The sequence below is a fragment of the Rhodococcus sp. NBC_00297 genome, from assembly GCF_036173065.1.
Lineage (GTDB): Bacteria > Actinomycetota > Actinomycetes > Mycobacteriales > Mycobacteriaceae > Rhodococcoides.
The window spans coordinates 2349424-2464470 of the sequence record NZ_CP108041.1; the positions used below are offsets into that span (position 1 = coordinate 2349424).

General features: G+C 68.3%; 104 protein-coding genes and 1 pseudogene (2 of these 105 cut by a window edge). 34 read left to right on the forward strand and 71 right to left on the reverse strand.

Annotation, left to right across the window (positions count from 1 at the left end; all coding sequences use genetic code 11):
* From murJ to OG947_RS11250, 3 genes are all read right to left on the reverse strand, one after another.
* A protein-coding gene (murJ, locus tag OG947_RS11240) for a murein biosynthesis integral membrane protein MurJ (RefSeq protein ID WP_442973127.1) crosses the window boundary here: on the reverse strand, window positions 1-2990 show its 5' portion. It extends 832 nt beyond the left edge of the window; only the first 2990 of its 3822 coding nucleotides appear in the window; it begins with the start codon at window positions 2988-2990; its stop codon lies off the left edge, out of view.
* Between the two features lie 126 nt (window positions 2991-3116).
* Window positions 3117-5531: a DUF6049 family protein gene (locus OG947_RS11245; protein WP_328811864.1), complete on the reverse strand. Its 2415-nt coding sequence runs from the start codon at window positions 5529-5531 to the stop codon at window positions 3117-3119.
* Entirely contained in the window at window positions 5528-6316 is a 789-nt protein-coding gene (locus OG947_RS11250; RefSeq protein WP_442973056.1) for an NUDIX hydrolase, read from the reverse strand. The genes OG947_RS11245 and OG947_RS11250 overlap by 4 nt, the downstream gene beginning before the upstream one ends.
* On the opposite strand from OG947_RS11250, the gene OG947_RS11255 reads away from it, so the two are divergent.
* Window positions 6239-7690: a CCA tRNA nucleotidyltransferase gene (locus OG947_RS11255; RefSeq protein WP_222629431.1), complete on the forward strand. Its 1452-nt coding sequence runs from the start codon at window positions 6239-6241 to the stop codon at window positions 7688-7690. The genes OG947_RS11250 and OG947_RS11255 overlap by 78 nt on opposite strands.
* On the opposite strand, the gene OG947_RS11260 is transcribed toward OG947_RS11255, so the two are convergent.
* A complete protein-coding gene (locus OG947_RS11260) occupies window positions 7635-8975 on the reverse strand; it encodes an MFS transporter (RefSeq protein WP_308115759.1) in 1341 nt (446 codons plus the stop codon). The genes OG947_RS11255 and OG947_RS11260 overlap by 56 nt on opposite strands.
* A 73-nt stretch (window positions 8976-9048) precedes the next feature.
* Here OG947_RS11260 and OG947_RS11265 point away from each other — a divergent pair, with 73 nt between their 5' ends.
* Window positions 9049-9654: a YqgE/AlgH family protein gene (locus tag OG947_RS11265; protein WP_328811866.1), complete on the forward strand. Its 606-nt coding sequence runs from the start codon at window positions 9049-9051 to the stop codon at window positions 9652-9654.
* A 14-nt stretch (window positions 9655-9668) separates the two neighbouring features.
* Here OG947_RS11265 and OG947_RS11270 read toward each other — a convergent pair whose 3' ends face one another.
* Window positions 9669-11045, reverse strand: coding sequence for a glutamate decarboxylase (locus tag OG947_RS11270; protein ID WP_222632460.1), 1377 nt, complete (start codon window positions 11043-11045; stop codon window positions 9669-9671).
* Between the two features lie 49 nt (window positions 11046-11094).
* Entirely contained in the window at window positions 11095-11724 is a 630-nt protein-coding gene (locus OG947_RS11275; RefSeq protein WP_328811867.1) for a UdgX family uracil-DNA binding protein, read from the reverse strand.
* Window positions 11725-11797: 73 nt separating this feature from the next.
* Here OG947_RS11275 and OG947_RS11280 point away from each other — a divergent pair, with 73 nt between their 5' ends.
* Entirely contained in the window at window positions 11798-12691 is an 894-nt protein-coding gene (locus OG947_RS11280; protein ID WP_204869424.1) for a glucose 1-dehydrogenase, read from the forward strand.
* 82 nt (window positions 12692-12773) lie between these two features.
* Window positions 12774-13175: a hypothetical protein gene (locus OG947_RS11285; protein WP_328810981.1), complete on the forward strand. Its 402-nt coding sequence runs from the start codon at window positions 12774-12776 to the stop codon at window positions 13173-13175.
* Here OG947_RS11285 and OG947_RS11290 read toward each other — a convergent pair.
* Both OG947_RS11290 and OG947_RS11295 read right to left on the reverse strand, forming a co-directional pair.
* A complete protein-coding gene (locus OG947_RS11290) occupies window positions 13150-14148 on the reverse strand; it encodes a bile acid:sodium symporter family protein (protein ID WP_328811868.1) in 999 nt (332 codons plus the stop codon). The genes OG947_RS11285 and OG947_RS11290 overlap by 26 nt on opposite strands.
* Before the next feature lies 1 nt (window position 14149).
* Window positions 14150-14563, reverse strand: a complete 414-nt coding sequence (locus OG947_RS11295) for an SdpI family protein (protein WP_027505979.1) — start codon at window positions 14561-14563, stop codon at window positions 14150-14152.
* A gap of 66 nt (window positions 14564-14629) precedes the next feature.
* Here OG947_RS11295 and leuS point away from each other — a divergent pair, with 66 nt between their 5' ends.
* Window positions 14630-17485 (forward strand): leucine--tRNA ligase, encoded by a 2856-nt coding sequence (gene leuS / locus OG947_RS11300; RefSeq protein ID WP_328811869.1) that lies wholly within the window; start codon window positions 14630-14632, stop codon window positions 17483-17485.
* 88 nt (window positions 17486-17573) lie between these two features.
* Here the strand turns inward: leuS and OG947_RS11305 are convergent, their stop codons facing one another.
* From OG947_RS11305 to OG947_RS11320, 4 genes are all read right to left on the reverse strand, one after another.
* Window positions 17574-18338 (reverse strand): DNA/RNA non-specific endonuclease, encoded by a 765-nt coding sequence (locus OG947_RS11305; protein WP_328811870.1) that lies wholly within the window; start codon window positions 18336-18338, stop codon window positions 17574-17576.
* A 141-nt stretch (window positions 18339-18479) separates the two neighbouring features.
* A complete protein-coding gene (locus OG947_RS11310) occupies window positions 18480-19985 on the reverse strand; it encodes a tripartite tricarboxylate transporter permease (RefSeq protein WP_222646446.1) in 1506 nt (501 codons plus the stop codon).
* Window positions 19985-20533: a tripartite tricarboxylate transporter TctB family protein gene (locus OG947_RS11315; protein ID WP_222637854.1), complete on the reverse strand. Its 549-nt coding sequence runs from the start codon at window positions 20531-20533 to the stop codon at window positions 19985-19987. Before OG947_RS11315 ends, OG947_RS11310 begins: the two co-directional genes overlap by 1 nt.
* Complete coding sequence (locus OG947_RS11320; protein ID WP_328811871.1) at window positions 20530-21513, reverse strand: Bug family tripartite tricarboxylate transporter substrate binding protein; 984 nt, start codon at window positions 21511-21513, stop codon at window positions 20530-20532. Before OG947_RS11320 ends, OG947_RS11315 begins: the two co-directional genes overlap by 4 nt.
* Before the next feature lie 177 nt (window positions 21514-21690).
* On the opposite strand from OG947_RS11320, the gene OG947_RS11325 reads away from it, so the two are divergent.
* On the forward strand, window positions 21691-22077 hold the full coding sequence (locus OG947_RS11325) for a universal stress protein (protein ID WP_027505984.1): 387 nt from the start codon (window positions 21691-21693) through the stop codon (window positions 22075-22077).
* Window positions 22078-22101: 24 nt separating this feature from the next.
* On the opposite strand, the gene OG947_RS11330 is transcribed toward OG947_RS11325, so the two are convergent.
* Together OG947_RS11330 and OG947_RS11335 are read right to left on the reverse strand one after the other, a co-directional pair.
* The gene (locus tag OG947_RS11330) at window positions 22102-22773 is read right to left on the reverse strand and encodes an SDR family oxidoreductase (RefSeq protein WP_328811872.1); all 672 of its coding nucleotides are present in this window, start codon (window positions 22771-22773) and stop codon (window positions 22102-22104) included.
* A 9-nt stretch (window positions 22774-22782) separates the two neighbouring features.
* Window positions 22783-23241, reverse strand: coding sequence for a MarR family winged helix-turn-helix transcriptional regulator (locus OG947_RS11335; protein ID WP_027505986.1), 459 nt, complete (start codon window positions 23239-23241; stop codon window positions 22783-22785).
* A gap of 99 nt (window positions 23242-23340) precedes the next feature.
* On the opposite strand from OG947_RS11335, the gene OG947_RS11340 reads away from it, so the two are divergent.
* The 3 genes from OG947_RS11340 to OG947_RS11350 are packed head-to-tail and all read left to right on the forward strand — an operon-like array spanning window position 23341 to window position 25305.
* Window positions 23341-23847 (forward strand): VOC family protein, encoded by a 507-nt coding sequence (locus tag OG947_RS11340; protein ID WP_027505987.1) that lies wholly within the window; start codon window positions 23341-23343, stop codon window positions 23845-23847.
* A gap of 45 nt (window positions 23848-23892) precedes the next feature.
* Window positions 23893-24492: an NAD(P)H:quinone oxidoreductase gene (gene wrbA / locus OG947_RS11345; protein WP_027505988.1), complete on the forward strand. Its 600-nt coding sequence runs from the start codon at window positions 23893-23895 to the stop codon at window positions 24490-24492.
* 30 nt (window positions 24493-24522) lie between these two features.
* Window positions 24523-25305, forward strand: coding sequence for a pirin family protein (locus tag OG947_RS11350; protein WP_027505989.1), 783 nt, complete (start codon window positions 24523-24525; stop codon window positions 25303-25305).
* Window positions 25306-25319: 14 nt separating this feature from the next.
* Here OG947_RS11350 and OG947_RS11355 read toward each other — a convergent pair whose 3' ends face one another.
* Together OG947_RS11355 and OG947_RS11360 are read right to left on the reverse strand one after the other, a co-directional pair.
* Window positions 25320-26750, reverse strand: a complete 1431-nt coding sequence (locus OG947_RS11355) for an amino acid permease (protein ID WP_328811873.1) — start codon at window positions 26748-26750, stop codon at window positions 25320-25322.
* Between the two features lie 23 nt (window positions 26751-26773).
* Window positions 26774-27715: a universal stress protein gene (locus OG947_RS11360; RefSeq protein WP_328811874.1), complete on the reverse strand. Its 942-nt coding sequence runs from the start codon at window positions 27713-27715 to the stop codon at window positions 26774-26776.
* 133 nt (window positions 27716-27848) lie between these two features.
* Between OG947_RS11360 and ggh the strand changes: the two genes are divergently transcribed.
* Window positions 27849-29186: a glucosylglycerate hydrolase gene (gene ggh, locus OG947_RS11365; RefSeq protein WP_204869410.1), complete on the forward strand. Its 1338-nt coding sequence runs from the start codon at window positions 27849-27851 to the stop codon at window positions 29184-29186.
* A gap of 27 nt (window positions 29187-29213) precedes the next feature.
* On the opposite strand, the gene OG947_RS11370 is transcribed toward ggh, so the two are convergent.
* Window positions 29214-31268 carry a PhoX family protein gene (locus OG947_RS11370; protein ID WP_027505992.1) on the reverse strand — a complete coding sequence of 685 codons (2055 nt, stop codon included), beginning with the start codon at window positions 31266-31268 and terminating at the stop codon, window positions 29214-29216.
* Window positions 31269-31421: 153 nt separating this feature from the next.
* Between OG947_RS11370 and OG947_RS11375 the strand changes: the two genes are divergently transcribed.
* Window positions 31422-32252: an alpha/beta fold hydrolase gene (locus tag OG947_RS11375; protein ID WP_056440899.1), complete on the forward strand. Its 831-nt coding sequence runs from the start codon at window positions 31422-31424 to the stop codon at window positions 32250-32252.
* 46 nt (window positions 32253-32298) lie between these two features.
* Here OG947_RS11375 and fdhA read toward each other — a convergent pair whose 3' ends face one another.
* The 4 genes from fdhA to OG947_RS11395 form a co-directional block, all read right to left on the reverse strand.
* On the reverse strand, window positions 32299-33519 hold the full coding sequence (fdhA, locus tag OG947_RS11380) for a formaldehyde dehydrogenase, glutathione-independent (RefSeq protein ID WP_328811875.1): 1221 nt from the start codon (window positions 33517-33519) through the stop codon (window positions 32299-32301).
* A 112-nt stretch (window positions 33520-33631) separates the two neighbouring features.
* Window positions 33632-35287 (reverse strand): DNA glycosylase AlkZ-like family protein, encoded by a 1656-nt coding sequence (locus OG947_RS11385; protein WP_328811876.1) that lies wholly within the window; start codon window positions 35285-35287, stop codon window positions 33632-33634.
* 81 nt (window positions 35288-35368) lie between these two features.
* Window positions 35369-36124 carry an amino acid ABC transporter ATP-binding protein gene (locus tag OG947_RS11390; RefSeq protein WP_056440906.1) on the reverse strand — a complete coding sequence of 252 codons (756 nt, stop codon included), beginning with the start codon at window positions 36122-36124 and terminating at the stop codon, window positions 35369-35371.
* A 3-nt stretch (window positions 36125-36127) separates the two neighbouring features.
* Window positions 36128-37951, reverse strand: a complete 1824-nt coding sequence (locus OG947_RS11395; RefSeq protein ID WP_328811877.1) for an ABC transporter substrate-binding protein/permease — start codon at window positions 37949-37951, stop codon at window positions 36128-36130.
* 190 nt (window positions 37952-38141) lie between these two features.
* Here OG947_RS11395 and OG947_RS11400 point away from each other — a divergent pair, with 190 nt between their 5' ends.
* A complete protein-coding gene (locus tag OG947_RS11400; RefSeq protein ID WP_328811878.1) occupies window positions 38142-39506 on the forward strand; it encodes an ammonium transporter in 1365 nt (454 codons plus the stop codon).
* 3 nt (window positions 39507-39509) lie between these two features.
* On the opposite strand, the gene OG947_RS11405 is transcribed toward OG947_RS11400, so the two are convergent.
* The 4 genes from OG947_RS11405 to OG947_RS11420 all read right to left on the reverse strand — a co-directional run bounded on the left by OG947_RS11405 (window position 39510) and on the right by OG947_RS11420 (window position 45223).
* A complete protein-coding gene (locus OG947_RS11405) occupies window positions 39510-40277 on the reverse strand; it encodes an LLM class F420-dependent oxidoreductase (RefSeq protein WP_027505998.1) in 768 nt (255 codons plus the stop codon).
* Window positions 40278-40329: 52 nt separating this feature from the next.
* Complete coding sequence (locus OG947_RS11410) at window positions 40330-40848, reverse strand: TIGR04338 family metallohydrolase (protein ID WP_056440909.1); 519 nt, start codon at window positions 40846-40848, stop codon at window positions 40330-40332.
* The gene (locus tag OG947_RS11415) at window positions 40845-41660 is read right to left on the reverse strand and encodes a DUF2786 domain-containing protein (RefSeq protein ID WP_056440912.1); all 816 of its coding nucleotides are present in this window, start codon (window positions 41658-41660) and stop codon (window positions 40845-40847) included. The genes OG947_RS11410 and OG947_RS11415 overlap by 4 nt, the downstream gene beginning before the upstream one ends.
* 113 nt (window positions 41661-41773) lie before the next feature.
* Complete coding sequence (locus tag OG947_RS11420) at window positions 41774-45223, reverse strand: ATP-binding protein (protein WP_328811879.1); 3450 nt, start codon at window positions 45221-45223, stop codon at window positions 41774-41776.
* A 134-nt stretch (window positions 45224-45357) separates the two neighbouring features.
* Between OG947_RS11420 and OG947_RS11425 the strand changes: the two genes are divergently transcribed.
* Window positions 45358-45900 (forward strand): hypothetical protein, encoded by a 543-nt coding sequence (locus OG947_RS11425; RefSeq protein ID WP_056440918.1) that lies wholly within the window; start codon window positions 45358-45360, stop codon window positions 45898-45900.
* Between the two features lie 67 nt (window positions 45901-45967).
* Here the strand turns inward: OG947_RS11425 and OG947_RS11430 are convergent, their stop codons facing one another.
* The 4 genes from OG947_RS11430 to OG947_RS11445 all read right to left on the reverse strand — a co-directional run bounded on the left by OG947_RS11430 (window position 45968) and on the right by OG947_RS11445 (window position 49464).
* Window positions 45968-47059: an inositol-3-phosphate synthase gene (locus OG947_RS11430; protein WP_027506003.1), complete on the reverse strand. Its 1092-nt coding sequence runs from the start codon at window positions 47057-47059 to the stop codon at window positions 45968-45970.
* Window positions 47052-47690 (reverse strand): PadR family transcriptional regulator, encoded by a 639-nt coding sequence (locus tag OG947_RS11435; protein WP_027506004.1) that lies wholly within the window; start codon window positions 47688-47690, stop codon window positions 47052-47054. The genes OG947_RS11430 and OG947_RS11435 overlap by 8 nt, the downstream gene beginning before the upstream one ends.
* A 127-nt stretch (window positions 47691-47817) precedes the next feature.
* Complete coding sequence (locus OG947_RS11440) at window positions 47818-48657, reverse strand: DUF1707 SHOCT-like domain-containing protein (RefSeq protein ID WP_328811880.1); 840 nt, start codon at window positions 48655-48657, stop codon at window positions 47818-47820.
* Window positions 48658-48666: 9 nt separating this feature from the next.
* Entirely contained in the window at window positions 48667-49464 is a 798-nt protein-coding gene (locus tag OG947_RS11445) for a DUF1707 SHOCT-like domain-containing protein (protein WP_328811881.1), read from the reverse strand.
* A 138-nt stretch (window positions 49465-49602) separates the two neighbouring features.
* On the opposite strand from OG947_RS11445, the gene OG947_RS11450 reads away from it, so the two are divergent.
* The 3 genes from OG947_RS11450 (at window position 49603) to OG947_RS11460 (ending at window position 54471) form a co-directional block, all read left to right on the forward strand.
* Complete coding sequence (locus tag OG947_RS11450) at window positions 49603-50022, forward strand: DUF5318 domain-containing protein (protein WP_056695695.1); 420 nt, start codon at window positions 49603-49605, stop codon at window positions 50020-50022.
* A 655-nt stretch (window positions 50023-50677) separates the two neighbouring features.
* Window positions 50678-52768 carry a transglycosylase domain-containing protein gene (locus OG947_RS11455; protein WP_081821327.1) on the forward strand — a complete coding sequence of 697 codons (2091 nt, stop codon included), beginning with the start codon at window positions 50678-50680 and terminating at the stop codon, window positions 52766-52768.
* 185 nt (window positions 52769-52953) lie between these two features.
* On the forward strand, window positions 52954-54471 hold the full coding sequence (locus OG947_RS11460) for a glycosyltransferase family 87 protein (protein ID WP_442973057.1): 1518 nt from the start codon (window positions 52954-52956) through the stop codon (window positions 54469-54471).
* Here OG947_RS11460 and OG947_RS11465 read toward each other — a convergent pair.
* From OG947_RS11465 to OG947_RS11495, 7 genes are read right to left on the reverse strand one after another with little or no spacing between them, the layout of a single operon-like run.
* On the reverse strand, window positions 54434-54901 hold the full coding sequence (locus tag OG947_RS11465; protein ID WP_027506008.1) for a universal stress protein: 468 nt from the start codon (window positions 54899-54901) through the stop codon (window positions 54434-54436). The genes OG947_RS11460 and OG947_RS11465 overlap by 38 nt on opposite strands.
* 22 nt (window positions 54902-54923) lie before the next feature.
* The gene (locus tag OG947_RS11470) at window positions 54924-56153 is read right to left on the reverse strand and encodes a TerD family protein (protein ID WP_328811882.1); all 1230 of its coding nucleotides are present in this window, start codon (window positions 56151-56153) and stop codon (window positions 54924-54926) included.
* Between the two features lie 38 nt (window positions 56154-56191).
* The gene (locus OG947_RS11475) at window positions 56192-57019 is read right to left on the reverse strand and encodes an HAD family hydrolase (protein ID WP_328814010.1); all 828 of its coding nucleotides are present in this window, start codon (window positions 57017-57019) and stop codon (window positions 56192-56194) included.
* Between the two features lie 44 nt (window positions 57020-57063).
* On the reverse strand, window positions 57064-58173 hold the full coding sequence (locus OG947_RS11480) for a cysteine protease StiP family protein (RefSeq protein ID WP_328811883.1): 1110 nt from the start codon (window positions 58171-58173) through the stop codon (window positions 57064-57066).
* The gene (locus OG947_RS11485; protein ID WP_328811884.1) at window positions 58170-59432 is read right to left on the reverse strand and encodes a phosphoribosyltransferase family protein; all 1263 of its coding nucleotides are present in this window, start codon (window positions 59430-59432) and stop codon (window positions 58170-58172) included. Before OG947_RS11485 ends, OG947_RS11480 begins: the two co-directional genes overlap by 4 nt.
* A gap of 8 nt (window positions 59433-59440) precedes the next feature.
* Window positions 59441-60625, reverse strand: coding sequence for an HpcH/HpaI aldolase/citrate lyase family protein (locus tag OG947_RS11490; protein WP_056440932.1), 1185 nt, complete (start codon window positions 60623-60625; stop codon window positions 59441-59443).
* Window positions 60626-60641: 16 nt separating this feature from the next.
* Window positions 60642-61934: a hypothetical protein gene (locus OG947_RS11495; protein ID WP_285186496.1), complete on the reverse strand. Its 1293-nt coding sequence runs from the start codon at window positions 61932-61934 to the stop codon at window positions 60642-60644.
* A 77-nt stretch (window positions 61935-62011) separates the two neighbouring features.
* On the opposite strand from OG947_RS11495, the gene OG947_RS11500 reads away from it, so the two are divergent.
* Together OG947_RS11500 and OG947_RS11505 are read left to right on the forward strand one after the other, a co-directional pair.
* Complete coding sequence (locus tag OG947_RS11500) at window positions 62012-62587, forward strand: TerD family protein (protein WP_027506015.1); 576 nt, start codon at window positions 62012-62014, stop codon at window positions 62585-62587.
* Window positions 62588-62758: 171 nt separating this feature from the next.
* Window positions 62759-63871: a DUF475 domain-containing protein gene (locus OG947_RS11505; protein ID WP_056440938.1), complete on the forward strand. Its 1113-nt coding sequence runs from the start codon at window positions 62759-62761 to the stop codon at window positions 63869-63871.
* A gap of 10 nt (window positions 63872-63881) precedes the next feature.
* On the opposite strand, the gene OG947_RS11510 is transcribed toward OG947_RS11505, so the two are convergent.
* The 3 genes from OG947_RS11510 to OG947_RS11520 form a co-directional block, all read right to left on the reverse strand.
* Window positions 63882-64193 carry a helix-turn-helix transcriptional regulator gene (locus tag OG947_RS11510; RefSeq protein ID WP_081821310.1) on the reverse strand — a complete coding sequence of 104 codons (312 nt, stop codon included), beginning with the start codon at window positions 64191-64193 and terminating at the stop codon, window positions 63882-63884.
* A 167-nt stretch (window positions 64194-64360) separates the two neighbouring features.
* Window positions 64361-64942, reverse strand: a complete 582-nt coding sequence (locus OG947_RS11515) for a GNAT family N-acetyltransferase (protein WP_056440941.1) — start codon at window positions 64940-64942, stop codon at window positions 64361-64363.
* Complete coding sequence (locus OG947_RS11520; RefSeq protein ID WP_222637868.1) at window positions 64939-66348, reverse strand: hypothetical protein; 1410 nt, start codon at window positions 66346-66348, stop codon at window positions 64939-64941. Before OG947_RS11520 ends, OG947_RS11515 begins: the two co-directional genes overlap by 4 nt.
* Before the next feature lie 171 nt (window positions 66349-66519).
* On the opposite strand from OG947_RS11520, the gene rpsF reads away from it, so the two are divergent.
* The 6 genes from rpsF to dnaB all read left to right on the forward strand — a co-directional run bounded on the left by rpsF (window position 66520) and on the right by dnaB (window position 74019).
* A complete protein-coding gene (gene rpsF / locus OG947_RS11525) occupies window positions 66520-66807 on the forward strand; it encodes a 30S ribosomal protein S6 (RefSeq protein ID WP_027506019.1) in 288 nt (95 codons plus the stop codon).
* A gap of 79 nt (window positions 66808-66886) precedes the next feature.
* The gene (locus OG947_RS11530) at window positions 66887-67438 is read left to right on the forward strand and encodes a single-stranded DNA-binding protein (RefSeq protein WP_027506020.1); all 552 of its coding nucleotides are present in this window, start codon (window positions 66887-66889) and stop codon (window positions 67436-67438) included.
* A 48-nt stretch (window positions 67439-67486) separates the two neighbouring features.
* Window positions 67487-67729 carry a 30S ribosomal protein S18 gene (rpsR, locus tag OG947_RS11535; RefSeq protein ID WP_027506021.1) on the forward strand — a complete coding sequence of 81 codons (243 nt, stop codon included), beginning with the start codon at window positions 67487-67489 and terminating at the stop codon, window positions 67727-67729.
* Between the two features lie 14 nt (window positions 67730-67743).
* On the forward strand, window positions 67744-68196 hold the full coding sequence (rplI, locus tag OG947_RS11540; protein WP_027506022.1) for a 50S ribosomal protein L9: 453 nt from the start codon (window positions 67744-67746) through the stop codon (window positions 68194-68196).
* A 338-nt stretch (window positions 68197-68534) separates the two neighbouring features.
* Window positions 68535-70808, forward strand: a complete 2274-nt coding sequence (locus tag OG947_RS11545) for a SulP family inorganic anion transporter (protein ID WP_442973058.1) — start codon at window positions 68535-68537, stop codon at window positions 70806-70808.
* A 571-nt stretch (window positions 70809-71379) separates the two neighbouring features.
* Complete coding sequence (gene dnaB, locus OG947_RS11550; protein WP_222637870.1) at window positions 71380-74019, forward strand: replicative DNA helicase; 2640 nt, start codon at window positions 71380-71382, stop codon at window positions 74017-74019.
* A gap of 51 nt (window positions 74020-74070) precedes the next feature.
* Here dnaB and OG947_RS11555 read toward each other — a convergent pair whose 3' ends face one another.
* Entirely contained in the window at window positions 74071-74613 is a 543-nt protein-coding gene (locus tag OG947_RS11555) for a YceI family protein (protein ID WP_328811885.1), read from the reverse strand.
* A 41-nt stretch (window positions 74614-74654) separates the two neighbouring features.
* Here OG947_RS11555 and OG947_RS11560 point away from each other — a divergent pair, with 41 nt between their 5' ends.
* Window positions 74655-75362: a YoaK family protein gene (locus OG947_RS11560; RefSeq protein ID WP_328811886.1), complete on the forward strand. Its 708-nt coding sequence runs from the start codon at window positions 74655-74657 to the stop codon at window positions 75360-75362.
* A gap of 6 nt (window positions 75363-75368) precedes the next feature.
* Here OG947_RS11560 and OG947_RS11565 read toward each other — a convergent pair whose 3' ends face one another.
* Entirely contained in the window at window positions 75369-76784 is a 1416-nt protein-coding gene (locus OG947_RS11565) for a GGDEF domain-containing protein (protein WP_328811887.1), read from the reverse strand.
* 242 nt (window positions 76785-77026) lie between these two features.
* On the opposite strand from OG947_RS11565, the gene yczE reads away from it, so the two are divergent.
* Window positions 77027-77722, forward strand: coding sequence for a membrane protein YczE (gene yczE / locus OG947_RS11570; protein ID WP_328811888.1), 696 nt, complete (start codon window positions 77027-77029; stop codon window positions 77720-77722).
* Here the strand turns inward: yczE and OG947_RS11575 are convergent.
* Window positions 77665-78057, reverse strand: coding sequence for a hypothetical protein (locus OG947_RS11575; protein WP_027506026.1), 393 nt, complete (start codon window positions 78055-78057; stop codon window positions 77665-77667). The genes yczE and OG947_RS11575 overlap by 58 nt on opposite strands.
* Before the next feature lie 135 nt (window positions 78058-78192).
* Here OG947_RS11575 and OG947_RS11580 point away from each other — a divergent pair, with 135 nt between their 5' ends.
* Window positions 78193-78894 (forward strand): type 1 glutamine amidotransferase domain-containing protein, encoded by a 702-nt coding sequence (locus OG947_RS11580; RefSeq protein WP_328811006.1) that lies wholly within the window; start codon window positions 78193-78195, stop codon window positions 78892-78894.
* A 133-nt stretch (window positions 78895-79027) separates the two neighbouring features.
* On the opposite strand, the gene nuoN is transcribed toward OG947_RS11580, so the two are convergent.
* The 17 genes from nuoN to OG947_RS11665 all read right to left on the reverse strand — a co-directional run bounded on the left by nuoN (window position 79028) and on the right by OG947_RS11665 (window position 96428).
* The gene (nuoN, locus tag OG947_RS11585) at window positions 79028-80557 is read right to left on the reverse strand and encodes an NADH-quinone oxidoreductase subunit NuoN (RefSeq protein ID WP_328811889.1); all 1530 of its coding nucleotides are present in this window, start codon (window positions 80555-80557) and stop codon (window positions 79028-79030) included.
* Window positions 80554-82101: an NADH-quinone oxidoreductase subunit M gene (locus OG947_RS11590; RefSeq protein WP_328811890.1), complete on the reverse strand. Its 1548-nt coding sequence runs from the start codon at window positions 82099-82101 to the stop codon at window positions 80554-80556. The genes nuoN and OG947_RS11590 overlap by 4 nt, the downstream gene beginning before the upstream one ends.
* Complete coding sequence (gene nuoL, locus OG947_RS11595; RefSeq protein WP_328811891.1) at window positions 82098-83984, reverse strand: NADH-quinone oxidoreductase subunit L; 1887 nt, start codon at window positions 83982-83984, stop codon at window positions 82098-82100. Before nuoL ends, OG947_RS11590 begins: the two co-directional genes overlap by 4 nt.
* Window position 83985: 1 nt before the next feature.
* Entirely contained in the window at window positions 83986-84285 is a 300-nt protein-coding gene (gene nuoK / locus OG947_RS11600; protein WP_056440973.1) for an NADH-quinone oxidoreductase subunit NuoK, read from the reverse strand.
* On the reverse strand, window positions 84282-84980 hold the full coding sequence (locus tag OG947_RS11605; RefSeq protein WP_307108070.1) for an NADH-quinone oxidoreductase subunit J: 699 nt from the start codon (window positions 84978-84980) through the stop codon (window positions 84282-84284). The genes nuoK and OG947_RS11605 overlap by 4 nt, the downstream gene beginning before the upstream one ends.
* Window positions 84977-85501 carry an NADH-quinone oxidoreductase subunit NuoI gene (nuoI, locus tag OG947_RS11610; protein WP_027506032.1) on the reverse strand — a complete coding sequence of 175 codons (525 nt, stop codon included), beginning with the start codon at window positions 85499-85501 and terminating at the stop codon, window positions 84977-84979. The genes OG947_RS11605 and nuoI overlap by 4 nt, the downstream gene beginning before the upstream one ends.
* Complete coding sequence (gene nuoH, locus OG947_RS11615) at window positions 85494-86768, reverse strand: NADH-quinone oxidoreductase subunit NuoH (RefSeq protein ID WP_051613413.1); 1275 nt, start codon at window positions 86766-86768, stop codon at window positions 85494-85496. The genes nuoI and nuoH overlap by 8 nt, the downstream gene beginning before the upstream one ends.
* Entirely contained in the window at window positions 86765-89140 is a 2376-nt protein-coding gene (locus OG947_RS11620; protein WP_328811892.1) for an NADH-quinone oxidoreductase subunit G, read from the reverse strand. The genes nuoH and OG947_RS11620 overlap by 4 nt, the downstream gene beginning before the upstream one ends.
* Window positions 89137-90453, reverse strand: a complete 1317-nt coding sequence (gene nuoF, locus OG947_RS11625) for an NADH-quinone oxidoreductase subunit NuoF (protein WP_222629538.1) — start codon at window positions 90451-90453, stop codon at window positions 89137-89139. The genes OG947_RS11620 and nuoF overlap by 4 nt, the downstream gene beginning before the upstream one ends.
* Window positions 90450-91298, reverse strand: coding sequence for an NADH-quinone oxidoreductase subunit NuoE (gene nuoE / locus OG947_RS11630; protein WP_328811893.1), 849 nt, complete (start codon window positions 91296-91298; stop codon window positions 90450-90452). Before nuoE ends, nuoF begins: the two co-directional genes overlap by 4 nt.
* Window positions 91295-92605, reverse strand: coding sequence for an NADH dehydrogenase (quinone) subunit D (gene nuoD / locus OG947_RS11635; RefSeq protein ID WP_056440985.1), 1311 nt, complete (start codon window positions 92603-92605; stop codon window positions 91295-91297). The genes nuoE and nuoD overlap by 4 nt, the downstream gene beginning before the upstream one ends.
* The gene (locus OG947_RS11640) at window positions 92605-93252 is read right to left on the reverse strand and encodes an NADH-quinone oxidoreductase subunit C (RefSeq protein WP_328811894.1); all 648 of its coding nucleotides are present in this window, start codon (window positions 93250-93252) and stop codon (window positions 92605-92607) included. Before OG947_RS11640 ends, nuoD begins: the two co-directional genes overlap by 1 nt.
* Window positions 93249-93803 (reverse strand): NuoB/complex I 20 kDa subunit family protein, encoded by a 555-nt coding sequence (locus OG947_RS11645; protein WP_027506037.1) that lies wholly within the window; start codon window positions 93801-93803, stop codon window positions 93249-93251. The genes OG947_RS11640 and OG947_RS11645 overlap by 4 nt, the downstream gene beginning before the upstream one ends.
* Window positions 93804-93830: 27 nt before the next feature.
* The gene (locus OG947_RS11650; protein ID WP_027506038.1) at window positions 93831-94190 is read right to left on the reverse strand and encodes an NADH-quinone oxidoreductase subunit A; all 360 of its coding nucleotides are present in this window, start codon (window positions 94188-94190) and stop codon (window positions 93831-93833) included.
* 181 nt (window positions 94191-94371) lie between these two features.
* Window positions 94372-94764, reverse strand: coding sequence for an Rv3143 family two-component system response regulator (locus OG947_RS11655; RefSeq protein ID WP_056440992.1), 393 nt, complete (start codon window positions 94762-94764; stop codon window positions 94372-94374).
* Between the two features lie 87 nt (window positions 94765-94851).
* Complete coding sequence (locus OG947_RS11660) at window positions 94852-95481, reverse strand: MSMEG_1061 family FMN-dependent PPOX-type flavoprotein (protein WP_307097003.1); 630 nt, start codon at window positions 95479-95481, stop codon at window positions 94852-94854.
* Window positions 95478-96428, reverse strand: coding sequence for a ring-cleaving dioxygenase (locus OG947_RS11665; protein ID WP_056440995.1), 951 nt, complete (start codon window positions 96426-96428; stop codon window positions 95478-95480). The genes OG947_RS11660 and OG947_RS11665 overlap by 4 nt, the downstream gene beginning before the upstream one ends.
* A 120-nt stretch (window positions 96429-96548) precedes the next feature.
* On the opposite strand from OG947_RS11665, the pseudogene OG947_RS11670 reads away from it, so the two are divergent.
* A pseudogene (locus tag OG947_RS11670) lies at window positions 96549-97390 on the forward strand (DUF5996 family protein).
* Here OG947_RS11670 and OG947_RS11675 read toward each other — a convergent pair.
* The 6 genes from OG947_RS11675 to OG947_RS11700 all read right to left on the reverse strand — a co-directional run bounded on the left by OG947_RS11675 (window position 97366) and on the right by OG947_RS11700 (window position 102748).
* The gene (locus tag OG947_RS11675; protein ID WP_328811895.1) at window positions 97366-98160 is read right to left on the reverse strand and encodes an SDR family NAD(P)-dependent oxidoreductase; all 795 of its coding nucleotides are present in this window, start codon (window positions 98158-98160) and stop codon (window positions 97366-97368) included. The pseudogene OG947_RS11670 and the gene OG947_RS11675 sit on opposite strands and share 25 nt — an antisense overlap.
* 14 nt (window positions 98161-98174) lie before the next feature.
* On the reverse strand, window positions 98175-98612 hold the full coding sequence (locus tag OG947_RS11680; RefSeq protein ID WP_027506044.1) for a GNAT family N-acetyltransferase: 438 nt from the start codon (window positions 98610-98612) through the stop codon (window positions 98175-98177).
* Between the two features lie 7 nt (window positions 98613-98619).
* The gene (locus OG947_RS11685; protein WP_328811896.1) at window positions 98620-99861 is read right to left on the reverse strand and encodes a dihydrolipoamide acetyltransferase family protein; all 1242 of its coding nucleotides are present in this window, start codon (window positions 99859-99861) and stop codon (window positions 98620-98622) included.
* Window positions 99862-100009: 148 nt separating this feature from the next.
* Entirely contained in the window at window positions 100010-100852 is an 843-nt protein-coding gene (locus tag OG947_RS11690) for an SGNH/GDSL hydrolase family protein (RefSeq protein ID WP_328811897.1), read from the reverse strand.
* Window positions 100853-100862: 10 nt separating this feature from the next.
* Window positions 100863-101663, reverse strand: a complete 801-nt coding sequence (locus OG947_RS11695; RefSeq protein WP_197027811.1) for a hypothetical protein — start codon at window positions 101661-101663, stop codon at window positions 100863-100865.
* Entirely contained in the window at window positions 101663-102748 is a 1086-nt protein-coding gene (locus tag OG947_RS11700) for a PLP-dependent cysteine synthase family protein (protein WP_222632344.1), read from the reverse strand. Before OG947_RS11700 ends, OG947_RS11695 begins: the two co-directional genes overlap by 1 nt.
* A gap of 90 nt (window positions 102749-102838) precedes the next feature.
* On the opposite strand from OG947_RS11700, the gene OG947_RS11705 reads away from it, so the two are divergent.
* Window positions 102839-103879 (forward strand): type III polyketide synthase, encoded by a 1041-nt coding sequence (locus tag OG947_RS11705; protein ID WP_222632342.1) that lies wholly within the window; start codon window positions 102839-102841, stop codon window positions 103877-103879.
* 34 nt (window positions 103880-103913) lie between these two features.
* On the opposite strand, the gene OG947_RS11710 is transcribed toward OG947_RS11705, so the two are convergent.
* Window positions 103914-105533, reverse strand: coding sequence for an AMP-binding protein (locus OG947_RS11710; protein WP_328811898.1), 1620 nt, complete (start codon window positions 105531-105533; stop codon window positions 103914-103916).
* Window positions 105534-105680: 147 nt separating this feature from the next.
* Here OG947_RS11710 and OG947_RS11715 point away from each other — a divergent pair, with 147 nt between their 5' ends.
* Window positions 105681-106919, forward strand: a complete 1239-nt coding sequence (locus OG947_RS11715; protein ID WP_328811900.1) for an APC family permease — start codon at window positions 105681-105683, stop codon at window positions 106917-106919.
* Window positions 106920-106938: 19 nt separating this feature from the next.
* On the opposite strand, the gene OG947_RS11720 is transcribed toward OG947_RS11715, so the two are convergent.
* A complete protein-coding gene (locus OG947_RS11720) occupies window positions 106939-107307 on the reverse strand; it encodes a histone-like nucleoid-structuring protein Lsr2 (RefSeq protein WP_222632680.1) in 369 nt (122 codons plus the stop codon).
* Between the two features lie 292 nt (window positions 107308-107599).
* Between OG947_RS11720 and OG947_RS11725 the strand changes: the two genes are divergently transcribed.
* Window positions 107600-108592 (forward strand): LLM class flavin-dependent oxidoreductase, encoded by a 993-nt coding sequence (locus OG947_RS11725; protein ID WP_027506051.1) that lies wholly within the window; start codon window positions 107600-107602, stop codon window positions 108590-108592.
* Window positions 108593-108699: 107 nt separating this feature from the next.
* On the forward strand, window positions 108700-109125 hold the full coding sequence (locus OG947_RS11730) for a VOC family protein (protein ID WP_328811901.1): 426 nt from the start codon (window positions 108700-108702) through the stop codon (window positions 109123-109125).
* 21 nt (window positions 109126-109146) lie between these two features.
* Here the strand turns inward: OG947_RS11730 and OG947_RS11735 are convergent, their stop codons facing one another.
* Entirely contained in the window at window positions 109147-110127 is a 981-nt protein-coding gene (locus OG947_RS11735) for a sigma-70 family RNA polymerase sigma factor (protein WP_328811902.1), read from the reverse strand.
* 91 nt (window positions 110128-110218) lie between these two features.
* Here OG947_RS11735 and OG947_RS11740 point away from each other — a divergent pair, with 91 nt between their 5' ends.
* Window positions 110219-110629, forward strand: coding sequence for a DoxX family protein (locus OG947_RS11740; protein WP_027506054.1), 411 nt, complete (start codon window positions 110219-110221; stop codon window positions 110627-110629).
* A 1-nt stretch (window position 110630) separates the two neighbouring features.
* Here the strand turns inward: OG947_RS11740 and OG947_RS11745 are convergent, their stop codons facing one another.
* Together OG947_RS11745 and OG947_RS11750 are read right to left on the reverse strand one after the other, a co-directional pair.
* Entirely contained in the window at window positions 110631-112865 is a 2235-nt protein-coding gene (locus OG947_RS11745; protein WP_328811903.1) for a heavy metal translocating P-type ATPase, read from the reverse strand.
* Window positions 112862-113071 (reverse strand): heavy-metal-associated domain-containing protein, encoded by a 210-nt coding sequence (locus OG947_RS11750; RefSeq protein ID WP_328811904.1) that lies wholly within the window; start codon window positions 113069-113071, stop codon window positions 112862-112864. Before OG947_RS11750 ends, OG947_RS11745 begins: the two co-directional genes overlap by 4 nt.
* 148 nt (window positions 113072-113219) lie before the next feature.
* Between OG947_RS11750 and OG947_RS11755 the strand changes: the two genes are divergently transcribed.
* Entirely contained in the window at window positions 113220-114143 is a 924-nt protein-coding gene (locus tag OG947_RS11755; RefSeq protein ID WP_328811905.1) for a phosphodiesterase, read from the forward strand.
* A 35-nt stretch (window positions 114144-114178) separates the two neighbouring features.
* Here OG947_RS11755 and OG947_RS11760 read toward each other — a convergent pair whose 3' ends face one another.
* Window positions 114179-115047, reverse strand: the 3' portion of a protein-coding gene (locus OG947_RS11760; protein WP_373425307.1) for a stealth family protein. It continues 565 nt past the right edge of the window; only the last 869 of its 1434 coding nucleotides appear in the window; the start codon falls outside the window, past its right edge; it ends in the stop codon at window positions 114179-114181.

Sequence of the window (115047 nt, forward strand, 5' to 3'; positions counted from 1 at the left end):
TCGAACGGTACGTCGGGGCGGATCTCGCGGGGCTCGACGGCCGCACCGGACGCCGTGCGATCGGCGATGCGCATCCCGCCGACGGTCGCGGGGCCCGACGGGTCGCCCAGGGGCCACCGCGCGGTGATCAGGGCGTAGAGCATCGCGCCCAGTCCGCGTACGTCGGAGCCGGGATCGGCATCACCGAAGGTGGCCGGGAACGCGAGAACGGCGTCACCCTTGATGCTGATGCGCACACGGTCCGGGTGGTCGATGGACAGTGCGCCGCCGCCGCGATGGGCGGCCTCGGCCGCAGCGGCCAGCGACTTGATGGCGTTGGCGGCGCCCAGGGGCGACGGTTCCGTGTCGGCCATCTCGCGCAGGGATCGTCCGCGAGTCCACTCCGCGACGACGATGCCGCCCGAGCTGCCGCGGACGACGTCGAGGACGCGGGCGAGGCCGGGCGAGTTGATCCGGCCCAGGCGCAGAGTCCGGGACAGCACGGCCTGCGGGCCGTCGGCGCGCTCGGGGGCGTCGCCGGTCGATCGTTGGTCGGCGTCGACGAACGTCAGGGCCACCTCGCGGTCGAGCTTGACGTCGTGGGCCTGCCAGAACTTGAGGCCGCGTGCGCCGCCGTGCGGTGCGAGAAGGCGGTAGCGCCCGCCGGCGACCGACGCGCCGGGGATGAGCTTCGGTCCGCGCAACGGTGTGCGGGGCGACTCGGCGACGGGGACGGCCGGGGGCAGCGTGGGCGATCCGACCGGCATGACGCCGGTGTCGACGAGTCCGGACTCGGTCTCGTCGGCCGTGCGCTCGGTCTCGGTGACGTCGCCCTGGCCGGACACGTCGGGGCTCGACTCGATCGGATCCGTGGTGGACGCGTCGTGCTGCCGGTCGGTGTCCTCGGACGACCCGGTGGCGGCATCGGAGTCGGCGACGCGACGGTCGTCGGTGGACACGCCACCGGGCTGAGCGGCGTCCTCGGCCTCGGACGGCGTACGCCCCCGTGCACCCTCGTCGTCGGTCACTGACACTCCTTCGTCACTACTGGTCGTGAACGCGCCGGTGTACGCGGGGATGATCGTCGTCTCCGACTCGTCTCCGGTGTACATCGGCGCGCGGGAACCGCCGTGTGCTCGCGGGTCCACTCGCCTGTCAGGGTACGGGAGCCGACCCGCGCCGGTGGCCCGACCGAACCCCTCGGTCGGCCGACCCACCGGGGGCATGTCGGGGCCGCCGATCGCGGGGATCAACTCGGTCTCCGCGTACATGGGATCGGTCCCGATATGCGCTGTCGTCACAGGTCCGGACGTCACGGCCGGGGCGCGGCCGAGGCGACGCGCCACCGCGACGGTGATGGATTCGATTTCCGGGATCCGTGCCCGGTACAGGCACAGACCGGTGATCAGCAGCATGACTGCGCCGTCGAAAGCGACGCGGAGCAGCGCGCCCGGTCCGGTCAGACGGTCGAGCCCGAGGGCCGTGTCGGCCGCGAACACCGCGAGCATGCCGATCGCGGTGGAGATCAGCGTCGCCGCGACCGTGCGCCGGACTCCCGCGAGTCGTAGTTCGCCGAGGCTGCGACGCAGCAGCATCCATCCGATGATCGCCCCGGTGATGTAGCCGAGACCGTTGGCCGCGCCGAGCAACAGGACCACGGATCGATCCGACGTCGCCAGGAACGGCGTCAGGGCGGACAGCGCGATCTTGACACCGGTGATGCCGAGAACGATCCACGTGGGCGTCCACGCCTGCTCGCGGGCGTAGAAGACCCGTAGGTGGATCAGGACGAGCGAGTAGGGAACAAGGGTGAAGGCCGACCAGCTGACGGCTTCACCGAGTCGCTCGGCGTCGGCTGCGCCGAAGTTGCCGTAGCCGTACAGAGCCTCGCCGACCTGCGGGCCGGCCACGGTGAGGAAGCCGATGACCGGGATGAGCGCGAGCATGGTCATCCGGGTGGCCACCGACAGGTCGTCGACGACGGCCGGGGTGTCCTTGGCGGCGGCGTTGCGGCTGAGCCGGGGCATGATCGCCGTCAGCACCGTCACGCCGAGCACGCCGTACGGCAGCTGCAGCAGGATCCAGGCCTGGTTGTAGATGAGCGGGCCGGCGGGGTCGACGTGCGAGGAGATGCGCGTCGCGAACACCATGCCGGCCTGACTGATGACGACGTAGAGCACGATCGCGACGGCCATGCCGCCGAACTGACGCAGCCTGTCGTCGAGCCCCCACAGCGGGCGCAGATCGATCTTGTTTCGCCGCAGCGCGGGCACCAGACTCAGGGCCTGGACCACGACGCCGAGCGTGATGCCGACGCCCAGCACCAGCAGCTTCGGGTCGCTGATGCGCACCGGATCGAGAGAGATCTCGCCCGGTACGACGAGGTAGATCGCCAGGACGGCGAGCACCACCAGGTTGTTGAGCACGGGTGCCCAGGCACCGGGCTTGAAGTTCTGCCGAGTGTTCAGGATCGCCGTGAACAGTGCGGAGAGGCCGTAGAACAGGATCGCGGGCAACAGCAGGAGAAGGAGTGCGGTGGTGAGACCCGTATTGGCCTTGCCGTCCTCCGACAGGAAGACGTAGCGGGTGAGCAGCGGCGCCGCGGCCGTCGCCAGCACGGTCGCGAGGATCAGCATGGTCAGCGCCGCCGTGAAAAGCCGACGCACGAACGCGCGGCCGCCGTCGGCGTCCTCGGTCTCCGCCCGCACCAGGACGGGCACGACGATGGCCGTCAACACCGCACCCAGGACGAGTTCCGCGATCATGTTGGGGATCAGGCTGGCGACGGTGTACGAGTTCGCCACGGTGACGCCCAGCACCGTGACCAGCAGCAGTTGCTTCGCGAATCCGGTGATGCGGCTGATCAACGTCGCGAACGCGATCGCACCCGTCGCGGAGAGCAGGCGGGAGGAGCTGGAGCCGGACGCCGGCCGCGGTGACGCCGCGGCCGGGGGGATGCGGGTCGGGGCGGCAGGACGGACCGGGGGCGCGACGCTCGTGGGCACCATCATCGGATCCTGAGCCGCGTCGGAGCTGCGCTGCTGCGCCCCATCGGAGCTGCGCTCCCAGGGCGCGCGAGGCGCCCGCGGTACGGCGTCCCGTCGCCCGTGAGGAATGCTCCCCGTCATCGAGAATCCTTACTGTTCGTCGGCGGGATCCGGTTGGCCCCGGAACCGGTGCCACAACCGTCGGCCCGCGAGCAGCAGCAGGAGCGCACCGGCGCCTGCTGTGATGATCGCCAAAGCACGACCGTACGCATTGGACCGCACATTGACGGTCGCAGCCTGCCCGAGTCGCGTCCCGTCGGTGGTGCTCAGGGAGAACTCCACCACCATCTTGCGCGAATCGCTCACTCGAGCGGGGATCTGCAGAGAACGACTTCCCCGTGGGGGCAGCTGCTGCGGGCCGATGTTCTCGATCTGCATCGCGTCGGGCGCGTCGACCGCCAGGTCGACGGTGATGCCGATGGGCAGATCGTTCCGCGCGACCAACAGCAGCGGGCTGGCCTCCGAGGCGAGGGTGAAGACACCGCCGGGCGCGAGGATCGTCACGGATCCGTACAGCCGGTCCAGGCCGGCGGCAACGTCGGCGGCACGGCGGCGCGCGGCCTGTTCCGACTCCCCGCGCTGCCCGCCCCGACGATCCGACGTGGTCATCGCCCGCAGGAGATCCTCCCGCAGCGGAGCGACGTACAGCGCGGGCGAGATCGCGGCACGCGAATCGTCGATCAGCGCGGCCGCCAGCGCACCGATGCGGGCGTTCTGGGCAGCCACGACATCGCGGACATCGGCCGGTGCGCCGTCCTCCACGGCCGCGTCCGGGTAGTCCGACTCGGCCGCCTCCAGCGGAGGCGGGACCGCCAGCAGGTCGGACAGGGAGCGCGGCGTCGCGAGTCCGCTACGGAACAGGCCCGCGATGGTGCCGAGCACCGCGGAGGCCTCGTCGCGGTCGGGAGTCCAGGTCTGTGGCGGCGCGACGGTGAGTGATCGTGGGCCGTCCGTGGCAGCGACCGTGTCCGGGGCGCCGGCGTTCAGCGCGTCGAAGTGCAACGCGCCGAGCGCGTCCTGCAATCGGGCCGTGCGCGAGTCCTCGGCGACGTCGTACACCTGCTCACGCGGTGTCACGGACGGGGTCGTCGGGTGCTCGCCCACCGCGGACAGCGCGGTGGAGACCTCGGTGTCGTAGAGCGCGGCACGCAGCGGAGGGGTGCCCACATCGGTCGCGAGGGTCACCGTGTCGGGCGTACTGACGGTCTGCACGGCGTCCTGTGCGAGCAGTGCGACCGTCCGGCCCGACGCCGCGACCATGGCCGCCCCCGCATCGTCGAGAGCACCCGCGTCCGGCCACAGGACGTCGCGGCGCGACGTGACTCCGAGGATCGAGTCGGCGACGTCCGCCGGCGTCGTGATCGCGGCAGAGGTCAGAACCGGGTCGGCCACGGCGGCGACGGCCGCGAGATCGGTCTGGGCGAACGGCACCGCGGTGACACACATCGAGGACGCGAGGGTGCGGACGCGATCGAGCCACGACGCGGCGGCGACGGCGCCGCTCCCCTCGGAGGCAGGGCCGGTGGGATCGGCCGGGTCGTCGACCACGAGGTAACCCCGCGTCATGCTCGAGACGGTGACCAGCAGGTCGGGATCGACGGCGAGACATGTCGAGGACGCGAGTGCGCCCTCGGTGTCGACGGTCGGTCCGGTCGCGAACTCCAGTGCCGACACCAGTCCTTCGAGTCGACCGCCGGCGGAGAGCGAGGCGGCGAGGTCGTCGTCGTTCAGTCGCACCTCCTCGTCGACGGTGCCGGGCAGGCCCGCCGCCAGGTGTGGGCGGTCGGCCAGCGGCCAGAGCAGCGTCGTGGCGACGGGGCGTCCCGTGTCCGGTGGAAGCGGAACGGCATCGGTAGCGGCCGGATCGAGCACCGTGGTGTCCCGCGGCAGACCCGCGACGGGAAGCAGGAACGCGGCGTCGTCGAGCCGTGCCTCCTGCCCGTACTCGGGGTTGCCGTTGACGTTCACCATCACCGGATAGACACCCGGCCGATCCAGACCCAGCGACGGTCCGGTGGTCGAGCGCAGCGGCAGGGTCAGCTCGAACGGCAGCGTGTCGCCGCGTTGCAGCGCGGTGTCCGATCCGTCGCCGGTGAGCGACTCGAAGGGCCCGACCGTGTCGAAGCGGTCCTGATCCTCGGTGAGCGAGGTCCGGAGCTCGTCGGCCGTGCGTACCGCGGGTGCTCGCTGCAGCCGGACCGAGATGTCGCTGACCGCGCGGTCCCCGACGTTGGTCACCGTTCCCGTGACGGTGACGACCGGCGCACTGCTGGTGGAGACGGTGGTCGGCGTGACCTCGTCGACGGAGATCGACAGGAACGTGCCGTCGATCGAGGTGTCCGGTGGCGCCAGCGTGGCCGTGGGCGACGGTGTGCTCCGCGTCGTGGTCGGGTCGCTGGGCGGGGTGGAGGGTTGCGCTCCCGCGGGGACGGTCAGCCAGGCGAGCACGGCGAGGATCGCCATGACCACGGCGAGGCGCCGGGCCGTCGGTGCGGACCGGGTCATTCGGCGGCGGGAAGGTCGGAGACCGGTCGGGATGGTGCGGGAAGGTCGGAGACCGGTCGGGGATTCTGCGTGTCGGCGGACTTCTCGCGCGCCATCGAGTCGATCATCTCGCCTGCTCGCTCGGCGAGCTTGCGCTCGTCGGCGTACGCGAGCCGGGAGTGCAGTTCGCTGAGCGGCACCCAGGCCACCTCGGTGACCTCGACGTCCTCGTCCGACAGTTCGCCGCCGAGGGATCGCAGCAGGTAGTGGTGGACGGTCTTGTGGACGCGTCGTCCCTCGGTCACGAACCAGTAGTCGATGCTTCCCAGGGGCGCGAGGACGGACCCGGTGATGCCGGTCTCCTCCTCCACCTCTCGCTCGGCCGTCTGCTCAGGCGTCTCGCCCTGCTCGATGTGACCCTTGGGCAGCGACCACAGCAGTCGGCCTCGTCGGTCGGTGCGACCGATGAGGGCGGCGCACTGGCCGTCGCGGGGTCCGTCGAGTCCGTCGACGACCAGGCCGCCGGCCGAGGTCTCCCGAACGGTGCGCAGTGTGGGTTTGTCGGCCCCTCGTGTTCCGGGGTCGGCGGTGGCGCGAGGACGCCGTCGCACACCGCGACGTGTTCTCTTGGCTCGCTCGGCACCGGACACCCGATCGATACTAGTTCCGTCCGCCCTGCTCCCGGTGGGACGCACCGCGAAGTGCGCGCCTCGGTAGGGTGTGACGTCGTGCCTCCCCCGCCTGCCACCGATCCGGACCGCCGCGCACGGCTCCTCGCGTCGGGTGCCGTGGCCCTGCGCGCGCACGACGACATCCTCGGTCCACTGGGGTCGCTGTTCGCTGCGGCGGGCCACGAGTTGTACCTCGTCGGCGGGAGCGTCCGGGACGCTCTCCTGGGCCGCTTGAGCAGTGACCTCGACTTCACGACGAACGCTCTGCCCGAGCACGTGCAGGCGCTGCTGGCGGGCTGGGCCGACCATCAGTGGGACACCGGCATCGACTTCGGCACCGTCAGTGCGGTCAAGCACGGTCGGCAGATCGAGATCACGACGTTCCGGAGCGACAAATACGACCGGGTGTCCCGGAATCCGATCGTGCAGTACGGCTCGACGCTCGAGGACGACCTGGTCCGGCGCGATTTCACGCTCAACGCCATGGCCGTGCGGATCGGGCCGGACGGGGCCGGTGAGTTCGTCGATCCCCTGGGTGGCCTGGACGCGCTGCTCGAGGGAGTCCTGGACACGCCGACCACCCCGGAGGCGTCCTTCGACGACGATCCGCTCCGGATGCTGCGCGCTGCGCGGTTCGTCGCCCAGCTCGGCTTCACGATGCTGCCGCGGGTCCGCGCGGCGATCGAGAACATGGCGGAGCAGATCGACCGGATCACGGTCGAACGCGTCACCGCCGAGCTGGACAAGCTGATTCTCGGCGAGTTCGCCGTCGACGGCATCGACGCCCTGTGCGAGACGGGGATCGCGGCACGCATCCTCCCGGAGGTGCCGGCGATGACGCTCGAGATCGACGAGCATCACCAGCACAAGGACGTCTATCAGCACTCCCTCACGGTTCTGCAGCAGGCGATCGACCTCGAGGACGGCGATCCGGACCTGGTGCTCCGATGGGCGGCGCTGCTCCACGACATCGGCAAGCCCGACACCAAACGCAACGAGCCCGGCGGCGGGGTGAGCTTCCACCACCACGAGGTGGTGGGCGCCAAGATGGTGCGTCGCCGCCTGCGCGCACTGAAGTTCCCGAAGAAGCTGACCGATGACATCGCGCAGCTCGTCTTCCTTCATCTGCGTTTCCACGGCTACGGCAAGGGTCAGTGGACCGATTCGGCCGTGCGTCGTTACGTCACCGACGCCGGCGATCTGCTGCCCCGGCTGCACAAGCTGGTCCGCGCCGACTGCACCACCCGCAACAAGCGCCGTGCAGCGTCCCTGCAGGCGACGTACGACGATCTCGAGCGGCGTATCGCGGCACTCGCCGAGCAGGAGGACCTGGCCAGGGTGCGTCCGGATCTGGACGGCAACGCCATCATGGAACTGCTCGGCATTCCGGCCGGCCCGCAGGTGGGAGAGGCGTGGAAGTTCCTGAAGGAGCTTCGTCTCGACCGCGGGCCGCTCAGTCGTGAGGATGCGGAGAAGGAGCTCCTGGCGTGGTGGGCCGCGAGGTCCTGACGCCGATCCGGAGCGCGATCGCCGCTGCCGCCGCGTAGGCGACGACGCCGGCGACCACGCAGACGATGGCTGCGGACGTGTCGACCGCGGTCGACCCCGGACCGATCACGAGGGCCGCGCCCGCCACGGCGCCGACGAACGCCACGTTGAACACGGTGTCCTGTACTCCGAAGACGCGTCCGCGGGTGTCGTCGTCGATGTCCGTCTGCATGGCCGCGTCGGCGGTCAGCTTGACCGTCTGACCTGCGAACCCCAGGAGAAAGGCCGCGAGGATCAGCAGGTCCGGCACCAGCCCGACGACGAGGGTGGCCTGGGTGAGCGTGGCCAGGACCAGCGCACCGACCACGGTGCGCGTGCGGCCGAGGCGCGGCAGGAGAACGGGCGTGCCGAGTGCGGCGAGGAACATGCCCGCCGCGGCGGCACCCACCGTCAACCCGAAGCCCGCCACACCGCCGGGCAGGACGGACGAGCGCGCGCCCTCGCGCAGCACCAGCACCATGACGAGGGTGTCGATGCCGAAGGCGACACGGTGGGCACCCACTCCCACCAGCGCGGCGGCGACGGACGGGGTACGGCGCACCGCGACGAAGCCGGACACCCAGTCGGCGAGAACGCGGCGGGTCGGGGCGGACACCGAGGCGGCGCCGGGACCCAGCCGTCCGGAAGCGAAGCCGCGCGCGAGGAGAGTCGCCGCGACGGCACCGACGGCGGACACGGCCGTCGCGAGGGCCGTGGCCCGATCCGACGGCCCGACGAGTCCGAGCACCAGGACAGCCACCGACGCGCCGACGGCGGAGACGACTGCGCCGACGGTGACCAGGGCGGCGTTGGTCGCGACGAGCGATCGCACCGGAACGACGTGCGGTAGCGACGCGGACAGGCCCGCCAGGACGAACCGGCTCACTCCGACGACGGCGAGGGCCGTGATCAGGACGGCCGTCGTCGAGGCGCCCGCGACGAGTTGCCCGGTGGCGCAGAGGATGAGGAGCGACTTCACGATGCCTGCGCGGGCGAGCACGGTCGCTCGATCCACGCGGTCGAGGATCCGCGCGGCGAACGGGCCGATCAGCGAGTACGGCAACAAGAGCACCGCGAAGCCGGCGGCGATCGCAGCGGGATCGCCGCCGCGCTGTGGGTCGAAGAGAATGGCGCCTCCGAGGGCGGCCTGGAACATGCCGTCGCCGAACTGAGAGGCGACACGCAGCGCGACCAGACGAGGTGCTCCGGGCTCGTGTCGGACGGATCGCAGCGCGTCGACGGCGCCGGTCCGCTCCGTTCGGGTCACGCGGGTGACACTAACCGCCGCCTCGGCGCGTCATCTCTCGCACTGTCGAGGCTGCCGGTGCCATGATGAGGAGGTGGCACACGCAGAAGAACCGGAGGACCGGACCGCGTCGGCCGATCAGGTGGTGCGGCCGGGATCGCTGCTGGTCTCGTCCACGGAACTCGTCGAACCGACGTTCCGTCGCACCGTGGTCTACATCATCGAGCACAACGACGCCGGCAGCCTGGGCGTCGTCATCAATCGGCCGAGCGAGACCGCTGTGCACAACGTGCTCCCGCAGTGGTCGGATCTCGCTGCGGCCCCGAAAGCGCTCTACGTGGGCGGACCCGTCAAACGCGACTCCGCACTGTGTCTGGCCACGCTGCGGTCCGGCGTGGACGTCGACGACGTGCGGGGCATCCGTCGAGTGGACGGCCGTGTCGTGATGGTCGACCTGGACTCCGACCCGGCTGCGATCGCCCCGCTGGTGGAGGGCATGCGCATCTTCGCCGGCTACTCGGGATGGACGCTCGGGCAGCTCGAGGGAGAACTCGAGCGGGACGACTGGATGGTGGTGTCCGCGCTGCCGTCCGACGTCGTGGGCCCGCCGCGCGTCGATCTGTGGGCGCAGGTGTTGCGCCGTCAGCCGCTGCCGCTGGCGATGCTGGCGACCCACCCGATCGACGTCGACCGGAACTGAGACCGAAGTTCTCGTCAGTGGGCGAAGTGCCGAGCGTGCGAGTGCCCGTCGCCGTCGGTGGAGAGCGACGCCAGGACGGCGTCGATCGCTTCGCACAGCATCCTACCCAGGTCTGCCGAGAAGCCCTCTCGCACAACAATTCTCAGGACCGAGACCGACTCGGCACGGGCCGGCATGGTGTACGCGGGAACTTGCCACCCGCGGGCGCGGAGTTCGTGAGAGACGTCGAAGACGGTGAAGCCGCAGTTCTCCCGCAGCGCGAATGCCACCACCGGGATGTCGGACCCGTCGGAGATGACGTCGACGTCGCCGTGCTCGCGCAGGTGGTCGGCGACGCGGGTCGCGGTCGAGCGCAGCGAGGTCATGACATCCGTGTAGCCGGCGCGGCCGAGGCGGAGGAAGTTGTAGTACTGACCGATCACCTGATTGCCCGGGCGTGAGAAGTTCAGGGTGAACGTCGGCATGTCACCGCCGAGGTAGTTGACGCGGAACACGAGGTCCTCGGGGAGGTCCTCCTTCTCGCGCCACACGACGAATCCCAGGCCGGGGTACGTCAGTCCGTACTTGTGACCACTGGCGTTGACGGACTTCACGCGCGGCAACCGGAAGTCCCACACCAGATCCGGGTTCAGGAACGGGACCACGAAACCGCCGCTGGCACCGTCCACGTGGATGGGGACGTCCGGCCCGCCGGCCGCGGCGATCTCGTCGAGCACGGCCGAGATCTCCTCGACCGGTTCGAGTTCGCCGGTGAACGTGGTCCCGAGAATCGCGAGCACGCCGATGGTGTTCTCGTCGACGGCGTCGCGCACCTGGTCGGCCGTGACGACGTAGCGGCCCGGCTCCATGTCGAGGTACTTCGGCTCGACGTCGAAGTAGCGACAGAACTTCTCCCAGACCACCTGGACGTTCGTCCCCAACACGAGGTTGGGCCGACCGGTGTCCGCACCGGCCGCGGTCCGACGTGCGCGCCACCGCCATTTCAGTGCCAGACCGGCGAGCATGACGGCCTCGGACGAACCGATCGTCGAGACGCCCGTCGCGCTGGACGGATCGGTCGGGTCGAGCCCGGGCGCGTTCCAGAGATCCGCCACCATGTTGACGCACCGCTCCTCGATCGCCGCGGTGGCCGGGTACTCGTCCTTGTCGATCATGTTCTTGTCGAACGTCTCGGCCATCAGCTTCTCGGCCTCGGGCTCCATCCACGTGGTGACGAACGTGGCGAGGTTGAGGCGGGAACTGCCGTCGAGCATCAGCTCGTCGTGGATGAAGCGGTAGGTGACGTCGGGATCCATGCGGTCGTCCGGCAGTCGCAGCGCCGGAACGGGATCGTTGGCCAAGCGCCCGGTGTAGGCAGGAGAGATCGTTCCGTCGCGCGGGATTCTCGTCACGACGCCACGCTACTGCGGTGACCGGGGCGGTGCCTGTGAACTTCCGGTGTCATTCCAGAAGTGATGCGGCCACTCGCAGATCGGCGACGAGTGCGTCGAACGCGGCATCGCGTTCGTCGTCCGGCGCTCGGAGGACGGCCGACGGGTGCGCGGTGGCAACAGCTCTCGCCTCGCCCACCTCGAGGACGCGCCCCCGGTCGACACCGATCCGGAACGAGGTCCCCAGCATCGCCTGCGCCGCCGTCGCGCCGAGGAGGACCACGACGGACGGGTCGACGGCGCGGATCTCCGCCTCGAGCCACGGGTGACACGCGACGACCTCCGAGCGCAGCGGCTTCTTGTGGATGCGCCGCGGGCCGCGGTCGGCACGCGTGAATTTGAAGTGCTTGACCGCGTTGGTGACGTAGGTCAGCTCCCGGTCGATGTCCGCCTGCGCCAGAGCACGATTCAGGAGCGCACCCGCCGGGCCGACGAAGGGCTGTGCCCGTCGATCCTCCTGATCCCCCGGTTGCTCGCCGATGAGCATCATGCGAGCGGACGGGGTGCCGGCTCCGAACACCGTGTTCTCCGCGGGCTCCCACAGGTCGCATCCCCGGCAACTGTGGGCGGCGTCGGCGAGAACGCGGAGATCGTCGGACTCGGGCACGAAGGTGCCCGCGCCGGGAAACTTCGGGGCCATGTCTTCGGTGGTACCCGCCACGGACCCGGTGACACCTGTTTGGCACCCCCCAAGGCCGGGGCATGCCACGGCGATGACCGACCAGTACACGTTCACCGATCCCGTCACCCAGTACCGACAGGACGGGTACCCCGAGCAGCACCAGGATCCGCCGGGCCTCGCCGCGGAACTCGAGCCCAAGGCCGACCACGGTGAGGGCAGCTACCGCGGCACCGGCCGGCTGACCGGGCGCAAGGCACTGGTCACCGGTGCGGACAGCGGCATCGGCCGCGCCGTCGCCATCGCGCTGGCCCGCGAGGGTGCCGACGTCGTTCTCAACTACCTGCCGTCGGAGGAGAAGGACGCGCAGGAGGTGGCCGACCTGGTGCGCACCGCCGGGAGGACGGCGGTACTCGCCCCCGCCGACCTCACGGACGAGTCCGCGGCTCGCGGCATCGTGCGCACCACCGTCGAGAAGTTCGGTGGCATAGACCTTCTCGTGAACGTCGCCGGCAAGCAGCAGTACGTCGAGAAGCTCGAGGATCTGAGCCCGGAGCAGTTCGACGCCACGTTCAAGACCAACGTGTACGCGCTGTTCTGGATCATCCAGGAAGCGGTTCCGCACATGCCGGCAGGATCGACTATCGTCAACACCAGTTCGATCCAGGCGTACACGCCGTCACCGGGACTCGTGGACTACGCGACGACCAAGATGGCGATCAACACGATGAGCAAGGCGCTGGCGCAGCAACTCGCTCCTCGTGGGATCCGCGTCAACGTCGTTGCTCCCGGTCCGTTCTGGACGCCCTTGCAGGCGTCCGGCGGACAGCCCACGTCGGCGCTGCCCGAGTTCGGCCAGGAGACGCCGCTCGGTCGTGCGGGTCAGCCCGCCGAGTTGGCCGGTGCCTACGTGTACCTCTCGTCGGCCGAGTCCGGGTACGTCACCGGCGACACGCTGAACGTCAACGGCGGCATGCCGACGCCGTAGTCGCCCGATCGTGGACTTCCGGCCCCGCATTCCGGGGTCGGGAGTCCACGATCACCGGAGCTCTCAGGCCTACCCTGGTGACATGACCGACTTCTCGTCCGACCAGGCCGCGTCGTTGCCCGATGCGGAGGTACTCGATCTCGTCGTCGCGCTCACGAGTGCCCGCCCGGCGCTGCGGGCGGTGTACGACGCCGCCGTGGCTCTGACTCCCGAGGCGTCGGTCGACCCCGACATCATGCCGCGCACGCCGTCGGTGTCCGACATCCCCCAGGTTCCGACGGACCCGGGTTTCACCGACGCCGGTGTCCCCACGTTCGACGCGGTGCGAGAGCGAATCGACGGGCGTTCGGGGCGTGCGGTGGGGTCCACCGAGCTGGATGCCGAGAGCGCGGTCGGCCGAACCGAGGCGGAGAAGTTCGCCGAGCGGGAACGCGCCGGCAAGGCGCGCCTGGACGAGATCAGGAAGTCGATGCAGCGTCCCTGATCGCCTCGCGCTCGTAGCGGCCCGCCAGGACGGCGCACACCACGAGTTGGATCTGGTGGAAGACCAGCAGGGGCAGAACGATGACCCCGACGGGTTGCCCCACGAACAGCACCGACGCGATGGCAATGCCGCTGGCCAGGCTCTTCTTCGAGCCACAGAACACCACGACGATGCGGTCGTCACGCGTCATGCGGAGCGCGCGCGCGATCCCGGCTGTCGCCGCGAGAACAACAGCGAGCATTGCACTGCACAAGACCACCACTGCGACGATCTGCCACGGCGTCGTGGCAGCCCAGACTCCCTCGACCCGTGACGCACTGAATGCGGCGTAGACGATCAGGAGGATCGATCCGCGGTCGACGAGCAGCGTGGTGGACCGGTGCCGCGCCACCCGTCCTGCGAGCCATCGCCTTGCGAACTGTCCGGCCACGAACGGCAGCAGGAGTTGGAGCATGATGTCGACGATCGATCCGGCATCGATGCTCGCTCCGCCGGTCGTGCTCATCAGCAGGACCACCAGCAGCGGCGTCGCGAACACTCCGATGATGTTGGACAGCGACGCGCTGACGACGGCGCCGGCGACGTTGCCGCGGGCGATCGAGGTGAAGGCGATCGACGACTGGATCGTGGACGGAACGAGGCAGAGGTAGAGCATCCCGGTGTAGAGGTCGTCGGTCAGCAGCCCCGGCGCGAGCACCCGTACTCCGAGCCCGAGGACCGGGAACAGCAGGTACGTGCAGGCCAGAACGACCCCGTGCAGTCGCCAGTGCCGGACTCCGTCCATGGCGTCACGCGGAGACAGTCTGATTCCGTACAGGAAGAACAGCAGGGCGATGCCGATCGTGGTGACCCACGACAGGACGTCCGCTGCGGTGCCGGAGACCGGGAACACGGTGGCCGCGATGGCAGCAGCGAAGATCGCGAGGACGAAGCCGTCGAGCGCTCTGATGGTGCCTGTCAGGGAGAACGCCACGTCAGGACGGCTGGCACGCGTCCTTGAGGCTGCACGAGATGCAGCTGTGGCCGCATCCACCGGTCTCCTCGACCGGCACTGCGGCCGCGGCGCGGGTGCCCATGGCACCGCCGTACGCAGCGGTGACGAGCGCGGCGACGGTGGTCAGCACGGCGGCGACCACGCCGAAGATGCCGCCCGGCGCGAGGGTCGCCACTGCGCCGACCAGCAGGAAGACCGCGGCGGCGGCCGTCGTCGGGCCGGCGACCCGGTTGGCGACGGTGAACGTCTCGTCCGAGCGCATGCTCGCTTCCGTTCGGACTCCGGCGACGGAGTTGCGCTTCAAGCGGCCGGTCAGACCGAGGAACGCCACCGCGCCCAGCGCCACGGCGCCGACGAGGAGTACGAGCAGAAGGATCACGGACACGACAATCACGAGCACCACTTTACGGCGTCGTGGCCGGGCGTCCGCGTGCGGATCGTCACGCTTTACGCTGGTCGGGTGAGTGAACACGGCGACACCTCCCCCGACACGACCCCCGGCCACCGCTACACGGCGGATCTGGCGGGTTCCCTCGAGTCGCGCTGGCAGGAGCGGTGGGCCGCCGAGGGGACGTTCGACGCACCCAATCCGGTGGGCGAGCTCAGCACCGGCGATCCGGTTCCGACCGACAAGTTGTTCGTGCAGGACATGTTCCCGTACCCGTCCGGCAGCGGTCTGCACGTCGGCCACCCGCTCGGTTACATCGCGACGGACGTGTTCGCCCGCTACCACCGCATGCAGGGCCGCAACGTGCTGCACACGCTGGGTTACGACGCCTTCGGCCTGCCCGCCGAGCAGTACGCGGTGCAGACGGGCACGCACCCGCGCACCACCACCGAGGCGAACATCGCCAACATGCGCCGGCAGCTGGGGCGGCTGGGACTCGGTCACGACACCCGCCGCTCGCTCGCCACGACGGACGTCGACTTCTATCACTGGACGCAGTGGATCTTCCTGCAGATCTTCGATTCCTGGTACGACACCGAGGCCGGTAAAGCACGACGGATCGCCGAGCTCGAGGAGGAATTCACCTCCGGTGCTCGGACTCTGGACGACGGGCGTGCATGGGCCGATCTCTCGGTCTCCGAGCGTCGCGACGTCATCGACGGTCATCGTCTGGTCTACCAGTCCAACTCGCTGGTCAACTGGTGCCCCGGTCTGGGCACCGTGCTGGCCAACGAGGAGGTCACCGCCGACGGTCGCAGCGACCGCGGCAACTTCCCGGTGTTCCGGAAGAACCTGCGCCAGTGGATGATGCGGATCACCGCATACTCCGACCGGTTGATCGACGACCTGGATCTGCTGGATTGGCCGGACAAGGTCAAGACGATGCAGCGCAACTGGATCGGGCGCTCCCGCGGCGCCGAGGTGACGTTCGTCGCCGGTCTGCCGCACGGGTCCGGCACCGCCGACATCGACGTGTGCACCACCCGCCCCGACACGCTCTTCGGCGCCACCTACGTGGTGCTGGCACCCGAACACCCGCTGGTGGACGACATCACGGCGGCGGCATGGCCGACGGACACCGACGAGCGCTGGACGCACGGTGAGGGAACTCCCGTGCTCGCGGTCGGTGCCTACCGTCGTGCGATCGCAGCCAAGTCGGACCTCGAGCGCCAGGAGAACAAGGAGAAGACCGGTGTGTTCACCGGCGCCTTCGCCGTCAACCCCGTCAACGGCGCGTCGGTGCCGATCTTCATCGCCGACTACGTCCTGACCGGCTACGGCACCGGTGCCATCATGGCCGTCCCGGGTCACGACCAGCGTGACTGGGAGTTCGCCACGAAGTTCGGACTGCCTGTGGTGCAGGTGATCTCGGGTGGCGCTGTCGACGAGTCCGCGTGGACCGGCGACGGCGAGCTGATCAACTCCGATTTCCTGGACGGCCTCACCGTCGACGCGGCCAAGGCGCGTGTCATCGAGCACCTCGAGTCCGAGGGCCGCGGCAGGGGCACCATCCAGTACAAGCTGCGCGACTGGCTGTTCGCCCGTCAGCGGTACTGGGGCGAGCCCTTCCCGGTGGTGTACGACGCGGACGGCAAGGCGCACCCGTTGCCGGATTCTGCTCTGCCGGTGGAACTTCCGGAGGTGGAGGACTACGCACCCGTGTCGTTCGACCCGGACGACGCGAACAGTGAGCCGTCTCCCCCGTTGGCGAAGGCGACCGACTGGGTGAACGTCGAGCTCGACGTGGGCGACGGGCTGCAGACGTACACGCGCGACACCAATGTCATGCCGCAGTGGGCCGGTAGCTCGTGGTACCAGCTGCGCTACATCGATCCGACCAACTCCGAGCAGATGTGCGCTCCGGAGAACGAGGCGTACTGGATGGGACCGCGCCCCGACGTTCACGGCGAGAACGACCCCGGTGGCCTCGACCTCTACGTCGGCGGCGTGGAACACGCTGTGCTGCACCTGCTGTACGCGCGGTTCTGGCACAAGGTGCTGTTCGACCTGGGGCACGTCAGCTCGAAGGAGCCGTACCGCCGCCTGTACAACCAGGGCTACATCCAGGCGTACGCGTTCACCGACGCGCGCGGCGTCTACGTCGCGGCCGACGAGGTGGAGGAGCGCGACGGCGGGTACTTCCACGACGGGCAGCCCGTCACTCGTGAGTACGGGAAGATGGGCAAGTCCCTGAAGAACTCCGTCTCCCCCGACGAGATCTTCACCGAGTACGGCGCGGACACCCTGCGCATGTACGAGATGTCGATGGGTCCGTTGGACACGTCCCGGCCGTGGGCGACCAAGGACGTCGTCGGCGCGCACCGCTTCCTGCAGCGCGTCTGGCGTCTGGTGGTCGACGAGGAGACCGGCGCCGTCCGGACCACCGACGCGACGCCGAGCGACGCCACGCTGAAGGCTCTCAACCGGACCGTCGAGGGTGTCGACGCGGATTACGCTGCGCTGCGCGACAACACGGCCGGCGCGAAGCTCATCGAGTACACCAACCACCTCACGAAGGAGTACCCGCAGGGCGCACCTCGGGACGCCGTCGAGCCGTTGGTGCTGATGCTGGCTCCTCTCGCACCACACATCGCCGAGGAACTGTGGAACACGTTGGGACACAGCGAGTCACTGGCTCACGGTCCCTTCCCCACGGTCGACGAGAAGTGGCTCGTGGACGACACGGTGGACTACCCGATCCAGGTCAACGGCAAGGTGCGCAGTCGCATCACGGTGGCGGCCGACGCGTCCCGTGAGGACGTGCAGGCGGTGGCCCTGGCCGACGAGAAGATCGTCGCGCTTCTCGACGGCAAGGATCCGAAGAAGGTCATCGTCGTACCGGGCAGAATGGTGAACATCGTTCTGTAGCTCGGGAAGTCTCCACCTCCCCCCCGGCGTACTCGCGGGGAGGAGGCGGGACCGACCTCACCACACCAGGTCGTCGGCTCCCTCGATCTCACGCCATTCGACGGGCCGGACGCCGGGAACCAGGGCGAGGCGATCGGCCGCCGTCAGCTCGGCCATCGCCAGGCCGGTCGCAGCGGCGATGTCGATGATCGGCACCTGATACGTGCGGTACGCCCCCAAGCGGAGGAATGTCGCGGGCCAGGACGCCGCGTTCCAGAATGGGTGCCAGCGACTCCGACTGGTCGAGCACGTAGCCGGTCGCCGCGAGCACGTCGTTCTGCCACCAGGCCGCGATCTTGAAGAAGCGCCGCGGTATCGCGACACCGCGGTAGACGGGATCGTCCTCGGCGAACACGCAGCCGCTGAAGACGGAGATCGTCTGCCCGTACGTCCGCGCGTGCTCGAGCACGTAGTCCTCGAGGCCGAGCCAGAGAGTCTTGGACTGGTTCAGCGTGGCCGTCTGCGGTCCGCACACCGTGTAGTGGAACGTGTCCTCGTTGGCCTGCTCGGCGACGTCACGCGAACCCCACACCGGGTCGCGTCGTCGTACGAGATGCCCACGGTCGATGTCGTTGTTCGCGTACAGCTCCGGGCCCGCCTGCGCGGTCGCCGGCAGGCGCGGATCGAGGCGCCAGTCGTCTCCGCGGTCCACCTCCTGCAACGCGCCGCCGTCGATGTTCACCGCGGTCACGGCGGCGAGGCGCCGTTCGGTGTCCATCGACACGGAGAAGTGCGTGTAGGTCAGGACGGTCAGGTCCGGCCGGGCGGGGAGCGGCAGCGGGGTGGTGGACAGGAAGGTCTCGTCGTATCCCATGCCGTCATTCAGCCACGGTGGGGTGACACGGGGGTGAACACCCACGAACCCCCCGCGAGTACGTCCTGATTGTCGTGATCAGCAGCTGGATCACGACACTGTCGACGTACTCGCGAGGGGCGAGGGGTGAAGCAGGGTGCTCTAGAAGTCCACCTTCGCCCGCGACCGCACCTTCGTCACGATGGAGAAGACCACCGCGATGACCATCAGCGTGTACAGGACGACGGTGATGCCACTGCCGACGAGGACGGAGACGTCCCCCTCACTGACGGCCAGGGCTCGTCGCAGCGAATCCTCGGCGAGCGGTCCCAGGATGACGGCGATGAGCACCGGCGCCAACGGGATTCCGAAACGGCGCAGCATGAATCCGATGATGCCGAGTCCGAGCATGGCGATGAGGTCCACGATCGAGGCGCTCACCGCGTAGACGCCGAGCGAGGCGAACACGGTGATGCCGGCGTACAGGTAGTTCTTGGGGATCTTGAGCAGCTGCGCCCACAGGGGGGCGAACGGCAGGTTCAGGATCAACAGGACCACCATGCCGACGAAGAGGCTGGCGAGCAGTGCCCAGACGACCTCACCGTTGCGCTCGAACAGCAACGGTCCCGGTTGGATCCCGTACTGCTGGAACGCTGCGAGCAGGATCGCTGCCGTCGCCGACGTGGGGAGCCCGAGGGCGAGAAGCGCACCCATCGCGGTACCGGCGGTGGAGTTGCCGGCGGCTTCCGGTCCGGCGACGCCGCGGATCGCGCCCTTTCCGAACATCGGGTTCTTGCTGCGTCGGTCCAAGCGGCGCTCGGTGCCGTAGGCCAGGAAGCTCGGCACCTCGGCGCCGCCGGCGGGGATGACGCCGAAGGGAACACCGAATGCGGTGCCGCGCAACCATGCAGGCATCGCTTCGCGGAACTCTGCCTTGCTCAGGAAGGGTCGACCCTTCGACGGGATCAGCGTGGTGTCGTCGGGCTTGCCGATCTTCGAGGCGATGAAGATGACCTCGCCGAGGGCGAGCATCGCGACGGTGATGACCACCACGGAGATGCCGTCGAACAGTGCCGGTACCTCGAACGTGAACCGTGATGCGCCGGAGGGTCCGTCGATACCGATGACGGCGAGTGTCAGGCCGATCAGCAGTGCGCTCAGACCCTTGAGGACGGAGTCGGACACCACTGCGGACGTCGCGATGAAGGCGAACACCGCCAGGGCGAAGTACTCCGCGGGTCCGAAGTTCGTGGCCAGGTCGGCGAGCGTCGGGGCGAAGAACACCACGAGGGTGGTGGCGATGATGCCGCCGATGAAGGCGCCGATGGCGGAGGTGGCCAACGCTTGTGGGGCGCGGCCGTTCTTCGCCATGCGGTGCCCCTCGAACGTTCCCGCGATCGCCGTGCTGTTTCCGGGGGTGTTCATGAGGATGCCGGAGATCGAGTCACCGAACAGGCCGCCGAAGTAGACGCCGGCGAACATGATGAGCGCCGAGGTCGGCTCGAGGGTGAACGTCACGGGCAGGAGCAGGGCGACAGCCATGGCCGATCCGAGTCCGGGGAGGACACCCACCGCGGTGCCGAGCAGGGCGCCGACGACGACCCACACGATGTTCATGGGCGTCAGCGCGGTGCCGAAGCCGTCGATGAGATTGGAGAGTGCGTCCATCAGAACACCGCCGCGAGTATGCCGCCGGGCAGCGTGAGCCCGAGTCCACCGGAGAAGACCAGCTGGACGACGGACGACATGACCAGCGCCACACCGGCGTCGAAGACGAACCGGGTGCCGCCGAGTCCGATCGAGACGCCCCAGAACAGCAGCGCACCGGCGAGAACCCATCCCAGCGGATTCAGCAGGGCGATGAACAGGGCGATCGAGCCGACGGTGATGCCGACGGAACGCCAGTTGGACACGGTGCCGGTGTTGGGCTCGCCGGCCTCGTCGACGCCGAGGTCGACCTCGTCCGGAGTGCGCAGCAGTTGAACCGCGACGAGCACGGCGATCACGAAGCACAGTCCCGCGATGATGGCCGGGAAGACCTGCGGGCCGGGCGATGTCGCGGTGTCGGGTACGTCCATGGTGACGGTGCCGTAGATCAGGAACAGGCCGAGGGCGACGAGAAGCCCCGACACCACCAGTCCGCTCCGGCCGTGGAGGAAACCACGATCGGTATCGGGCGGCGTTTCCACCCGCGTGGTCGAAACACTCTCACTCATACCAGGCCCAACTCTCGGAGGATGTCGGTGATGCGGGTCTGTTCGACCTCGAGGAAGTCACCGAAGTCGTCCCCGGTGACGAAGGACGGCTTCCACCGGTTGCGCTCGATGGCGGTGTCCCACTGTTCGGTCTCCTGCATCTCGGTGACGATCTCGATCAACGTCTGCCTGTCGGTGTCCGAGATGCCGGGAGGTGCGACGAATCCGCGCCAGTTGACCAGGTCGACGTCGTACCCGAGTTCCTTGAACGTCGGGGTGTCGATCCCCTCGACGGGCTCGGGTGCCGCCACCGCGAGGGCGCGGACGTTCCCGGATTCGATCTGGTCGCGGAAGTCGTTGTATCCGCTGACGGCGATGCCGACGGTGTTGGACAACAGCGAGGTCAGCACCTCACCACCGCCGGAGAACGCGATGTAGTTGATCGCTGCCGGATCGATGTCGACCTGCTGTGCCAGCTGGCCGGAGACGATGTGGTCGATACCGCCGAGCGAGCCGCCGCCGATGGGGAGACCGCCGGGGTTGGCCCGCCATGCGGCGATGAAGTCCTCGAGGTTCTGGTACGGCGAGTCTCGCGGTACGACGAAGACCTCGAAGTCCTCGGCCATCTTGGCGATGGGCACGGTGTCCTGCAGGGTGATGTCGGAATTGTTGATCGCGATACCGCCGAGCATGACCGTGCCGGTCACCATGACCGTGGTCGACTGGCCCGTGAGATTCTCGAGCTGACTGAGCCCGATGGTCCCGCCGGCTCCGGGGACATTCACCACCTGGGCGTTGTTCACGATGCCGTCGGAACGGAGTGCTTGCTGCGACTCACGCGCCACCAGGTCCCATCCACCTCCCGCGGCGGCGGGAGCGATCAGGGTCAACTTGGCGCGGGCGTCGGATCCGCTGGCGCTGCCGGCCGCGTCGATGCCGGCGACGGCGACGACGGCGACGACAGCGAGCGTGCCGAGCGCGCGCTTCACTGTGATCTGCATGGGCACGACAACTCAGGAGTGGTTTCGGTCACATCAGGAGGCTAGGTTCTGGATGTCCGAATAGTCCAGGGAATCCGAGTTGTGGCCATAGTGTGCACGGACGAATACCGCGAAACGTACGTCGCCGCGACGGAATCTCGGTGAACCTGGAGTCTCCCCGATGTGAAAGGCACCGTCATGACCGTTGCAGTAGCGATGAATTCGACACCCGAAGGCCGTGAGGCGCTCGTGCAGGGACAGGCGGAGGCGACGCTGAGGGGAACCGATCTCGTCGTCCTGTCGGTGATCGACGCCGATTCGGTCACCACCGCCCACCGGGACGCAGCCGAGGCGCAGGCACGTCAGGTGCTGGGAGAGAACTCCTTCACGGTGCGCGTCGAACCCGACGGCGGCGATCCGGCGGGGGCTCTCGTCGATCTGGTCTCGGATGTCGGTGCCACGCTGGTGATCATCGGATCACGTCGCCGAAGCGCGGTCGGAAAGTTCCTGACCGGCAGCACGGTTCAGCGCGTGTTGCTCGACAGTCCGGTCCCCGTGCTCGTGGTCAAGGCGAACGAGCACTGAGTCACGCTCGCCCCTGATCCCCGATCACCGTGTGCGCAGGACGATCTCGGTGGGATGCGCATCGGCAGGGGTGTCCACGGCCTGGCGGACGGCGCGGGCGACGGTCTCGACGGTGAGGTACTTCGAGGCGTCGTACTCGTCGCCCTCGCCCGCGACGATCGCGCGCTGCATGTCGGTGTCGATGCGCCCCGGGTGGACGGACGTCACGCGCAGGGTCGGCTCCTCGAGGCGCAGTGCGTCGCCGAAGGCCCGCAGCGCGAACTTGCTCGCGGCGTAGGCACTCCACCCCGGGTTGGCCCTGATGCCGGCGCCCGAGTTGATCAACACGACGTGGCCGCCGGCTGCTCGGAGCGCGGGCAGCAGGAGGCGGGTGAGCTCGGCCACCGCGAAGACGTTGGCCTCGAACGTGTGTCGCCAGTCCGCGAGCGTCAGCGTCTCCACCGTGCCGAGATCGGCGACGCCCGCGTTGTGCACCAGGACGTCGAGGCTCGTGATGTCCGCGGTGGCCGCGGCGAGAGCGTCCGCGTCGGTGAGGTCGACGGGCCACGGCCGCGCGCTGATCAGTTCGTCGGAGATGCCCGTGACGGAGTCGGCCGTCGATCCCCCGACCCAGACGTCGTGATCGGCGGACAACAGGCGAGCGATTCCCGCTCCCAGTCCGCGGGCGGCTCCGGTGACGAGTGCTGTGCGTGGCATACAGCGAGGCTATCCGGCGCCCTTCTGGATGTGCGTCCGCATGTCCGAGTACGCCCTCGCGAAGGTCGCGACGTCGTCGTCGGTGAGGACGTCGAACATCGACGCCCGGACGGCGCCGACATGGCCGGGGCTCGACGCCGCGAGCTTGTCCATACCCGCGTCGGTGAGTTCCGCGAGCATCCCCCGACGGTCGTCCTCGCATTCGACGCGGACGACCCAACCGGCGTCGACGAGTCGGGTGATCGCCCGGGTGACGCCACTGCGGGTGGTGGTCACCGCATCGGCCAGGTCGCGCATCCGCATCTGTCGGCCGGGTGCCTCCGAGAGCACGACGAGCAGCTCGAAGTCGGTGAAGGAGATCCCGGAATCGCGCGTGAGCTGCCGATCGAGCGTCTGCATCAGCAGACGCGTCGCGTCGAGGTACGAGCGCCAGGCGCGCTGCTCGTCCTCGGTCAGCCACTGAGTCATGACACGAGTCTACCCAAGTAGTTGACAGCGCAACCATGTGCGGTACTGTTCTCGGTAGTTGACAACGCAACGATTCGATCGAAGGCGGAGACGATGAACATGACAGCCGACGAGCAGCAGCGCTCGGACGAGTTCGAGGCCCGGCGCGACCGACTGCGGGGCCTGCACCTGCAGCCTGCGGAGTCCCGCCCGACGTCCTCGGCGCGCGGACTGCACCACACCGCGCTGATCAGCAGCGACGTCGAGCAGACCATCCTGTTCTACCAGGGTGTGCTCGAGTTCCCGCTGACCGAGTTGATCGAGAACCGCGACTACCCCGGCTCGTCGCACTTCTTCTTCGACATCGGGAACAGCAACCTCCTCGCCTTCTTCGACTTCCCCGGCCTCGACGTCGGCCCCTACGAGGAGGTGCTCGGCGGACTGCATCACGTGGCCATCAGCGTGGAACCCGACCGCTGGGAACACCTGCGCACCAAGCTGACGGATGCGGGCGTCGAGCTCACGGAGCACAGTGGAGTCTCGATCTACTTCCGTGATCCCGATGGTGCACGCCTCGAACTCATCGCCGACCCGCTCGGCGAGATGTACGGCCACCACGTTCTCTGAGTCCGAATCACCCCCGAACCACGTCCCTCTCCCGAAAGGTCACTCATGACGAAGCTCGCGATCCTCTACTACTCCTCCACCGGCCACGGCACCACGATGGCGGCCGAGCTCGAGAAGGCCGCGCAGGCGGCCGGCGCCGAGGTGCGCGTCCGGCACATCGCCGAGACCCGTGACCCGGCGACCTTCGCCGAGAACCCCGCCTGGACTGCCAACTACGAGGCCACCAAGGATCTGCCGGCCGCCACCGGTGACGACATCGTGTGGGCCGACGGCGTCATCTTCGGCTCGCCGACCCGTTTCGGCAGCGTCGCGTCCCCGTTCCAGACCTTCTTCGACACGCTCGGTGGCCTGTGGGCCCAGGGCAAGCTCGCCGACAAGGCCTACGCCGCGTTCACCTCGAGCCAGACGGCCCACGGCGGCCAGGAGACGACCATCGTCAACCTGTACACCTCGCTCATGCATTTCGGCGGCATCCTCGTTCCCCCCGGCTACACCGACGGACTGAAGTTCGCCGACGGCAACCCCTACGGCGTCGGCCACGTCACCGGACCCGACAACCAGAACGAACTGGACGACGCGACCCGCGCCGCCCTCGGACATCTCGCCACCCGCGTCGTCACCATCGCGGGCAAGCTCGCTCGGTAGTCTCACTTCCCATCCCGAGAAGGGACCCCCATGACGACCTCCACCGCACCCGAACTCGACGTCCGTCGCGCCGACGACCGGCCGGCCACGAACATCGGCTGGCTCGACTCGCACCATTCGTTCTCGTTCGGACATCACTACGATCCCGACAACACCCACCACGGGGTGCTGATGGTGAACAACGACGACATCGTGGACGCGGGTACCGGTTTCGACACGCACCCGCACCGGGACATGGAGATCGTCACGTGGGTCCTGCAGGGATCCCTCGTGCACCAGGACTCCATCGGGCACAACGGGCTCATCTACCCGGGGCTCGCCCAGCGGATGAGCGCCGGCACGGGAATCCTGCACTCGGAGAAGAACGACTCGTGGCGTCTCGCGTCGACGGAGAACCCGTCGCAGAAGCATCGGGACCCGGTGCACTTCGTGCAGATGTGGGTCGTGCCCGACGAGGCCGGCATCACCCCCGGGTACGAGCAGCTCGAGATCGACGACGAACTGCTCTCGGGCGGGCTGGTTCCGGTCGCGTCGGGAATGGACGCCTACAAGGACCACTCGGCGATCCGCATCAAGAACAAGTACGCCGCGATGCACGTCGCACGGTTGCGTTCCGACACCCCGGCTCAGGACCTTCCGGATGCTCCGTTCCTGCACGTCTTCGTCGCCCGCGGCGAGGCCTCGCTCGAGGGCGTGGGCCTGCTGCGCGAGGGTGACGCGGTCCGCATCAAGGGCGGTGGCGGACAGACACTGTCGACGACGTCCGCAGCCGAGGTCATCGTCTGGGAGATGCACGCCACCATCGGTCGCTGACCGTCACGCTTCGATCAGCCCTGGAGCCTGTTCGGCTCCAGGGCCGATCGCCGTCGTGAGTAGGTGAAGTAGAGCACCGACGTGGCCGCCAGCCAGACCGCGAAAAGGATCCACGTCTGGATGTGCAGGGTGCTGATGAGGTACAGGCATGCGCAGATCGACAGGATCGGGAGCACCGGGTACAGCGGAACCTTGAAGCCGCGCTCGATGTTCGGCTCGCGGCGGCGCAGAATGATCACTCCGGCGGAGACGACGATGAAGGCCACGAGCGTGCCCATCGACACCAGGTCCGCCAGGAAGTCCAGTGGCAGGAAACCCGCGAGCAGGGACACGAAGAACGCCACGATGATCGTGTTCTTCACCGGTGCGAGGCTGCGAGGGTTCACCTGCGAGAACACCTTCGGGATCAGACCGTCGCGGCTCATCGCGAACAGGATCCGAGTCTGCCCGTAGAGGGTGACCAGCGTGACCGAGAAGATCGAGACGACGGCGCCCGCCGACAGCACGATCGACGGCCAGCTCGATCCTGTGACGTACTGCAGGATCTCGGCGAGACCGGCCTCCTGGCCCTCGAACTCGGTGTACTTCTGCGCGCCGATCGCCGACATCGTCACCAACAGGTAGATCAGCGTGACCACCACCAGCGCGCTGATGAGCGCGATGGGCAGCGTGCGCTTGGGATTGTGCACCTCCTCGCCGGCCGTCGACACCGCGTCGAGTCCGATGAACGAGAAGAAGATCAGGCCGGACGCCGCACCGACACCGGCGACTCCGAACGGGGCGAACGGTTCCAGATTCTCGAGACTGAATCCGGTGAAACCGACGATGGCGAACATCGCGAGGATGCCGATCTTGATGACGACCATGACGGCGTTCGCACGAGCGGACTCACTCGTTCCGCGGATCAGCAACACGGCGCACAGCGCGACGAGAACGATGGCGGGCAGGTTGACGCCGAAGCCGGCGCCGTCCCCGGGTGCATGCGACAGCACGTCCGGAATGCGTAGTCCGACAGTACGATCCAACAGGTCGTTGAGATACTGGGACCACAGCACCGACACCGCGGCCGTCGACACGCCGTACTCGAGGATGAGGCAGGCGCCGACGAGGATCGCGACGAACTCGCCGATGGTGGTGTACGTGTAGGTGTAGGTCGACCCGGAGGCCGGGATCGACGACGCCAGCTCGGCGTAGCAGAGCGCCGTCAGGCCGGCCGTGACGGCGGCGATGACGAACGAGAAGATGACGGCGGGCCCCGCCACCGGGACGGCGGACGAGAAGATGAAGAAGATGCCGGTGCCCACGGTCGAGCCGACGCCGATGCACGTCAGCTGGAACGTGGTGATCGACCGCTTCAGCCGACCTTCGCCCGTCGCCTCCAGGGCTGCGATGTCGCTGATCGACTTGCGTCGCAGCAGTCCCGAACCGTTGCCCGGATCGCTCATGTTTCCTCCACTATCGGCGCGGTTCACCGAGCGAATCGGCTTCCACGGGGAACGACCAGAATCGGAACAGGGCTGTACCGCAGAATCTTCGACGCGGTGGAGCCGAGGAACACCCGGGCGAGAGGTCCGAGGCGGGACGAACCGAGCACCAGCAGGTCCTCGGGCCCCAGCTCGACCGAGTCCACCACGTGCTGCCAGTCCCCGCCGGAACCCACCGCGCACGTAGGGGACAGGGCCGGGTAGGCGGACGTGACGTCCGACGCCGCGGAGTGCAGCATCTCGGTGGCCTGCTCACGCCACTGCGACGTCACCAGATCCTCCGCGTCGTAGCCACCGAAGGGGGGATACGTCGTCGAGCGTCGTGGTGCGAACGCCACCAGGCGCAGCGCGATGTTCCAGCGCACCGCGAGAGCCGCTGCGGAATACAGCGCATCCTTGGCTTCCGGGGTCCCGGTGTAGGCGCAGGAGATGCGGGAGACGGCGTCGGTGCGGCGGCGTGCTCCGCGCGGCGCCAGTGCCAGCGGAACAGCCGACGAGTGCAGCAGCGTCTCGCTCGTGCTCCCCGGCGTGAAGCGATCGTCGGGACCGTCGGAGCTCCCCAGCACCACCAGGTCGGCATGGTGAGTGGCCGCCGCCGCGGTGAGTGCGGCCGACTCGGCGGCGTTCTCGGCGAAGAAGGCGGAGGGCGATCCCAGATCGGCCGGAGTGAGCAGGTCCGCCATCGCCGCATCGGCCCGAGCGGCCGCATCCGTGCCGCGCTCCTCGAGCCAGCGTCGGTACTCCGCGTCCACGTGCGCCATCGACGGGAACGGCCACGTCCGCGGCAGGACGGTGCACGTGCGGACCGTCATCGCGCCGCCCGCGGCCCGAGCGGTGGTCGCCATGCGCGCGGCCAGACCCAGAGCATCGTGACCGGAGTCGTCCGGCAGCCACCCGACCAGCGCGGACATCGACGCGGTCGACACACCCACCACCCCCGACCAATTGCCCCGGCGCGTTCGACGCCGATGGCTCAGTATGCGACCGACGCGCCGGGCCCGCACCCCGACTCACCGGCGCGTCCTGCAGGATCGCGCCGTCCGACGGATGATGTCTCCCATGGCCGCCCCCGGATTCACCCCGACTCAGCTCGCGGCACGGGCCGCCTATCTCCTGCGCGGCAACGATCTGGGCACCATGACCAGCGCGGCTCCGCGTCTGTACCCGCACATGTGGAGCTGGGACGCCGCCTTCGTGTCGGTCGGGCTCGCCCCGTTGAGTGTCGAGCGGGCCGTCGTCGAGCTCGACACCCTGTTGTCCGCGCAGTGGTCCAACGGCATGATCCCGCACATCGTCTTCGCCAGCGGTGTCGACGGATACTTTCCCGGGCCCGCCCGCTGGCAGGTGAACGAACTCGCCGCGCACGCACCCGTCGGCGTCCACACCTCGGGCATCACGCAGCCCCCCGTGCACGCGATCGCCGTGCAGCGCATTCTCGATCACGCCCGTCGACGTGGGCGGACCACGCGGCAGGTCGCCGGTGAGTTCCTCGATCGGCGATGGCCGGATCTGGTGCGGTGGCACCGCTGGCTGGCACACGCACGCGATCAGAACCACACGGGGCGCATCACGCTGTACCACGGGTGGGAATCGGGCATGGACAACTCGCCGCGCTGGGACGCGGCGTACGCGAAGGTGATTCCGGGGGCGGTGCCGCCGTACATCCGGGAGGACACGTCCATCGTCACCGACTCGTCGCAGCGCCCGAGCAACATCGAGTACGACCGCTATCTCTGGCTGCTCGAGGAGATGAAGCTCGCCCGGTACGACGATCTCGCGCTGAACAGTGCCATGAGCTTCGCGGTGGAGGACGTGTTCGTCAGCGCGATCTTCGCCGTCGCCTGTGACGTGCTGGCCACCATCGGCGAGGACCATTCCCGGCCTCATGCGGACGTGCGGGACCTGCGCGCCTGGGCCGACCGGTTCCGGAGCGGCGTCGTCGCCACCACCGACGCGCGTTCCGGCGCGGCTCGGGATCGCGACGTGCGGTCCGGGGAGTGGATCAAGACCGACACGATGGCGATGTTCGCGCCGCTGCTGTGCGGTGGGTTGCCTCGTGACACCGAGCGGGCGCTGCTGCGACTCTTCGAGGGTCCGCGCTTCTGCGGGCACCCGGACTTCAAGTACGCCGTTCCCCCGTCGACGTCGCCGATCTCGCGGGACTTCCGACCTCGCGAGTACTGGCGCGGTCCCGTGTGGCCGGTGGTGACGTGGCTGTTCTCGTGGGCCTTCGCTCGACGCGGGTGGTCGGAGCGGTCGGCGATGTTGCGCGAGGAGGGGCTGCGGCAGGCCAGCGACGGCAGCTTCGCCGAATACTACGAGCCGTTCACCGGAGAGCCGTTGGGAAGCATGCAGCAATCGTGGACCGCGGCCAGCGTGCTCGACTGGCTGGGCTGACCGCGGTCCACGACGGCAGGGAGAAGGTCAGACCTTCCACACCGCGACGACCGACGGACGGGGCTGCGAGTCGCCACCGTCGGGCCAGTGCGAGGCGGGGGCGTCGGCACTGGCGTCGTCCTCCTCGCCCGGGTGCTGCACGCTCACGACGACACGCTGCTCCTGCACGATCGGACCGCAGGTCTCGGCGCCCTTCGGCACGGTGAGGAACTGCTTCGTCTGGCCGCGGCGGTCACCGTCGAGAACCACCGAGAACAGGCCGTCGTTGGAGTCGAGGGCGTTACCGTCCGTCGACACCCACAGGTTGCCGTCGGCGTCGAACGCCAGGTTGTCCGGGCACGAGATCGGGCTGACCTGCGACTTGTCGAAGCCACCGAAGTAGGTGTCGGCGGCTGCGGGATCGCCACAGACGAGCAGAAGGTTCCACGTGAAACTGGTCCCGGCGTGGTCGTCGTCGAGCTCGAGGACCTGGCCGTTCTTGTTCTTGTCCCGCGGATTCGCCTCGTCGGCGGCGGCCTTGCCCTCGGTGCCTCGGTTCGAGTTGTTGGTCAGCGCCACGTACACCTTGCCGGTGACGGGGTTCGGCTCGAAGTCCTCCGGCCGGTCCATCTTGGTGGCGCCGACCTTGTCACCGGCGAGGCGCGTGAAGACGGCGACCTCCTCGGCGGACATGCCGTCGACCAGGGACTCGCCGCGGCCGTCCTCGCCGGTACGCAACAACGGGATCCACTCGCCCTTGCCGGCGAACTGTCCCGTCGTCGGGAGCTTTCCGGAGCCGTCGATCTGGTCGGGCGCGTCACCGGAAAGCGTCGCGACGTAGAGGGTTCCGGCGTCGAGAAGCGTCACGTTGGACCGCAGTGCCGCAGCGCCGGTGCCCTGCATCATCTTCCGGCTGGAGACGAACTTGTACATGTAGTCGAAACGCTCGTCGTCACCGCTGTAGGCGACCACGGTGCCGTCGTCGGTCACGTGGATGGTCGCGGCCTCGTGCTTGAACCGGCCGAGTGCCGTGTGCTTGATCGGCGCTGCGGTGGGATCCCACGGGTTCACCTCGACGACCCAGCCGAAGCGATTCACCTCGTTCGGCTCCTGCGCCAGATCGAAGCGCTTGTCGAATCGCTCCCATTTGCGCTCGGACGCAGCACCTTCCACGCCGTAGCGCGCCAGACGCTCGGCGACCACGGGGTCGGTCACACTCTCGGCGTTGGCGAAGTACTGGTTGATGTTCTCCTCGCCGGACAACACGGTGCCCCACGGGGTGACGCCACCGGAGCAGTTGTTGAACGTGCCGAACACCCTGGTGCCGGTGGGATCGGCGGAGGTCTTGAGGAAGTCACTGCCGGCCGCGGGTCCGGTGAGGACGAACTCGGTCGATCCGGTGATGCGACGGTTGTAGCGGCCCATCTGCGGGGTGAGCTTGCCCGAGCCGTTTTCACCGGCCACCTGGACCACCGAGAGACCATGGGCGGCAAGGCCGATGGCGACCTGCTCCGCGGTGGGGTTCTCCGCGTCGTACCCCTTGAAGAGGAACGGTTCCGTCGTGTACTCGTGGTTGACCACCAGCAGGTACTCGGTGGACGACCCGTCGATCGGCAGCAGACCCGCGAAGTCGTTGTTGAATCCGAACTGCTTCTCCTGGGCCGCCGAGGTCTGGTTGTCGAAGTCGAAGGCAGGCGCACCCTCGACCACCGGGTCGCCCCACCGGATGACGACGGCCTGCTCGTACCCCTCCGGGACGACGACCGCGTCCTCGGTGTTGGGCGCGACGGCGGCGAAGTCGAGTCCACGCGGCTCCGGGGTCGGGGTGGCCGACGCGGTGGTGGCCGTGCCCGAGTCCTCTGTGCCGCACGCGGCGAGGGCGCTGGTGGCGCCGACGGCCAGCACGGCCATCGCACTACCGCGCAGGATGCCGCGGCGCGTCATCGCCGTCTTGACTATGTCGCCGAAGTACTCGCTCGACGACGTGTTGGGCACCTCGTGGAAGCAGGCGTCGCCGCACTTGTACTTGCACGTCAGCGACGACCGCGAGGAGCTGCCGTCGTGCTGATGGGAGACGATCAGGGGAAGCGGAATCGTGGTCACCGGTCGACCGTAGAAGTGCCGGGCAAAAGGCAAAGGGAAGGTAAGCAACTCCCCGGGTGCAGGAAGGTGAACGGTGGGCGAACGTGTGTCGTCGGGGCACGCTCCGGGTAGACCGAGAGCGACGCGGAGACACCGCGACGAAGGAGGCACGACATGCCGATGCTCTCGGTGGGAGTCGAGAACGACGCCCCGATCGACCTGCACTACCAGGACCGAGGCGAGGGCGCGCCGGTGGTGTTGATCCACGGCTGGCCGCTCAACGAGCGGTCGTGGGAGCCCCAGATCGTCGCACTGCTCGACGCGGGCCACCGCGTCGTCACGTACGACCGGCGTGGATTCGGCAGCTCGTCGCAGCCCGAGTCCGGTTACGACTACGACACGTTCGCCGCGGACCTGTCGGTCCTGCTGGAGACGCTCGACCTGAGGGACGTGACGCTGGTGGGTTTCTCCATGGGCGGCGGCGAGGTGGTGCGCTACCTCGCGAAGTACGGCAGCGACCGCATCGCGAAGGCGGTGCTCGCCGGTGCTGTTCCCCCGTACCTCTACAAGTCCGAGGACAACCCCGACGGCGGCCTCGACGACGAGACGATCGCGGGGTTCGAGAACGGCGTCGAGGAGGACCGCAACGCCTTCCTCGACGGCTTCGCCACCAACTTCTTCAGCGCGAACGGCGAGCTGAAGGTCTCGGAGGAGGATCGTCAGTACGCGGTGGACATGGCGGCCGAAGCGTCGACACCGGCGATCCTCGGCTGCATCGAGGCGTTCGCGCGCACCGACTTCCGTGAGGACATGCCGAAGATCGACGTCCCCACCCTCGTCATCCACGGCGACGCGGACGCCATCGTTCCGTTCGAGGTGAGCGGCAAGCGCTCACACGAGGCGATCGCGAACAGCACCCTGGTACTCGTCGAGGGCGGCCCGCACGGGTTCAACACCTCGCACCCGGATCGGTTCAACCAGGAACTGCTCGCGTTCCTGGGCTGACGCGCACTCGCGAGGTGGGCGCCACAGCCCACCTCGCGAGAGTCGGTCAGGCCGCGCCGAGGAGCCCGTGGGGGTCGAGCACGAACTTCGTGGCCTCACCGGAGTCGAAGTCGGCGTAGCCCTGCGGAGCCTGCTCGAGCGAGATGGCGCGTGCGTTGACGGCCTTCGCGATCTGCACGCGATCGTGCAGGATCGCCATCATCAGCCCGCGGTGGTACTGCATCGTCGGGCACTGTCCGGTGGCGAAGGACAACGACTTGGCCCACCCGGTGCCGAGGCTCAGCGACAACGCGCCGACCTTGGCGGCTTCGTCGGATGCGCCGGGATCGCCGGTGACGTACAACCCCGGGATGCCGAGCGAACCACCCGCCGTCGTGATGTCCATCAGCGAATTCAGCACGGTGGCAGGCGCTTCCGTCGCCGACCCGTCACCGTGACCGCGTGCCTCGAAACCGACGGCGTCGACGCCGCAGTCGACTTCCGGTACCCCGAGCAGCTGCTCGATCTGATCCTTCGGATCGCCCTTGCTGACGTCGACGGTCTCGCAACCGAAGCTTCGGGCCTGCGCGAGCCGGCTCTCGTTGAGGTCGCCCACGATGACGACGGCGGCGCCGAGCAGTTGCGCGCTGGCCGCCGCGGCGAGTCCGACGGGTCCGGCGCCGGCGATGTAGACCGTCGACCCGACTCCCACTCCGGCCGTCACGCAGCCGTGGAAGCCGGTGGGGAAGATGTCCGACAGCATCGTCAGGTCGAGGATCTTTTCCATGGCCTGATCGCGGTCGGGGAACTTCAGCAGGTTCCAGTCCGCGTACGGCACCATGACGTATTCGGCCTGGCCGCCGACCCAGCCGCCCATGTCGACGTAGCCGTAGGCGGCGCCGGGACGATCAGGATTGACGTTCAGGCAGATGCCGGTCTTGCGTTCCTTGCAGTTCTTGCAGCGGCCGCACGCGATGTTGAACGGCACCGAGCACAGATCACCCTGCCTGATGAACTCCACGTCGCGGCCCACCTCGATGACCTCGCCCGTGATCTCGTGCCCGAGCACCAGGCCCTCGGGTGCCGTCGTGCGGCCGCGAACCATGTGCTGATCGCTGCCGCAGATGTTGGTGGACACCACCTTCAGGATCACTCCGTGCGGGCACTCGCGGCCCACACTCGCCGGGTTCACGCCGGGCCCGTCTTGCAAGGTGAAGCTGGGGAAGTCGATGTCGACGACCTCGACCTTCCCGGCTCCGGCGTAGGCGACGGCTCTGTTGTCGGCCATGTTTTCAGCTCCCGTTCGAGGTAGAGCGCCGACATTCTCGAGTGCGAATGTCGGCATCTCTCTCGACCGTACGCGGGATGATGTGCGCCGCGTCACAGATGGGCTGTTTCCCTCACTCAGTGGACGCCGATGGGAACACATAACGCGCGCCGCGTCGCTCACCCTTGATGACCAGCCTGTTGTCTTCGACGAGTTTCTTGAGGATCGACCGACCTTGCGTCGGCGACGTCTGACAAAGCTGCGCAGCCTGGCTTCTGGTGATCGATCCGTAAGCCCTCACATAGTCGAGGACCATGCGTTCTTGCTGCATTGGATCTGCACCGATCAATCTCACGTAAGCGTTCCTATCTTTCGCGAGATCATAGAAGCGCGCGGTGAGGTGATACCTACGACTGCGACCAACACCTCGCGCTTCCAGAATTCCGAACTCGACCAGTTTGGCTAGTGTGTTCCGTGCCGTTGCGGGAAGCGCATTCAGTCGCTCTGCGATTTCTACACTGGTTGCTGAGCCGGAGGACTTTACTTCGTGCACGGTACGGAGTTCATTCAACTTGAGTGGCTTCTGGTTATCGTCCTCCCACGAGAGGAGAAAACGAACGAGATCGAGGTCCGCGTTCGACAGGGAAACTATGACCGTGACACCGAACGAGTTGCTACGCGAGTAATCGGGTGTGTCACGTCCGGCGCGAAGTTGTTGTTCATACATCTCGTTCACGCCTTTGCCGCGGCGCTCGACCAGGCCCGCTCTTTTGAAAGCCGCAGCAAGAATGGGGCTTCGGGGCCTCGATTGGTCAAGAATGTTCGAGACGTCGACACCAGGTGGAAAGCCTCCCGGACTGGTGACCACAAAGCTGTCGTCGGTTATCTGAACGACAGTCGGGCCCAGTACCGCGTAGTCCCGATGAATCAGTGCGTTCGCAACGGCTTCACGCCGAGTGATCGACGGGATCAGTGGTACATCAATTCGCTGAAGTCCGACGATCAATTCGGTGACCTCGTTGCGCTGGTCGATCAAGTCCTTCAAATATTCGGCCACTTTGAGAAGCGGAGCAATAATTCGCTCGTTGACCGCACTCTCCGTACTGCGCGCGTCTTGGAAAAGAAATTCTGCATTCGGTAGCCATCGTGAAAGCGCATGCCGGTGACCGAACAGGAGGATCGCACCGAGACTCACTGGATCACTCAGCGGCGTCAGCCCCAGCGCCTTGAGCAAGTCCTCATCTGACAAGTGAGCTATGTTGTCGCCTGATCTCGAGCAAAGCTCGCGAAAGCGATCGAACTCGTGATGGTCGAGGTCTTCGAACGTGGCGCCCTTCGCCACCGCTGCTGCGAAGTCCTGGCCACGTGTCAGCATGCCCACGCTGACAATCTCGTGTGCTGTCATCGGTATACACGCAGGCATCCCATTCGTGTCGAGAACGCGACGGGTGAATAGTCCATGTTTGGTTCCGACTGGACCTGGTTCCGCTATCGGCACATCGATCCGCAGGATGGCAATCCCGTCGAGGTCCTCGAGGATGACCTGGACGGGTAGAGCTGGTTCGGTGTTCGCCTGGATGTAGGCGGCTACACGGTCTGGAAAGGTCTCGTCCCCGTGACGCGGCTTTGCGCCCCGGAGTGTTCCATCGTCGTTGACGCCGACCAGGACCACACCGCCCCGCCCGTTCGCCATACACGCGACCGCTTTCGTGAGATCACGGTCGTTGATCTCAGCCTTGAACTCCACCGTGAGGGTTTCGCCGCCGTCCACGAGTTCGCGCGTATCCATGGCTACAAGTATGCATACTGTTGACTCCGTCGACGTCTAAGAACACGGAGTCATAAGTTTTGATAGTTATGAGTGAGCTGTCTACAGCACCTCGGACAGGAACCTCTGCAGTCGCTCGGTCTGCGGGTCGTCGAACAGCGCTGCGGGCGGGCCCACCTCGACGGCGCTGCCGTGGTCCATGAACAGCACGCGGTCGGACACCGAGCGGGCGAAGCCCATCTCGTGCGTGACGACGACCATCGTCATGCCGCCGGTCGCGAGGTCCGCCATGAGGGCGAGCACGCCCTTGACGAGCTCCGGGTCGAGGGCGGACGTGGCCTCGTCGAAGAACATCACCTGCGGTTCCATGGCGAGTGCTCGCGCGATGGCCACTCGCTGCTGCTGACCGCCGGAGAGGTTGCCGGGGCGCGAGCCCGCTTTCTCCTTCAGGCCCACCTTGTCGAGCTGGGCGAGCGCGGCGGCGTGTGCGTCGTCCTTGCTCAGTCCCTTCAACTTCCACGGACCGAGCGCGACGTTGTCGAGGACGGTCCGGTGCGGGAACAGGTTGAACTGCTGGAACACCATGCCGATGCGCTGGCGCAGCGCGTCTGGATCGTCCTTCAGCACCGAGCGTCCGTCGAGCAGGATGTCGCCCTGCTCGGGCTCGTGCAGTCGGTTGAGCACGCGCAGGAGCGTGGACTTGCCCGACCCGGACGGTCCGATGACAGTGGTGGTGGCTCCTGCGGCGACGTCGATGTCGACGCCGCGCAGGACCTTGTTGGTGCCGAAGGACAGGTGCAGGTCACGGCCGGCGAGTGAGACGCCGGTCAACGGCTCGGTCGAGGGTGCGGTGGTCATGTGTCAGCCTCTTTCCACGACGATGGCCTGCTCGACCGGGTCGAGTGTCTGCTCGGCCTTGCCGACGCGCAGACGCTTGTCGATGTAGTTGACCAGGTGGGTCAGCGGGACGGTCATCGCGAGATAGACGAGTCCGGCCGCCACCAGGGGTGACAGGTTTCCGGTCTGCGCGTTGAGGTCTCGGCCGACGGCGAACAGTTCGCGCTGCGTCGCCAGCAGACCCAGGAAGTAGATCAGCGACGAGTCCTTGATCAGCGAGATGAACTGGTTGACGAGTGCGGGAAGCACGCGCCGGACACCCTGCGGCACCACGACCAGGCGCATCGAGCGTCGGTAGCTGAACCCGAGAGCACGCGCTGCCTCGATCTGCCCCTTCTCGACGCTCTGAATGCCGGATCGGAAGATCTCGCCGATGTACGCGGCCGCGAGCAGCGACAACGCCACCGCACCGAGCCAGTACGGGTTGTTGCCGGTGATGCCGCTGACCACCGGTCCGATGCCCAGACCGATGACCAGGATGATCACGACGGCGGGCAGTCCGCGGAAGATGTCGGTGTAGACGCGGGCGGGCCAGCGCAGCCACCGAGTACGCGAAAGTCCCGCGAGAGCGAGCAGCATGCCGAGGACGGTGCCGATGATGCCCGACGCCAACGCCAGGATCAGGGTGTTCGGCAGCCCGGTCTTCAGCAGGTCCGGCAGCGCCTTCTTGTAGAGGTTCCAGTCGAAGAACGTGTCGCCGAGCTGCTCGAACGTCGACTTCGGTGCGACGGCCTGCGCGGCCGGGGCATTCGCGTCGTTCTCGGCGGCGATGGCCGCGAAGTCGGGAAGCTCGGGCTGCGGCGCTGCCTTGCTACCGGGCTTGAATCCCTCCGGGAGTTCGCGCGGCACCCAGTCGGAGTACAGCTGCGCCCAGGTTCCGTCCTCGATGATCGCGTCGAGGCCGGAGTTCAACGCGTCGATCAGCGGCTGGTTGTCCCGCGCGACGGCCCACCCGACGAAGTTGTTGAGGCTGAACGTGTTCTGCGTGATCGCGGTCCCGTCCTCCGGCTTCACCAGGCCCTCGGCCTGCTGCGACGGTGCGACCCAGGCGTCGATCTGTCCGGTGCGGAGATTTGCGTACGCGGTGTTGTAGTCGGGGAACTTCACCGGGTCCAGGCCCAGGGTGTTGACGACGTAGTCGTCCTGCACCGTTCCCTGCACGACGCCGATACGGGTGTCCGGCCCCAGGTTCTCGAAGGCGGTGATCGGTCCGCCGGCCTTCGCGACCAGGGAGAAGTAGCCGAAATCGTAGCCGTTGGTGAAGCCGACCGTGTTGCGCCGCTCGTCGGTGGTGGTGATGGACGACGACCCGACGTCGAAGCGTCGGCCGGCGACCTGCGCGAGCAGACCCGAGAACTCGGTGCCTGAGAAGTTGATCTGCAGGCCGAGCTTCGCGGCGACGGCCTTCAGCAGCTCGTTGTCGTAGCCGGTGTAGGTGCCGGAGCCGTCGACGCAGATGCTCGGCGGCGCGTCGGAGAGCGTGCCGACGGTGAGCTGGCCGGGCGTGATCAGTCCGAGCTGCGAGGTGTCGATGCGATCGAGCGGCGTGACCGACGGCGTCGTGTACCGATCCTCGGTCGCGGCGGCGGCCGCGGCGTCGAAGTTGGTCGGCGTGGACGACGCGCTGTCCACACCGGGTGGTGAGCAGAGTTCGGTCGGTGCCGCGGCAGCGGACGAGGAGCCGTCCGACGAGCCGCCGTCCGAGGTGCCGCAGGACGCGAGGAGGACGGCGAGGAGAAGTGTGGAGACGAGGACGATGAGTTTCCGTCCCACGCGGTGCGCAAGCATGAGATGAACACTAGGGCTCACGTGCCGGGATCACCGAAACGTCGAACGCGCAATGGTTGTGCTCAGTGATCTGTTGCCGGTGATCGCCGTGGGGACCGCTCCGACCAGGGGTCTAGTCTCCGTCGGGGCGCACGTCACCGACTATCCAGGACGCCTGGAGGGTGTGCGCCGGGGGACGGAAGGTGTTCGTATGTACTCCAGTCTCGAGTACCCGCTGACGGGCGCTCCGGATGCCGGCAACACGGCGTGGGTTCTGGCCAGTGCCGCGATGGTGCTGTTGATGACTCCGGGGCTCGCGTTCTTCTACGGCGGCATGGTGCGCGTGAAGAGCGTGCTGAACATGATGATGATGAGCCTGTCGGCCATCGGGGTCGTGTGGGTCCTGTGGGTCCTGTTCGGATACTCGATGGTGTTCGGCGACGACAGCGTCGGTGGGTGGATCGGGCACCCGACGCAGTTCGCCGGCCTCACCTCGTTGATCGGCGGCAGCTTCGGAGCAGGGGGCGGCGCGGTCGAGATCCCGCTGGTGGGAACCGTTCCGGCGCTCGCCTTCGTGGCCTTCCAGGCAGGCTTCGCGATGGTCACCGTGGCGCTCGTGTCCGGCGCCGTCGCCGACCGGATGCGTTTCATGCCGTGGGTGATCTTCGCCGGCCTCTGGGCGACACTCGTCTACTTCCCCGTCGCACACTGGGTGTTCGCGTTCGACGGTGTCACCGCGGAGACCGGGGGCTGGATCGCCAACCAGCTGAAGGCCATCGACTTCGCCGGGGGCACCGCGGTGGAGATCAATGCCGGCGCGGCCGGACTGGCGCTCGCCCTGGTCGTCGGCAAGCGTCGTGGGTGGCCACGGGAGGCGATGCGGCCGCACAACCTGCCCGCCGTCATGGTGGGTGCCGGGCTGCTGTGGTTCGGCTGGTTCGGCTTCAACGCCGGATCGTCGCTCGCGGCGGACGGCGTCGCCGCGGTCGCGTTGGTCAACACGATGGGCGCGGGCGCGATGTCGATGGTGGCGTGGCTGGTGGTCGAGAAGATCCGCGACGGGAAGGCCACATCCTTCGGCGCGGCGTCGGGTGTCGTCGCCGGTCTGGTGGCCATCACGCCGTCGTGCACGGCCGTCACCCCGATCGGCGCTCTGGGCGTCGGCGCTGCCGCCGGTGTCGCCTGCGCCCTGGCGATCGGCCTCAAGTACCGCTTCCGGTACGACGACTCGCTCGACGTGGTCGGAGTGCACCTGGTCGGTGGCATCGTCGGCACGCTCATGATCGGCCTCCTCGCGAGCAGCGACATGCCGCCCGGTGTCGACGGCCTGTTCTACGGCGGCGGCGTCACGCAGCTGGGTCGACAGGTGGTCGCCGTCGTCGTCGTTCTCGCCTATGCGTTCCTGGTCACCGCGGCCATCGCCACGGTGCTGAAGCTGACCATCGGGATCAGAGCGGATCCGCAGCACGAGACGGACGGCATCGACGAACACGAGCATGCCGAGTCCGCGTACGAGTTCGCCTCCTCGCACGGCGGACACGGCAGCTCGGGGCTGTTCGGAAAGCAGTCCGGCTGACTGTCAACCCTGGTGCGACCGCGCCCAGGAGATCGCGCCGGTCAGCTCGGTGAGGTCGTAGTCGGGGCCGTTGACGCCGACGGTGAAGAGGGTGGCTCCGGCGTCGACGAAGGCCTGCGCGTCGTCCGCGCCCGGCCACGCCACCGATCGCTCGATCTGCGACACGTCGCGGCCGACGGTCTCACCGTGTCCGGCCAGGACCTCGGACTTGTGCTTCAGCGCGTCCAGGTCGGCGAAGCTGTGCCAGACGTCGGCGTAGCGGGCGACCATCTTGAGCGTCTTCTTCTCACCGCCACCGCCGATGAGAATCGGGATGTGGCGAGTGGGCGCCGGATTGCCGACGGCGAGACGCGAGGTGATGCGGGCGAGACTCTCGTCGAGCAGTGCCAGGCGTGAGCCGGCGGTGCCGAAGTCGTAGCCGAAGTTGTCGTAGTCCTTCTGGTTCCACCCGGCGCCGATGCCCAGGATCAGCCGTCCTCCACTGATGTGGTCCACGGTGCGCGCCATGTCGGCCAGCAGGTCGGGATTGCGGTAGCCGCCGCCGGTGACGAGCGCGCCGATCTCGACGTTCGAGGTCTGCTCGGCCCAGGCGCCCAGCATCGTCCAGCACTCGAAGTGGGCGCCGTCGAGGTCGCCGTACAACGGGTAGAAGTGATCCCAGTTGAAGACGATGTCCACGCCGGCGTCCTCGGACCGCAACACCGCGTCGCGGATGAGGCCGTAATCGGGGGCGTGTTGGGGCTGAAGCTGAACTCCGATGCGAACGGACATGTGTGATCCTTCGGTGAGTGCGCTGGCTGTCGCTTCCATGGTGCCCGGCCTGTCAACCGATGCGCACTCCACACGAGTGCATCGTCGCGCGGAGGACGAAACCTGCCTCGGCGCCGATGATCTCCGAGACCAGGGTGAGATAGCGATCGACGAACGCGCCGCCGTGGGCCGGTTCGGGGTGGTCGTCCGGATCGCCGGGTTCCAGATGGTGCGCGATCTCGTGCAGCACCACCATCTCGCGCAGGGCCCAGGCGCGTCCCCGTACGTGGAGTGGGACAGCGATGGTGGCGGTGTCGACCTCGTAGTGCGCGGCGCCCGCGCCCGAGCGGGCCCGGACCCGTACCGGGACCGCCGCGCGTGGCCACTCGCTGCGCACCCAGTCCAGAGCGGTGACGCCGTCGACGTAGGTCTGGACCGAGTCGAGCGAGGCGAAGCGCCGCTCGATCGGCAGGGTGACCGTGGACCCGAGGATCTCGACGGTGCGCAGGCCCCGTTCGTCCGCGCGGTCGAACATGGTGCGGACCTGATGCTCGGCGTCGTAGACGCGGGAGCGCTGGCTGTCGCGGGTCACCGTTCGAGTTGTCCTCGGGGGCCGCCGATCTCGCTCTGATTGCCCAGGCGTGCACGTCGACCGGCGTGGTCTCCGGCTCGCCGAGCCTCCGACGAGTACGAGCGACCCGAGCTGCCGCGCCAGGTACCCCGGGCGGTGGAAGCGGACCGGTAGAAGTCGCGCAGCTCGATCTCCTTGTCACGCAACACCAGTGCGGTGCCGGCCTCGGGAGCTTCCGTGGCGACCGCCTCGGCCTCGGCCTCCTTCTTGACGGCGGCCAGGCGCTCGCCGACCCGGTGCGCGAACGCGGTCTGGAACTCGATCCTGGCAGTGACGCCGGCGAGCGGCGCCCGCTCGACCGTGCGATAGCGCCGGCGTCCTCGGACGACGGTGACCTCACGGTCCACGGTGGCGTCCCGGTACGCACCCGACGAGATGTACGTGTCGCTCGCGCGCACCATCTGCACGAGCAGGCTCGCGTACAGGGCCTCGCACGTGTCGATGTCGCTCTCGAACCCGTACGCGAAGACCTGCGTCGACGACTGCGCCACGTCGCACTGCACGTCGTTCGCGCGGGCGATGGCCACGAACAGCAGGACGTAGGTGCGCAGGCCCTTCTTGCCGTGCTCCCCGATGTGGACGACGCGCTGCACCGGCGTCGCCCGCTTCTCGCGCGAGGCGGTGTGCGAGCGTGCCACGGCCAGATCGACCGAGGCGGCGGTCGCGAGACGCTGCGCGGCCTCCATGAACGCCTCGGCCTCGTGGGGATTGTCCGTGGACTCGGCCTGACGCAGAAGCCCACCGATGCGGGCCACCATCCTGTCTGAACTCACGGGCCGAGAGTACGCCCGGACCAGCCGTGAGCCGGGACCACCGAGCGTCCCCGGGTACGGCCGTCCACAGGCGCTCGCAGGGTCTTGCGGACGGCCGCGTCGGCGAGTAGCAGTCAGCGCTCGGAGTTCTCCACCTGTGCCGCGACAGCGTCGATGCGCCGCCGGACCGCCGAGGCTCCGATGACGTCCGCACGGGTGCGGGCCGACGCCAGAGCGCGGGCCCCGAGCCGTCCGGTGCGGGCGTGCTCGATGCGGAGACCGAGATACGCGTCCTCCGCGCTCCATCCCTCGAAGCCGCGGGCGACGTGCAGGCGCCGCGCGGCGTGCAGATGGCGACCCGCTCGCTCGACGTGACCGGTGGCCAGTGATGCGTCGGCCAGGTGGTGGTGCACCACGCCGAAGACGCTCGGTGCGACCGACACGGTCTGCTCCGCGTAGGGCAGCAACCGTTCGTACACGTCGGTGCACACCAGTGTGTTGCCCACCGTGGCACCGGCGCGGGCGATGAAGGTCATCGACATCAGCCAGAGCATGTCCGGGGCGATCGCCGCGAGCCGTTGCTCGTCGTACCAGTCCATCAGCTCGCGCGCCTCGTCCATGCGTCCGACGTCGGCGAGCGAGGACGCCACGACCGGGCGGAACGCCGGGATCAGGTCGAACATCGTGGCCATCTCGTCGCGCCGATCCGCGAAGTGCCGGAGATCTCCGCGCATCGTCCGGAGGGTGAGGATCGACGTGTGCTCGCGGCCGTAGGTGTGGCTGCCGAGCGCAGCGTCGGGCGTCTCGCAGATCCGTGCCAGCACGGTCTCCGCGCGCACCAGTCGTCCTGCCGACACGTCCACGCCGAACTTGGAACACACCATGGCCCAGGTCATCTCGGGGTCGTCCGCGAGATCGGCCCGGGTGACCGCCGCGAGTGTCGAGGCGGCGCCGCCGAGGTCTCCGAACGCCTGCTGAGTCCTGGCCAGGATGGTGGCGGCGGACGGATCACGATGCCGCCGAGACGATGTCGACTCCAGCTCGACGAGGCGCGTCATCGCCTCCTGGCGTAGATCCCAGCACTGGGGCACCAGGAGGCACCACAGCATCGCGCGCAGCGCCGACTCGAGGGCACTGCGGTCTCCCACCGAATGCGCCAGCGTCACAGCCTGTTCGAGAAGGTCTCGGCGTTCCTTCCAGTCATCGGTCCAGCTCAGCTCCATGGCCAGCAGTACCAGGACCTTGGCCGTGGCGGCGCTGTTCGAGCGGCCGGAGTCCTCGAGGACGTGCAGTGCGTCGTGCAGGCTGTCGAGTCGTTCCGGCAACGGGTCGAACATCTGGAACAGGCCCGCACCACTGATCGTGTCCGCCAGCGTCGCGTCGACCTGTAGGTCGACGTCGCCCAGTCTCCGCGCCATGGCGATCGCGTCGAAGAGAGTGGCCCGGTAGGACCGGTCGATGCACTTACGCTGCGCCCGGCCGAGGTCGATCAGCAGTCGGCACCGCTCTCGGGAGTCGCCGTGCGGCACCATCTTCCGAAGGGCGGTCCGGTACCCCACCACCGCGTCCTCGTACGCGGACACCGCGTAGGCGGCGTCGCCGGCACGCCGCGCGTAGAGCGCGGCCTCGGAGCGGTCGGAGTCCAGCGCCCTGCCGAAGTGGTACGCGATGCGCGCGAGTTCGTCGGCGGTGGTGTCGGCACCGAGATCGACCAGGGCCCGAGCCACGTCGGAGTGCATCTGCGCTCGCCGCGCCCCGGGTATCGCGTCGTACAGAGTCGACTGCACGAGAGCGTGTCTCATCACCAGCTCGTCGTCGGTGTCGCCGGCGACCAGGAAGTTCACGGCCAGCAGTTCGTCGAGGGTCTCGGCGAAACGGAGATCGGACGGGATCGTCGAGGCGGCCCGCAGCAGCGGGCGCGAGACCGTCACCCCGGTCACCGCGCACAGTTCGAGCAGAGTGACTGCGTCACAGCTGAGTTCGCGACTCGCGAGACGCACCGCGTCCGTGACCGTGAAGGGGAGCGAGCCGCCGGGTTCGCGCTCGTGTGCCGCGATGACGGCTGCGACCAGCAGGGCGGAGCCACCGGTCCGTGCCACGATGGCCTCGGGGTCGAGGGTCGAGTTCTGCTCGCGGAGGAGGTCGTGCACCGCGGCCAGAGACAGTCCGCCCAGGGTGATCTCGCGGAACCCCGCCGACAACCGGATGACGTCGAGGGTCGCCTGGAGTTCCGGGGACACGAGGTTCTCGTCCCGCATTGTCGCGAGGATGCAGAGTCGGTCGTTCTGCGTCGACCGCGCGAGATGGCGGACCAGGGCGGCCGTCGTGCCGGAGGCCCACTGCAGGTCGTCGATCACGAGCAGGGTCGGGGCCTGTCGAGCGGGCCCGACGAGCCACCGCTGCACCGCGTCGGACGCCCCTGTGCGGTCGTCGTCCACGTGCGGGGGGATGAGGTCCCCGAATCGACGTGCGGCCCCGGGGATGATGCCGAGGATGTCGGCGCCGTTGGTCCGCAGCCACTGACGCGCTCCGATGACGCCGCGCGAGTCGAGGTCGCGGGTGACCGCCTCCACGAACGGTTCGTACGGGATGGTCGAGTGTTCGCTGCAGCGACCCGACACGACGTCCGTGCCGGCGGCGCGGGCACGCTGCATCACGGCGCGGGCGAGTGACGTCTTCCCTGCCCCCGGCGGACCCGAGACCAGGAGAAACCGTCCATGACCGGCAGCGGCCGCCTCGAGGTCCTCGACGATGCGGCTCATCTCGACATCGCGTCCGACGAAGGCGGATCCCACCGGCGGCTCCTCGCGCTGCGCTGGGGTGGTCTCGGTATCGTCCTCCAACAACTCCAGGTACAACGACTGGGTCTCGCGTGAGGGGCTCACCCCGAGCCGGTCCGCCAGCACCGCTCGGCATCGCGCCGCCGCCCCGAGAGCCTGTCCGCGGTCGCCCAGTGCCACGTAGCCACGCATGGCGATGCGGTACGCGCTCTCGCGCAGGGGGTCGGCTGCCAGCAGGGACTCCGCGGAGGACACGGCGTTCTCGAACGCACCGAGATCCATCGACGCGGTGGCGTCCGCTTCGAGGGCCGTGAGCCGCAGGTCGTCGAACTCTCGCCGGACGTCGTCCGCCCACGCGCCGTTGGCTCCGACGAGCACGGGTTCGGCGAGCAGACGCAACGCCGTCCGGGCATCGCGGGCACGGTCCGCGGGTGATCCCTCCGTGCGCCGGCACGCGTCCCGGATCTCCTCGAGATCGACCGTGGTGTCCGGCGGAAGAGTCAGACGCACCATGCCGGTACGGGACACGATCGACGTACCCGCGATGTCCGCGGCGTCGAGAACGTCCCGCACCTTCGAGATCACCCCACGCAGCACAGAATTCCAGGTGCGCGGCCGCTTCTCGGGCCAGAGCAGGTCCGCCAACTCGTCGTGCGAGACCTCTCGATGGCGATTGAGCGTCAGATACGACAGCAGTTCGACGCAGCGCGGTCCACCGATGATGCGGGGATCGACCACCCGAGAGCCACGCTCGACGGTGACGGCACCGACGAGTCGGACGGAAGCGGGTGAGTCACTCGTCACCTGACAAGTCTAGTCAGCTGTGCGTATTCACGCCGCACGCAGGCACTTTTGCACTTCTTGTGCACGCGTCGGGCACGGTGAGTCAAGGAGAATCCGGCCGACCCGGCCGGCGCACGACCCTCAGGAGCGACCCCATGCCTCGAACCTCCGTCACGGCCTGCCTGCTGGCGGGGTCCGTCGCCTCGCCCCTGTGCCCACAGCGGAGCCACCGACTGGGTTCCGGCCCGTCCTGCGGTACCGCGGACGTCGCGTCCGACGGGATGTTCACCTACTCGCGTACGGCGTCCGTGGACCGGTGGGAGGACGACCCGTCGTCCTTCGGCTCCGATCGCTTCACCATCGTCGTCACCGACGGGGACCACGAGGTGGGGGAGATCGTGATCACGCCGGTGTTGTCCACGAGTGCGACGGAACCGATCACGGCCGTCGGCGTGGTCACCACCGAGGGCACCGTCGTGACGTACGAGCACGACGCGGCGGCGTCCGCACGTCGCCGACCGCTCACGGAATCGTCTCCTCCGCGGGGGCCGCGCGTGACGGGTGCGCATCATCGACTCGCCGTCGTCCGCTTCGGTACCGAGACCTGCGATCAGACGTTCCAGGTGTTCGTGTCCGACGGTGTCCGCGGCACCACGTCGTACCTGCTCGGCGTCCCCGACGGCCCGCTCGACCGGTGAGGCGCCGACGGGGTCGCCGCGGCCGAGTGATCGACCGTGACGACCCCGTCGGGACGTTCGCGAGTGGCTACTGCTCGTCGGAGCCGATGATGAACGCCTCGAGCTGCTGACGAGCGATGTCGTCGGCGAGCTGCTTCGGCGGGCTCTTCATCAGGTACGCGGACGCGGGCACGACAGGTCCGCCGATTCCGCGGTCCTGAGCGATCTTCGCTGCGCGCACGGCGTCGATGATGACGCCGGCGGAGTTCGGGGAGTCCCAGACCTCGAGCTTGTACTCGAGGTTCAGCGGGACGTCACCGAACGCGCGACCCTCGAGGCGGACGTAGGCCCACTTGCGGTCGTCGAGCCAGCCGACGTGATCGGACGGGCCGATGTGCACGTCCTTCGCATTGAACTCACGCTGCAGGTTGGACGTGACGGCCTGCGTCTTCGAGATCTTCTTCGACTCGAGGCGCGTGCGCTCGAGCATGTTGAGGAAGTCCATGTTGCCGCCGACGTTCAGCTGCATCGTGCGATCGAGCTGGACGCCGCGATCCTCGAACAGCTTGGCCATGACGCGGTGGGTGATGGTGGCACCGACCTGGCTCTTGATGTCGTCGCCGACGATGGGCACACCGGCGTCGGTGAACTTCTTGGCCCAGACCGGATCGGACGCGATGAAGACGGGCAGCGCGTTGACGAACGCGACCTTCGCGTCGATGCAGGCCTGCGCGTAGAACTTGTCGGCTTCTTCGGATCCGACGGGCAGGTAGGAGACGAGCACGTCGACCTTCGCGTCACGCAGTGCCTGCGCCACGTCGACCGGCTCCGCGTCGGAGATCTCGATGGTCTCCGAGTAGTACTTGCCGATGCCGTCGAGTGTCGGGCCGCGCTGGACGCTGACGTCGCTCGGGGGCACGTCGGCGATCTTGATGGTGTTGTTCTCGCTGTTGAAGATGGCTTCGGACAGATCGAAGCCGACCTTCTTGGCGTCCACGTCGAACGCGGCGACGAACTCGACGTCGCGGACGTGGTACTTGCCGAACTTCACGTGCATGAGGCCGGGAACGGTGGTGTTCTCGTCGGCGTCCTTGTAGTACTGCACGCCCTGAACCAGGGACGACGCGCAGTTACCCACGCCCACAATGGCCACGCGCACCGCAGTGCTGTTGTCACTCATGGTCGGGTTCTCCTTCTTTTCCGTATCGGGTGGCCGGAGCCGACGTGCTCTCCGGGTGTGCCACGGCCGAGGTGTCGGTCGTGGGTGCGGGCGGTGGACTCTCCGAAGTGATCGCCATTGCCTCGGCAGCGATCAATTCGTTGAGCCACCGCACTTCGCGCTCGCTCGACTCGAGGCCGAGCTGATGCAATCCGCGCGTGTACCTGTCCAACGACCCACTTGCTCGGCCGATGGCGTCGCGGAGCCCCTCACGGCGCTCCTCGACCTGGCGACGCCGACCTTCGAGTATCCGCATCCGCGCCTCAGCGGGGGTGCGCCCGAAAAAGGCCAGGTGTACGCCGAATCCATCATCTGTGTAGTTCTGCGGACCCGTGTCCGCGACCAGCTCGGTGAACCGAGCTCGGCCGGCCGGCGTGAGTTCGTAGACACGACGTGCCCGACGCTTGACGGCGCCCTGGACTCCGGGGTTCTCGACGATGAGCCCGTCCGCCTGCATACGACGCAAGGTGGGGTAGAGCGAACCGTACGAGAAGGCCCGGAAGGCACCGAGAAGTCCGGTGAGTCGCTTACGAAGCTCGTAACCGTGCATGGGTGTCTCCAGGAGCAGGCCGAGGATCGCCAGTTCGAGCATGTGCGGTCCCCTTCCTGTTCCGACCCGAGTCCGCGTCGAGATGACGCTCGCTCACTATAACCGCCACATGTATCGGGCCGATATATGGGGGTACATGTAACTGTCGAGAACATGAACACGGGCCCCGTCAGGGACGGTGGGGGCTGACCCGCGTGACCTCACCGGCCAGGGTGGCCTGCAGGTATCCACCGCGGCCGTCCGCATCCGCGGCGTAGACCAGTACCTCCGGCACTCCCTCGTTGCGCACGAGCACGTGGGTGACCGACGCGTCCGGTACCTCGACGAACGACGCGGACCCCGCCATCAGGCCCGCCAGTGCCTCGACGTCGAGCGCGGTGAGGTCGAAGGGCAGCTCGTCCGTCTCCCTCGGGCTCGTGGCGGCGGACTCCGCGAAGCCGCCGCGGACCGACACGTCGCGCACGCGGTCGCTCTCGGCGAGGCGGGTCAGGGAGGCGCGATCGTCCGACGGGTACAGCACCAACTCGGTGACCTCGGGGTCGCCGAATCGTGTGATCCACCGGTCGCGGAAGTCGGCCAGGCCCTCCGGGGTGTCGAACACGAAGGGTCGCGCGACGATCGGCGTCACGGTGCCCGCGGCCGTCGCTCCCGGGCCGACGGACGACGACGGAGCCGCGACGCTCGGCGACGACGGTGCATCGGATCCGCGGACCGCCAGCACGACGGCGACTCCGAGGACGAGGACCACGACGAGCAGACCCACGATCACCGGGCGCCGGGACGGTCCGGGTGCGGGCCGTACCGCCTCGGGCAGCGGTACGTCCGCCTGCAGATCGGCGGCCAACGCGTGGAGATCGCCCAGTGTCGTCGCCGTTCTCGCCGCCGCCACCCGTGACCGGTGCTCGTCGAACGTCAGCTGCCCGTCCGCGTACGCGGTGTCGAGAGCGGTCGCGACCACGGCGCGATCGATGTCACGGGCGCGCAGTCGTCGATCCTGTCCGGTCGCCATCGTCGTCTCCTACTCGGTCGGATCGAACGGGGTGACGCTGAGTAAGTCGCCCGACAGGGACGCCTCGAGGTATCCGTCCTCGTTCACGGCCTCGTTGCTCGCGTGCAGGCTGATCGCGGGGCCGGCGCCGGTGTTCCGGACGAACAGGTACAGCGAGTCGATCTCGGCGATGTTCAGGCTCGCACCGGCGCCCAGGACCAACCCGCCGAGCACGCCGGGGCCCAGGTCGACGAGGTCGACGGTCGCCGTCTCTCGGTCCCTGTCCGCGTCGTCCGACTGTCTCCACTCGCCGTCGCGGTACTGATAACGCCTCTCCCGGCCCGGATTATCGGGACTCGGCGCCCTCAGCAGCGCGTACTCGGAGTAGAACATCAGCTCGTCGACGACGGTGGTTCCCAGCAGAATGCCCGTCGACGCCACGATGTCGTCCATCGCGCGGGGTTCGAGGTAGCCGGCCGAGCCGTAGGTGCCGGTCGCGCTGTCGTCGGACGCACAGGCGCGGACACCGAAGAACAGGAGTGCGGCGACGACCAGGAGAACAGCCCACCGGATCACCGCGCTCAGCACGCTCGGCCGACCCCGACGGGAGAGCCCCGCGGCTGCCGCCCCGGGCGACGCCATCGGAGCCAGGTCCGACGTGCCCTGCAGATCGCCGGTCAGATCATGGAGGTCCTCGAGCGCACGTGCATCGGTGGCGAGGGCGATACGGGTGGCGTGCTCCTCGGCGTCGATCTGGCCGTCCGCGAGCGCACGGTCCAGCGCGGCGCACGCGTGCACTCTGTCCTGGTCACGCGCTCTGACACCCACAGATCGGACCGTCGGCATCGCCAGATGGTAGGCCCGTGGACCGGGTCCCTCAAGTGCTCCGGCTCCACGGCTCCGCTCCAGCGCACGGGACGGGGTCGAGCACCACCCCACCTCGACGGCGCACGTACTCTGGTCACCGTGAGATCACAGCGGCAGGTGGTGGACTACGCGTTGCAGCGCAAGTCGCTGCTCGCCGAGGTCTACTCCGGACGAACGGCGATGGCCCAGGTCTGCGACGCCGATCCCTACCTCCTCCGAGCGGCGAAGTTCCACGGTCGGCCGTCCACCGTGGCGTGCCCCATCTGCCGGAAGGAGCAGCTCACGCTGGTCTCCTGGGTGTTCGGGGAGAAGCTCGGGACGATGAACGGCTCGGCCCGGACCGCGGACGAGCTCACCCGCCTCGCCGGCACGCAGGAGGAGTTCTCCGTGCACGTCGTCGAGGTCTGCCGAACCTGCAGTTGGAACCACCTCGTGCAGTCGTACGTCCTGGGTGCCGTTCCGGCGCCCAAGAGCCCCCGCACACGCTCCGCCTCCCGCCGACGCACGGCCAGTGAGTGACGGACGCAGGTCGTCGGCGGTACCGTCCGTCGGTGGTCCCCCGCGCAACCGAGTCGAACGAGCCCGACGCACACGTGACCGTCGCCACCTGGTCACACGTGCGTCCTGACAGTGGAGTACGTGAGTGAGTTCCCCCTACGACAGTTCCGGTGACGATCGCGGGCGTCCGTCCGGCCGCCACGGTCGACCCGACGGGCCCGGGGAACCACCGCGTCACGGGCGCCCGAGCCACGAGCCGGTCCGCGATCCCCAGCAGCGGCCGTCGGGCCCACCCCCACCGCGTGCGCCTCGCCGGGACGGCCCCGGTGGTCCCCCACCGAGCTGGCCGCCGGCCGATCACCCGCGGCGCCCGGCCTACGGTCCGCCGTCCTACGACGATCGTGGACCGGACACCACCCAGATTCCCCCGACCGCGCCCCCGCCGCGGTCGCAGGCGTTCTCGCAGCCGCGCCCGTACTCGGACGATCCACGGGCGACCGACGTTCCACCCTCCCGGCCCGTGACGTCCCACTCGCGTGGCGACGCCGACGGTGACCGGGACCGGTTCGGTGGAGGACCCACCGAACCGCCATCAGGAGGTACTGCCACGAAGACGAAGAAGAAGTCGAAGTGGAAGGTCCTGCGGCGCACGCTGTACGGCTTGATCGCGCTGGGCATGGTCGTTCCGGTCCTGGTGTTCATGGTCGCGTACGTCGTCGAGGACGTTCCGCGCCCCGGTGACATCAAGACCAACCAGGTCGCCACCGTCCTCGCGTCGGACGGAACGTCCGTCCTCGGCACGGTGGTCCCTCCCGAGGGCAACCGCACCGATGTCGAGATCGGACAGATCCCCGAGCACGTCCGCAATGCGGTGTTGTCGGCCGAGGATCGTGACTTCTACTCCAACCCCGGATTCTCGGTCACCGGCTTCGCACGCGCCGCTCGCGACAACGTGCTCGGGCGCGACAGCGCCGGTGGTGGATCCACCATCACGCAGCAGTACGTGAAGAACGCGCTCGTGGGGTCCGAGCGGACGCTCACCCGCAAGATGCGCGAACTGGTCATCTCCTCGAAGATGGCGCGTCAGTGGACCAAGGACGACATCCTCGCCGCGTACCTCAACACCATCTACTTCGGCCGCGGCGCGTACGGCATCGCGGCGGCGTCGAAGGCGTACTTCGACAAGCCCGTCGAGCAGTTGAGCGTCGAGGAGGGTGCCGTGCTCGCGGCCACCATCCAGCAGCCCTCCGGACTCGATCCGGAGAACAACCCGACGGGTGCGCAGAGCCGCTGGAACTACGTCCTCGACGGCATGGTCACGATGGGTGCGCTCGATCAGACCCAGCGTCAGGCGATGCAGTACCCGCAGTGGCGACCGCTCGCCTCGGTGGACAGCGGCGACGCCGCCGACGCCGGCCCGAACGGACTGATCAAGAACCAGGTGCTCAAGGAGCTCACCGCGTCGGGCATCAGTGAGCAGGACCTGAACACCGCCGGACTGCAGATCACCACGACGATCGATCCGCAGGATCAGCAGGCCGCCATCGACGCCGTGAACTCCAACATGGAGGGTGAACCGTCCGAGCTGCGCACGGCGTCGGTGTCGATCGACCCCCGCACCGGTGCGGTGCGCTCGTACTACGGCGGTGTCGACGGCCGCGGCTTCGACTTCGCGCAGTCCGGCCTGCAGACCGGTTCGTCGTTCAAGGTCTTCGGCCTGGCGGCGGCTCTGGATCAGGGCATCCCGCTGTCGCAGATGTACGACAGCTCGCCGCTGACGGTCAACGGCATCTCCATCGGCAACGTCGAGGGCGAGTCCTGCGGCACCTGCACCATTGCCGAGGCTCTCAAGCGGTCGCTCAACACGAGCTTCTACCGGTTGCAGCTCAGCCTCGACGGCGGCCCGCAGGCAGTGGCCGACATGGCGCACCGCCTCGGTATCCCGACCGAGGTCGAGGGCATCGGCGAGACCCTGACCGAGCCGAACGGCGCCGGCCCCAACAACGGCATCGTGCTCGGGCAGTACCAGTCCCGTGTCATCGACATGGCCAGCGCCTACGCGACGCTCGCCGCATCGGGTACCTACCACGCACCGCACTTCGTGCAGAAGGTCGTGACGGCCGACGGCACCGTGTTGCTCGATCGCGGAGCGGACCCCGGCGAGCAGCGGGTCGACCCTGCCGTCGCGGACAACGTCACGGCGGCCATGCGTCCCATCGCGGGCTACTCGAACGGCCACAACCTGGCCGAGGGACGCGCCTCCGCCGCGAAGACCGGCACCGCGCAGCTCGGTGACACCGGCGAGAACAAGGACGCCTGGATGGTCGGGTACACGCCGTCTCTGGCGACGGCCGTGTGGGTCGGTACCGAGCAGGGCCTCCCGCTGGAGAACAGCTACGGGGGACCCATCTACGGCTCCGGACTTCCGTCGGACATCTGGAAGGACACGCTCGACGCGTCCCTCGAAGGCTCGCCCGTCGAGTCGTTCCCTGCACCGGGTGCGATCGCCGGCCAGGCCGGTGTGCCGCAGTACTCGGCACCCGCGCCGACACGGACCGCGGCGCCGCCCACATCCTCTTCCGCAGCGCCGGAGCCCACGACGCCGGAGCCCGTCGCTCCGCCGGTCGTCGTCCCGTCGCAGGTCGAGATCCTGCCGGGCATCACCATTCCGGTTCCCGGTCTGGCCCCGGCGCCGGCGGAACCTTCCGCCGTCACCCCGCCCGACGACGGGGCGGCTCCGGAGCCGGCCACGCCGCCCGGCGGCTAGGGGTGACGGGCAGGCCGGAGGCCGGTCGAGATTCGACGGGCAGGCCGGAGGCCGGTCGAGTTTCGACGGGCGGGCCGGAGGCCGGTCGGGACCATTCGTCCGACGAGTTGTTGGCGAGTCCGGGTGAGTTGGCGACGGATCGTCGCTCCGCTCGTCGGCGCGATCGGCCGAGTCTGACCGACCCCATGGTCGCGGAGTTGTCGACGGTGGTCGGCGGCCCCGTGGGCAAGCACGCGTTGGTGGGGCGGCAGCGCCACATCACGCCACTGCGCGTGATCTTCGCGTTCACTGTCGTGTTTCTCGCGCTGGGTTGGTTCGGGAAGGCCGCGTGCATCCAGCAGGCCCCGAACGGCCCCGGCGGCGAGCTGGGACTCGACTGGAGCGGGAGCCGTCAGTACGTCGCGATGTGTTACTCCGACGTGGTCCCCCTCTACGGCGCGGAGCGCCTCGATCAGGGCGCGTTCCCGTACAAGAAGTCGTGGGAGGAAACGGGTTCCGACGGTTCCACGATCACCCGGTACATGGAGTATCCGGTGGTGGCGGGGCTGTACCAGTACGTGTCGATGCAGGTGGCCCACGCGTGGTCCGCGGTCCCGTGGTTGCCGCAGGCGCTCACGGTCGCGCTGTATTTCAACGTGGTGGCGTTCGGCTCCGCTCTCGCCTGGCTCGTGACGATCTGGGCGACCACGATGTTGGCGGGACGTCGGGTGTGGGACGCCGCGTTGGCCGCGTGTTCCCCTCTGGTGATCGTGCACGTCTTCACCAACTTCGACGCCCTCGCAACGGCATTCGCCTCCGGTGGGTTGCTGGCGTGGGCGCGACGTAGGCCGGTGCTGGCCGGTGTCCTGCTCGGCATCGGGGGCGCGACGAAGCTCTACCCGCTGTTCCTGCTCGGTCCGCTCCTCGTGCTGTGCATCCGCACGGGGAACATCAGGGACTGGTCGCGGACCACGGCGGCGGCGCTCTCGGCGTGGGTTCTGGTCAATCTGCCCATCGCACTGCTGTTCCCGCGTGGCTGGTCGGAGTTCTTCCGACTGAACTCCGACCGCGGCGCCGATCCGGACTCGCTCTACAACGTGGCCCGGTCGTTCACCGGCTGGGCCGGATTCGACGGCCCGCTCGGTCCCGGCGAGAAGCCGGTGATCCTCAATCTCGTGACGGCGCTGCTCTTCGTGGTCGTGTGCCTCGCCATCGGCTGGGTGGCGCTGACGGCTCCGCGGCGTCCTCGCCTGATGCAGCTGTGTTTCCTCGTGGTCGCCGGTTTCCTGCTGACGAACAAGGTGTGGAGTCCGCAGTACTCCCTGTGGCTGGTGCCGCTCGCGGTCCTGGCTCTGCCGCACCGGCGAATCCTGTTGGCGTGGATGACCATCGACGCACTCGTCTGGGTTCCGCGGATGATGTACTACCTGGGCGTGGCCGACAAGGGTCTGCCCGAGCAGTACTTCACGGCGACCGTCCTGGCGCGCGATCTCGCCGTCGTCGGATTGTGTGTCCTGGTGGTGCGGCAGATCTACCGGCCGTTGGACGATCTGGTGCGTCGCAGCGGCGACGACGATCCGGCCGGTGGTGTACTCGACGGAGCACCCGACGCGTACCCGTCGTGGGTGCCGGCGATGGTGCGTCCGCGGCCCGTCGAGGTTCCGATCGCGGATGCGGCGCCACCGCCTAGGGCACCACGGTCACCGGCCACCGACCCAGCTTGACCAGTCGGACGGCGACGGAGCCGAAGATGCGGTGCCCGGCAGACTCGGACGTGCCCACGACGATCGCGTCGGCACGCAGTTCGTCGCCGACGGCGGCGAGTCCCATCGCCGGGTCGCCGCGGAACGTCCGGAACTCCCAGTTCACGTGCTGGTGCTCGCCGAAACGCACCACGTGGTCGCGGATCTCGGTGAGCAGCTGGTCCGCCACCTGGCTCCCCGAGTCGTAGACCACGCCGCTCGCCTGCGCGAAGGCGCCGGCCGCCAGCGTCTGCACGTAGACCAGCACGAGCTTGGAGTGCTGCCGGCGCGCCAGTCCGGCGGCGTACGCGGCCGCCCGCCAGGAGGAGTCGGAGCCGTCGAGGCCCACGACGATCAGCTTGGGGCCGTCCACTCCGTACTCGAAGACGGAGGGATCGTTCGACGAGGTCACGACCCGAGCCTACGACTCCTCGTCAGGAGAGGTACGGACGGAGCTGCGGCAACGCTTCGCCCGCGTGCTTGGCGTTGATGCCGTCGCCGATCGCCTGCAGCTTCCACTCGCTCCCGGCTCGGTACACCTTGGCCATGACCAGCCCGGTGAACGGCATGCCGCCCTGCAGCGTGAAGCGTGCCAGCTCGGTGTTGATCGTGTTGTCGACCAGGCGGGTGAAGGCGTTCGCCACCTGCTCGAAGGTCTGCCCGCGGTACGAGGTCACGATGAAGACGATCGAGCTCACATGGGCGGGCACCCGCGTCAGGTCCACCGTGATCACCTCGTCGTCGCCCTCGCCCTCGCCGGTGAGGTTGTCGCCCTGGTGGACGATCGACCCGTCCTTCGACCGCAGCTGGCCGAAGTAGACGACGTCGGCGTGCTTGTCGCCGGAGAACATCATTGCCGAGGCGTCGAGATCGACGTCCGCGCTGCGCCCGCCTCCGAAGAAGCCGGCCTTCTTGATGGGGTCCCAACCGAGGCCCATGCGGATGGTGGTCAGTGCGACGCCACCGTCCTTCTTCAGCGTCACCTTCTGACCCTTGGTGAGGCTGACGGGCCGAGCCTTCGTCAGGCTCACCTCGGCGGGGGCCGCGGGCGCAGAAGGTGCCGGGGGTGCCGCGGGCGGCGGCGTGGGGGCCGGCGGAGGTGTGGGAGCGGCAGGCGGAGGTGTGGGTGCAGCAGGCGCAGGCGCCGCTGCGGGAGCGTCGTCCACCGAGACCCCGTGGTCACCGACGAGAGCGGCGAACCCGCCCGCGTAACCCTGGCCCACGGCACGGACCTTCCAGCCGTCGCCGCGCCGGTACAGCTCGAGCGCGATGACGATGGACTCCGTCGTGAGGCCGTCCACGGTGTACGAGTAGAGCGTCGCACCGGTGCCGCCGTCGATCACGTGGGCGGTGGGCGCGGAGACGCGTCCGAAGCTGCTCGACGAGTCGTCGAGCGTGACGACGACTCGGATCTGCGTGATGTCGGCCGGGACCGCGGCGAGGGTCACGGCGACTTCCTGCGGCCCACCCTGGCCCGGAACCAGCTGCACACCGGGGCCGGAGGGCTGGTTGAAGAAGACGAAGTCGGCGTCGGAGCGAACCTTGCCGCTGTCGGTGACGAGCAGGGCGGAGATGTCCGCCGGTGCGGTCAGCTCGAGACCGATGCGAACGGTGGCGGTGGACAGAGGAGCATTCTGTCCCTTGGTCAACGGCTGTGCAGCCACGTCTCGTCCTCTTCCGGGGTGGTCGGGTACGTCCGAATTCAGCGTACGTGTGTCGGCGGGGCAGCGGCGGAGCCCGACGTGCCGGCCGTTGCCCGGAACCAGTGCAGGATCTCCTCGCTCGCAGCACCGCCGGACCGTTCGGTGACCACGAGCCCGGGGGCGTCCCACTGCAGCAGTTCCAGTTCACCGTGCCGCGGACGGATGGCGGCGGTCGCGGCACGAAGCATCTCCGCGTCGAGGGCGCCGTCCCCGGCGGCGAGCACCGGGGCGGTGGCCTCCAGCGTTCCCGCGTTCACGCACCGTCGGCGCACCTCGGCGACGGCATGCGACTTGCACACCGCGTCGGGCATCGCATAGACCTTGCGGCCCTGCCGGGACACGCCCCAGCCGCGCTCGGTGCACCAGTGTGCGAACTCGTCGACGAAATCCTCGGGCATCGTCTCCACGTTCACGACGAGGTAGCAGAACAGATCGTCCGCCGTCCGCTGCGTGAGCACCCACGAGTCGTCGCCCCGCCGTGTCATCTCCGCGGTCACCTCCGCGAGCGGCACCGCGGACCCGGCGACGGCGTCCTCGACGGCGCGGCGCCAGTCGAGATCCGGCTCACCGTCGACGAGGATGGTGGCCCCGTTGGTCGTGATCGCGTGCCGCCAGGGTGCTCCCGGCAGGGCGATGCGTCGGAACTGCTCGACGGTGCGCGTCGTGGTCGGCACCACCACCACCTCGGACGCGAGGCTGGTGAGCAGGTCCGCGGCGCGTGCGGTCATGTACGACAGCGGAGCACCCTCGTAGTACTCGACGCAGCGCACGTCGTCGTCCTGTCCGTCCGTGCGACCCTCCGCCAAGGCGGCGGCGCTGTAGATCATCGTGCGGTCGAGATCCGTCGCGACCAGCGTGGTCCTCGCCTCGGTCACGAGACGTCCCGGACGAGACCCATGCAGGAGTAGGCGAGATCGGGAACGACGTCCACGGGCACGCCCCTCGCCTCGGCGAGCATCCGGATGTGGCGGTGCTCCGGCGCCCGCGCGTCGCGCACGAGAACGCGCCACGGGACCCGGCGGAGCAGCACGCGGGTGGTCTCTCCCACTCCGGGTTTGACGAAGTTGACCGTGCTGATGCCGTACTCCTCCCGTACGCGCTCGACCGAGGCCCAGCCACTCCACGTCGGAGTCCGGTCGGCGGACCGCACCGTCGACAGTCCCTCTACCACGGCGTCCGCGACGTCGTCGAATCTGGCGGACACGCTGTCCAGCAACAGGTTCGAGACGTCCACCGCGGCGAGGTCGGCGTAGAACTTGGCGCCGTGGAACTCACCGGGCCCGATGAGCGTGTCGTTGAGCACGGTGCGGGAGATCAGGCCCGACACCGTCGAGTTGAGGCATGCCGACGCGATGAGGAAGTCGTCGCGGGTGCCGTAGGTGGTCACACAGTGCCCGGGGTCCGCCAGTACCGCGAGCCGGTCGTCGAAGCGGGGGCCTCCCGCCCGGTGCACCGCGTCGAGGGCGGCGGTCAATTCCCGAGTGATGGCGCCCTTGCCGGTCCACCCGTCCACGAAGACGACGTCGGCCGGGTCGTGGTGACGGGCGAGATGATCCAGTGCGGCCGAGTCGATTCCGCGATCGCGCACGATGGACACGGCGTAGTGCGGCCACGTCAGACCGCGCACGTCCCGCGCCCAGCGGCGCATCAGGATGCCGATGGGGGTGCCGGCGCGGGCGAGAGAGGCGAGCACCAGGTTCTCACCGCGCTCGGCGATCACCAGATCGGTGACGATGCCGACCGCGGTGGCGAGGCGCGTCGCGCTCTCCTCCAGGACGGTGGCGAACAGGTCGCGGTAGGCGGCATCGGGTTGATACTCGACGGGCAGGCTCTCGGCGTAGTGCGCTGCGCCCGATTGGATCTGCTGCTCCCGCGACGCGGTGTCCGCCTCCAGCGAGACGTGCGAGAGATCCTTCAGGAGCCAGGACACCTCGCCCGCCGCGTAGGACCCGAACGCCGGACCGTGCAGCGGTGCCGTCATCGAGACTCCGTCCGCAGCGAGTGCGGATCCGCCGCCACCACGGCGACGGTGACGTCGATACCGGTGCGGGTGAGGGCGTCCACGAGACCGTCCGGACCCGTCAACGCCTCGGTGTCCGCGGGCGGATCCACGACGAGAAGAACGGGGCTCGGCGCCTCCTCGTCCGGTACCCGAGCGTTGTAGAGATGACGTCGGCCACCGGCCGCGGGTTCCGGTGCGACGAACGAGAAGCCGCGCCGCAGCGGGTAACCCGGCTCGTCGAGCACATGAGCGGGTGAGCGGGTGGTGGTCTGGAACAGTGTCGGCGTTCCGCGGTCCGACAGTGCGCGGGCGATGCGGAGCGGGAGGTACATCAGTTCCTCGTGCCCGATCACGACGGTGGTGCCCGAGCCGAGGTGCGGTCGCAGCAGATCGGCCGACTCCTCGACCGCGGCGTCGAAGGCGGCGACGTCCTCGGCCCGAAAACCGTGGCGACCGCCGTCGGGCACTCCGGCCGGCCAGGGCACGTCGACCCTGGTGACGGTCCCTCGGTGGGGAGCATCCACCGGTGCAGACGCAGCGGGCAGCGCTTCCACGACGGCGATGATGTCGTCGGGCAGATGCACGGTGCCCGTCGCGAGCGACACCGAGTCGATGACCACCCCGAGTTCCGCAGCGACGCGGTCGGTCTCGCGGCGCTGATCCGCCGAGCGCATGTCGACGAGCGAGGCGATCACGTAGCGCGCCCGCGGCGCGAGTGCGTGCACCGCGCGAATGGCACCGAGGGCCGTCGTTCCCGTGGAGATCTCGTCGTCGACCAGAACCATCGGGACGTAAGAGGGCAGGTCGCGCTCCGGATCGGTGGGTAGGAGGCGATGATCCGTCGCGTGCGAGTGGCCCTCCTCGAACTCACCGTGCACGGCGAATCCCTCGACGGGTCGACGGGTCGAGTGGATGTAGGACCGTGCGCCGAGGCGCGTCGCCACGCAGTGGCCGAGTCCCGTCGCGGTCTCGGCGAATCCGAGTACCACCACGCCGTCGTCGTGCCCGGCGAGCACGTCGGCGCACAGGGAGCCCAGAAGCTCACCTGCTCGGATCACCTCGGCCGGGTCCTGCGGGATGTGTTTGCCCAGAACGGTCGACACCAGCAGGTGAGCTCGGCGCGGGTTGCGCCGCAGCCCCGGCTGCACCAGGTCGCCCACCCGCCGGCCCACCGACGAGGTGCCGTGCTCAAGGACGAGCCCCAGTTCCGCTGTCGCCCAGGGCAGTCGACGGTCCATCGCGCGGCTCATCGTGCAGTGCCGGTCGTGGACGCGGGACGCCTGGCCAGTGCCTGCATCACGTCGACGAACGACACACCCTCGGCGGTGACGCCGAAGACGGCGGCCCGGCGCAGCGTCTGCTCGGCCCACGGCCGGTGCGGACCGAGTTCGTTCATCTTGTTGCCGTAGCCGGAGGCGAGGACGCCGCCTCCGCCGGAGGACGACGCGATGGCCTGTGCATCCTGATACTCCTCGTGGGTGACCACCGACAGCGAGTGCACGGCGGCGACGTGGGACGGGTGGATGACGGTCTTGCCGTGCAGCCCGTTGGCACGGTCGAGCGCGACCTCACGGAGCAGACCGTCGATGTCGCGGCTGACCAGCTGCTGGCGGAAGCGGACGGCGTCGTGCTCGGCGAAGGGCGTGGCTCGCAGCATCGGGCGGAACAGCCGCTCGTGGTCGGCGAAGTACTCCCAGACCGGGCCGGTGACGACGAAACCCGTTCCGTCACTGCGCCCGAGGTGGTTGACGATGGCGCCGATGGTGTCCGCGACCACCCGCACGTCGTAGATCGTCAGGTCGCGGTCGCGTCGGATCCCGAAGGCGCCGCTCATGTCGGTGGCACCGACTCGCACCGCCAGGACGCTGTCGCGGTATCGGTCGAGCACGTCACGTGCACCGGCCAACTCGTCGTCACGGGTCTCCCGGTAGACCATCTCGCGGGACTCCATCACGGGCATGACCACCAGGTGTCTGCCCGCTGCGGCCGACCGAGCGGCCACCTCCTCGAGAAACTTCTCGCCGCTCTCCGGCCGGAACTTGGGAAGAACGAAGCCGTGCAGGACGTCGATGCCGGTGGTGAGACGGTCGCAGACGTGGTGCATGTCCTCCGCCGTGCGGACGCGGACGAAGACGGCGGCCTCGGGCGGATCGACGGCGAGTGCGTCCAGCGCGGCGACGACGTGTCCGCGCGCCGCTTCGAGGTCGGCGTCGGCAACGGCGTCCTCGAGATCGAGCACGACGGACCGGGAGCCCTCGGCCGCGCGTTTGCGTACCGTCTCCACCAGGTTCGCCCTGGTGGCCGGGACGTAGAGCGTGGCGCCCAGGGCGAGCGCCCGCGTCGTGAGGTCGCTCTCCGCGGTCACGGCGACGGGCGGGCGGTGGAACAGGTACTCGAGTGTGGCGGGTTCCAGGTGAGAGAAGTGCTGCACTGCAACCCCTTTCGTATCAGGTCCGACTCTGTCGGCCGCGGATGCGGTCGACCACACCGGAGATGAAGTCCTCGACGGAATCGAGTTCGCGCAGGTACGCCCAGTAGTCGGGCCGGCCCGTTCCGAGTGCCGCGGCGGCCCTCTCGATCCGTGCGAGCTGAGCATCCAACACCGAGCCCCATTCGGCAACCAGTCCCCGGTCGACGGCCAGCAGCTGCGCGTCGCGCAGCCGGAACCGGACGCGCCGATCCACGGCCCCGGGGTCGTCCCGCACCTCGCGCAGGCGTGCCAGGCGTCCGGTGACGGCCTCGATGTCCGCCTCCGCGTCGGCCAGATGCTGCCGTGCGGCGGTGATCCGGTCGAGTGCCTCCTCCGGGTCGCCTCGGTCGCGTGCGGTCGCCGCGTCGTCGATGTCGCGGGCCGCCTCGACCATGTGGGTCTCGCAGTTCTCCCGAGCTCGGGAGAGATCGTCCGAGCTGGCGGCCACGAACTCGCGCAGCAGGGCGGAGTAGGCGGGCGCGATGTACTCGGCCTTGGTGCCGACCGCCTGGAGCCGGGTGCGGACCGATGCCAGGGCGGTGGACGCCGATCCGGCGCGGCCGGGTGCCTCGGCGAGTGCCCTCCGGAGATCGTCCGCGGCGGAGCGCACCTGCGCTGCGCGGCCGGTGACCGCGGTGCCGCTGCCACCGGATTCCGCCGCCGCGAGACCGTCCAGTGCACGGTGTACCGCGGCGACGGCGTCACGCACGGAGCGATAGGAGTGGTGCGGTTCCGATCCGGTGACGGTCGCCAGCACCGAGGTCGCCGCGGTGCGTGCGTCGTTCGCCAATCGCGGGACCGCGGCGTACTCGAGCGTCGCGTGCTCGAGCCGGGCCCGATGCGCCTCGTAGAACTGGTCGACCGCGGCGCTGGCGGCGGAGAGATGGGCGATGGCGGTGGCGAAGGCGTCGTACGCCTCCTCGCTCGCGTCGGACTCGGGGCGCTCCGTGGCCGCCAGATACGAGGCACCCGCTGCGAAGCACTGCTCCTCCACCGGCCGCCAGCGCGCTCGCAGACTGTCGTCCGACCTGCCCAGTCGTTCCAGCGCGTCGACCCCCGCGGATGCGATCGACTGACGCTTGTCCATGTCGAGGAAGGTCCGGACCGTGTCGGCCCGGATGGCGGCGACCGCCTCGGTGCGCGCCCGGCCGCGGCTCAGGCGCCCGGGCCAGCGGTGTGTCACCCGCCCGATGGTACTGGCGGCGCCGTTCTCGGACGCGCCGGCGATCTCGAGTCGCACCGGCTCGCGGGAACGCTGGTGCGATGCCACACGTTGAGGGTATGAACGCGAGTGGACAGCACTTTCCAGCACGCGACCGGTAGCACGCAACCGAAAGGACTCGAGCCATGGGCGTCAGCCTGACCAAGGGTGGCAATGTCTCCCTCACGAAAGCCGCACCGAACCTCACGGCCGTCTCGGTGGGTCTCGGATGGGACATCCGCACGACCACCGGCACCGACTTCGACCTCGATGCCAGCGCCATCGCGCTCGGTACGGACAAGAAGGTGGTCAGCGACCAGCACTTCGTGTTCTTCAACAACCTGAAGAGCCCCGACGGGTCGATCGAGCACACCGGTGACAACACCACCGGTGAGGGCGACGGCGACGACGAGGTCATCAACGTCGAGCTCTCGGCCGTGCCGCCGAACATCGACACCATCAACTTCCCGGTGTCCATCTACGAGGCCGACGCACGCTCGCAGTCGTTCGGCCAGGTCCGCAACGCCTACATCCGCGTCGTCGACAAGTCCAACGGCACCGAACTCGCCCGCTACGACCTCAGCGAGGACGCCTCGACGGAGACCGCCATGGTGTTCGGCGAGCTCTACCGCAACGGTGCGGAGTGGAAGTTCCGCGCCGTGGGACAGGGCTACGCCTCCGGTCTGGCCGGCATCGCCCGCGACTTCGGAGTGAACGTCTGACCCCTGTGAAGGAGTAATGTCCCGCTCGACGGGGCATTCGGTCCGAGTACCGGAGAGTGTTGCGCGTCGTCCTCGTCGGACGGCGCTGCGACACTCTCCGTTGCATGTGGGGGCAACGACGCCCCGTCGCCGGAGCCCGCAGGGATCGACACCAGAGAAAGGCCACCACCCGTGGTTCTACGCATCTTCGGATGGTCGTTCGCGATCACCGCGCTCGCCATCGTGGTGGCCTTCATCTACGGGAGCTGGCAGGCCGTCGCTCTCGTCGTGATCCTCGGCATCCTCGAGGTGTCGCTGTCCTTCGACAACGCGGTCATCAACGCGACGGTCCTGCGCCGGATGAGCGAGTTCTGGCAGAAGATCTTCCTCACCATCGGCATCATCATCGCCGTCTTCGGTATGCGGCTGGTCTTCCCGCTGGTCATCGTCTGGGCCGCGTCCGGCCTGGGCCCCGTGGCGGCGCTCCGTCTCGCGCTCAACCCGCCCGCGGACGACGCCGCCTACTTCCCCGACGGCAGCCCGTCGTACGAGACGCTGATCACCGACGCACATCCGCAGATCGCCGCGTTCGGTGGCATGTTCCTGCTCATGCTGTTCCTCGGCTTCATCTTCGAGGAGCGCGAGCACACCTGGCTCTCGTGGATCGAGAAGCCGCTGGCCAAGGCCGGCAAGCTCGACATGATGTCCGTGATCGTCGCCGGCATCCTGCTGGTTCTCGCGGCCGAGTTCATGGCGGAGGACGACAAGATCTCCACGGTCATGGTGTCCGGCGTGCTGGGCATGGTCACCTACATCGCGGTGAACGGCCTCGGCAATCTGTTCCACGTCCCCGGTGAAGACGAGGAGGAGGCCTCCGGCGGGCCGTCGGACCTCGCGAAGGCCACCGGCAAGGCCGGCTTCTTCCTGTTCCTCTACCTCGAGGTCCTCGACGCGTCCTTCAGCTTCGACGGCGTCATCGGCGCGTTCGCCATCACCGCCGACCCCATCATCATCGCCCTGGGCCTCGGCTTCATCGGTGCGATGTTCGTGCGGTCGCTCACGGTCTATCTGGTGCGCAAGGGCACGCTCGACGACTACGTGTACCTCGAGCACGGCGCCCACTGGGCCATCGGCGCACTGTCGATCATCCTGCTGGTCTCGATCGGCGTGCACATCAACGAGATCATCACCGGACTCGTCGGTGTGGTCCTCATCGGACTGTCGTTCCTGTCCAGCGTGCGCCGTAACCGGCGCCTCGCGGCCGAGGGGCATGCCGACGACGCCAAGGTGCACATCCAGGAGTGACGGGCGGACCTCAGAGTTCGTCGATGTCGATCAGGCCGTCCTGCAGGGCCCGCGCGACCAGGGATGCCTTGGTCGGTGCGGGCCGGCCGACGGCCGCGTACTTCTGACGGATCCGCGTCAGGTGGGTGTTCACCGTTCCGAGCGAGAGGAACATGCTGGCCGCGACGGCCGGCTTGGAATCGCAGCGGAACCAGCTGATGAGCACCTCGATCTCACGAACCGTGAGGTTGGGGCGCTGGTAGGTGGTGCTGTCGGTGTGGCCATGCGTGCGAACGGTGGCCGAGCCGTCCTGATCCGGACGGCGCCATGTCGTGGTCGTCACTGGTGTGCCCTTGTTTCTCGTGTCCCTGGTTTCGGTCGAACTGCCGGTTTCTTCAGCAGTCTCTCACCGAACAGTCGGTTTTGTCATCGTTCCCCGGAGAATGACTCGTCACGAACTCTGCCGGACGAGTGCACACATTCTGTAAAAGGCGCAGGTCGACGGACGGCTCAGCTGTCGATGCGGCTGCGCAGAACGTCCCGGGCCGCCGGCCATTCGTCGTCGGTCATCGAGAACAGCGCCGTGGTGCGCCACGTTCCGTCGACGCGGCGACGATGCTTGCGCAGCAATCCCTCGAAGTGTGCGCCGAGCTTGCCGATCGCCGCACGGGACTGCTCGTTCAGTGCGTCGGTGTGCCACTCCACCCGCACCACGCCGGCGGAGCCGAAGGCGTGCTCGAGCAGAAGGAACTTCGACTCGGGGTTGATCCTGGTTCCCTGGGCCGAGCGCGAGAGCCAGGTGTATCCGATGGCGACGCTCCGATTCGAGGCGTCGATCTGATAGTAGGACGTCGTGCCGACCGCGACGCCGGTACGCGCGTCCCGCTGCAGGAACGCCCGCCGCGCCGTGTCCGCGAGGGCGGTGTCGATGTACGCGCGGGCGGTCGTGTCGTCGGACACGACGGATCCGGTCCAGCGGAAGATCGCGGGGTCGTCCGCGGCCGCCGCGAGCTCGCCCGCGTGATCGGGCGTCAGCGGCTCGAGGTGCACGTGCTCGCCGAGCAGGGGGACGGGATCGAACGGTGTGCTCACACGGGTACCTCCGCTTCGGCGTCGGTCCGGCGGCGCGGGGACCGGGTGGGACGGGCGTCGAGAGTGCGGCGACGGGACCGTGCGAACAGGACGACGAGAACGACCAGCAGCACGGCGCGCACCCACACCCCGAACACCACGACGTTCTCCTCGGTGGTCGCGTCGCTGCCACTCGACAACGCGGCGAAGTACCGGAAGACGCCGACACCGAGTACGACGTCGGTGATCAGGTAAGCCGTCACCACGTGCCAGGGAACGTGCACCAGGACGAAGAACGGGACGAGCCACAGCGTGTACTGCGGTGAGTGCACCTTGTGGAACAGAAGGAACGCCACGAGCATCACCGCGCTGGTCTGCACCCAGGGGTAGGTGCCCTCCGCGAGACGTCGACGCCAGCCGAACCACAGCGCGGCGGCGAACGACACCAGCACCAGCAACGGCGAGAGCACCGAGACCAGGCTCTGGTACGCCTGGTCGTTGGCGGCGCTCATGTCCGGCGTCGCCGACGGCACGTCGTAGAGGATCCGCAGTCCCCAGTACCAGATCGAGTTGGTCGTGATGTCGGCCTGCCGCATGCCCTGGAAGGCGAACGACGCCCGCCATCCGTCGTAGCCGAGGATCGCGAAGGGCAGGTTGACGGCGGCCACCACGGCAGCGGCGACGGCGATCACTCCGGCCGCCCCGCGCACGTCGAGTCGGCGCGGCGACCGGCGTGCGGACACGGGGGACTCCACCCCGCCCACGCCCCCGGCCAGGACGTACGACGCGAGCGGGAGAACGAAGGCGCCCGGATAGAGCTTGAGGCAGAAGCCCACCGCCAGGAGTGCCGACGCAAGATACGCCCGACGTCGGAGCGGCATGCGGGTGGACATCACGTACACGGCGCCGACGGTCGTCGCCACCACGGGGAGTTCCCAGTTGTGGAACGCGTAGAGAACCAGCGCGGGGCCGGCCGACCAGAGCAGCGCGACGCGGCCGCCGAGGCGTCCGAGCATCCAGGCGGTCACCGCGCCGAACGGTGCGAGCAGGAGCGCCGAGTAGAGGAGGAACTGGGCGTCGGTGTGGCTCGCCAGACCGCCGACCCACATGAGAAGTCCGCTGAGCACCGGGTACTCGACGGTTCCGCCGGTGAGTGTGCCGTCGGCGGAGATACCGCCGGTCAGGTAGGGGAACAGGTGCTGATCGATGCCGCGGTCGAGCCACAGGAACTGGATGTCGGAGTAGCAGACGGACGAGTCCTTGATGCGGTCGAACGCCAGACTGCGTCCGGTCTCGTCGAAGGGTGCTCCCGCGCACCGCGCCTTGTTGACGTAGCCGAGCACCATCGTGATCACCGAGATCGCGGTGACGGCGGCCGCCGTGGCGACCCCGGCGCGGCCGGAGATCGTCGCGCGGCCGGTGGTCATGAGGACAAGAGTAGGTGCCCCGGACCTCGCGCCGTGCTGTCCGCACCGTCGATCCGCCGATTTCGTGGTGAGCCGCGGTCCAGGTACCCTGGACCGGTTGCTGACGCAACGACCCTCCTGTCACGGATCGTCCGTGACCGTTTCACAGTCCATAGGAGGTGATGAGGTCTTATGCGTCATTACGAACTGATGGTCATCCTCGACCCCAATCTCGACGAGCGCACGGTCGCCCCGTCGCTGGATACGTTCCTGAACGTCATCCGCAAGGACGGCGGCAAGGTCGACAAGGTCGACGTGTGGGGAAAGCGCCGTCTCGCCTACGAGATCGAGAAGCACGCCGAAGGCATCTACGCGGTGATCGACATCAACGCGGAGCCCGCCACGGTGTCGGAGCTCGATCGCCAGCTCGGCCTGAACGAATCGGTGCTGCGCACCAAGGTTCTGCGCCGCGGCAAGTGATCCCTCGTGTCACCGTCTCGCCCTAGGCTGACGGCAACCGAGAAGATCATGCGCTGACAAGGCACGAGAAAGAGGAATCATGGCAGGCGAAACCGTCATCACCGTCGTCGGGAACCTGACGGCCGATCCCGAACTCCGATTCACCCCCGCAGGTGCAGCGGTCGCGAACTTCACCGTCGCGTCCACGCCCCGCACGTTCGATCGTCAGTCCAACGAATGGAAGGACGGCGACGCACTCTTCATGCGCTGCAACATCTGGCGCGAGGCTGCGGAGAACGTCGCGGAGTCGCTCACCCGCGGTGCGCGAGTCGTCGTGACGGGTCGGTTGCGGCAGCGTTCCTACGAGACGCGTGAAGGCGAGAAGCGCACTGTCGTCGAACTCGAGGTCGACGAGGTCGGTCCCTCCCTGCGGTACGCGACGGCCAAGGTCAACAAGGTCAGTCGTGGCAGCGGCGGAGGCGGCGGCAACAGCGGCGGCGGGTTCGGTGGTTCCTCCGGTGGATCGGGTGGCTCGTCGAGCCGTTCGTCCGGTGGCAGCTCGGGCGGTGACGATCCGTGGGGCAGTGCCCCGCAGGCATCGGGATCGTTCGGTGGCTCCCGTGGCGGCGGCGACGACGAACCGCCGTTCTGATCCGGTACGCACCACACATGCAGTGAATCAAGATTCGGAGATTTGTCCATGCCTAAACCGCCGTTGCGCGACAAGGTGATCAAGAAGAAGGTCTGTGCCTTCTGCAAGGAAAAGAACACGTCCATCGACTACAAGGACACGACGTTGCTGCGTAAGTACGTCAGCGACCGCGGCAAGATCCGCGCTCGTCGTGTCACCGGCAACTGCGTCCAGCACCAGCGGGACATCGCCATCGCAGTCAAGAACTCGCGTGAGGTAGCACTGCTGCCCTACGCCGCGACTGCGCGATAAGGGGAAAGGTAACCATGAAGCTCATCCTCACTGCTGATGTCGACAACCTCGGCGCACCCGGAGACACCGTCGAGGTCAAGGACGGCTACGGACGTAACTTCCTGCTGCCCCGTGGACTGGCCATTGCGGCCACCCGCGGAGCACAGAAGCAGGTCGAGGGCATCCGTCGTGCCCAGGAAGCTCGCGCCGTGCGCGGGCTGGACCATGCCAACGAGCTCAAGCAGGCCATCGAGGGCCTGACGTCCGTGACGCTGTCGGTGCGAACCGGCGGCTCGGGCAAGCTCTTCGGTGCGGTCACCGCAGCCGACGTCGCCGCTGCCGTCAAGAGCGCCGGTGGCCCGGTGCTCGACAAGCGCAGCATCGAACTGCCGAAGTCGCACGTGAAGTCCACCGGAACGCACCGCATCACCGTGGCGCTGCACCCCGATGTGACGGCGTCGTTCGACCTCGAGGTCACCGCCTCGTAAGCATCACCGACACGCAGTACCGAATGCCCCGGCCGATTCTCGGCCGGGGCATTCTGCGTTTTCGTTCGTTCTTTTCCTGCCTGTCTCGGCCGTCCTCCGGCGTGGGCGAGGTGGTGATTCTGTACGCGGTGAGTGTTTCCGGGTGGGTCCACTGGCACCGTCCCCAAACCTCGGAGCAGACGCGGCCCGAGCACCGTCCGGCGCCGAGGGTGCGCCGAAACCTTTACGTACTCTTCGAGATGTCTTGACCAACGATGCGCCCCGAGGAGAGACCGGGCGTTCTGCACCGACGAAACCGCACAGACCCACACCATCCGTGTCCGCCTGGAGGCTTCACCGTGACTGCACAACTCGATCGCTCGTCCCCCGCCGAACCACCCGTACCCGCCCCGAGCCCCACACCGCGCGACCGGCTGGCGAGCGTCGCCCGGTACGACGTGCCCGCGTCTCTCGTGGTGTTCCTGGTGGCGGTACCGCTCTCCATCGGAATCGCGGTGGCCTCCGGCGCTCCCGTCATGGCGGGCCTCATCGCGGCCGTCATCGGCGGCATCCTCGCCGGTGCGCTGGGTGGGTCCCCGCTGCAGGTGAGCGGGCCGGCCGCCGGCCTGACCGTGGTGGTGGCCGAGTTGGTGAACCAGTTCGGTTGGCGCATCACGTGTCTCATCACGGTGTTCGCCGGTGTGCTGCAGGTGGTGCTGGGTCTGAGCCGTATCGCCCGCCAGGCGCTCGCCATCTCGCCGGTGGTGGTGCACGCGATGCTGGCCGGTATCGGTATCACCATCGCGCTGCAGCAGATCCACGTGCTGCTCGGTGGGGAGAGCCGGAGTTCCGCCGTCGCCAACATCACGTCCCTGCCTTCGTCGATCCTGAACGCCGAGGCGGCGCCGGTCGCCATCGGCGGCGTGGTCGTCGCGCTGATGCTGCTGTGGCCGCGCATCACCGGCCCACTCGGTAAGGTCCCCGGCCCGCTGGTGGCCGTGGTCGCGGGAACCGGTCTCTCACTGGCCTTCTCGATGAACGTCGAACGAATCGATCTGCCCGGCAACCTGATCGAGGCCGTGGAGTTGCCGGCATTCCCGGACGGGCAGTGGGCAGCGTTCGCGACCGGTGTGCTGACCATCGCGTTGATCGCGAGCGTCGAGAGTCTGCTCTCCGCAGTCGCCATCGACAAGATGCACTCGGGCAGACGCACCAACTTCGATCGCGAACTCATGGGTCAGGGCGCCGCCAACATGGTGTCCGGTGTCGCCGGCGGACTGCCCGTCACCGGCGTCATCGTGCGCAGCGCCACCAACGTCCGATCCGGCGCCCGATCCCCCGCTTCGGCTGTGCTGCACGGTGTCTGGGTTCTCATCTTCTCGGTCCTGTTCATCGGTGTGGTCGAGCTGGTCCCCTACGCCGCACTGGCAGGTCTGCTCGTCATGATCGGTGTGCAGCTGGTCAAGCTCGCGGACATCCGCTCGGCGACGAGGACCGGCGACGTGGTGGTGTACGCGGCGACGGTCGTCGGTGTCGTCACCCTCAATCTGCTCGAGGGTGTGCTGATCGGGCTCGCCATCTCCGTCCTGCTGGTGTTGCGCCGCGTGCTGTGGGCACGGGTGCGTGCCGAGCAGCTCACCGAGGACTCCTGGCGCGTCGTGGTGGAGGGATCGCTCAGCTTCCTGTCGCTTCCTCGCCTCACGCGGGTGCTGCAGTCCGTTCCTGCCGGCCGATCCGTGACGATCGAGCTGACCGTCGACTTCCTCGACCACGCGGTGTACGACGCGCTGCACGAGTGGACGAAGCAGTACGAGGCGACGGGCGGCACCGTCGTCGTCGACGAGGTCGGCGCCGTGGACATGGCGTCGGCCACGGCCGGGCCACCGAGACGCATGCCCCACATGCTGTCCGCGCGCACGTTCATGCCGTGGTCGCAATGGCAGACCGTCGACAGCCACTCCGGGCCGTTCACCGCCGACGCCGTCACCCCGGCGGCACTCCGGCCGGTCCTGGCCGGTGTCGAGGAATACCACCGTCGCAGCGCGTCGTCCATGCGCCCGCACCTCGAGAAGCTGAGCGAGTTCCAGGACCCGGACACGTTCTTCCTGAGTTGTGTCGACTCGCGCGTGCTGCCGAACACGATCACCAGCGCCGGACCCGGCGACCTCTTCACCGTCCGCAACATGGGCAATCTGATCCCGGTCGGTGATCCGGACACGTCGCTCGAGGCCGCTCTGGAGTACGGCGTGAACACGCTCGCCATCAGTTCCGTCGTGGTCTGCGGCCACTCCGGCTGTGGAGCCATGCGGGGGCTGCTCGCGGACGCCCACGACGCCGACGGGGTGGTGGGTGAGTGGCTCTCGCACGGCCGGGCGAGCCTCAGTGCGTTCCGGAGTGGCCACCCCGTCGCGCGGGATGCCGCAGAGCTGGGGTTCTCCGAGATCGACCAGCTCGCCATGGTGAACGTGGCAGTACAACTGCAGACCCTGTCGCGTCACGCCGTGGTGGGCAAGGCGGTCGCCGAGGGGAGGCTCAAGGTGGTCGGACTCTTCTTCGACATTCCCACGGCGCGGGTCGTGCTCGTCGACGCGGCCTCGGTCACCGAGCTCGATCAGGAGCAAGCGCAGAACTGACCAGGGTCTCCACGGGGCGCCGCGATGCACTGCATCGCGGCGCCCCGTCGCGTGTCCGGCGGCTGTTATCCGGACCGGATCAGAATCACTCGGCGGTTTCACCGGCGGATACCGACATGTGACCCAGGTCATGTTGATAACTCCAGCCACGGAGACCTGACACGCCCGACATGTCAAGTCGGCAGGACACGCCGAGTGCGGATTCATCCACAGAGAGAAAAATTGCGAAATCGCCCTGACGTGCACTGATGGGCTGTGTGATCTTGTTGCTGCACAGGTTCTGCACAGGTGGTCAACACGACTCGCCTGCGTTGTCCACACCCCGTCCACAGATTGCTCAACAGGCCCGTTTGGTGCTGGCGGACCGAGCACCTAACGTCCCTCCGGCACACCATCGACGGGCCTCGTCGACCGCCGGACAGCCGCTCGCGCACGCGCGTGCAGTCACGTGTTCGGACCGTGTCGGAGGCCGGGGGTACAACGTGGTGAGCACGGACTCGGCCGACACGGCCGAGGACGGACGAGATCTCCGGGGGCGAGCTTCGGTCGAGCGAGAGGGCGGCGAACTTCTGTGGCAGTCGTGGACGATCGGGGAACGAACGACTACCAGGGGCCGTCCGAGGCGCCCGGTGAGGACTTCGGTCGTCAGCCCCCTCAGGACATGGCTGCCGAGCAGTCCGTTCTGGGCGGCATGCTGCTCAGCAAGGACGCCATCGCCGACGTCCTCGAGGTCCTGCGGCCCGGTGACTTCTACCGCCCGGCTCATCAGATGGTCTACGACGCCATCCTCGATCTGTACGGCCGCGGCGACCCCGCCGACCCGGTCACCGTCTCCGCGGAGCTCGAACGGCGCGGTGAGCTCAAGCGCATCGGCGGCCCGCCCTACCTCGTCACGCTGACGCAGACGGTCCCCACGGCGGCCAACGCGTCGTTCTACGCCGAGATCGTCGTCGAGAAGGCGATCCTGCGTCGCCTCGTCGAGGCCGGTACGCGCATCGTCCAGTTCGGCTACGCGGGCGCGGACGGTCAGGACGTGTCCGAAGTCGTCGACCGGGCTCAGGCCGAGGTGTACGAGGTCACCGAGCGGCGTACCGCGGAGGACTTCGTCCAGCTCGAGGAACTGCTGCAGCCCACGATGGACGAGATCGACTCCATCGCCAGCCGCGGCGGCATGTCGAACGGTGTCCCCACCGGCTTCACCGAGCTCGACGAGGTGACCAACGGTCTGCATCCGGGCCAGATGATCATCGTCGCGGCGAGGCCTGGTGTGGGCAAGGCGCTCGCCCTCGACACGCCGTTGGCGACGCCCACTGGGTGGACGACGATGGGTGAAGTCGAGGTCGGGGACCATCTCATCGATGCGTCCGGATCTGCGACTCGGGTCGTCGCTGCGACCGACGTGATGGTCGGTAGGCCGTGTTACGAGGTCGAGTTCTCCGACGGCACGGTCATCGTGGCCGACGCGGAGCATCAGTGGCTCACGGATACCCGCGCATCGCGAAAGTCGGCGCAGGCTGCGGCTGCTCGATACAACAGGACCAAGAACCAAGGAACGTTCGCCGAGGTGCGAACCACCGAGCAGATCGCCGGTTCGGTCAGGTGCGCGACCAAGGACGCTCGACTGAATCACTCGGTGACCAACGCGAAGCCGATCCAGCGTCCGGACGCGGTCCTTTCCGTCCCTCCCTACACGCTGGGCGCGTGGTTGGGGGACGGCACCAGCGCTTGCGCGCAGATCACCTCCGACGATCCCGAGATCATTGCTCGGATCGAAGGTGAGGGGTTGGTGGCCGTTCGATCCGCAGCAGCTGAGTTGCGATACTCGATTCAGCTTCCCGCACCCGAACCTGTACCGGCCAAGTTCTGTACGGTGTGCGGAAAACGCTTCGTGCCGTTCTCTTCTCAGGTGCGTACCTGCGGCCGTTCATGCGGTGGCCGGGCTCGTTTCCAGGATGACGTGGTGGATCAGCCGCTGTGCCCGCTCTGCGGTGAGCTGTGCACCGGACTTCGGATGTGCCAGAAGTGCCGAAACGCCACGGGGACGGTGCAAGCTCGCCTTCGAACACTCGGTGTGTTGAACAACAAGCACATTCCCATGGAGTACCTCAGGTCGTCGGAGTCGCAGCGGCGAGCTGTACTCGCCGGCCTGCTGGACACCGACGGGACCGTCACGGCAGGCGGATCCGCGCAGTTCAGTGTCACCAATGAGCGACTGGCACTCGACGTCGAGGAACTCATCGTCAGTCTGGGGTACCGAGTACATCGATCGACGAAGAGGGTGGCAGGACGCACCGAGGCGTCGTCGACGGCGTTCACACTCACCTTCTCGACCGATGACGTGGTCTTCGGTCTGCATCGAAAGCAGTTGCTCCACAAAGAGCGTCGTGCCTCGTCGAATGTGTCCAGGTCTTCGAGTCGCTTCATCGTCGACGTTCGTCGCGTCGACTCGGTGCCGGTCAGATGTGTCGAGGTCGATAACACGGACCACCTCTATCTCGCCGGTCGTTCGATGGTGCCGACACACAACTCCACTCTCGGAATGGATTTCATGCGCTCGTGCTCCATCAAGCACGGCATGGCCAGCGTCATGTTCTCGCTCGAGATGAGCCGCACCGAGATCGTCATGCGTCTCCTCTCCGCCGAGGCCAAGATCAAGCTCGGCGACATGCGCTCGGGAAAGATGACGGACGACGACTGGACCCGCCTCGCCCGCAGGATGAGCGAGATCAGCGAGGCACCACTCTTCGTCGACGACTCCCCCAACCTCACCATGATGGAGATCCGCGCCAAGGCGCGGCGACTCAAGCAGCGACACGATCTCAAGCTCATCGTCATCGACTACCTGCAGCTGATGTCGTCCGGCAAGAAGGTGGAGTCGCGTCAGCAGGAGGTCTCGGACTTCTCGCGATCGCTGAAGCTGTTGGCCAAGGAGCTCATGGTTCCGGTGGTCGCCATCTGTCAGCTCAACCGTGGTCCCGAGCAGCGCACGGACAAGAAGCCGATGGTCTCCGACCTGCGTGAGTCCGGCTCGCTCGAGCAGGACGCCGACATGGTCATCCTGCTCTACCGTCCGGATGCGACCGAGCGCGACGATCCCCGCGGCGGCGAAGCCGACCTGATCCTCGGCAAGCACCGCAACGGACCCACGGCCACCATCACGGTGGCGCACCAGTTGCACCTGTCGCGCTTCGTCGACATGGCGCGCGGCTAGTCCGCCGAGGCCGGCTGGGAGATCGAGGCCGGCTGGGAGATCGGGGCAGGGCTACGAGATGGAGGCTGAGAAGGACACGTCGACGTGGTCGACGACCTTCATCGATCCGAGCAGCTGGGAGTAGGGCTTCACGCCGAAGTCCGTCTGCGTCACCACCGCGTCGAAGGCGACGTGCGTCGTCCCGTCGGAGGTGGAGACCGAAAGGTCGACGGTGTGCTCGCGTGTCACGCCGTGGATCGTCAGCGTGCCGTCGAGACGGTAGCCGTCCTTCGTCGATTCGACGGTGGTCGCGTCGTAGCGGATCTCGGGATGGTCCGACGCGTCCAGCGTGCCGAGGGCGTTGGACCGCGCGAGCAACTTCTCGGGGCCGAACATCGGTGTGACGCCGCCCTCGCCACTGACGACCTCCATGGAGTCGACGCGCACCCGAACCGTGACGGCCGTCGGAGCGCCGTCCGACTCGTCGACGGTGACGCTCCAGTCGCGGAACGCGATGGTCAGCCGGTGCCCCATCTTCGACGCTCGACCGGTCACCCCGGTGTGGACGTTCAGCGTGCCGTCCGCCGCGGTCAGGGTCCTGCTCGAGGTGGTCATCACCCGACTGTATCCGCGCTGCTGGGGCAGAATGCGTGGCCGTGACCACACATGGCTTCTCGGACTACGTCGCGCATCCCCGCCACGGGCCGCTACCGATGATCCTGCTGGCCGTCACGGTCGTCACCGGTGCGATCGACGCGCTCAGCCTGCTGGCTCTCGGTCGAGTGTTCGTGGCCAACATGACGGGCAACGTCGTGTTCATCGGTTTCGCACTGGGCGGGGCGCCCGGTTTCTCGTTGTGGGGCTCGGTGCTCGCCCTGGTCGGATTCCTGGTGGGCGCGATGGTCGGTGGAACACTGATCGTGCGAGCCGGTGGTCGACGAGATCATCTGCTGCGCAACGCACTCGTGGTCGAGTTCGTCCTCGCGCTCACGTCGCTGATCGCTGCGATTCTCATGGTGGACGGTCCCGGCCGCGGATACGTCATCGTCGTGCTGCTCGCGCTGGGCCTGGGGCTGCAGAATGCGGCGGTGCGGCATCTCGCCGTCCCGGACATGACCACCACCGTGCTGACAATGGCCCTCACCGGCATCGGGTCCGATCTCCGGAAACGGGACGGGGCGGCTGTACTGCGTCGGCTCTCCTCCGTCGTCGCCATGTTCCTCGGTGCGATCCTGGGCACCGTGGTGGTGTTGCATTCGGGTGTGGTGGCGACGCTGGTGCTCGTGGCCGCGCTGTTCGCGGCGATCCTCGTGGTCGTGTGGGCGGTGGGGCGCCGCGAGCGACCATGGCAGGTCGCCGCCTGACGTAGGTCAGTCGAGGCTGACCGCGACCACCGTGTTCCGGCCGCGTCGCTTCGCGTCGTACAGCGCATGATCCGCGGACACGAGCAGCGGCGAGACGGACTGCGGGGCGTAGCTCGTCCAGGCCAACCCTATGCTCACCGTCGCCGTGCGCGACGAGAGTACGTGCAGCCGTTCGTGATCGCGGCGGATCGAGTCGGCGATGGAGGCGGCGTCCTCCTGATCCGCGTGCGGGAGGAGGATTGCGAACTCCTCACCGCCCATGCGCCCGGCGATCGCGTCGTCCGGTAGGGCACCGAGGATGCAGGCGGCGCTGCGGACCAACGCGATGTCGCCCACGGCGTGGCCGAGCGTGTCGTTGATGGACTTGAAGTGGTCGAGGTCGAGCATGAGCAGCGCGACCGGCCGCGAGTCGGTGATGAGGGTGTCGAGGCGCTGCTGGCTCCGTCGCAGGAAGGCGGCGCGGGAGAGGACGCCGGTGAGACTGTCGTACTCGAGGGCCTCGCGGAGCTTGTTCTGCACGGCCATCCGGTCCAGCGACACGGCGGCGACCAGCAGCGGTCCGAGTGCGACCAACGCGACGGACAGCACCGCGGAGGCGCCGTCCTGGCCGTCCGCGCCCAGCAACCCACCGGTCTGGAGTTCCCCGCGTCCGAGGAAGAGCAGCGTCCATGCGGACCACAGTGCGGTGAGCAACGCGGTGCCGAAGATGGGGATGCGGGTGGCGCACCAGAGCAGTGCGGGCAGCGGCAGCGCGAGCAGCAACGGGCCCTGGACGATGAGACCGGCCAGCATCAGCAGGACGGTCAACGCGATCGGTGCCGTCTCACCCGTGATCAGGCGTCGGAGCGAGGCGGGGCCGGTCCGTCGGCGCGGCGTCGACGCGCGGAAGGACAGTAGGACGGGGACGATCAGTAGGTAGCTCGTGAGCTCGGATCCGAACCAGCTCAGAGCCTCGACGGCGGGTGCGTGCGGTCCCAGCCGGCTGCTCGAGAGGGTGGCGACGGTCGTCGACAGGAGGGCGGCGACAACGATGCCGAGGCACATTCTGGCGAAGTCCGCGGATCCCGCGAGGGTCATCGGCTCGGGGTGCCGCCGCCGGATCACCAGCGTGCCTCCGAGGACCCCGACGATGTTCGCGACATTGAACGCGACCGCAGCGTAGACGTCGGTACCCGAGACGAGGTCCGCGGTGACGAGGGCGAGCAGCGCTGCGACGGCCGCCGGCGCGGTGAAGGTGCGGGGCCAGCGCACGAAGACGCTCAGCGCCACCGCGTTGGCCACCCACACCGAGGCAAGAAGTCCCGGTGGCCGCGAATGGATTCCGATGATTGCCGCGATGAAGACGGCGGCGGTCAGGAGGGCGACGTCGGTCGCGGCGCGCGCGGCCGGACTGCGCATGTCCGGCTCGGCTGTCGCAGGCAAGGTCGTCCTTCGCATGGACGGGAACCCCCTGTGACATCTCAGTCGTCCCCAACGGCTTCGTTGTTATCGAGTGCAGTATCTACTACCGCAACCGCACGTGGCGACCGATGCGACAGACTGCTCACTCGCGCTGAGGCGCCGCGCTCGCCCACGTCTCCGGTTCCGGTACGGGGACCGATATTCAGTCCACTGCCGGTCGGTGGACTGGACTCGAGCAGCGGACGGGCGGACAGACTCGAGACATGAACGCCCGCGACCTCGCACTCCGGACCACCCTGCTCGTGGGTGGCCTCACGCTCTACGGCACGTCGATGGCCATGATGATCACCGGTGGTCTCGGGCTCAACCCGTGGGACGGGTTCCACCAGGGGCTGGCCGCACGGCTCCCGATCAGTTTCGGGGCGATCACGGCGGTGACGGGCGTGATGGTGCTGCTGCTGTGGATCCCGTTGCGTCAGCGGCCGGGCATCGGAACCGTCGCGAACATCGTCATCATCGCGGTGAGCGTCGACCTCGCGCTGGACTGGCTGCCCGAAGTCGCCTCGATCCCGTCACGCGCAGCGCTGCTCACCGGAGGAGTCGTGCTCAACGGTCTCGCCACGGCGGCCTACATCTCGGCCGGCCTGGGCGCGGGTCCGCGCGACGGCCTGATGACAGGACTCGTCGCGCGGAGCGGACTGTCCGTGCGCCTGGTGCGCACGGCCATCGAACTCGCGGTGCTGGGAACCGGATGGCTCCTCGGCGGCACGGCCGGTGTGGGGACGGTGCTGTACGCGCTCGCGATCGGCCCGCTGGTGCACTTCTTCCTCGGCGTGATGCCCCAGAAGTTCACGGCCCAGAAGTTCACGGCCCGGAAGTGCACGGTGCGAGCAGGAGGAGATCACTCCTCGGTGGAGAGCTCCGAACCGGCCGACAGGATCCCGACCGAGACACCGTAGGGAAGGAAGCGGACCTTGCGATTCGGATCCACGTTGTCCCGGTGGGCACGCAGAGCATCGAGTTCGGTCGCGAAGACCTGATCGACGCTCGCCGACCCGTCGGAGTCGACGGAGTAGACGGCCCACACCCCGTCGCCCTTCTGACCCGTGGTCTCCGGCTCCGGGGTGGACTTGGTCGCGGCGGGCGTGAACATGCCGACCCACGGAGCGCCTCCGCCCGATTGATCGGCCATCTTCATGGCCTGGCCCAGCATGTCCCGCAGGCCCTCGCCCGCTTCGCGAGCGACGCGCTCGAAGTCCTCGGGATCGAAACCGAACTGTCCTTTACCGCTCATGGTGTACCTCGCAGAGTGTGGTGTGACGGGCTTTACTCCCCCAACGACCGGTGAGCTTCATCCGTTCCCGGGTCAGTACGGCTCGGACGGGTACACCATGACGGCAAGTATCCCTCGACGAACGGACATCACCGCATGACGAAGCTTCTGTACGTGGTCACCGGATCGGATCACTGGACGCTGAAGGACGGAACCGCGCACCCCACCGGGTACTGGGCGGAGGAGCTCGTCGAGTCGCACCGGACCTTCACCGAGGCCGGCTGGGACATCGTCGTCGCGACGCCCGGTGGTGTGACCCCGACCGTCGACGAGGGATCGCTGGCCGTCGAGGCGAACGGCGGCGACGAGGCCAAGGTCGCCGACCTGAAGTCGTACCTGGAGTCGGTGAAGGACGTGCTCGCGTCACCCGCGCGCCTCGAGGACCAGACGGCGTCGTCCTTCGACGCGATCTTCGTCCCCGGTGGCCACGGTCCGATGGAAGACCTCGCGGTGTCGGACGACTTCGGCGCCCTGGTCACCGAGTTCCTCGACTCGGGCAAGATCGTGTCGGCCGTGTGCCACGCACCCGCCGCGCTGCTGTCGGCGAAGCGCGACGACGGCAGCTGGCCCTTCTCCGGCTACCAGCTCACGGGCTTCACCAACCAGGAGGAGGAGCAGGCCGGACTGGCCGACAAGGCGCCCTGGCTGCTCGAGACCCGTCTGCGCGACGGTGGAGCGAGCTTCTCGGCGGCGGATGCCTGGTCGCCCCACGTCATCGTCGACCGCACCGTCTACACCGGCCAGAACCCGGCATCGACCAAGGCATTGGCGGATCGTCTCGTCTCTGCTCTGAGCTGACGGCACCCTCGCTGACTCCCGGCGCCCGCTGACCCTCCCTGCCGCCCCCGCGAGTACGTCCACACTGTCGCGATTCCCCGCCGATTCACGACGGTTCGGACGTACTCGCCGGGAGCGGGCGGGGGGAAGGGGGTCAGACCATCGCGGCTGCAGCCCGCTCGGCGAGGTCGAGCAGCGGTTGCGGGAAGACCCCGAGCACCACGGTGGCGACGGCCGAGACGGCGACGGCCACGGTCGCGCCCGTTCCGTGGGTGATCGTCGCCGAGGGTCCCTCCGGTTCGGTGAAGAACAGCACCACGATGACGCGGATGTAGAACGACGCGGCGATGGCACTGCTGACGACGCCGACGATCACCAGCGCGGCACCGCCGTCCTCGAGTGCGGCCTGGAAGACGGCGAATTTGCTCGTGAAGCCGCTCGTCGACGGGATGCCGGCGAAGGCGAGCAGGAACAGCGCGAAGGCCGCTGCGGTCAGGGGCGACGATCGTCCGAGGCCCGCCCACCGGGACAGTTCGGTGACCTCGCCGCCCTGATCCCGCACGAGGGACACCACGGCGAAGGCGCCGAGTGTGCTGAAGGCGTAGGCCGCGAGATAGAACAGCGTGGCGGACACGCCCGCCGCTCCCGCGGAGACACCCGTGAGGATGAAGCCCGCGTGGGCGATCGACGAGTACGCCAGCATCCGCGTGACGTCGGTCTGCGCCACCGCGATCACGGCTCCCACGAGCATGGTGACGATGGCGACGGCCCACAGCATCGGCCGCCACGCGTCCTGGAGATCGGGCACGCCCACGACGAGAATGCGCAGCAGCGCGCCGAAGGCCGCCACCTTCGTGGCCGAGGCCATGAACGCGGTCACGGGCGTGGGTGCGCCCTGGTACACGTCGGGGATCCACGAATGAAACGGCACCGCACCGACTTTGAACAGCAGGCCGACGGCCACGAGACCGACCCCCAGCACGCCGAGAACCTGGTCCCCGTCGGCCACATCGGCGATGTCGTCGAGTCGGACGCTGCCCGCGTAGCCGTAGAGCAGCGCCGTGCCGAACAGAAAGAAGGCCGACGAGAACGCTCCGAGGAGGAAGTACTTGAGCGACGCCTCCTGGGACAGCAGACGCCGACGACGCGCGAGCCCGCACAGCAGGTACAGCGGGAGCGAGAGCACCTCCAGCGCGACGAACATGCTCAGCAGATCGTTCGAGGCCGGCAACACCATCATGCCGCCGACGGCGAACAGGGTGAGCGGGTAGATCTCGGTACGGGTGACCCGGGCGGTGACGGCACGGGCCTCGGCGACCGTGCCCGGCACCGTGGACGCCGCGGGCGTGAAGGCATCGACCGCAGCCACTTCGGGATGGTCGGACGAGCGATGCGCCATCAGTACGACCGACGCCGCGGACACCGCGACGATGACCCCCTGCAGGAACAGTGTGGGCCCGTCCGCGGCCACCGACCCCACCGCGGCGACGGTGCTGGTTCCGGCCAGCGCGACGACGGCGGCGAACGCTGCCGCGAGTGCGCCGAGGGCGAGCACGAGATGGGTGACTCGGCGCCGATCGGCGGGAACGAACGCCTCGACCAGGACGCCGATCACCGCGGCCGCCAGAACGATGATCATGGGCGACAGCAGGCTGTACTCGAGGGACGGGGTGTCGATGGTCATGGCGCGGCCACTCCTGTCTCGAGTTGCTCGACCGATGTGCGTTCGACGGCCGGCGTGAGGATGTCCAGCGCTGGTCTCGGGTACACGCCCAGCGCGATGACGAGCACGAGAAGTGGAGCAACGACGGCGATCTCGCGCGGCACGAGATCGCGGATCCGTTCCGAGCCGGCGGCGACGGGCCCGGTCATCACCCGTTGATACAGCCACAGCACGTAGATCGCCGAGAGCACCAGCGCCGACGCCGCGATCACCGCCGCGACGCCGTAGCGCGGGAACGTTCCCACGAGGACCAGGAATTCGCTGACGAACGGGGCGAGTCCGGGAAGCGACAGAGTGGCCAGTCCGGCGACGAGGAACGTGCCGGCGAGCACGGGCGCCACCTTCTGCACACCCCCGTGGTCGGCGATGAGCGCGCTCCCGCGCCGGGTGACGAGGAACCCTGCGACGAGGAACAGTGCGGCCGTGGCGATCCCGTGGTTCACCATGTACAGCGCGGACCCCGCCTGCGACTGGCTCGTCATGGCGAAGATGCCGAGGATGATGAACCCGAAGTGCGAGATGGAGGTGTACGCGATGAGGCGCATGATGTCGGTCGCGCCGATCGCCAGCACCGCGCCGTAGACGATCCCGACGACGGCGAGCGTGATCACCGCCGGCGCGAAGGTCGCCGACGACTCCGGGAACAGCTGCAGGCAGTACCGCAGCATCCCGAAGGTGCCCACCTTGTCGACGACGGCCATCATCAGCACCGCGGTCGCCGGGGTGCTCTCGGTCGCCGCGCCGGGCAACCAGGTGTGCAGCGGCCACAGCGGCGCCTTCACGGCGAAGGCCACGAGGAATCCCAGGAACAGCGCGTTCAGTACGCCGGGCGAGGCACCGAGTTCGCCGGCCGCCGCGGCGTCCGCGATGGCGCGCAGGTCGAACGTGCCGGCCGAGAAGGGACTCGCATCCGAGGCGGTGACGACGTACAGGCCGATGACGGCCGCCAGCATGACGAGCCCGCCCGCGAGGTTGTAGAGCAGGAAGGTCACCGAGGCGGAACGCGCTCGTCCGGCATCACGGCCGAAGCCGCCGATGAGGAAGTACATCGGCACGAGCATGGCCTCGAAGAAGAGGTAGAAGAGCAGGATGTCGAGGGAGACGAACGAGACCATGACCATCGACTCGACGACGAGGATCAACGCGACGTAGGTGTGGGTGCGGCGTGAGCGCGACGCGGGTGGGGTGTCGTTCCACCCGGCCAGCAGGAGGATCGGGACCAGGACAGCGGTCAGCAGTGCGAGAGTCAGTGCGATGCCGTCGATCCCGAGTGTGTAGCCCGCACCGAAGCTCGGGATCCACTCGTGCTCCTCCACGAACTGGTATCCCGGCGCGCCCGCCTCGAATCCGATCGCACACAGCACGGCGAGGATCAGCACGACGCACGATGTCGTGAGCCCCACCGCGCGGGCGGCCGCAGACCGGGTGGGCGGCACGGCGATCACTGCCAGCGCTCCGATCAGCGGGAGGAGCCAGAGCGCGCTCAGCACGGGAAGGTCGGTCATCGCGTCACTCCCAGTGCCACGGTCAGGACGACGACCACCAGGACGGCCCCGGCGAACATCGAGAGGGCGTACGACCGGACGAACCCGTTCTGCCACCGGCGCAGTCGTGTGGAGGACTCCCGGACCGCGGTGGCGACGGCACTCACCATTCCCTCGACGCCGACGCGGTCGGCGGTGACCACCGCGGCGGTCGCCCGCTGACCCGGCCGCATGAAGACGGCCTCGTTCACCGCGTCCCCGTACAGATCTCGGCGAGCGGCCGCGGTGAGGACCGACCCCGTGGGTGCGGTCACCGGGACCGCCGATCGGCCGTACATGCGCACGGCCACGCCCACCCCCGAGGCGACGGTCACGAGCACCGCGAGGGTGACGGCCCACGCGGGTACGAGGTGTGCGGGGTCGTGTTCACCGACGACCGGGGCGAGCCATCCCTCCAATCGGGTGCCGATCGCGAGAAGCGCACCGGCACCGACGGATCCGACGCCCAGCACGATCATCGGGCCGGTCATGCTCGCGGGTGCCTCGTGCGGGTGGACTCCGCTCCGCCACCGCCGCTCGCCGAAGAACGTGAGGATCATGACCCGCGTCATGTAGAAGGCGGTCAGTCCCGCGCCGACCAGGGTGGCCGCGCCGAGCGCCGCACCCTTCGCACCGCCGGCGTCGATCGCGGCCTCGATGATGCCGTCCTTCGAGAAGAACCCCGAGAACGGTGGGACACCGATGATGGCGAGATAGGCCAGCCCGAACGTCACGTAGGTGATGGGCAGAACGGTGCGCAGTCCGCCGTACCGCCGCATGTCCGTCTCGTCGTTCGTCGCGTGCATCACGGACCCGGCGCCGAGGAACAGGCCGGCCTTGAAGAATCCGTGCGTGAGCAGGTGCAGGATCGCGACCGCGTACCCGGCGGGGCCGAGACCGGCCGCGAGAACCATGTACCCGATCTGGCTCATCGTCGACGCGGCCAGAGCCTTCTTGATGTCGTCCTTCGCGCAGCCGATGACGGCCCCGAAGAGCAGCGTCACGGCGCCGACCAGCACGACGACGTTCTGGGCGGCCGGGGACGCTTCGAAGACGGGCCCGGACCGGACGATGAGGTACACACCGGCGGTGACCATCGTCGCGGCGTGGATGAGCGCCGAGACGGGCGTCGGGCCCTCCATCGCGTCACCCAGCCACGATTGCAGCGGCACCTGCGCCGACTTGCCGCACGCGGCGAGCAGGAGGACGAGGCCGAGGGCGGTCGCGGTGCCATCGCCCATGCCGTCGACCCCGGCGAACACGTCGTCGTACGAGACGGATCCGACGGACGAGATCATGATCATCAGCGCGACGGCCAGTCCGATGTCGCCGACACGATTGACGACGAACGCCTTGCGTGCGGCCGAGGCCGCCGACGGCCGGGTGGACCAGAACCCGATCAACAGGTACGACGCGAGGCCCACGCCCTCCCATCCGACGTACAGGCCGAGGAAGTTGTCCGCCATGACCAGCAGCAGCATCGCGGCCACGAACAGATTGAGGTACGCGAAGAATCGGCGGCGCGCGGGATCGTCCCGCATGTACCCGATCGAGTACACGTGGATGAGGGTTCCGACGCCGGTGACGAGCAGGACGAAGCACACCGACAGCTGGTCGAGGCGGAGACCGAACTCGATCTGCAGCGACTCGACCGGAACGTAGGTGAAGACCGTCTGCGAGAGCGCGCGGTCCTCCGCTGCCCGCCCGGCCATGTCGACGAAGGCGACGACGGCCAGCGCGAACGACGCGAGCATCGCCGCGCACGCGAGGAGGTGGCCCCACGCATCGCTCCGGCGTCCACCCAGCAGCAGCACGACGGCTCCGGCGAGGGGAATGAGCGGCAGCAGAACCAGAGTCGTCGCCATGTCAGTACTTCAACAGACTGTCGTCGTCGACCGAGACGGATCGACGAGAGCGGAAGATCGCCATGATGACGGCCAGACCCACCACCACCTCGGCGGCGGCGACGACCATCGTGAAGAACGCGAAGACCTGTCCGTCCAGTCCGCCGTGCATCCGCGAGAACGTCACGAAGGCCAGGTTCGCGGCGTTGAGCATCAGCTCGATGCACATGAAGACGACGATGGCGTTGCGGCGCAGGAGGACACCGGCGGCGCCGATGGTGAACAGGGCCGCGGACAGGTACAGGTAGTACTCCGGGTTCATCGGCTCGGCCCGTCGCGGAACTGCCGACTGACCGACGACTCGGCGTCGCTGCCGTCGGGGAGACGAGCGGGCCGGTCCACACCGTTGTGGCGTGCGTAGACACCCGGGCTCGGCAGCGGTGTCACGCGGTCTCCGAAGCGGAACCTGTCCTGCGACAGCTCCTTCTGGGTTCTGGTCCGGCCGACGGCGTCCCGGTGGGTCAGCACCATGGCACCGATCGTGGCAGTGATGAGCAGCGCTCCGGTGAGCTCGAAGGCCCACACGTAGCGCACGAACACCAGCTCGGCGAGCCCCTCGACGTTCGCCGGCGACTGCGCGGTGAAGCCGCGGAAGTCGTTCAGCGCGGCATTGCCGAGCCCCCCGATCAGCAGGACACCGAATCCGAGACCCACGACGATGGCCGCGATGCGGTGCCCCCGTAGCGATTCGACGAGCGAGTCCGACGAGTCCACCCCCACGAGCATGAGTACGAAGAGGAAGAGCATCATCACGGCGCCGGTGTAGACCACGATCTGGACGACACCGAGGAAGACGGCACCCTGGACGATGTAGAAGATCGCGAGCACCACCATCGTCGATGCCAGGAACAGAGCCGAATACACGGCTTTCGCCGACGCCACGACGCCCAGCGCGCCGATGAGAGCGAGCGGGGCGAGGATCCAGAAGGCGATGGCCTCGGAGGTCGAGACGATCATCGGTCCGCCTCCCGCCGGGCGATGACGGCCCCGCGGTAGTAGTCCTCGTCGGTGGCGCCGTCGGCCATGGCGTGCGGGGGCGCGTCCATCCCCTCGGCGAGCGAGGCCAACAGATCGGTCTTCTCGTAGATCAGATCGGCCCGGTTGTCGTCGGCCATCTCGTACTCGTTGGTCATGGTCAGCGCGCGCGTGGGGCACGCCTCGATGCACAGTCCGCAGCCGATGCACCGCAGATAGTTGATCTGGTACACCCGGCCGTACCGCTCACCGGGCGAGTACCGTTCGGTCTCCGTGTTGTCCGCGCCCTCGACGTAGATGGCGTCGGCGGGGCAGGCCCACGCGCACAGTTCGCAGCCGATGCACTTCTCCAGGCCGTCCGCGTAGCGATTCAGCTGGTGACGGCCGTGGTACCGCGTCGCCGTCGGTACCTTCTCCTCCGGATACGACTCGGTCTCCGGCTTCTTGAACATGGTGGCGAAGGTGACGCCGAAACCCGCCACAGGTCCCAGGAATTCAGGCATCGGTCGTCTCCTTGGTGATGGGTCGAGGGCGTGCCGGACCGGGTGAGCGGTCCGGCATCGGAGGCACGGGGAACCCGCCCGCCGCGGCATCGACCCCCTGCTGGTCCGCCGTCGCACCGGAGTGGGTCCGTTCCAGGCGCCCACGCCGTAGCGTCCGGGCGAGCACGGCGATCAGGGCGGCGGTGTAGACCAGTGACACCACCACGGTGACCGGCCGGACGTGCGGGGAGTCGAGGAGGAGGACGCGCACGGCCGCGATGACCATGATCCACAGCAGCGCAGCGGGAATGAGCACCTTCCACCCGAAGTTCATGAACTGGTCGTAGCGCAGGCGTGGCAGGGTGCTGCGGAGCCAGACGAAGACGAACAGGAAGCCCCACACCTTGATCGTGAACCAGAGAACGGGCCACCAGCCCTGATTGGCGCCGTCCCACAGGCTGATCGGGAAGGGGGCGCGCCAGCCGCCGAGAAAAAGCGTGGTCGCGAGCGCCGAGACGGTGACCATGTTCACGTACTCCGCGAGCATGAACATGGCGAACCGGAGCGAGGAGTACTCGGTGTGGAATCCGCCGACCAGTTCGCCCTCCGCCTCGGGGAGATCGAACGGCGCACGGTTGGTCTCGCCCACCATCGAGGTGATGTAGACGAGGAACGACGGCAGCAGCATCACGACGAACCACAGGCGCTCCTGCGAGGCGACGATGCCGGACGTCGACATGGTGCCCGCGTAGAGGAACACGGCCGCGAAGCTCAGGCCCATGGCCACCTCGTACGAGATCACCTGCGCGGTCGAGCGCAGTGCTCCCAGAAGCGGATACGTGGAACCGGACGACCACCCGGCCAGGACGATGCCGTACACACCGATCGAGGTCACGGCCAGGATGTAGAGCACCGCGACGGGCATGTCGGTCAGCTGGAGCGGGGTGATGTGCCCGAACACCGACACGGTGGGGCCGAACGGGATCACGGCGAAGGCCATGAAGGCGGGGACGACCGAGATGATCGGTGCCAGCAGGTAGATCGGACGGTCCACGCCCCTCGGGACGATCCCCTCCTTCAGGGCGAGCTTCACACCGTCGGCGAGGCTCTGCAGGATGCCCCACGGCCCGACCCTGTTGGGGCCGATGCGCATCTGCATCCAGGCCATGACCTTGCGCTCGGCGTAGATCGCGATGAGCGGTGTCAGCACGAGGAAGCCGAAGACGGCGAGCGCCTTGGCGACGACCAGCCACAGTGGGTCGATCCCGAAGACGGAGAGGTCGGTCATGACGGTGCTCCTGCCGAGAGACGCACGGCGGCACCTGGTGCGACGTGGAGGGTCGCACTCACTCGGGACGGTGCCGAGTTCCACGGCAGCCACACCACGTGGTCCGGCATGGCGGTGACGCGGAGCGGCAGCGTGATCGACCCCGAGTCGGTGGAGACGGTCAGTGGCTCACCGTCGGACACCCCGGTGTCGGCCGCGGTCGCGGGCGACAGCCGGGCGACGGGGGTCCGCGCCGTGCCGGCGAGATCGGTCTCCCCGTCCTGCATCCGCCCGGCGTCGAGCAGCATCCGCCAGCCGGCCAGTACGGCGGTTCCTGCGCCGAGGGCGGTCGGTGCCGCGCTGCCGCGGTCCGGAACGTCGGGGGATCCGGGTGCCGACCCGGCCGCGTCGAGTTCGCGGCGTGCCGCGTCGGCGTCCGGCAGTCCGAGGCGGTGACCCATCTCGGTGGCGATCGCGTCGAGGACCCGCAGGTCGGCCATCATGGACGGCGTCGGGAGTGCTGCTCCGAACGTGCGCCGGCGGCCTTCCCAGGTGGTGAACGATCCGGCTTTCTGCGCGACGGCGGCGACCGGGAACACGACGTCGGCCCGGTCGGTCACCTCGCTGCTGCGCAGATCCAGTGCGACGACGAAGGGGGCTCGGTCGAGCGCGGCGCGGGCCGCGTCGGGATCGGGGAGGTCGTCGAGCTCGACACCGGCCACGACGAGCGCGCGGAGGTCGGCGCCGAGGATGCCGACCGTGTCCCGGCCCGGTGTCGCCGGCAGATCGTCGACACCCCACGCCGCGGCCACCGCGTGCCGAGCCGCGGGGTCGTCCACCCGGCGACCTCCGTGCAGGAGGGTGGGGAACGCACCCGCGTCGAGGGCGCCGCGGTCACCGGCACGGCGGGGGATCCACGCGACGCGGGCGCCGGTGGTGTCGGCGGTGCGCGCGACCGCGGCGAGGGTGCCGGGGCTCGACGCCGCGCGCTCGCCGACGAGGATCACCGCGCCCGGCACGCGCAGCTGGTCGAGCACGTCCGGGTCCGCCAGCCCCGCGGCCTCCGTCCCCGGCACCGTGGGACGCACGTCGGCTCTCAGCTTCGTGCTGCCGGGCGACGTGAAGGGCGCCAGTGTCAGTACGCGAGTGTGTCCCCCGCGCACTGCCTTCCGCAGGCGGAGGAAGACGATGGGGCTCTCCTCCTCCGGTTCGAAGGACACGAGGACGACGATCGGTGCGTCCTCGAGTGCCGCGTACGTGACGTCGATCCCGCGGCCGGCCACCCGAGCGGACAGGAAGTCGGTCTCCTCCTCGGAGGTCTGGCGGGCCCGGAAGTCGATGTCGTTGGTACCCAGCGCGATCCGCGCGAACTTGCTGTAGGCATACGCGTCCTCGACGGTGAGACGGCCACCGGTGAGCACCCCGGCGTGTCCGCGAGCCTCCGCCAGGCCCCGAGCGGCCACCGCCAGGGCCTCCGACCACGACGCGGGCTCGAGGGTGGTTCCGCGTCGGACCAGCGGGGTGTCGAGGCGATCGGGCAGCGTGCCGTACGCGAACGCCCAGCGGCCCTTGTCGCAGCTCCATTCCTCGTTGACCTCGGGATCGTCGCCGGCCAACCGACGCAACACCTTTCCGCGGCGATGGTCCGTGCGCTGGGCGCACCCACTGGAGCAGTGCTCGCAGACGCTGGGAGTCGACACCAGGTCGAAGGGCCGCGCGCGGAATCGGTAGGCGGTGTTGGTGAGTGCACCCACCGGGCAGATCTGCACGGTGTTGCCGGAGAAGTACGACTCGAACGGCTCGGCGCCGTAGATGCCGACCTGTTGCAGCGCACCGCGTTCGAGCAGATCGATGAACGGGTCACCGGCGATCTGCTCGGAGAAGCGCGTGCACCGGGCGCAGAGGACGCACCGCTCCCGGTCGAGCAGGACCTCGGTCGACAGGGGGATCGGCTTGGGATACGTGCGTTTGGTCTCCGTGAAGCGCGACTCGGTGCGGCCGGTGGACATGGCCTGGTTCTGCAGCGGGCACTCGCCACCCTTGTCGCACACCGGGCAGTCGAGCGGATGGTTGATCAGGAGCAGTTCCATCACTCCGCGCTGCGCCTTCTCGGCGATCTCCGAGCTGTGCTGCGTCCGGATCACCATGCCGTCGGACACCGTGGTGGTGCACGACGCCAAGGGCTTGCGTTGGCCCTCGACGTCGACCAGGCACTGCCGGCACGCGCCGACCGGGTCGAGCAGCGGGTGGTCGCAGAACCGCGGGATCTGCACACCGAGCATCTCGGCCGCCCGGATGACCAGGGTGCCTTTCGGGACCGACATCGGGACGCCGTCGAGGGTGATGTCCACCGTCGTCTCGGCGCGCGCGCCGTCGTTCTGCACCGCGGTCATGTCAGTTGTCCTGCCATCAGGGTGGAGAGGTGCGGATCGAAGGGGCATCCACCCTGCTCCACGTGCGCCACGTACTCGTCCCGGAAGTGGGCGATCGACGAGACGATGGGGCTGGCCGCCCCGTCTCCCAACGCGCAGAACGACTTTCCCAGGATGCTGTCGGCGACGTCGAGCAGCTTCTGCAGGTCACCCTCCGATCCGGTGCCGTTCTCGAGGCGCGCGAGTATCTGCACCAGCCAGTAGGTGCCCTCGCGGCAGGGGGTGCACTTCCCGCACGATTCGTGCGCGTAGAACTCGCTCCAGCGACGGACCGCGCGGACCACGCAGGTCGTCTCGTCGAAGATCTGGAGCGCTTTCGTGCCGAGCATCGATCCCGCGGCGCTCACACCCTCGTAGTCGAGCGGGACGTCGAGGTGCTCGGCCGTGAAGATCGGGGTGGAGGATCCGCCGGGTGTCCAGAACTTCAGCGTGTGCCCGGCGCGGACACCGCCCGCGTGCTCGAGCAACTCGCGCAGCGTGATGCCGAGCGGCGCCTCGTACTGTCCGGGGCGGGTGACGTGGCCGGAGAGCGAGTACAGCGTGAAGCCGGGTGACTTCTCACTGCCCATCGAGCGGAACCATTGCGTCCCGCGCGCCAGGACCGTCGGCACACTCGCGATGGACTCGACGTTGTTGACGACGGTGGGGCTCGCGTAGAGGCCCGCCACGGCGGGGAACGGTGGCCGCAGCCGGGGCTGGCCGCGTCGCCCCTCGAGGGAGTCGAGCAGTGCGGTCTCCTCGCCGCAGATGTAGGCGCCCGCCCCCGCATGGACGACGAGGTCCAGATCGAACCCGGAGCCCTGGATGTCCGTGCCCAGATACCCCGCGGCGTAGGCCTCGGCGACCGCGGCCTGCAGCCGCCGCAGCACCGGCACCACCTCACCGCGGAGGTAGACGAACGCGTGCGACGAGCGGATGGCGTACGCCGCGATCACGATGCCTTCGACCAGCGCGTGGGGTGTGGCCATCAGCAGCGGCATGTCCTTGCACGTGCCCGGCTCCGACTCGTCGGCGTTCACCACCAGGTAGTGCGGCACGGTCTGGTCCGCGGGTGTCGGGCCGTCCTGGGGGATGAAGCTCCACTTCGTGCCGGTGGGGAAGCCGGCGCCGCCGCGACCACGCAGGCCCGAGTCCTTGACCGTGCCGATCACCTCGTCGGGTGTCATCGCCAGGGCTGCGGCGAGACCGTCGTACCCGCCGTGGCGGCGGTAGGTGTCCAGAGTCCAGGACTCGGGCTCGTCCCAGTAGCGGCTCAGAACCGGGGTGAGTGTCACGGCCGGACCTCCTTCGCTGCAGTGCCGCCCGGGTGGGGCACATCGGCAGACGGGGCGGGCGCGGGCTTGTCCGGGGTGGAGTCCGTCGGCGGTTCGGCTGCCGCCGCCGCGTCGGGTTCCGCGTGCTCGGGGGCGCGCATGTCCTTCTCCCGCGCGACACGCAGGCCTGCCAGCGTCGCCTCGCCGGCGGTCGGTGCGTCGAGCGCGCCGGGCCGGGGGTCGGGAAAGCCCGCCAGGATGCGCGAGGTCTCGCGGAAGGTGCACAGGGTCGCACCGCGCGTCGGGGTGACCGGGCGCCCGGCGCGGAGTTCGTCGACCAGCGTGCGCGCCGACTCGGGAGTCTGGTTGTCGAAGAACTCCCAGTTCACCATCACCACCGGTGCGTAGTCGCAGGCGGCGTTGCACTCGATGTGTTCGAGCGTCACGGTGCCGTCCGTGACGCCGTCGAGGTGGTCGACGAGGGCCTCGTGAATGGCGTCCCCGCCCATCACGGCGCAGAGAGTGTTGGTGCACACGCCGACGAGGTAGTCGCCTGTCGGCTCGCGGCGGTACATCGAGTAGAACGTCGCCACCGCCGCGACCTCGGCACCCGTGAGGTCGAGTGTGTGCGAACAGAAGTCGATCGCGGCGGGGGTGAGGTACCCGTCCTCGGCCTGGAGCAGATGAAGGATCGGGATGATCGCGGACCGGGCGCGCGGGTAGCGGGCCACGATGGTGGCGGCGTCCGCCTCGAGGCGAGCCAGCACGTCCTCGGGGTAGGTCCGCCGGGCGCCTGGTCGCACGAGTTGGACGCGTTCCTCCGGACGGGGTCCGAAGGGTATCGCCACCGGTTCCCGTGTGCTCATCGGTCCACCCCACCCATCACGGGATCGATGCTCGCCACGGACGCGATCACGTCGGACACCATGCCGCCCTCGCACATCGCCGCGACGGCCTGCAGATTGGTGAACGACGGGTCCCGGAAGTGCACACGGTAGGGCCGGGATCCACCGTCGGAGACCATGTGCACACCCAGCTCGCCGCGGGGTGACTCCACCGCGACGTACACCTGTCCCTCGGGCACGCGGATGCCCTCGGTGACGAGCTTGAAGTGGTGGATCAGCGACTCCATCGATCCGTCCATGATCTTCTGCACGTGCTCGCGGGAGTTGCCCAGTCCGTCGGGGCCCGAGACCAGGTCCGCAGGCCACGCGATCTTCTTGTCCGATACCATCACGGGCCCCGGCGCCAGTCGGTCGAGGCACTGTTCGACGATCTTCAGCGACTCGCTCATCTCGTCGACACGGATGAGATACCGCGCGTAGCAGTCACTCTCCTGTTCGGTGATCACGTCGAACTCGTAGGTCTCGTAACCGCAGTAGGGCTCCGCGCGACGGAGATCGTGGGGCAAGCCCGTGGCACGCAGCACCGGACCCGTGATTCCGAGCGCCATGCATCCGGTGAGATCGAGGTACCCGATGCCGCGGGTCCGACCCTTCCAGATGGGGTTGTCGTCCAGCATCGCGCTCATGTCGCGCAGGCGGATCGGCAACAGGTGCAGCAGGTCCCGGATCTTCGGCACGGCGTCGTCGGGCAGGTCCATCGCCAGCCCGCCCGGCCGGACGAACGCGTGATTCATCCGCAGGCCCGTGATCGTCTCGAAGATGTCGAGGATCAGTTCACGTTCCCGGAATCCGAAGAGCATGGCGGTGACCGCGCCGAGCTCCATGCCGCCGGTGGCCAGAGCGACCAGGTGCGAGGAGATGCGGTTGAGTTCCATCAGCAACACCCGGATCACGGTCGCGCGTTCCGGCACGTCGTCGGTGATGCCGAGCAGCTTCTCCACGCCGAGGCAGTACGCCGTCTCGTTGAAGAAGGGCGACAGGTAGTCCATCCGCGTCACGTAGGTGACGCCCTGCGTCCAGTTCCGGTACTCGAGGTTCTTCTCGATACCGGTGTGCAGGTAGCCGATTCCGCACCGCGCCTCGGTGACGGTCTCCCCCTCGATCTCGAGGATGAGGCGGAGGACCCCGTGCGTGGAGGGGTGCTGCGGTCCCATGTTGACGACGATGCGCTCCTCACCGGCGGTGCCGGCCAGGTCGACGATCTCGTCCCAGTCCTGGCCCGACGCGGTGTAGACGGTCGGCGTGGTGTGATCCTTCTCGAGTGTCATCAGTTGTACGACCTGCGCTGATCGGGGGGCGCGATCCGCGCGCCCTTGAACTCCACCGGGATGCCGCCCAGCGGGTAATCCTTGCGTTGTGGGTGCCCCACCCAATCGTCGGGCATCTCGATGCGTGTCAGGGACGGGTGCCCGTCGAACTCGATGCCGAAGAAGTCGTACGTCTCGCGCTCGTGCCAGTCGGTGGTGGGGTAGATGCCGCACAGCGACGGAATGTGCGGGTCGGACTCCGGCACAGACACTTCGAGACGCAACCGACGACCGTGCGTGATGGACTGCAGATGGTAGACGGCGTGCAGCTCGCGTCCGGTCTCGCCGGGCTGGTGGACGCCACTGACGCCGAGACACAGTTCGAAGCGGAGTGCCTCGTCGTCGCGTAGCGCGGACGCGACAGCGGGCAGGTGCGTACGCGCGATGTGCAGAGTCAGCTCACCGCGGTGGAGCACGGCACGCTCGACGGCGTCGTCCCAACGTTCGCCCCGAGCCGCGAGCGCCGACTCCAGTGCGTCCGCCACGACGTCGTGGTCCCCACCGAACGGTCGACTCGCGTTGTCGTGTCGGGGTTTCGGCGGCGCCAGGCGGCCGTAACCCGACGTGTCGCCCGAACCGCGCACTCCGAACATGCCCCGCGCTCTCATCGCAGCAGCGTCTTCGCGTCGATGACGGACGGAGAACTCAGCGCGGCCTTCTCGGTCTCGGCGATGGCCCTCTCGCGGTCGACGCCCAGCGGCATCGCCTGGATCGACGCGTGCAACTGCAGGATGGCGTTGATCAGCATCTCGGGCCGCGGCGGACAACCGGGCAGATAGATGTCGACCGGTACCACGTGGTCGACGCCCTGCACGATGGCGTAGTTGTTGAACATTCCTCCCGAGGACGCGCAGACACCCATCGCCAGAACCCATTTCGGCTCGGCCATCTGGTCGTACACCTGCCGGAGCACCGGTGCCATCTTCTGGCTCACCCGTCCCGCGACGATCATGAGATCGGCCTGGCGGGGGGAGGCGCGGAAGGCCTCCATACCGAACCGGGCGAGATCGAACCGGCCGGACGTCGTCGACATCATCTCGATCGCACAGCACGCCAGTCCGAAGGTCGCGGGCCACAGAGACCCCTTGCGGGCGAAGCCGGCGAGGCCTTCGACAGTGGTCAGCAGGAAGCCGCTCGGCAGCTTCTCTTCCAATCCCATGCGATCACTTCTTCCACGGCGAGTGGATCAGTCCCAGCTGAGACCTCCACGACGCCACTCGTATGCGTAGGCGACGGAAACGTTGACGATGAACAGGGCCATCGCGGCGAGACCGAACACACCCAGTGCCTCGAAGTGCACAGCCCACGGGTAGAGGAACACGATCTCGATGTCGAAGATGATGAAAAGCATTGCAGTGAGGTAGAACTTGACCGGAAAGCGACCGCCGCCGATGTGCTGCGGTGTGGGCTCGACGCCACATTCGTACGCGTCGAGCTTGGCGCGGTTGTATCGCTTCGGTCCCACTTCCGATGCCACGAGGACCGAGAACAGCGCGAAGGCGACCGCGATCGCGCCGAGAACGAGGACCGGCACATATGCGTTCATGCCACTCGAACTCCTGCCCGTGTCATGGGTTCCGACCGGAACCGCCCTACGCCTCGAGGTGATCTGTGCCACACAGTAGGACTTTTTCGTCGCGATGGGTCCGGTTTGGTGACTCGGGCTCACAATCGTCGCGAATCGGTGATCCCCCGGCGTCGTCACAGATCGGAGATCCGGCGGGGCCTCAGGCAGGGTCGCGGAGCAGTCCCACCACGGCGCGGCCGAGTTCGAGTGGGTCGATCGGGTGCGACACCGACGCGTCGGCACGCGACCAGGTGGCCAACCACGCGTCGTCGGGGCGGCCGGTGAGCACGAGAAGTGGTGGACACGGGTCGATCTCGTCGCGCAGTTGCTTCGCGAGGCCCATCCCGCCGACGGGAGCGCTCTCGCCGTCGAGGATCACCAGATCGACACCGCCGCGATCCAGGTGCTCGATCACGACGGGCGCCGTCGCCACGTCGAGATACTCGATCTCGGGCAGGTCGGGGTGCGGGCGACGGCCCAGCGCCTGGTGGACGAGCGCCCGCGTGGACGCGTGGCTGCTGTAGATCAGCACCGACAATGTTGCGTCCGCCACGGGTGGGACGTTACCCAGTGCGCTTCGCGCCCGTGCGCCTTTTGCGTATGCCTGGATGCGCAAGGGGCGCACAGGCGCGGAGCGCATCTACGACCGGTACAGCGACTCCTCGTATGCCGGCCCGTAGTACGCCCGCAGTTCCTCGAGCGATTCCGGCGAGTCGGGGATCAGCGTCTTGGAGATCTCTGCGACCGTCGGCAGCACCGACGGATTCCAGGTGCCCGGCTCCCACAGCCGTGACCGCAGGAACGCCTTGGCGCAGTGATGGAAGACCTGCTCGATGTCGACGACGAGCGCGAGGATCGGGCGGTGTCCTTTGACCACGAGGTCGTCGAAGAACGGCGCGTCGGAGATCAACCGCGCGCGGCCGTTGATGCGCAGCGTGTCCCCGCGTCCGGGGACCAAAAAGTCGAGCCCCACGAACGGGTTGCTCAGCACGTTGCGGTATCCGTCCATCCGCTTGTTGCCGGGCCGTTCCGCCAGCGCGATGGTGGCGTCGTCGAGGACGTGCACCAGCGAGCCGGGCGGGTCTCCCTTCGGCGAGACGTCGCACCGTCCGGTCTCGTCGGCGGTGGCCACCAGGCAGAACGGCGAGGCCGCGAGGAAGTCGCGGTCGAGCGGATGCAGCCGGGGGCGATCCTTGTGGGCGGCGCGGAAGCTCGGCGTGCCGAACATCGCCGTCAGCGTCTCGCCGTCGGTCACCTGTGTCCACGTCACGACGCGTCACCCACCGGGAGTGCCGGGAGATTCTGCTCGATCTGCTCCCGCGTCGGCTCGAGCCACGGCGGCAGCTTCAACGAGCGCCCGAGTTCGAGCAGTGGCTCGTCGACGTCGAATCCCGGCGCCTCGGTCGCGATCTCGAACAGCACGCCGCCCGGCTCCCGGAAGTAGATCGACTGGAAGTACTGCCGGTCCAGGATCTCGGTGACGTGCGCGCCGCTGTCGACCAGCTCGGTGCGCCAGGCGGTGAGCGTCTCGTGGTCGGGCGCACGGAAGGCGACGTGGTGAACGGTGCCGCCTGCCTGCAGACCACGGTCGCTGCGGTCGGTGACGACGTCGACCAGCGCGCCCGCGCCGCCCGCGGCCATGGCGAACCGCGCGCTCGCGGCACCGTCCGCGGCGACGGTCATGCTCATCCGGTCGGTGAGCAGCTCGGCTGTCGCGTCGAGTGTCGTCTCGGTGAGGGTGACCGAGTGCAGTCCACGCACCGCGTGTTCGGTGGGCACCGATGCCACGCCGTCCCAGCCGGAGCGGGTGTCCCCGTCGGAGGCGATCAGGTCGAGGACCATGCCGTCGTGGTCGTACAGGCGCAGGACCTCGTCGTCGCCGCGGGTCACCGGCGCCTCGACGCGCACGTTCAGCTCCCGGAGCCGGTCGTGCCAGAAGGACAGCGACGAGCCCGGAACGCTGAACGCTGTCGAGGTCGCGAGTCCGGTTCCCTGTCGTCCGCGCTCGACGTCCTTCCACGGGAAGAAGGTGATGAGCGACGACGGGCTACCGCGGAAGTCCCCGTAATACAGGTGGTAGGTGCCGGGGTCGTCGAAGTTGACGGTCTGCTTCACCAACCGCAGGCCGAGCACGCGCGTGTAGAACTCCACGTTCCGGCCGGGGTCCGACGCGATGGCGGTGACGTGGTGAAGACCGAGAGGGGCGAGTGTCGTCATGGGACCATCGTCCTACGTGTGCGCCGATATCTCCGTGAAAGGGATGCAGTGACCGAAACGAACGATGCCTGGCCGGAACTCGTCGTGGACTCGTGGCAGGACACCCGCGACACCGTGCACATGTGGACGCAGATCGTCGGCAAGGTGCGCATGGCTCTGGCGCCACCGCTCAACCACTGGTGGGGCGTGACGTCCTACGTCGATGCGTCCGGACTCACCACCTCGCTCATGCCGTACCGCGGCGGCGGAGTCGAGATCCGCTTCGACTTCCTCCGACACCGGCTGACCATCGAGACCACGTGGGGCGACGCACGCGAGATGGAGTTGCGGCCGCGCACGGTCGCGGACTTCCACGACGAGTTCTTCGCCCACCTCGAGGCGCTCGGGGTCCACGTCTCGATCATGGGCTCCCCCGTCGAGGTCGACCCGTCGATTCCGTTCGCTGAGGACACCGTGCATGCCAGCTACGACGCCGAAGCGATGACGCGATACTGGCGCTCGCTGGTGTCGGCTCATCGGGTGTTCTCCGCGTTCCGCGGCGGGTTCCGCGGGAAGTCCAGTCCGTCCCACTTCTTCTGGGGGCCTTCGACCTGGCTGTGACCCGGTTCTCGGGTCGCCCCGCGGCGCAGCATCCGGGCGGGGTGCCCAACTGCCCCGACTGGGTGATGCACGAGGCCTACAACGAGGAGGTGTCGAGCGCCGGGTACTGGCCCGGCGGGGCGTCGGAGGGCATCTTCTACTCGTACGCCTACCCGCAACCCGACGGCTTCGACACCGCGGTCGTCGAGCCGGCGCAGGCGTACTTCGATCGCGATCTCGGCGAGTTCGTGCTCCCCTACTCGGCGGTGCGTGAGGCCGAGGACGGCGATGCCCTGCTGCGGGAGTTCCTCGAGAGCACTGCACGCATCGCCGCGGACCTCGCGGAGTGGCCCGACGGTCAGGGCAGGATCGAGTCCACGTAGCCGCCGTCGACGCGCAGTGCGCCGCCCGTGGTGGCCGACGCGAGAGGTGAACTGAGGTAGACCACCATGTTGGCGATCTCCTCGGGCTCGATGAGTCGCTGGATCAGGCTCTGCGGGCGGTACTTCACCATGAACTCGTGCTGCGCCTCGTCCCACGGCAACTCGTCGCCCACCAGATCGCGGACGAAGGTCTCGACACCTCCCGTGTGTGTCGGTCCGGCGATGACGGAGTTGACGGTCACGCCCGAGCCGGCCGCCTCCTTCGCGAAGCCGCGCGACACCGCGAGCAGCGCGGTCTTGGACATGCCGTAATGGATCATCTCGGCCGGAATCACGACGGCCGAGTCGCTGGCGATCGACAGGATCCGGCCCCAGCCCCGGTCCTTCATACCCGGAAGGTAGGCGCGGATCAAACGCACGGCGGCGAGGACATTGACCTCGAAATAGCGGCGCCACTCGTCGTCGTCGATCTCCAGAGCCGGTGTGGCGCCGAAGATTCCGAGATTGTTCACCAGGACGTCGACATCGGGGTGTGCCTGCACCAGGGCGCGTGTGCCGTCCTCCGTGCTGACGTCCGCCGGGGCCGCGACGACCGTCGCTTCGGGTACCTCCGCGGTGAGACGGTCGAGTGCCGCACCGACGGACGCGTCGGACCTGCCGTTGATCAGCACGGTCGCTCCCGCTCGGGCGAGGCCGACGGCGATGGCGTAGCCGATGCCCTGCGTGGAACCCGTGACGAGGGCTGTCCGGCCGCTCAGATCGATCTGCATGTGTCCTCCTGGTGTCAGGTACGGGTCAGCAGCATCGGCAGGTGGTCTATTCCTGCCTCCAGATAGTTCGGCCCGGTGCGCACGAAGCCGAGGCGCACGTACCACTCCTCCAGGTAGGCCTGGGCGGAGATCGCGACGTCGGTGCCCGCGAACTCGATCGCCGCCCGCACCAGGTCGGCGGCCAGCCCGCGTCCGCGTGCCGCCGACGCCGTGGCGACGCGGCCGATGTGGGCCGGCACCTCGTCCTGCAACACCCGCAGTGTCGCGAGCACGTCGCCGTTCGGCTCCTCCGACCAGAACAAGGTGGTCGTGGGTTCGAGATCGCGCCCGTCGATCTCCTGCTCGCCGACGATGCCCTGCTCGTGAATGAACACCTCGGTGCGCAACTGCAGGACGCGGTACAGCGCAACGGGATCGACGTCTCGAACGGTGGCGTGATGGATGCTGGTCACCGCACCACTATCCCAGGGCCGCGAACCCCACCGGATCCGAGAGCAGGGTCGCGACGGTGGACAGGAACTTGGAGCCCTGTTCGCCGTCGACGAGCCGGTGGTCGAACGATAGACTAAGGGTCGTGACGTGTCGCAGCGCGATCTCCCCGCGGTACTCCCACGGCTGACGCCGGACGGCCCCGAAGCACAGGATGGCGGCCTCGCCGGGCGTGAGGATCGGGGTGCCCGAATCGATGCCGAACACGCCGATGTTGGTGATCGTGATGGTCCCGTCGGCGAGCTCCGCCGGACCGGTCTTCCCCTCCTTGGCGACGGCGGTGAGCGCGGACAGTGACGAGCACAGGTCGCGGAATCCGAGGGTCTGCGCGTTCTTGATGTTGGGAACCATCAGCCCGCGCGGTGTCGCCGCGGCGATACCGAGGTTCACGTACTTCTTGGTGACGATCTCGTTCGCCGCCTCGTCCCACGACGAGTTGAGGCTCGGGTGCTCCCGGACGGCGATGAGCAGGGCCTTCGCGACGAGAGCGAGCGGCGTCACGCGGACGCCGGCCAGCAGTGGGCTCGCCTTCAGCTCGTCGAGCAACTCCATCATCGGTGTGACGTCGACGGTGACGAACTCGGTGACGTGCGGCGCGGTGAACGCGCTGCGCACCATGGCCTCGGCGGTGTGCTTGCGGACGCCCTTGATCGGCGTGCGCTCCTCGTCCGCGTGCGGCGCGGAGGAGACGGCCAGGTCGTCGCGGGTCACGTTGCCGTGCGGTCCCGTCGGGGCCACGGTCGCGAGGTCGATACCGCGCTCACGCGCTTCCTTGCGTACCTGCGGCGCGGCCAGGGGCCGACGACTCGATGTCTCCTCCGCGACGCCGTAGCCGACGAGGACGGGCGTCCGCGTCGGCGCGGCCCCGACCGTCTCGGACTCCGCCTTCTCGACCGACGGCTCGGGACGCGCGTCGGCTGCCGCCTCGTCGGCGGTCTCGGGCGAGGCCGGACCGGTCGTCGCCGGACCCGCCACCTCGATGTCGAGGAACGGTGCGCCCACGTCGATGGTGGTGCCCTCCTCGGCGTGCCGCGCCACGACCACGCCGGCATAGGGAGACGGCAGTTCGACGGACGCCTTCGCGGTCTCGACCTCGGCGATGGTCTGGTTGAGCGTGATGGTGTCGCCGACGTCGACCGACCAGGTGAGCAGCTCGGCGTCGGCGAGCCCCTCGCCGAGGTCCGGCAGCAGGAATGTCTTGACCGTGGACATGGCGGATGCTCCTCGTGAGTGCACTCGTAAACGCTGTGTGTCAGGTCACACAATCACCACGCCGCACAGTGCGCAAGAGACGGCCGACCGAGTGAGCACGATGACCAACGGCGGCGGTCGAGCGAGGCAGTCGGTCGTGCACCGTGCGTCAGCGCAGTGCAGCCACGATCTCGCGCGCGGTGTTCTCGTGACTTTCCGCCGTGGGGTGCAGCGGCACCACCGCGTCCGGAGACGTCGGCACCGCGCCGACCATCCAGCTGTCGGCCGCACACACGTCGTGGTCACGGGTGGTCGGCGCGAGGTCGACGAACGTGTCGTCGTGCGCGGCGGCGGCGCGACTCATCACCGAGTTGAGCTGATCGATGCGGGCCTGTAGGTAGGTCGCGTCCGCGGGCCGCACGGGCTGCGAGTCGAGGCAGCCACCGGGCCGGATGCCGGTGGGATACCCGACCATCACCACCTGCGCGGCCGGCGCCCGGCGGGCGATCTCGTCGAGGATCGTGTCGTACGTCGCGGCGAAGGCGTCGATACGGTCGCTGTAGGTGTCCGGACGATCGGAGCACGACGGCGTCAGAGGAGCCGGGAGCACGCTGATACAGCCCGCCGCGAGCTGAACCAACTGGATGTCGTTGCCGCCGATTCCCAGGGTGACGAGCGTGGTGTCCGGACCGAGCGCGTCGAACTGCGGTGCGGCGACTCCGCCGCCGAGCCCGGTCTGCGGTCCCGCGAGGTTCTCGCTCTCCGCGGCGCCGCACGTCACGTCGCGCACCGTGTCGATGCCGAGTTCGCGAGCGACGAGCGTGGGATAGTTCACCGCGGACCGGCCGCAGATCCCGGACGGTGTCTGCGGTGCGATTCCGCTGCCGGCGGAGAACGAATCTCCCAGCGCGACATACGCACCGGGTGCCGGCGCGGCGGTCGCGGGAGCGGCGGACAGAGTGCTCGCGGCGGCGGCAGCCGCCACTGCGACGACGAGTCGGCGTGTCGACATGCGCGCAGTCCTAGTCGGCGTCGTTCGATGCTTCCGACTCCGCGACGTCGGGTGCGTTCTCCCGCGTCGCCATACCGCCGGCGCCGCCCTGATCGGCGGGTCCGGGTCGACCGCCCTTGGGCTCGTCGGTGGAGTCGTTCGTCGTCGTCTTCTCGGCCATGGACTCAGCGTAAACGGCCGTGGCGCCGTCGGACGTCGAAAGGTCGGGACCGGGTGCACGCATCCCTACCGCCGCCAGTTCGAGCGCCGCGAGCGAGCGGACCACGGCGGGGTCGCCCGCGCGCCAGGCGCCGGCGGGATCGGGATGGATGTGCGTCAGTTCCGTCAGCGGTCGCCGCGCGAGAGCACGCAGCGCGAAGAGGTCGAGGTCGGCGCCGGACCGGAGCAGCGCCGCCGCGGCGGTGGCCTGCCGGGCGAAGCGGATCCGCCGCGGGAGCCACAGGAGCAGCAGCGCGACGATGGGGAGCAGGGCGACGGTGACACCGAGGAACGACGCCAGCGCCTCGACCGCCGCGACCTGCGCCTCACCTGCGCCGCGCAGTGCGGCGCCGGCGTCCCCGGCCCGGTCGAACGGTGTGCGGACGTCGTCACCGATGAGTGGGACGGCGGACACCCGTTCGCCCGCGGACCGGAGGTTGTTCTCCAGTCCGCTTCCGGCGTCGGCGATCTCGCGTCCGGGCGCCGCCAACGCCATCACCGCGTCGTGCAGCGCCAGGCCCACCCGGATCCAGACCACGGTCCACACCGCGACCACCACGTCGGCGACCACCTGGCGGGTCCGGCGGGCGGGCAGCTCCGAGTAGAGGGTCATCACACGGATTCCGACCAGACGCCTGTCGCGAGGAAGTGGTCGATGCAGGCGCGGTGTGCGTCGAGGTTCATGCCGTGGCTTCTCACCCAGGCGTCGTCGTAGTAGGTGCCCTCGTAGCGCTCTCCCCCGTCGCACAGCAGCGTGACGATGCTCCCCTGCTCTCCGCGAGCCTTCATGTCCGCTGCCAACCGGAACGCGCCGACGAGGTTGGTCCCGGTCGATCCACCGGCGTGCAGGCCCGTCACCTGGTCGAGCATGCGGACGGCCGCCACCGAGGCGGCGTCGGGGATCTGCACCATGTGCTCGATGACGGCGGGGACGAACGACGGCTCGACGCGGGGCCGACCGATTCCCTCGATGCGCGATCCGGTGCCGACGGCGTCGCGGGTGTCGTCGCGCCACGCCTCGAAGAACGCGGATCCCTCGGGGTCGACGACGCACACCCGGGTGGGCACGCGCCGGTAGCGGCAGTACCGGCCGATGGTCGCGCTGGTGCCACCGGTGCCGGCGCCGACCACCACCCAGGTGGGGACGGGGAACCGTTCGAGGGCCATCTGATCGAAGATGGAGGCGGCGATGCTGTTGTTGCCGCGCCAGTCGGTGACCACCGACGCATTGGTGAACTGGTCGAGATACAGCCAGTCCTTCTGCGCACCCAGTTCCTCCGCGACGTCGTACACGGCACCCGAGTGCTCGACGAGGCGACAGATGCCGCCGTAGCGCTCGATCAGCGCGATCTTCGTCGGGCTGGTGGTGGCCGGCATGACCGCGACGAACTCGAGGCCGATGAGCCGGGCGAAGTACGCCTCCGACACGGCGGTCGACCCGGACGACGCCTCGACGAGCGTGGTGCGGGGCCCGATGTCCCCGTTGGCCAGGCCGAAGAGGAAGAGCGACCGCGCGAGCCGATGCTTGAGCGATCCGGTGGGGTGGACCGACTCGTCCTTGAGGTAGAGATCGATGCCCCACTCGGCCGGCAGTGGGAAGGGATGCAGATGAGTGTCCGCGCTGCGGTTCGCGTCGGCCTCGACGATGCGCAGCGCGTTCTCCACCCAGGAACGGTCCTCGATTCTCATGACGGTCATTCTGTCCGACGCGCGGCCCCGCTCGGTGGTTGACTGCGGTGGTCAGGGGGAACTCGACCTGTCGAGCCCCCACCTTCACGAGAGGCACCTGTGACGACCGCATACATCAATGCCATCTCGACCGCCGTTCCCGAGCACGACGTCCACGACGACTTCGTCGCCTACGCCGACAGCACGTTCACGCTGCGACGTAAGCAATTGCTGTTCCGCCGCATGGCGGATCGCGCGCAGATCTCGCACCGGTGGTCCGCGTTCCCGTCCATCGCCAGTTTCTACGGCGACGATCCCAACGCCGTCGACACGCAGGCGCGGATGCAGGAGTTCGAGCGCACCGCTCCCGGACTCGCCGTTCGTGCCGTCGACGGGCTCGGCCTCGGCGACGCGGCAGGGGACATCACCCATCTCATCGTCCTGACATGTACCGGGTTCTACACTCCGGGAATCGATTTCGAGATCATGAAGCAGTGCGGCGTGCCCACCACGGCAGAGCGCACCCAGGTCGGTTTCATGGGCTGCTTCGCCGGCATCAACGGTCTCAAGCTCGCCCACCACATCGTGCGCTCCGAGCCCGCCGCGAAGGTGCTCGTGGTCAGCGTCGAACTGTGCTCGCTGCACATGCAGCAGACCGACGATCTCGAGACGATGCTGTCGTTCCTGGTGTTCGGCGACGGCGCCGCGGCCGTGCTGGTCACTGCCGAGTCCACCGGTCTGGCCATGGACTCCTTCCAGGCCCTCATGATCGAGGACTCCCGCGACCTCATCACCTGGCGCATCGGCGGCATGGGGTTCGACATGGTGCTCTCCGGCAAGGTGCCGGGCTCGTTGTCACGCGCGTTGGACGAGACCACGATGAAGACGGTGCTCTCGGGGGCGGAGACGTCGTCGATCGACCTGTGGGCCGTGCATCCCGGTGGTCGCTCGATCCTCGACGCGGTGGAGGGCGCGCTGCACCTCGACGCAGACGCTCTGACGTCGTCGCGCCGCGTGCTCGAGAACTACGGCAACATGTCGTCGGCCACCGTGCTGTTCGTGCTCGCGGACATGCTCGAGCGGGGTGACACCGGGTCGGGATGCGCGATGGCGTTCGGCCCCGGACTCACCGCCGAGACCATGCTGTTCCACGCAGCCTGATCACCCCAGCCGTTCGATCGACCCAGCCGTTCCGTCAATCCAGCAGGCGCGTGGCTTCCTCGCGTAGTTCGATCTTGCGGATCTTGCCGGTCACGGTCATGGGGAAGGCATCCATGACGCGCAGGTAGCGCGGGATCTTGTATCGCGCGATGCGGCCGTCGCAGTAGGCCCGGAGATCGTCGACGGTCATGGCCGCCGCGCCCTCACGCAGACGGACGCAGGCCATCAGTTCCTCGCCGTACTTGTCGTCGGGCACACCGATGACCTGGGCGTCCAGGATGTCGGGGTGGGAGTACAGGAACTCCTCGATCTCACGGGGGTAGATGTTCTCGCCGCCGCGGATCACCATGTCCTTGATGCGCCCGGTGATGGCGACGTAGCCGTCGTCGTCCATGGTGCCGATGTCGCCCGTGTGCATCCAGTGCTCGGAATCGAGTGCCTCGGCGGTCTTCTCGGGGTCGTCCCAGTAACCGAGCATCACGGAGTACCCCCGTGTGCACAGTTCACCGGGCTCTCCGCGGGGAACCGTCTCCCCGGTGACGGGGTCGACGATCTTCACCTCGAGATGCGGTCCGACTCGTCCGACCGTGGACACGCGCTGCTCGATCGTGTCGTCGGAGCGGGTCTGCAGTGACACCGGAGACGTCTCGGTCATCCCGTAACAGATGGAGACCTCCGCCATTCCCATGACGTCGATGACCTGCTTCATCACCTCGGTGGGACAGGGTGATCCGGCCATGATGCCCGTGCGCAGCGACCGAAGATCGTGCTCCGCCAGGTCGGGAACGGCCAGTTCCGCGATGAACATGGTGGGAACTCCGTAGAGCGAGGTGCACCGCTCGGCGGAGACCGCGGCCAGTGTCGCTGCCGGATCGAACGACGGTCCCGGGATCACCATGGTCGAACCGTGCGAGGTGCAGGCGAGGTTTCCCATCACCATCCCGAAGCAGTGATAGAACGGCACGGGAATGCAGACACTGTCCGCCTCGGTGTAATGGCAGAGTTCGCCGACGAAGTAGCCGTTGTTCAGGATGTTGCGGTGGCTCAGCGTCGCGCCCTTGGGGAATCCCGTGGTGCCGGAGGTGTACTGGATGTTGATGGCGTCGTCGGGACCGAGTTCGGCACTGCGCCGGTCGAGTTCGTCCACATCGACGGACTCACCGTCGGTGACGAGGTCGCTCCAGTCGTCGGTGCCGATGTACACGACGTGGGCCAGATCGGTGCACTCGCCGCGCACGGCGTCGATCATCGAGGCGTAGTCCGAGGTGCCGTGCGCTCGGACCGCCACCAGCATGGTGGCGCCGGACTGGTCGAGCACGTACTGCAGCTCGTGCGCACGGTAGGCAGGGTTGATGGTCACCAGCACCGCGCCGATCTTCGCGGTGGCGTACTGGACGATGGTCCACTCCGGGCAGTTCGGTGCCCAGATCCCCACGCGATCCCCGCGACGGATTCCGCGCGCGAGCAGGCCGCGGGCGAGATCGTCGACGTCGGATCGCAACTCGTCGTACGTCCACCGGCGACCGGACGCGACGTCCACGAGAGCGTCCGACGAGCCCACCCGCGCGGCGGTGCGATCGAAGTTCCGCCCGATCGTCTCGTCGAGCAGCGGCGTGTCGGTCGGGCCGGACGAGTAGGAAGTCTGCGGTGACAAAGTCGCTCCTCGAGGCTCGGGTACCTCCGCGACGCTAATCCATGGGACGGCCGCCCGTCTGCGGTTTCCCCGATTTCGGTTAATCATGATTCATCGAAGTGGCGGTGTTTCCGTTCGGCGTTCACCGGGTGTCCCTATGCTTCGTCGATGCCGCTGCAACGACGACTGAGCACGCGCGACGCCGTCGTCATCGGCGTGGGGTCGATGGTCGGCGCCGGGGTGTTCTCCGCCTTCGGCCCGGCCGCGGCGGCCGCGGGTGGCGGGCTGCTGGTCGGGCTCGCCGTCGCCGCCGTCGTGGCGTTCTGCAACGCGACGTCGACTGCCCAGCTCGCCGCGGTGCACCCCACGTCCGGCGGCGCCTACGCCTACGGGCGAGCGCGACTCGGTGACCGGTGGGGCTTCCTGGCGGGCTGGAGCTTCGTGGTCGGCAAGACCGCGAGTTGTGCCGCCATGGCCCTGACGTTCGGCGCGTACGCGTGGCCCGAGCACGCACGGGCGCTCGCCGTGATCGCGGTGGTGGCGCTGGCGGCGGTCAACTGCCTGGGCATCACCCGCACCGCGTCGGTCACGCGCGTGCTCGTGGCGGTGGTGCTCGTCGTGCTCGTCGCGGCACTGATCATCGGTGCGACCGGCTCGTCCACCGTGACGGGCGCCGGGTTCTCGGCGACCTCGGGTCCGGTGGGCGTTCTGCAGTCCGCGGGGATCCTGTTCTTCGCCTTCGCCGGGTACGCGCGCATCGCGACGCTCGGAGAGGAGGTGCGGGACCCGGCGCGCACCATCCCGCGCGCCGTGGTCGGCGCCCTCGCGTGCGCGGTCGTGATCTACGCGGCCGTCGCAGTGATGCTGCTGCACGTTCTCGGGGCGGACGCACTCGCGCGCTCGACGGCTCCGGTGGCCGCGGCAATGGACGCGGTCGGGGCACACTGGGCGGGCCCGGTGGTGCGCGTCGGGGCATCGGCCGCGGCTCTCGGAGCCCTGCTGGGACTGATCGCGGGGATCGGCCGCACCACGATGGCGATGGCGCGGGAAGGGGACATGCCGCGATACCTCGCGCACGTCGACGAGCGCCGCTCGGTTCCGCGCGCCGCGGAGATCACCGTGGCCGCCGTGGTGGTCGTCGTGGTTCTCACGCTCGACGTGCGGAACGCGATCGGATTCTCGTCGTTCGGAGTTCTCGTCTATTACGCCGTGGCCAATGCCGCGGCATTCACGCAGACCGGTTCCGATCGCCGGTGGCCGCGGGCACTGCAGATGCTCGGGCTCTGCGGCTGCGTCCTGCTGGCGGTCACACTGCCCGCGGCGGCGGTGGTGGTCGGAATCGGGGTTCTGTCGGCAGGGTCGGCCGGACGGTGGATGCTGCAGCGCCGGCGCGCACTGCGGTCATGACATCACTACTGCCCTGACGTCACTGGGCAGAGTTGTACGCCTCTTCGACCTCGGCCGGAATACGTCCGCGGCTCGAGACCGTGTACCCGTTCTGATTCGCCCACTCGCGAATGGCTTTGGTCTGCAGAGGATCTCGCGGAGACGAGCCGACCTGCGTCGCCGTTCCGGTCGCCTTCTTCGCCGTGGCCTTCTTGCCACGTGACGACACCTTCGTGGCGTGCTCGGCCCAGTAATCGAGTTGCTTGCGGAACTCCTTGGCATTCTTCACACCGAGATCGATCTCGTACTCCACACCGTCGACCGAGAAACCGATGGTCTCCCCTTTACCCGATTTGATGGGTGCGCCGTCGATATCGTCGACCAATTCCACGAAGACCTGTTTCGCCATGACGCTGTGGTTCCTTTCGATGATGAGTTCCCCGACCGAACCGGACATGGATTCATCGAGCCGTCGTCGACTCGTGGGTCCGACCACCATCGCGGTTCTTCCGCCAGAGTTTATCCATCTCGAAGCCCGATTAGCGAGTCACCGCCAATTCCGGTTCGATGTCGTGTACTCGTGCCGGTCCTTCGATACCGCACGGTTCGGTCGTTCGAGGTCACGCGGCTCGGGAAATATTCTCCGCCGGGCGGGCGTTCGCACCTGAGAAGTCTTCTTTTTCTCGAAAGGGTGAACGCACGTGGCCGTACCACTGTCCGTACTCGATCTCGCACAGGTCGGCGAGGGTGAAACTCCTCGAAGCAGTTTCGATGCCAGTGTCGCGTTGGCCCGCCTCGCGGAGGAGAGCGGATATCGGCGAGTCTGGTACGCGGAGCACCACAACATGCCCTCCATCGCGTCCTCGGCGACGTCGGTCCTCATCGCACACGTGGCCGCGCACACCTCGTCCATTCGCCTCGGATCGGGTGGAGTGATGTTGCCTAACCATTCTCCGCTGACCATTGCCGAGCAATTCGGAACGCTGGCCACACTCCATCCGGACCGTATCGATCTCGGTCTCGGCAGAGCGCCGGGATCCGATCAGACCACCATGCGTGCTCTGCGCCGTGACCCGTCGTCGGCCGATTCCTTCCCGCAGGACGTTCTCGAACTCCAGGGCTACCTGTCGGGTTCGAGTCGGGTTCCGGGAGTGCAGGCAGTGCCGGGCGCGGGAACCGATGTGCCGCTCTACATTCTGGGATCCTCGCTCTTCGGTGCTCAGCTCGCAGCACATCTCGGCCTTCCGTATGCCAACGCGTCGCACTTCTCTCCCGACTCGCTCGAGGAGGCCGTGGCCGTCTATCGGGACACGTTCCAGCCGTCCGCACAGCTCGCCGAGCCCTACGTCATCGCCGCCGTCAACGCGACGGTCGCACCGACGTCCGCTCGCGCGCACGAGCTGTTCACGGCCGGTCTGCGGCGCCGGGTGGTGCAGATGGTGGGACGCGGCCGTTCCTTCTCCGAGGAGGAGGTCGACATGATCATGGACTCGCCCGCTGGCCGACAGATTCAGGGAATGGTGAAGTACTCGGCCGTCGGAACGCCGGCGGAGGCGTCGGACTACATCGATCGTTTCGCCGCGCACGCCCGGGCCGACGAGGTCATCGTCGCCAGCGGTATCGACGACACCGACGAGCGACTGCTCTCCTACCGCCTGCTCGCCGAGCAGCACCTGCACGCCACCGCGGCCTGACGCCGCACGACCGACGCCGCCCGCGCGATGACTTTTCCGCCCGGGCGGTGTCGGTAGTGGTGAGTGGCCCTGACGCCGGGGCCGACGACACCACACCAGGAGACACCATGTCCGGCATGATCTTCGTCAACACCTTCGCCCAGGACGTCGCCGCGAGCCGCGCGTTCTTCACGTCGCTGGGATTCTCTTTCAACGACACCTTCAGCGACGAGAACACCGCGTGCCTGATCGTCAACGAGCAGGCCGTCGTGATGCTGCTGAACGTCCCGCGCTTCAAGGATTTCATCCGCGACGACGTCGCGGACCTCTCCACCTCGCGCGAGATGCTGTTGGCAGTGTCGGCCGACAGCAAGGAGGCCGTCGACGCCATGGCCGACGCGGCGCTCGCCGCGGGCGGCAGTGACTGGATGGATCCGCAGGACCACGGCTTCATGTACGGGCGGTCGTTCCGCGACCTCGACGGTCACGTGTGGGAAGTGACCTGGATGGACCCGGCCGTCGCCTCGGGCGAGGCCACGCCTCCCGACATGTGAGCCGCGGCAGGTGACCCGGGCTCAGCCCGGGTACACCGGTGGCAGTCCGAACCGATCGAACAGCGTGAGATCGAAGAAGCACGCCACATGCGCGACGCGGGCGTCGATGATCTCGAGGACGTGCAGCTGGAACGGGCGGTGCACCCCGTCCTCTCCGAGCATGTAGAGGCCGAAGGCCGGCTGCCCGTTGGCGGTGGTCGCCATCATCCGCATCGACTCGGGGCCGGTCGCGGGACACTTCGTCGAGATGAGGGCGCCGATGTCGGCCGGGCCGCGGTACCACCCGGTGAACGGCGGCATCTCCCAGACAGCCTCTGCGGCGAAAAGTTTCACGATGCCGTCGATGTCGTACGTCTCGAATCCCTCGACGTAGCGTCGCAGCAACTCTCGCGTCTCCGGCGACTCCGGCTCGGACACGGAGTTCTCGTCGGGCATGATCGCCTCGATCTGGCCGCGCGCACGTTGCAGCAGGCTGTTGACTGCAGCAGTGGAGGTGCCGAGCAGTTCGGCCACCTCGGATGCTCTCCACTGCAACACCTCTCGGAGTACGAGGACGGCTCGCTGCCGCGCGGACAGATGCTGCAACGCGGCCACGAACGCGAGCCGCACCGATTCACGCGAGCCGATCAGCGATGCCGGGTCGTCGTCCACCGGATCGCCGAACGGCGGCGCCGGCTCGAGCCACGCGATCTCGTGGCGCTCGACCAGCTCGTCCGACGGATCGGACGACGGCGTACCCAGCCCCGACGGCATCGGTCGGCGCTTGCGGCCCTCGAGCGAGGTGAGGCAGGTGTTCGTGGCGATGCGGTAGAGCCACGTGCGCAGCGACGAGTCGCCCTTGAAGTTCGCGTACCCCTTCCACCCTCGGGCCAGGGTGTCCTGCACCAGATCCTCCGCGTCGTGGATGGATCCGGTCATGCGGTAACAGTGCGCGAGGAGCTCGCGGCGGTACGGTTCCGCGAGAGTCATGAAGTCGTTGCCGAGCTCCTGCGTCGCAGTCATGCGAGGAGGATAGTCCTCGCATGGACGACTCGCCGAGGAAAATTTCGGGGCTTCGTGATGAGTTTCCGTGGCGTACGCGGTCGACAGTCACATGACCACACACCTCACCCGCGCCACCACCACCGCACCGTCCCGCGGAGCCGTTCGAGCAGGATGGATCGTCAGCGCGCTGGTGGTCGTCTTCATGCTGTTCGACGCCGTGATCCATCTGCTGAACCTGGACGTCGTGAAGGACGCGTCCGCCGAACTCGGACTCCCCGTCGACATGGCCCCGAAGATCGGCGTCGTCTGCCTCGTGATCGTGACCCTGTACGTGATTCCGCGGACCGCGCCGCTGGGTGCCGTCCTGTTGACCGGCTACCTCGGTGGAGCGGTGATCACGAACTGGCGCACCGACCAGCCACTCGTCAGCACGGTGTTCTTCGCGATCTACGTCGGCATCGCCGCGTGGCTCGGACTCTGGCTGCGTGACGGCCGAGTCCGAGCCTTGCTCGCAGGCTGAGTCACACCACCGAGGACCGGAAGGATCGGAGCCGCAGGCTGTTGGTGACGACGAAGACCGACGACAGCGCCATCGCGGCACCGGCCAGCATGGGATTGAGCAGTCCGGCGGCCGCGAGCGGGATCGCCGCGACGTTGTAGGCGAAGGCCCAGAAGAGATTGACCTTGATGGTGCGGAGGGTTGCGCGCGAGAGGCGCACCGCGTCGACCGCGACGCGCAGATCTCCCCGCACCAGCGTGAGGTCGCCGGCCTCGATCGCGACGTCGGTGCCCGTGCCCATCGAGAGTCCGAGGTCCGACGTAGCCAGTGCCGCAGCATCGTTGACGCCGTCACCGACCATGGCGACGACCTTGCCCGACGCCTGCAGCTCGCGGATCGCGTCCACCTTCTGCTCCGGCAGCACACCGGCGATGACGGTGTCGATACCGACCGAGGCGGCCACCGTGCGGGCTGCGGACTCGTTGTCACCGGTGAGCATGATCGGGTCGAGACCCAGTGCGCGGAGCTCCGAGACCGCCTGCGCGGACGTCTCCTTCACGGTGTCGGAGACCGCGATGACGGCGCGGGCCTCGTCGTCCCACCCGACGACCACCGCGGTGGCCCCGGTGGCCTCGGCGTCCTCGAAGGCCGTCTGCAGAGCGCTGGGCAGTGCGCCGCCCACCAGGCCGGGGCGTCCGACGACCACGCGGTGGCCGTCGACCGTCGCGGTGACACCGCGTCCCGCCGTGGTGGTGAAGTCGGTGGCGGCGACGGGCTCTCCGTGCGCGGTCCGGTACGCGTCGACGATCGCGCGGGCGACCGGGTGCTCGGAACCGGACTCCGCCGCCGCGGCGAACCGCAGCGCGTCGTCGCGAGCGTCTCCCACGACGGACTGCACGCTCATGACACCACTGGTGATGGTGCCCGTCTTGTCCAGCACGATGGTGTTCACGCGGCGGGTGCGCTCGAGCACCTCGGGTCCCTTGATGAGGACGCCGAGTTGGGCGCCGCGTCCGGTGCCCACCATCAGGGCTGTCGGAGTGGCCAGGCCCAGCGCGCACGGGCACGCGATGATGAGGACCGCGACGGATGCGGTGAACGCGGCGGACCAGCTGCCGCTGACGAGGACCCAGCCCAGCAGGGTGGCCAGGGCGAGACCGATCACGACGGGGACGAAGACGCCCGAGATGCGGTCGGCCAGGCGCTGCGCCTCGGCCTTGCCGTTCTGCGCGTCCTCCACGATGCGGGCCATGCGCGCGAGCTGCGTGTCCGCGCCCACGCGGTCGGCGACGACGGTGAGCGCGCCACCCACGTTGACGGTCCCGCCTGTGACCATGGCGCCCGGACCGACCTCCACGGGGATGGACTCACCGGAGATCATCGAGGCGTCGACGGCGGACGTGCCGCTCTCGACGGTGCCGTCGGCGGCGATCTTCTCGCCCGGCCTGACGACGATGCGGTCTCCGACCACGAGCTCGTCGGCGGGCACGCTGACCTCACTGCCGTTGCGCAGCACGGTCGCGTTCCTGGAGCCGACCTCGAGCAACGCACGCAGAGCGGCGCCGGCGCTGCGCTTGGACCGCGCTTCCAGATACCGACCGGCGAGCAGGAACGTCGTGACGCCGGCCGCCGCCTCGAGATAGATGTTCGCGCTGCCGTCGCCACGCGAGACGGTGAACTCGAAGGCGTGGCGCATGCCGGGCATGCCCGCGTGGCCGAAGAAGAGCGCGTACAGCGACCAGCCGAAGGCGGCCAGCGTGCCCACCGACACGAGCGTGTCCATGGTGGTCGCGCCGTGCCGCGCAGTGGTGACGGCGGCGCGGTGGAACGGCAGTCCGCCCCACACGACGACGGGCGCGGCGAGGGTGAGCGAGAGCCACTGCCAGTTGTCGAACTGCAGCGGCGGAATCATCGCCATCGCGATGACGGGAACGGACAGCAGCGTCGACACGAGCAGACGCGTGCGCAGGGGATCGGACTCGGCTGCGGCGGCATCGGACTCGGCTGCGGGAGGGCCGGCCGGTCGGTGCGGTTCGTGCACGGTCGCTGTGTAGCCGGCCTTCTCGACGGTGCCGATGAGGTCCCCGGTCTCGACGGTCGCGTCCGTGGCGATGCTCGCCTTCTCGGTGGCGTAGTTGACCGTCGCGGTCACACCGTCGAGGCGGTTGAGCTTCTTCTCGATGCGGTTGGCGCACGACGCACAGGTCATGCCGCCGATGTCGAGCTGGATGTTCGCGGCCTTCTCCCCGGTGGTCACGGCTGAGCCAGCTCGTACCCGGCCTCGTCCACCGCGGTTGCGAGGGCAGCGTCGTCGACAGGTGTGTCGGACTCGACATCGACGCGTCCGGACTCGAGGTCGACGTGGACCGAGGTGACTCCCTGCAGGGCGCTCACCTCCTCCGTCACCGCTGAGACGCAGTGCTGGCAGGTCATTCCGACGACGGTGACAGTCTTCGTGGTCATGAGAACTACCATACCCCCCTACGGTATGCCGTCAACCCCGTGTCGCCCGGCGTTCGGCGGCTCGACACCTCCTGTGGTTAGGGTGGACGAGCCCGGTACACACAGGGTGACCGAGCTCCGATCCGGGAGCACTGGGAAGCGAGAACTCATGGAGCCAGTCGAGCAGACCTGGCGCACCGCCGAGCATCCACGGCCGGACCATTTCCTCCTGCACATCAGTGACACGCACCTGGTCGGCGCCGGCGAGTTGTACGACGCGGTCGACAGCGAGGCGCGTCTTCGCCAGATCTTCGCGGAGCTCGAGGCGACGGGTGCCCGGCCGGAGGCTCTGGTGTTCACGGGTGATCTCGCGGACAAGGGCGAGCCCGACGCATACGACTCGTTGCGCGCGCTGGTCGATCCGGTCGCCGCAGCCCTGGGGGCCGAGGTGATCTGGGCGATGGGCAACCACGACGACCGAGCGGCGTTCCGTCGCGGCCTGCTCGACGAGCGCGGATCGACCGAGCCCGTGGACAGGGTCTACGACATCGGTGGGCTGCGAGTCATCACGTTGGACTCGACCGTCCCCGGCCACCACTACGGCCAGATCTCCGCGGAACAGTTGCGGTGGCTCGCAGCAGAACTGGCGATGCCGGCGCCGGACGGCACAGTGCTCGCGCTGCACCATCCGCCGGTTCCCTGCGTGCAAGATCTCGCGGTGTTGGTGGAACTCCGCGACCAGGACTCGCTCGCGGAGGTGCTCGCCGGCAGCGACGTGCGGGCGATCCTCGCGGGCCACCTGCACTACTCCACGTCCGCCACCTTCGCCGGAATCCCGGTGTCGGTGGCGTCGGCCACCTGCTACACCCAGGACCTCAACGTCCCGGTGGGTGCGCAACGCGGGCGCGACGGGGCGCAGGCCTACAACCTGGTGCATCTGTACCAGGACACGGTGGTCCACTCGGTGGTGCCCATCGGGACGGGCGACACCGTCGGCACCTACGTGTCGGCCGACGAGGCCGCCCAGCGCCTGCACGATGCCGGCGTCGTCATCGCCGACGCTCCCCAGAAGGCGATCAGCCGGCAGTCGTAGCTGTGGCGATCAGCCGGCAGTCGTAGCTGTGGCGATCAGCCGACCGGTGTGACGGCGTGTTCCCAGGGCGCCGGGACCGGGAAGTAGGTGCTCAGGAACGTCGTCACCGCCGCTGCGCGCTCGTCGGCGTCGATCTCGGGGAAGCTGCCGTCGTTGAGGCAGAAGAAGTCCATTGACCGCTTCGCGAGTAGGCGGTCCATGTCCCGCAGTCCACTGCGCATCGTCGTGTCGACGTACTTGACCGAGGCCTGCGTCTGCACCACGGCGCGGCCGGTGAGCAGGGCGTAGTAGTGGTACAGCGAGTTGGTCACCGAGATGTTGGAGCTCGCGCGGAACCGACTGGCGGCCGTGGCCGCGAACTCGTCGGGGAACTCCTTCTCGAGCTCGAACATCACACTGCGCCGGAGCGGCACGGGAGCGTGCTCGAGGTGGCGCGTGGTGATGCGACCGAATCGGTCGTGGAGCAGGCGACGGTTGACCCGCGCGGCGTTCTCGAATCCGCTGCGCTGCTCGTCGTTGGCGCCCAGTCCGATTCGGGTTCCCGCCTCGACGAACATGCTGATGCCGCCGGGTGAGAAGAACATCTGGGGACCGACCGGGCGGCCGAAGAACATGTCGTCGTTCGAGTACAGGAAGTGCTCGGCGAGACCGTCGATGTGGTGGAGCTGGCATTCCACGGCCTGCGAGTTGTAGGTGGGCAGCACGGAGGTGTCGGTGAAGAACTCCTCGCTGCGCACGAACGTGACGTCGGGATGGTCGTCGAGCCACCCCGGCTTCGGTGAGTCGGTGACGACGAAGATGCGCCGGATCCACGGCGCGTACAGGTGTACCGAGCGCAGTGCGTACTTGAGTTCGTCGATCTGGCGGAAGCGGGCCTCGTGATCGTCGCCCTCGCCCACGACGA

Bases quoted from the DNA above. Each gene is read 5' to 3' on its own strand.
- wrbA (WP_027505988.1), top strand. From the start codon at position 23,893: ATGACGAAGCTCGCGATCCTCTACTACTCCTCCACCGGCCACGGCACC.
- fdhA (WP_328811875.1), bottom strand. From the start codon at position 33,519: ATGGCCGACAACAGAGCCGTCGCCTACGCCGGAGCCGGGAAGGTCGAG.
- OG947_RS11315 (WP_222637854.1), bottom strand. From the start codon at position 20,533: ATGAGTGAGAGTGTTTCGACCACGCGGGTGGAAACGCCGCCCGATACC.
- OG947_RS11475 (WP_328814010.1), bottom strand. From the start codon at position 57,019: ATGATCTACAGCGCCGCCGCCTTGGCGGAGGGTCGCACGGACGGACAG.
- OG947_RS11335 (WP_027505986.1), bottom strand. From the start codon at position 23,241: ATGACTCAGTGGCTGACCGAGGACGAGCAGCGCGCCTGGCGCTCGTAC.
- nuoH (WP_051613413.1), bottom strand. From the start codon at position 86,768: ATGACCGACCTCTCCGTCTTCGGGATCGACCCACTGTGGCTGGTCGTC.
- OG947_RS11590 (WP_328811890.1), bottom strand. From the start codon at position 82,101: ATGACCGACCTTCCCGTGCTGAGCGCGCTCTGGCTCCTCCCGCTGATC.
- OG947_RS11355 (WP_328811873.1), bottom strand. From the start codon at position 26,750: ATGAGCGATCCGGGCAACGGTTCGGGACTGCTGCGACGCAAGTCGATC.
- OG947_RS11385 (WP_328811876.1), bottom strand. From the start codon at position 35,287: ATGGATACGCGCGAACTCGTGGACGGCGGCGAAACCCTCACGGTGGAG.
- OG947_RS11640 (WP_328811894.1), bottom strand. From the start codon at position 93,252: ATGAGAGCGCGGGGCATGTTCGGAGTGCGCGGTTCGGGCGACACGTCG.
- nuoL (WP_328811891.1), bottom strand. From the start codon at position 83,984: ATGGCGACGACTCTGGTTCTGCTGCCGCTCATTCCCCTCGCCGGAGCC.
- nuoN (WP_328811889.1), bottom strand. From the start codon at position 80,557: ATGACCATCGACACCCCGTCCCTCGAGTACAGCCTGCTGTCGCCCATG.
- OG947_RS11685 (WP_328811896.1), bottom strand. From the start codon at position 99,861: ATGTCCACGGTCAAGACATTCCTGCTGCCGGACCTCGGCGAGGGGCTC.
- ggh (WP_204869410.1), top strand. From the start codon at position 27,849: ATGGCCGCCCCCGGATTCACCCCGACTCAGCTCGCGGCACGGGCCGCC.
- rpsR (WP_027506021.1), top strand. From the start codon at position 67,487: ATGCCTAAACCGCCGTTGCGCGACAAGGTGATCAAGAAGAAGGTCTGT.
- OG947_RS11280 (WP_204869424.1), top strand. From the start codon at position 11,798: ATGACCGACCAGTACACGTTCACCGATCCCGTCACCCAGTACCGACAG.
- OG947_RS11730 (WP_328811901.1), top strand. From the start codon at position 108,700: ATGTCCGGCATGATCTTCGTCAACACCTTCGCCCAGGACGTCGCCGCG.
- nuoE (WP_328811893.1), bottom strand. From the start codon at position 91,298: ATGAGCACACGGGAACCGGTGGCGATACCCTTCGGACCCCGTCCGGAG.
- OG947_RS11350 (WP_027505989.1), top strand. From the start codon at position 24,523: ATGACGACCTCCACCGCACCCGAACTCGACGTCCGTCGCGCCGACGAC.
- nuoK (WP_056440973.1), bottom strand. From the start codon at position 84,285: ATGAACCCGGAGTACTACCTGTACCTGTCCGCGGCCCTGTTCACCATC.
- OG947_RS11720 (WP_222632680.1), bottom strand. From the start codon at position 107,307: ATGGCGAAACAGGTCTTCGTGGAATTGGTCGACGATATCGACGGCGCA.
- OG947_RS11750 (WP_328811904.1), bottom strand. From the start codon at position 113,071: ATGACCACGAAGACTGTCACCGTCGTCGGAATGACCTGCCAGCACTGC.
- OG947_RS11520 (WP_222637868.1), bottom strand. From the start codon at position 66,348: ATGACCACCGGCCGCGCGACGATCTCCGGCCGCGCCGGGGTCGCCACG.
- OG947_RS11320 (WP_328811871.1), bottom strand. From the start codon at position 21,513: ATGCAGATCACAGTGAAGCGCGCGCTCGGCACGCTCGCTGTCGTCGCC.
- OG947_RS11700 (WP_222632344.1), bottom strand. From the start codon at position 102,748: ATGACCGTCATGAGAATCGAGGACCGTTCCTGGGTGGAGAACGCGCTG.
- OG947_RS11575 (WP_027506026.1), bottom strand. From the start codon at position 78,057: ATGAGCGGTAAAGGACAGTTCGGTTTCGATCCCGAGGACTTCGAGCGC.
- OG947_RS11275 (WP_328811867.1), bottom strand. From the start codon at position 11,724: ATGGCCCCGAAGTTTCCCGGCGCGGGCACCTTCGTGCCCGAGTCCGAC.
- OG947_RS11715 (WP_328811900.1), top strand. From the start codon at position 105,681: ATGCCGCTGCAACGACGACTGAGCACGCGCGACGCCGTCGTCATCGGC.
- OG947_RS11580 (WP_328811006.1), top strand. From the start codon at position 78,193: ATGACGAAGCTTCTGTACGTGGTCACCGGATCGGATCACTGGACGCTG.
- OG947_RS11440 (WP_328811880.1), bottom strand. From the start codon at position 48,657: ATGGCGACCGGACAGGATCGACGACTGCGCGCCCGTGACATCGATCGC.
- OG947_RS11500 (WP_027506015.1), top strand. From the start codon at position 62,012: ATGGGCGTCAGCCTGACCAAGGGTGGCAATGTCTCCCTCACGAAAGCC.
- OG947_RS11740 (WP_027506054.1), top strand. From the start codon at position 110,219: ATGACCACACACCTCACCCGCGCCACCACCACCGCACCGTCCCGCGGA.
- OG947_RS11425 (WP_056440918.1), top strand. From the start codon at position 45,358: ATGCCTCGAACCTCCGTCACGGCCTGCCTGCTGGCGGGGTCCGTCGCC.
- OG947_RS11340 (WP_027505987.1), top strand. From the start codon at position 23,341: ATGACAGCCGACGAGCAGCAGCGCTCGGACGAGTTCGAGGCCCGGCGC.
- OG947_RS11310 (WP_222646446.1), bottom strand. From the start codon at position 19,985: ATGGACGCACTCTCCAATCTCATCGACGGCTTCGGCACCGCGCTGACG.
- OG947_RS11755 (WP_328811905.1), top strand. From the start codon at position 113,220: ATGGAGCCAGTCGAGCAGACCTGGCGCACCGCCGAGCATCCACGGCCG.
- OG947_RS11650 (WP_027506038.1), bottom strand. From the start codon at position 94,190: ATGAACGCATATGTGCCGGTCCTCGTTCTCGGCGCGATCGCGGTCGCC.
- OG947_RS11690 (WP_328811897.1), bottom strand. From the start codon at position 100,852: ATGTCGACACGCCGACTCGTCGTCGCAGTGGCGGCTGCCGCCGCCGCG.
- nuoD (WP_056440985.1), bottom strand. From the start codon at position 92,605: ATGACACTCGAGAAGGATCACACCACGCCGACCGTCTACACCGCGTCG.
- OG947_RS11390 (WP_056440906.1), bottom strand. From the start codon at position 36,124: ATGACCACCGCACCCTCGACCGAGCCGTTGACCGGCGTCTCACTCGCC.
- nuoI (WP_027506032.1), bottom strand. From the start codon at position 85,501: ATGCCTGAATTCCTGGGACCTGTGGCGGGTTTCGGCGTCACCTTCGCC.
- OG947_RS11285 (WP_328810981.1), top strand. From the start codon at position 12,774: ATGACCGACTTCTCGTCCGACCAGGCCGCGTCGTTGCCCGATGCGGAG.
- rplI (WP_027506022.1), top strand. From the start codon at position 67,744: ATGAAGCTCATCCTCACTGCTGATGTCGACAACCTCGGCGCACCCGGA.
- OG947_RS11480 (WP_328811883.1), bottom strand. From the start codon at position 58,173: ATGACGGCACCGCTGCACGGTCCGGCGTTCGGGTCCTACGCGGCGGGC.
- OG947_RS11305 (WP_328811870.1), bottom strand. From the start codon at position 18,338: ATGGGATACGACGAGACCTTCCTGTCCACCACCCCGCTGCCGCTCCCC.
- OG947_RS11645 (WP_027506037.1), bottom strand. From the start codon at position 93,803: ATGGGATTGGAAGAGAAGCTGCCGAGCGGCTTCCTGCTGACCACTGTC.
- OG947_RS11400 (WP_328811878.1), top strand. From the start codon at position 38,142: ATGTACTCCAGTCTCGAGTACCCGCTGACGGGCGCTCCGGATGCCGGC.
- OG947_RS11485 (WP_328811884.1), bottom strand. From the start codon at position 59,432: ATGGACCGTCGACTGCCCTGGGCGACAGCGGAACTGGGGCTCGTCCTT.
- OG947_RS11665 (WP_056440995.1), bottom strand. From the start codon at position 96,428: ATGACGACACTCGCCCCTCTCGGTCTTCACCACGTCACCGCCATCGCG.
- OG947_RS11530 (WP_027506020.1), top strand. From the start codon at position 66,887: ATGGCAGGCGAAACCGTCATCACCGTCGTCGGGAACCTGACGGCCGAT.
- OG947_RS11695 (WP_197027811.1), bottom strand. From the start codon at position 101,663: ATGACCCTCTACTCGGAGCTGCCCGCCCGCCGGACCCGCCAGGTGGTC.
- OG947_RS11605 (WP_307108070.1), bottom strand. From the start codon at position 84,980: ATGATCGTCTCGACCTCCGAGGCCATCGCCTTCTGGATCCTCGCCCCG.
- OG947_RS11330 (WP_328811872.1), bottom strand. From the start codon at position 22,773: ATGCCACGCACAGCACTCGTCACCGGAGCCGCCCGCGGACTGGGAGCG.
- OG947_RS11405 (WP_027505998.1), bottom strand. From the start codon at position 40,277: ATGTCCGTTCGCATCGGAGTTCAGCTTCAGCCCCAACACGCCCCCGAT.
- OG947_RS11430 (WP_027506003.1), bottom strand. From the start codon at position 47,059: ATGAGTGACAACAGCACTGCGGTGCGCGTGGCCATTGTGGGCGTGGGT.
- OG947_RS11395 (WP_328811877.1), bottom strand. From the start codon at position 37,951: ATGCTTGCGCACCGCGTGGGACGGAAACTCATCGTCCTCGTCTCCACA.
- rpsF (WP_027506019.1), top strand. From the start codon at position 66,520: ATGCGTCATTACGAACTGATGGTCATCCTCGACCCCAATCTCGACGAG.
- OG947_RS11555 (WP_328811885.1), bottom strand. From the start codon at position 74,613: ATGACCACCTCGAGCAGGACCCTGACCGCGGCGGACGGCACGCTGAAC.
- OG947_RS11460 (WP_442973057.1), top strand. From the start codon at position 52,954: ATGGTCGCGGAGTTGTCGACGGTGGTCGGCGGCCCCGTGGGCAAGCAC.
- OG947_RS11675 (WP_328811895.1), bottom strand. From the start codon at position 98,160: ATGCAGATCGATCTGAGCGGCCGGACAGCCCTCGTCACGGGTTCCACG.
- OG947_RS11375 (WP_056440899.1), top strand. From the start codon at position 31,422: ATGCCGATGCTCTCGGTGGGAGTCGAGAACGACGCCCCGATCGACCTG.
- OG947_RS11325 (WP_027505984.1), top strand. From the start codon at position 21,691: ATGACCGTTGCAGTAGCGATGAATTCGACACCCGAAGGCCGTGAGGCG.
- OG947_RS11620 (WP_328811892.1), bottom strand. From the start codon at position 89,140: ATGACCGCGGTGCAGAACGACGGCGCGCGCGCCGAGACGACGGTGGAC.
- OG947_RS11245 (WP_328811864.1), bottom strand. From the start codon at position 5,531: ATGACCCGGTCCGCACCGACGGCCCGGCGCCTCGCCGTGGTCATGGCG.
- OG947_RS11435 (WP_027506004.1), bottom strand. From the start codon at position 47,690: ATGCTCGAACTGGCGATCCTCGGCCTGCTCCTGGAGACACCCATGCAC.
- OG947_RS11455 (WP_081821327.1), top strand. From the start codon at position 50,678: ATGGTCGTTCCGGTCCTGGTGTTCATGGTCGCGTACGTCGTCGAGGAC.
- yczE (WP_328811888.1), top strand. From the start codon at position 77,027: ATGAACGCCCGCGACCTCGCACTCCGGACCACCCTGCTCGTGGGTGGC.
- OG947_RS11735 (WP_328811902.1), bottom strand. From the start codon at position 110,127: ATGACTGCGACGCAGGAGCTCGGCAACGACTTCATGACTCTCGCGGAA.